Origin of the sequence: Leptospira inadai serovar Lyme str. 10 (assembly GCF_000243675.2) — a bacterium.
GTDB classification, from domain to species: domain Bacteria; phylum Spirochaetota; class Leptospiria; order Leptospirales; family Leptospiraceae; genus Leptospira_B; species Leptospira_B inadai.
The window spans coordinates 56477-171819 of sequence record NZ_AHMM02000016.1 but is presented as its reverse complement, the minus strand read 5'-3'; the positions used below and the strand labels follow the sequence as shown (position 1 = coordinate 171819).

102 protein-coding genes (2 of these 102 running past the window's edge) are annotated in these 115343 nt (G+C 44.7%); 49 read left to right on the top strand and 53 right to left on the bottom strand.

Features of this window, described 5'->3' with window-relative positions; genetic code table 11:
- Together LEP1GSC047_RS09235 and LEP1GSC047_RS09230 are read right to left on the bottom strand one after the other, a co-directional pair.
- On the bottom strand, positions 1-1433 hold the 5' portion of the coding sequence (locus LEP1GSC047_RS09235; protein WP_020988545.1) for a trifunctional serine/threonine-protein kinase/ATP-binding protein/SpoIIE family protein phosphatase. 4501 nt of this gene lie to the left of the window's left edge; 1433 of the gene's 5934 nt are visible here — the first part of the coding sequence; it begins with the start codon at positions 1431-1433; its stop codon lies off the left edge, out of view.
- Between the two features lie 579 nt (positions 1434-2012).
- Positions 2013-2546 (bottom strand): helix-turn-helix transcriptional regulator, encoded by a 534-nt coding sequence (locus LEP1GSC047_RS09230; RefSeq protein WP_010419596.1) that lies wholly within the window; start codon positions 2544-2546, stop codon positions 2013-2015.
- Between the two features lie 267 nt (positions 2547-2813).
- On the opposite strand from LEP1GSC047_RS09230, the gene LEP1GSC047_RS09220 reads away from it, so the two are divergent.
- Both LEP1GSC047_RS09220 and LEP1GSC047_RS09215 read left to right on the top strand, forming a co-directional pair.
- Positions 2814-3764, top strand: a complete 951-nt coding sequence (locus LEP1GSC047_RS09220) for a spermine/spermidine synthase domain-containing protein (RefSeq protein WP_020988556.1) — start codon at positions 2814-2816, stop codon at positions 3762-3764.
- Positions 3765-3879: 115 nt separating this feature from the next.
- Positions 3880-4593 carry a hypothetical protein gene (locus LEP1GSC047_RS09215; RefSeq protein ID WP_010419599.1) on the top strand — a complete coding sequence of 238 codons (714 nt, stop codon included), beginning with the start codon at positions 3880-3882 and terminating at the stop codon, positions 4591-4593.
- A gap of 38 nt (positions 4594-4631) precedes the next feature.
- On the opposite strand, the gene LEP1GSC047_RS09210 is transcribed toward LEP1GSC047_RS09215, so the two are convergent.
- Positions 4632-5528 carry an LIC10906 family membrane protein gene (locus LEP1GSC047_RS09210; RefSeq protein ID WP_010419600.1) on the bottom strand — a complete coding sequence of 299 codons (897 nt, stop codon included), beginning with the start codon at positions 5526-5528 and terminating at the stop codon, positions 4632-4634.
- 761 nt (positions 5529-6289) lie between these two features.
- Here LEP1GSC047_RS09210 and LEP1GSC047_RS09205 point away from each other — a divergent pair.
- Complete coding sequence (locus LEP1GSC047_RS09205) at positions 6290-6964, top strand: hypothetical protein (RefSeq protein ID WP_010419602.1); 675 nt, start codon at positions 6290-6292, stop codon at positions 6962-6964.
- 12 nt (positions 6965-6976) lie between these two features.
- Entirely contained in the window at positions 6977-8161 is a 1185-nt protein-coding gene (locus LEP1GSC047_RS09200; protein WP_010419606.1) for a hypothetical protein, read from the top strand.
- 506 nt (positions 8162-8667) lie between these two features.
- Here LEP1GSC047_RS09200 and LEP1GSC047_RS09195 read toward each other — a convergent pair.
- From LEP1GSC047_RS09195 to mgtE, 4 genes are all read right to left on the bottom strand, one after another.
- The gene (locus LEP1GSC047_RS09195; protein WP_010419611.1) at positions 8668-8985 is read right to left on the bottom strand and encodes a phasin-related domain-containing protein; all 318 of its coding nucleotides are present in this window, start codon (positions 8983-8985) and stop codon (positions 8668-8670) included.
- A gap of 723 nt (positions 8986-9708) precedes the next feature.
- Positions 9709-10326 carry a hypothetical protein gene (locus LEP1GSC047_RS09185; RefSeq protein ID WP_010419617.1) on the bottom strand — a complete coding sequence of 206 codons (618 nt, stop codon included), beginning with the start codon at positions 10324-10326 and terminating at the stop codon, positions 9709-9711.
- 349 nt (positions 10327-10675) lie between these two features.
- Positions 10676-11314 (bottom strand): LA_2219 family laminin/E-cadherin/plasminogen-binding protein, encoded by a 639-nt coding sequence (locus LEP1GSC047_RS09180; RefSeq protein ID WP_010419622.1) that lies wholly within the window; start codon positions 11312-11314, stop codon positions 10676-10678.
- A 51-nt stretch (positions 11315-11365) separates the two neighbouring features.
- A complete protein-coding gene (gene mgtE / locus LEP1GSC047_RS09175) occupies positions 11366-12757 on the bottom strand; it encodes a magnesium transporter (RefSeq protein WP_039934558.1) in 1392 nt (463 codons plus the stop codon).
- 137 nt (positions 12758-12894) lie between these two features.
- Between mgtE and LEP1GSC047_RS09170 the strand changes: the two genes are divergently transcribed.
- On the top strand, positions 12895-13917 hold the full coding sequence (locus LEP1GSC047_RS09170) for an OmpA family protein (RefSeq protein ID WP_010419627.1): 1023 nt from the start codon (positions 12895-12897) through the stop codon (positions 13915-13917).
- A 9-nt stretch (positions 13918-13926) separates the two neighbouring features.
- Positions 13927-14967 carry a cation diffusion facilitator family transporter gene (locus LEP1GSC047_RS09165; RefSeq protein ID WP_020988543.1) on the top strand — a complete coding sequence of 347 codons (1041 nt, stop codon included), beginning with the start codon at positions 13927-13929 and terminating at the stop codon, positions 14965-14967.
- Here the strand turns inward: LEP1GSC047_RS09165 and LEP1GSC047_RS09160 are convergent.
- Complete coding sequence (locus LEP1GSC047_RS09160; protein ID WP_010419632.1) at positions 14964-16016, bottom strand: acyl-CoA dehydrogenase family protein; 1053 nt, start codon at positions 16014-16016, stop codon at positions 14964-14966. The two genes, LEP1GSC047_RS09165 and LEP1GSC047_RS09160, sit on opposite strands and share 4 nt — an antisense overlap.
- 52 nt (positions 16017-16068) lie before the next feature.
- Complete coding sequence (gene uvrA / locus LEP1GSC047_RS09155; RefSeq protein WP_010419635.1) at positions 16069-18903, bottom strand: excinuclease ABC subunit UvrA; 2835 nt, start codon at positions 18901-18903, stop codon at positions 16069-16071.
- A gap of 125 nt (positions 18904-19028) precedes the next feature.
- Here uvrA and LEP1GSC047_RS09150 point away from each other — a divergent pair, with 125 nt between their 5' ends.
- A complete protein-coding gene (locus tag LEP1GSC047_RS09150) occupies positions 19029-20753 on the top strand; it encodes a S49 family peptidase (RefSeq protein WP_010419637.1) in 1725 nt (574 codons plus the stop codon).
- On the opposite strand, the gene LEP1GSC047_RS09145 is transcribed toward LEP1GSC047_RS09150, so the two are convergent.
- Positions 20750-21697 carry an L-threonylcarbamoyladenylate synthase gene (locus LEP1GSC047_RS09145; protein WP_010419640.1) on the bottom strand — a complete coding sequence of 316 codons (948 nt, stop codon included), beginning with the start codon at positions 21695-21697 and terminating at the stop codon, positions 20750-20752. The genes LEP1GSC047_RS09150 and LEP1GSC047_RS09145 overlap by 4 nt on opposite strands.
- Positions 21684-23294 (bottom strand): glycosyl hydrolase family 18 protein, encoded by a 1611-nt coding sequence (locus tag LEP1GSC047_RS09140; RefSeq protein WP_039934557.1) that lies wholly within the window; start codon positions 23292-23294, stop codon positions 21684-21686. The genes LEP1GSC047_RS09145 and LEP1GSC047_RS09140 overlap by 14 nt, the downstream gene beginning before the upstream one ends.
- Positions 23295-23446: 152 nt before the next feature.
- Between LEP1GSC047_RS09140 and LEP1GSC047_RS09135 the strand changes: the two genes are divergently transcribed.
- The gene (locus tag LEP1GSC047_RS09135; RefSeq protein ID WP_010419644.1) at positions 23447-24148 is read left to right on the top strand and encodes a queuosine precursor transporter; all 702 of its coding nucleotides are present in this window, start codon (positions 23447-23449) and stop codon (positions 24146-24148) included.
- A gap of 318 nt (positions 24149-24466) precedes the next feature.
- Here LEP1GSC047_RS09135 and LEP1GSC047_RS09130 read toward each other — a convergent pair whose 3' ends face one another.
- Positions 24467-24808 (bottom strand): hypothetical protein, encoded by a 342-nt coding sequence (locus LEP1GSC047_RS09130; RefSeq protein WP_010419647.1) that lies wholly within the window; start codon positions 24806-24808, stop codon positions 24467-24469.
- Positions 24809-24914: 106 nt separating this feature from the next.
- On the opposite strand from LEP1GSC047_RS09130, the gene LEP1GSC047_RS09125 reads away from it, so the two are divergent.
- The 8 genes from LEP1GSC047_RS09125 (at position 24915) to LEP1GSC047_RS09085 (ending at position 34391) form a co-directional block, all read left to right on the top strand.
- The gene (locus LEP1GSC047_RS09125; protein ID WP_010419650.1) at positions 24915-26432 is read left to right on the top strand and encodes a 2-isopropylmalate synthase; all 1518 of its coding nucleotides are present in this window, start codon (positions 24915-24917) and stop codon (positions 26430-26432) included.
- A 147-nt stretch (positions 26433-26579) separates the two neighbouring features.
- A complete protein-coding gene (locus tag LEP1GSC047_RS09120) occupies positions 26580-28604 on the top strand; it encodes an oxidoreductase (protein ID WP_010419652.1) in 2025 nt (674 codons plus the stop codon).
- Between the two features lie 460 nt (positions 28605-29064).
- Entirely contained in the window at positions 29065-29478 is a 414-nt protein-coding gene (locus LEP1GSC047_RS09110; protein WP_010419659.1) for an LIC14007 family protein, read from the top strand.
- A 123-nt stretch (positions 29479-29601) separates the two neighbouring features.
- On the top strand, positions 29602-30072 hold the full coding sequence (locus tag LEP1GSC047_RS09105; RefSeq protein ID WP_010419665.1) for an FKBP-type peptidyl-prolyl cis-trans isomerase: 471 nt from the start codon (positions 29602-29604) through the stop codon (positions 30070-30072).
- 7 nt (positions 30073-30079) lie between these two features.
- Complete coding sequence (locus tag LEP1GSC047_RS09100) at positions 30080-32077, top strand: ATP-dependent helicase (protein WP_010419667.1); 1998 nt, start codon at positions 30080-30082, stop codon at positions 32075-32077.
- A 1-nt stretch (position 32078) separates the two neighbouring features.
- The gene (locus LEP1GSC047_RS09095; RefSeq protein WP_010419670.1) at positions 32079-32849 is read left to right on the top strand and encodes a SprT-like domain-containing protein; all 771 of its coding nucleotides are present in this window, start codon (positions 32079-32081) and stop codon (positions 32847-32849) included.
- Between the two features lie 235 nt (positions 32850-33084).
- Positions 33085-33825: a hypothetical protein gene (locus LEP1GSC047_RS09090; protein WP_010419672.1), complete on the top strand. Its 741-nt coding sequence runs from the start codon at positions 33085-33087 to the stop codon at positions 33823-33825.
- 11 nt (positions 33826-33836) lie between these two features.
- Complete coding sequence (locus LEP1GSC047_RS09085; protein WP_010419673.1) at positions 33837-34391, top strand: YceI family protein; 555 nt, start codon at positions 33837-33839, stop codon at positions 34389-34391.
- A 16-nt stretch (positions 34392-34407) separates the two neighbouring features.
- Here the strand turns inward: LEP1GSC047_RS09085 and LEP1GSC047_RS09080 are convergent, their stop codons facing one another.
- The 8 genes from LEP1GSC047_RS09080 to LEP1GSC047_RS09045 form a co-directional block, all read right to left on the bottom strand.
- Positions 34408-35598: a hypothetical protein gene (locus LEP1GSC047_RS09080; protein WP_010419675.1), complete on the bottom strand. Its 1191-nt coding sequence runs from the start codon at positions 35596-35598 to the stop codon at positions 34408-34410.
- A gap of 10 nt (positions 35599-35608) precedes the next feature.
- Positions 35609-36412: an AAA family ATPase gene (locus tag LEP1GSC047_RS09075; RefSeq protein ID WP_010419677.1), complete on the bottom strand. Its 804-nt coding sequence runs from the start codon at positions 36410-36412 to the stop codon at positions 35609-35611.
- Positions 36413-36486: 74 nt separating this feature from the next.
- A complete protein-coding gene (gene pbpC / locus LEP1GSC047_RS09070; protein WP_010419679.1) occupies positions 36487-38607 on the bottom strand; it encodes a penicillin-binding protein 1C in 2121 nt (706 codons plus the stop codon).
- 11 nt (positions 38608-38618) lie between these two features.
- Complete coding sequence (locus LEP1GSC047_RS09065) at positions 38619-44318, bottom strand: Ig-like domain-containing alpha-2-macroglobulin family protein (protein ID WP_010419681.1); 5700 nt, start codon at positions 44316-44318, stop codon at positions 38619-38621.
- 162 nt (positions 44319-44480) lie between these two features.
- The gene (locus LEP1GSC047_RS09060; RefSeq protein WP_010419683.1) at positions 44481-45815 is read right to left on the bottom strand and encodes a TldD/PmbA family protein; all 1335 of its coding nucleotides are present in this window, start codon (positions 45813-45815) and stop codon (positions 44481-44483) included.
- Positions 45815-47197 (bottom strand): TldD/PmbA family protein, encoded by a 1383-nt coding sequence (locus tag LEP1GSC047_RS09055; protein WP_010419684.1) that lies wholly within the window; start codon positions 47195-47197, stop codon positions 45815-45817. The genes LEP1GSC047_RS09060 and LEP1GSC047_RS09055 overlap by 1 nt, the downstream gene beginning before the upstream one ends.
- A gap of 59 nt (positions 47198-47256) precedes the next feature.
- On the bottom strand, positions 47257-47649 hold the full coding sequence (locus tag LEP1GSC047_RS09050; RefSeq protein ID WP_039934550.1) for an HIT family protein: 393 nt from the start codon (positions 47647-47649) through the stop codon (positions 47257-47259).
- Positions 47650-47675: 26 nt separating this feature from the next.
- Positions 47676-48146, bottom strand: a complete 471-nt coding sequence (locus LEP1GSC047_RS09045) for a hypothetical protein (RefSeq protein WP_010419689.1) — start codon at positions 48144-48146, stop codon at positions 47676-47678.
- 66 nt (positions 48147-48212) lie between these two features.
- Between LEP1GSC047_RS09045 and LEP1GSC047_RS09040 the strand changes: the two genes are divergently transcribed.
- From LEP1GSC047_RS09040 to LEP1GSC047_RS09020, 5 genes are all read left to right on the top strand, one after another.
- Positions 48213-49070 carry a hypothetical protein gene (locus LEP1GSC047_RS09040; protein ID WP_020988565.1) on the top strand — a complete coding sequence of 286 codons (858 nt, stop codon included), beginning with the start codon at positions 48213-48215 and terminating at the stop codon, positions 49068-49070.
- Positions 49071-49326: 256 nt separating this feature from the next.
- A complete protein-coding gene (recA, locus tag LEP1GSC047_RS09035) occupies positions 49327-50418 on the top strand; it encodes a recombinase RecA (RefSeq protein WP_039934548.1) in 1092 nt (363 codons plus the stop codon).
- A gap of 138 nt (positions 50419-50556) precedes the next feature.
- Positions 50557-51573: an N-acetyl-gamma-glutamyl-phosphate reductase gene (argC, locus tag LEP1GSC047_RS09030; RefSeq protein ID WP_010419695.1), complete on the top strand. Its 1017-nt coding sequence runs from the start codon at positions 50557-50559 to the stop codon at positions 51571-51573.
- Between the two features lie 5 nt (positions 51574-51578).
- On the top strand, positions 51579-53507 hold the full coding sequence (locus LEP1GSC047_RS09025) for an AMP-dependent synthetase/ligase (RefSeq protein ID WP_020988566.1): 1929 nt from the start codon (positions 51579-51581) through the stop codon (positions 53505-53507).
- A gap of 15 nt (positions 53508-53522) precedes the next feature.
- The gene (locus LEP1GSC047_RS09020) at positions 53523-54146 is read left to right on the top strand and encodes a nucleoside phosphorylase-I family protein (protein ID WP_010419702.1); all 624 of its coding nucleotides are present in this window, start codon (positions 53523-53525) and stop codon (positions 54144-54146) included.
- 5 nt (positions 54147-54151) lie between these two features.
- Here LEP1GSC047_RS09020 and LEP1GSC047_RS09015 read toward each other — a convergent pair whose 3' ends face one another.
- Positions 54152-55912 (bottom strand): patatin-like phospholipase family protein, encoded by a 1761-nt coding sequence (locus tag LEP1GSC047_RS09015; protein WP_010419705.1) that lies wholly within the window; start codon positions 55910-55912, stop codon positions 54152-54154.
- Between the two features lie 134 nt (positions 55913-56046).
- On the opposite strand from LEP1GSC047_RS09015, the gene LEP1GSC047_RS09010 reads away from it, so the two are divergent.
- Together LEP1GSC047_RS09010 and LEP1GSC047_RS09005 are read left to right on the top strand one after the other, a co-directional pair.
- Positions 56047-56649 carry a DUF4254 domain-containing protein gene (locus tag LEP1GSC047_RS09010; protein WP_010419708.1) on the top strand — a complete coding sequence of 201 codons (603 nt, stop codon included), beginning with the start codon at positions 56047-56049 and terminating at the stop codon, positions 56647-56649.
- Positions 56646-57704 carry a glycosyltransferase family 9 protein gene (locus LEP1GSC047_RS09005; protein ID WP_010419710.1) on the top strand — a complete coding sequence of 353 codons (1059 nt, stop codon included), beginning with the start codon at positions 56646-56648 and terminating at the stop codon, positions 57702-57704. The genes LEP1GSC047_RS09010 and LEP1GSC047_RS09005 overlap by 4 nt, the downstream gene beginning before the upstream one ends.
- A gap of 8 nt (positions 57705-57712) precedes the next feature.
- Here LEP1GSC047_RS09005 and LEP1GSC047_RS09000 read toward each other — a convergent pair whose 3' ends face one another.
- A complete protein-coding gene (locus LEP1GSC047_RS09000) occupies positions 57713-59008 on the bottom strand; it encodes a glycosyltransferase (protein ID WP_020988537.1) in 1296 nt (431 codons plus the stop codon).
- 130 nt (positions 59009-59138) lie between these two features.
- On the opposite strand from LEP1GSC047_RS09000, the gene LEP1GSC047_RS08995 reads away from it, so the two are divergent.
- Positions 59139-60503: an O-antigen ligase family protein gene (locus tag LEP1GSC047_RS08995; RefSeq protein ID WP_039934542.1), complete on the top strand. Its 1365-nt coding sequence runs from the start codon at positions 59139-59141 to the stop codon at positions 60501-60503.
- Here LEP1GSC047_RS08995 and LEP1GSC047_RS08990 read toward each other — a convergent pair.
- The 9 genes from LEP1GSC047_RS08990 to LEP1GSC047_RS08945 all read right to left on the bottom strand — a co-directional run bounded on the left by LEP1GSC047_RS08990 (position 60447) and on the right by LEP1GSC047_RS08945 (position 70683).
- Complete coding sequence (locus LEP1GSC047_RS08990) at positions 60447-62231, bottom strand: phospholipase D-like domain-containing protein (RefSeq protein ID WP_020988550.1); 1785 nt, start codon at positions 62229-62231, stop codon at positions 60447-60449. The two genes, LEP1GSC047_RS08995 and LEP1GSC047_RS08990, sit on opposite strands and share 57 nt — an antisense overlap.
- Positions 62228-63637: an LA_2168 family protein gene (locus tag LEP1GSC047_RS08985; protein ID WP_010419718.1), complete on the bottom strand. Its 1410-nt coding sequence runs from the start codon at positions 63635-63637 to the stop codon at positions 62228-62230. Before LEP1GSC047_RS08985 ends, LEP1GSC047_RS08990 begins: the two co-directional genes overlap by 4 nt.
- On the bottom strand, positions 63634-65814 hold the full coding sequence (locus tag LEP1GSC047_RS08980; protein WP_010419721.1) for an LIC11755 family lipoprotein: 2181 nt from the start codon (positions 65812-65814) through the stop codon (positions 63634-63636). Before LEP1GSC047_RS08980 ends, LEP1GSC047_RS08985 begins: the two co-directional genes overlap by 4 nt.
- Positions 65815-65864: 50 nt before the next feature.
- Complete coding sequence (gene uvrC / locus LEP1GSC047_RS08975; RefSeq protein WP_020988560.1) at positions 65865-67721, bottom strand: excinuclease ABC subunit UvrC; 1857 nt, start codon at positions 67719-67721, stop codon at positions 65865-65867.
- Position 67722: 1 nt separating this feature from the next.
- Positions 67723-68178: a peptide chain release factor family protein gene (locus LEP1GSC047_RS08970; RefSeq protein ID WP_010419724.1), complete on the bottom strand. Its 456-nt coding sequence runs from the start codon at positions 68176-68178 to the stop codon at positions 67723-67725.
- Positions 68179-68180: 2 nt separating this feature from the next.
- A complete protein-coding gene (locus tag LEP1GSC047_RS08965; RefSeq protein WP_039934537.1) occupies positions 68181-68606 on the bottom strand; it encodes an acyl-CoA thioesterase in 426 nt (141 codons plus the stop codon).
- A 7-nt stretch (positions 68607-68613) separates the two neighbouring features.
- The gene (locus LEP1GSC047_RS08960) at positions 68614-69351 is read right to left on the bottom strand and encodes an endonuclease III domain-containing protein (protein ID WP_052580675.1); all 738 of its coding nucleotides are present in this window, start codon (positions 69349-69351) and stop codon (positions 68614-68616) included.
- Positions 69281-69562, bottom strand: a complete 282-nt coding sequence (gene rpmB / locus LEP1GSC047_RS08955) for a 50S ribosomal protein L28 (RefSeq protein ID WP_010419731.1) — start codon at positions 69560-69562, stop codon at positions 69281-69283. Before rpmB ends, LEP1GSC047_RS08960 begins: the two co-directional genes overlap by 71 nt.
- Before the next feature lie 344 nt (positions 69563-69906).
- Positions 69907-70683 (bottom strand): LOG family protein, encoded by a 777-nt coding sequence (locus tag LEP1GSC047_RS08945; protein WP_010419738.1) that lies wholly within the window; start codon positions 70681-70683, stop codon positions 69907-69909.
- A 105-nt stretch (positions 70684-70788) separates the two neighbouring features.
- On the opposite strand from LEP1GSC047_RS08945, the gene LEP1GSC047_RS08940 reads away from it, so the two are divergent.
- On the top strand, positions 70789-71892 hold the full coding sequence (locus LEP1GSC047_RS08940; RefSeq protein ID WP_146036893.1) for a hypothetical protein: 1104 nt from the start codon (positions 70789-70791) through the stop codon (positions 71890-71892).
- Here LEP1GSC047_RS08940 and LEP1GSC047_RS08935 read toward each other — a convergent pair.
- Entirely contained in the window at positions 71790-72932 is a 1143-nt protein-coding gene (locus LEP1GSC047_RS08935) for a pyridoxal phosphate-dependent aminotransferase (protein ID WP_010419744.1), read from the bottom strand. The genes LEP1GSC047_RS08940 and LEP1GSC047_RS08935 overlap by 103 nt on opposite strands.
- A 21-nt stretch (positions 72933-72953) precedes the next feature.
- A complete protein-coding gene (locus LEP1GSC047_RS08930; RefSeq protein WP_010419747.1) occupies positions 72954-73319 on the bottom strand; it encodes a hypothetical protein in 366 nt (121 codons plus the stop codon).
- Positions 73320-73400: 81 nt separating this feature from the next.
- Between LEP1GSC047_RS08930 and LEP1GSC047_RS08925 the strand changes: the two genes are divergently transcribed.
- Genes LEP1GSC047_RS08925 through LEP1GSC047_RS08910 form a run of 4 tightly spaced genes read left to right on the top strand, consistent with a single transcriptional unit; the run spans position 73401 to position 77922 of the window.
- The gene (locus LEP1GSC047_RS08925) at positions 73401-75167 is read left to right on the top strand and encodes a phospho-sugar mutase (protein WP_010419749.1); all 1767 of its coding nucleotides are present in this window, start codon (positions 73401-73403) and stop codon (positions 75165-75167) included.
- Positions 75164-76390 (top strand): acetylornithine transaminase, encoded by a 1227-nt coding sequence (locus LEP1GSC047_RS08920; RefSeq protein WP_010419752.1) that lies wholly within the window; start codon positions 75164-75166, stop codon positions 76388-76390. Before LEP1GSC047_RS08925 ends, LEP1GSC047_RS08920 begins: the two co-directional genes overlap by 4 nt.
- 17 nt (positions 76391-76407) lie before the next feature.
- Complete coding sequence (gene leuB / locus LEP1GSC047_RS08915) at positions 76408-77493, top strand: 3-isopropylmalate dehydrogenase (RefSeq protein WP_010419755.1); 1086 nt, start codon at positions 76408-76410, stop codon at positions 77491-77493.
- A 21-nt stretch (positions 77494-77514) separates the two neighbouring features.
- Complete coding sequence (locus LEP1GSC047_RS08910) at positions 77515-77922, top strand: response regulator (RefSeq protein ID WP_010419758.1); 408 nt, start codon at positions 77515-77517, stop codon at positions 77920-77922.
- Positions 77923-77945: 23 nt separating this feature from the next.
- Here LEP1GSC047_RS08910 and LEP1GSC047_RS08905 read toward each other — a convergent pair whose 3' ends face one another.
- On the bottom strand, positions 77946-78644 hold the full coding sequence (locus tag LEP1GSC047_RS08905; protein ID WP_010419760.1) for a purine nucleoside phosphorylase YfiH/LACC1 family protein: 699 nt from the start codon (positions 78642-78644) through the stop codon (positions 77946-77948).
- 95 nt (positions 78645-78739) lie between these two features.
- On the opposite strand from LEP1GSC047_RS08905, the gene LEP1GSC047_RS08900 reads away from it, so the two are divergent.
- Together LEP1GSC047_RS08900 and mutS are read left to right on the top strand one after the other, a co-directional pair.
- Complete coding sequence (locus tag LEP1GSC047_RS08900; protein WP_010419763.1) at positions 78740-79399, top strand: phosphoribosylanthranilate isomerase; 660 nt, start codon at positions 78740-78742, stop codon at positions 79397-79399.
- Positions 79371-81935 carry a DNA mismatch repair protein MutS gene (gene mutS, locus LEP1GSC047_RS08895; RefSeq protein WP_010419766.1) on the top strand — a complete coding sequence of 855 codons (2565 nt, stop codon included), beginning with the start codon at positions 79371-79373 and terminating at the stop codon, positions 81933-81935. The genes LEP1GSC047_RS08900 and mutS overlap by 29 nt, the downstream gene beginning before the upstream one ends.
- A 24-nt stretch (positions 81936-81959) precedes the next feature.
- On the opposite strand, the gene serB is transcribed toward mutS, so the two are convergent.
- The 9 genes from serB to LEP1GSC047_RS08855 all read right to left on the bottom strand — a co-directional run bounded on the left by serB (position 81960) and on the right by LEP1GSC047_RS08855 (position 90296).
- A complete protein-coding gene (serB, locus tag LEP1GSC047_RS08890; RefSeq protein WP_010419770.1) occupies positions 81960-82826 on the bottom strand; it encodes a phosphoserine phosphatase SerB in 867 nt (288 codons plus the stop codon).
- Between the two features lie 6 nt (positions 82827-82832).
- Positions 82833-83579, bottom strand: coding sequence for a GDSL-type esterase/lipase family protein (locus LEP1GSC047_RS08885; protein ID WP_010419772.1), 747 nt, complete (start codon positions 83577-83579; stop codon positions 82833-82835).
- A 29-nt stretch (positions 83580-83608) separates the two neighbouring features.
- Positions 83609-83782: a hypothetical protein gene (locus LEP1GSC047_RS21875; protein WP_010419775.1), complete on the bottom strand. Its 174-nt coding sequence runs from the start codon at positions 83780-83782 to the stop codon at positions 83609-83611.
- Between the two features lie 159 nt (positions 83783-83941).
- Positions 83942-85033: a biotin synthase BioB gene (gene bioB / locus LEP1GSC047_RS08880; protein WP_010419778.1), complete on the bottom strand. Its 1092-nt coding sequence runs from the start codon at positions 85031-85033 to the stop codon at positions 83942-83944.
- 63 nt (positions 85034-85096) lie between these two features.
- Positions 85097-86401 carry an adenosylmethionine--8-amino-7-oxononanoate transaminase gene (bioA, locus tag LEP1GSC047_RS08875; RefSeq protein ID WP_010419781.1) on the bottom strand — a complete coding sequence of 435 codons (1305 nt, stop codon included), beginning with the start codon at positions 86399-86401 and terminating at the stop codon, positions 85097-85099.
- Positions 86398-87063, bottom strand: a complete 666-nt coding sequence (gene bioD, locus LEP1GSC047_RS08870) for a dethiobiotin synthase (protein WP_010419784.1) — start codon at positions 87061-87063, stop codon at positions 86398-86400. Before bioD ends, bioA begins: the two co-directional genes overlap by 4 nt.
- Before the next feature lie 2 nt (positions 87064-87065).
- A complete protein-coding gene (locus LEP1GSC047_RS08865; protein ID WP_010419787.1) occupies positions 87066-88208 on the bottom strand; it encodes an aminotransferase class I/II-fold pyridoxal phosphate-dependent enzyme in 1143 nt (380 codons plus the stop codon).
- Positions 88209-88226: 18 nt separating this feature from the next.
- Positions 88227-89207 carry a malate dehydrogenase gene (locus tag LEP1GSC047_RS08860; protein WP_010419789.1) on the bottom strand — a complete coding sequence of 327 codons (981 nt, stop codon included), beginning with the start codon at positions 89205-89207 and terminating at the stop codon, positions 88227-88229.
- A gap of 27 nt (positions 89208-89234) precedes the next feature.
- Positions 89235-90296: a DsbA family protein gene (locus LEP1GSC047_RS08855; protein WP_010419792.1), complete on the bottom strand. Its 1062-nt coding sequence runs from the start codon at positions 90294-90296 to the stop codon at positions 89235-89237.
- Between the two features lie 341 nt (positions 90297-90637).
- Here LEP1GSC047_RS08855 and LEP1GSC047_RS08845 point away from each other — a divergent pair, with 341 nt between their 5' ends.
- Both LEP1GSC047_RS08845 and LEP1GSC047_RS08840 read left to right on the top strand, forming a co-directional pair.
- Positions 90638-90955 carry a hypothetical protein gene (locus tag LEP1GSC047_RS08845; protein WP_010419798.1) on the top strand — a complete coding sequence of 106 codons (318 nt, stop codon included), beginning with the start codon at positions 90638-90640 and terminating at the stop codon, positions 90953-90955.
- 3 nt (positions 90956-90958) lie between these two features.
- Positions 90959-91600 (top strand): hypothetical protein, encoded by a 642-nt coding sequence (locus tag LEP1GSC047_RS08840; protein ID WP_020988542.1) that lies wholly within the window; start codon positions 90959-90961, stop codon positions 91598-91600.
- Between the two features lie 17 nt (positions 91601-91617).
- Here LEP1GSC047_RS08840 and thrB read toward each other — a convergent pair whose 3' ends face one another.
- On the bottom strand, positions 91618-92574 hold the full coding sequence (gene thrB / locus LEP1GSC047_RS08835) for a homoserine kinase (RefSeq protein ID WP_010419803.1): 957 nt from the start codon (positions 92572-92574) through the stop codon (positions 91618-91620).
- A gap of 94 nt (positions 92575-92668) precedes the next feature.
- Here thrB and LEP1GSC047_RS08830 point away from each other — a divergent pair, with 94 nt between their 5' ends.
- Positions 92669-94126, top strand: coding sequence for a sodium:solute symporter family transporter (locus tag LEP1GSC047_RS08830; protein ID WP_010419805.1), 1458 nt, complete (start codon positions 92669-92671; stop codon positions 94124-94126).
- On the opposite strand, the gene LEP1GSC047_RS08825 is transcribed toward LEP1GSC047_RS08830, so the two are convergent.
- The 5 genes from LEP1GSC047_RS08825 to LEP1GSC047_RS08805 all read right to left on the bottom strand — a co-directional run bounded on the left by LEP1GSC047_RS08825 (position 94095) and on the right by LEP1GSC047_RS08805 (position 99859).
- A complete protein-coding gene (locus tag LEP1GSC047_RS08825; RefSeq protein ID WP_010419807.1) occupies positions 94095-94910 on the bottom strand; it encodes an alpha/beta fold hydrolase in 816 nt (271 codons plus the stop codon). The two genes, LEP1GSC047_RS08830 and LEP1GSC047_RS08825, sit on opposite strands and share 32 nt — an antisense overlap.
- Positions 94907-95896, bottom strand: a complete 990-nt coding sequence (locus tag LEP1GSC047_RS08820) for a hypothetical protein (RefSeq protein ID WP_010419809.1) — start codon at positions 95894-95896, stop codon at positions 94907-94909. The genes LEP1GSC047_RS08825 and LEP1GSC047_RS08820 overlap by 4 nt, the downstream gene beginning before the upstream one ends.
- A 5-nt stretch (positions 95897-95901) precedes the next feature.
- Positions 95902-97119 (bottom strand): pyridoxal phosphate-dependent aminotransferase, encoded by a 1218-nt coding sequence (locus LEP1GSC047_RS08815; protein WP_039934531.1) that lies wholly within the window; start codon positions 97117-97119, stop codon positions 95902-95904.
- Positions 97120-97180: 61 nt separating this feature from the next.
- A complete protein-coding gene (locus LEP1GSC047_RS08810; protein WP_039934496.1) occupies positions 97181-98878 on the bottom strand; it encodes a DNA repair helicase XPB in 1698 nt (565 codons plus the stop codon).
- Between the two features lie 78 nt (positions 98879-98956).
- Positions 98957-99859, bottom strand: coding sequence for an aldose 1-epimerase (locus LEP1GSC047_RS08805; RefSeq protein ID WP_039934494.1), 903 nt, complete (start codon positions 99857-99859; stop codon positions 98957-98959).
- 138 nt (positions 99860-99997) lie between these two features.
- Here LEP1GSC047_RS08805 and sppA point away from each other — a divergent pair, with 138 nt between their 5' ends.
- From sppA to LEP1GSC047_RS08775, 6 genes are all read left to right on the top strand, one after another.
- Positions 99998-100975, top strand: a complete 978-nt coding sequence (gene sppA / locus LEP1GSC047_RS08800; protein WP_010419814.1) for a signal peptide peptidase SppA — start codon at positions 99998-100000, stop codon at positions 100973-100975.
- A 24-nt stretch (positions 100976-100999) separates the two neighbouring features.
- On the top strand, positions 101000-102418 hold the full coding sequence (locus LEP1GSC047_RS08795) for an MBOAT family O-acyltransferase (protein WP_010419816.1): 1419 nt from the start codon (positions 101000-101002) through the stop codon (positions 102416-102418).
- 115 nt (positions 102419-102533) lie between these two features.
- Positions 102534-103148, top strand: coding sequence for a hypothetical protein (locus LEP1GSC047_RS08790; RefSeq protein ID WP_010419818.1), 615 nt, complete (start codon positions 102534-102536; stop codon positions 103146-103148).
- On the top strand, positions 103145-104125 hold the full coding sequence (locus tag LEP1GSC047_RS08785) for a PP2C family protein-serine/threonine phosphatase (RefSeq protein ID WP_010419821.1): 981 nt from the start codon (positions 103145-103147) through the stop codon (positions 104123-104125). The genes LEP1GSC047_RS08790 and LEP1GSC047_RS08785 overlap by 4 nt, the downstream gene beginning before the upstream one ends.
- Before the next feature lie 61 nt (positions 104126-104186).
- Entirely contained in the window at positions 104187-104477 is a 291-nt protein-coding gene (locus tag LEP1GSC047_RS08780; protein ID WP_039934492.1) for a hypothetical protein, read from the top strand.
- Positions 104478-104569: 92 nt separating this feature from the next.
- A complete protein-coding gene (locus tag LEP1GSC047_RS08775) occupies positions 104570-105862 on the top strand; it encodes a hypothetical protein (RefSeq protein ID WP_010419827.1) in 1293 nt (430 codons plus the stop codon).
- 47 nt (positions 105863-105909) lie between these two features.
- Here LEP1GSC047_RS08775 and glpK read toward each other — a convergent pair whose 3' ends face one another.
- Together glpK and LEP1GSC047_RS08765 are read right to left on the bottom strand one after the other, a co-directional pair.
- Positions 105910-107400, bottom strand: coding sequence for a glycerol kinase GlpK (glpK, locus tag LEP1GSC047_RS08770; protein ID WP_010419830.1), 1491 nt, complete (start codon positions 107398-107400; stop codon positions 105910-105912).
- Between the two features lie 38 nt (positions 107401-107438).
- A complete protein-coding gene (locus LEP1GSC047_RS08765; RefSeq protein ID WP_010419832.1) occupies positions 107439-108395 on the bottom strand; it encodes an MBL fold metallo-hydrolase in 957 nt (318 codons plus the stop codon).
- A gap of 285 nt (positions 108396-108680) precedes the next feature.
- Between LEP1GSC047_RS08765 and LEP1GSC047_RS08760 the strand changes: the two genes are divergently transcribed.
- The 9 genes from LEP1GSC047_RS08760 (at position 108681) to LEP1GSC047_RS08720 (ending at position 114274) form a co-directional block, all read left to right on the top strand.
- Positions 108681-108995, top strand: coding sequence for an STAS domain-containing protein (locus tag LEP1GSC047_RS08760; RefSeq protein WP_010419834.1), 315 nt, complete (start codon positions 108681-108683; stop codon positions 108993-108995).
- Between the two features lie 5 nt (positions 108996-109000).
- A complete protein-coding gene (locus tag LEP1GSC047_RS08755; RefSeq protein WP_010419837.1) occupies positions 109001-109816 on the top strand; it encodes a hydroxyacylglutathione hydrolase family protein in 816 nt (271 codons plus the stop codon).
- A 108-nt stretch (positions 109817-109924) separates the two neighbouring features.
- Positions 109925-111304, top strand: a complete 1380-nt coding sequence (locus LEP1GSC047_RS08750) for a dihydrolipoyl dehydrogenase (RefSeq protein ID WP_039934526.1) — start codon at positions 109925-109927, stop codon at positions 111302-111304.
- A gap of 72 nt (positions 111305-111376) precedes the next feature.
- On the top strand, positions 111377-112294 hold the full coding sequence (locus LEP1GSC047_RS08745) for an ABC transporter ATP-binding protein (protein WP_010419842.1): 918 nt from the start codon (positions 111377-111379) through the stop codon (positions 112292-112294).
- Entirely contained in the window at positions 112291-113064 is a 774-nt protein-coding gene (locus LEP1GSC047_RS08740; protein WP_010419845.1) for an ABC transporter permease, read from the top strand. The genes LEP1GSC047_RS08745 and LEP1GSC047_RS08740 overlap by 4 nt, the downstream gene beginning before the upstream one ends.
- A gap of 6 nt (positions 113065-113070) precedes the next feature.
- Positions 113071-113343, top strand: a complete 273-nt coding sequence (locus LEP1GSC047_RS08735) for a BolA family protein (protein WP_010419848.1) — start codon at positions 113071-113073, stop codon at positions 113341-113343.
- A 92-nt stretch (positions 113344-113435) separates the two neighbouring features.
- A complete protein-coding gene (locus LEP1GSC047_RS08730; protein ID WP_010419851.1) occupies positions 113436-113660 on the top strand; it encodes a BolA/IbaG family iron-sulfur metabolism protein in 225 nt (74 codons plus the stop codon).
- Between the two features lie 33 nt (positions 113661-113693).
- Positions 113694-114011 carry a Grx4 family monothiol glutaredoxin gene (grxD, locus tag LEP1GSC047_RS08725; RefSeq protein ID WP_010419854.1) on the top strand — a complete coding sequence of 106 codons (318 nt, stop codon included), beginning with the start codon at positions 113694-113696 and terminating at the stop codon, positions 114009-114011.
- A 2-nt stretch (positions 114012-114013) separates the two neighbouring features.
- Complete coding sequence (locus tag LEP1GSC047_RS08720; RefSeq protein WP_039934488.1) at positions 114014-114274, top strand: glutathione S-transferase N-terminal domain-containing protein; 261 nt, start codon at positions 114014-114016, stop codon at positions 114272-114274.
- On the opposite strand, the gene gshAB is transcribed toward LEP1GSC047_RS08720, so the two are convergent.
- Positions 114254-115288, bottom strand: coding sequence for a bifunctional glutamate--cysteine ligase GshA/glutathione synthetase GshB (gene gshAB, locus LEP1GSC047_RS08715; RefSeq protein ID WP_039934487.1), 1035 nt, complete (start codon positions 115286-115288; stop codon positions 114254-114256). The two genes, LEP1GSC047_RS08720 and gshAB, sit on opposite strands and share 21 nt — an antisense overlap.
- On the bottom strand, positions 115276-115343 hold the final stretch of the coding sequence (gene gshA, locus LEP1GSC047_RS08710; RefSeq protein WP_010419864.1) for a glutamate--cysteine ligase. 1474 nt of this gene lie beyond the right edge of the window; 68 of the gene's 1542 nt are visible here — the last part of the coding sequence; the start codon falls outside the window, past its right edge; it ends in the stop codon at positions 115276-115278. Before gshA ends, gshAB begins: the two co-directional genes overlap by 13 nt.

The following is a 115343-nucleotide window of genomic DNA, read 5'->3' as shown; positions in this document are numbered from 1 at the left end:
TCTTCAGCTCCGGCGAGTAAAATTTTGATAAGATTAAGCGAACCGGAATCGGCCCACTGAAGATCGTCGACAAAAATTACCAACGGATGTTCCCGGTTCGAGATAGCTCGGACGAAATTTTGGAAAACCTGGTGTAACCTACTGATCGATTCCTGCGTACTGAGTTCGGGCGCGGCAGGTTGCTTGCCTATAATCAATTCGAGTTCGGGAACTATCTCGATCAAGACGCTCGCATTAGCTCCCAAGGCGTTCAAAATCGTCGATTTCCAGTTCGCTAAGACTTCTTCGCTTTCGGTAACCAAGTACTCGCATAAATCCTTCAGTGCAAAGCGAATCGCATAATAGGGAATATCCCTTTGGAATTGGTCGAATTTTCCGGAAATAAAAAGCCCTTTCTTTTCGGTAATCGGTTTATGAACTTCATGAACCAAAGCGGATTTTCCGACACCGGAATAACCGTGAACCAGCAAAAGTTCACTAGCACCTTGACTCACTCTTTCGAAGGCGGAAAGTAAAGTTTTGACCTCCTCGGCGCGCCCATAGAGTTTTTGAGGAATCTGAAGACGACCGGACGAATCTTCAAGACCTAACTGAAATTCGGAAATTTTTCCTACCTCTTCCAGATTACGCCCGCAACGTTCCAAATCGGCGGCGAGACCCAGGGCGGATTGATACCTATCTTCTGCGGCTTTCGAAATCAGCTTCATTACGATATTAGAAAGTTGATATTCGATCTTGGAATCTAACTCATGCGGGCTGGCCGGGACTTTCGCAATATGGCTATGGATGAGATCGATCGCGTCTTCCGACTTAAAGGGAGGAGATCCCGTCAGCATCTCGTAAAAAGTGATGCCCAAGGAATAAAGGTCGGATCTACTATCAGTATTTCGGTTCATCCGTCCGGTCTGTTCGGGAGCTATATAGGTTAGTGTTCCCTCCAAAGCCGCAGTCGCCGAATAAAGAGCTTTTTCCCGACTTAATCGGGTGGATAATCCGAAGTCCGTAATATAAACTTCGTGACCGTCCTTTACGATGATATTGGCGGGCTTGACGTCCTTGTGAATCACGCCCTGCACATGTATTTCGCCCAATGTTTTGCTCAATGGAATTGCTAATTTAAGAAATTCCAATGAACTGAATTTTCTTTTCCTAATAATACTTTGAAGAGAAACCCCATTGATATCTGCCAAAATGAGGGCGTATCCGTTTCCATGTCGACGCAATTCTAACGGCTTAACGATTCCTTCTATATCGAGCTCTTTACTTAATTCGTATTCGTGACGAATTCGTGCTAAATCCCGGGTGTCCGGATATTCCGTAGCCAATACTTTAACAATAAACGAAAGGGATCTATCAGCTTTGGAGACCGCTCGATATACGTTCGTACTGGAGTTTTCCTGAATTGTCTCGATGATATCAAAATCTTCTAACACGTCCAGTATCCTCTTAATTATCCACAAGTAAAAACATACGATTTTCGAATCGTTGATGTTTGAATCGGATTAGTATTTTTTCGTTTAAAGTCAAGGTGCGATGCCATCAAAACGGCAGCGAATGACTCTCTTAGGTAGCGTTTAAATAGACGCAAGACCTTAGTAAAAGTCCTAAAAATAATTGATTATTTTTGAATATTTTTGGGTTCGTTAGCGAGCGATATGCTTTCCAACCCTTAATACCGGAAGATGATGCACCTAAAATGATTAAAACATAAAGCATTACGATAAAAATTATTGACTAACATAGTATCGATAACAATCGAACTTCCGCATTGAAGTTTCGATTGTAAAAACCAGTTAGGGTATCTACTCGATCCGGATATCCTTTCAGAGGACAGAGGTCAGAAGACAGATGCGTTCGCTTTGCTCACGCTAGACAGAAGCTGCTCGATGTCGAAAACGTATCAGAGGTAGAGGAAAAATCCGTGTTACCATAAGAATCTTTCTGTAGATCTTGGAATCTTTGCTCATCAATGTTCTGTCTTCAGTCCTCTGACCTCTGTCTTCTGCTCACTTTCAATCATCCTCTTCTTCAGGTAATAACGGCTCTATAAAGTAAGCGATGAATTCCAGCTTACCCGTCATACCGGTCTTGCGATAAATGGAAAGAGTCTGATTCTCTATAGTTCTTAGACTTTTTTTCCGAATGGCGGCAATCTGCGGATTCGAAAAGCCTCTCAACAAATATTTGGCGAGTTCTTGTTCCGAGGGAGTTAACTCCCATCGACTGAACTGGCGTTTTACCGAACTCCAAAATTCCTCTCCAAGCTGGGTTCCTCTCGGAAAATTCAATTTCTTAGTCTGTCTGTTCAAACTTATCTCAGCTTCCTTGATTAACTTCCTTGCATTCGATAATTCTAAATATAAATTTACAAAAATAACTATACTGGATATTCCCAAAAGCACCTCGATGAAATTAGCTGGGATAAAAAATTCGGTTTTAAAGAGCGGGATGCGCTCGATCGAAAGGAGTTCCATTCCTATCCATATAACGACGAACGCGATATACAGAAGGTATAAACCCGATATTAGCCTGAAGTTATTCTTCATAAGACGGACTCTGTCATTACTAATCCTTAAAAAATCCCCTATTGGTAAACGAATAAGTAAATCCCGCAAATGTGGAAGATACCTATTTACTATCGCTCCAAAAATGCTAATCTTCGACTAACAAGGTGGGCCCCGACGGAGGCCGAATTTATCGTTAAGCGACAAAGAAAGAAGGTTATATCGATCTTATTTTTTTTTCAAACAAAAATAATTCAAAGAAATTGCTTCAAAAAAAATTACGAGGCAATTTCTTGAGGAAGCGCGCATTTGGAAATCAACACAAAATCCTGGATAATGGATTATTACGACGAAAACGAAATTCACTTCTACCGCAAAAAAAAGACCTATTTTTCAGGAAAGACCAAGTTTCAAAGAGTAGAATTTGTTGAACTGCCGTCGATCGGCGAAACTCTAATTATCGACGGTGAATTACAATCCGCAGGGCAAGACGAATACATTTATCATGAATCCTTGGTTCATCCCGCTTGTCTATTGAATCGGAAAACAGAACATATTTTGATAATCGGAGGTGGAGAGGGCGCTACGTTAAGAGAAGTACTGAAATATAATACGATTAAATCGGTTACGATGGTCGACATCGATCAGGAGTTGGTTCAATTATTTTCCCGAAGAATGCAAAATTGGCATAAGGGAGCTTTTCAGGACCCTAGAGTAAATTTAGTCTTCGAAGACGGCCGTAAGTATTTGGAAGACACGAACGAACGCTTTGATGTAATAATACTGGACTTAACATCGAGCTTTGGAGAACGAGTCGAGGAGAAATTCGATCCGATCCTAAATCTCTATTCAAAGCAATTCTATTCCATCTGCTCTTCTAAGTTAAAGAAGGATGGAATTATCGCGATTCAGGCTCTGGAACTTACGCCAGCCGATTGGTCGGAGCACGCAGTGATACGAAGGTCTTTGGCTACCGCATTCAAGCATGTCCTAAGTTATTCGGTCTTTATTCCCTCTTTCTATACTACCTGGGGTTTTCTCTTAGCGTCTCAAAGGCATAACTTTGAGACCTTGACTTCGAAAAAAATCAACGATATGATCGTCCGAAAAAGGATATCCTCAAAATTATCTTTTTTTGACGGGAACACTTTTATAGGGACGAGTAATCTATCTAAGGATTTGCGTAAAAACATTTTGCAAAAAGGGAGTATCATCGAAGACAACAAGCCTCTCGTCGTCTATCCGAAAGAACCCAATTGAGACAACGAACCGGGACTCGTTGCTTTGATTTTTCGATGCGATTCTGACTTGAAGCTAATTTAAAGAAAGCGAATTTATTTGAAAAGTATCGGGTCCGTTGAAATTCTGGAAACGCATGAAATTATTTTTAGCCCTATGTCTTCCGCTTATATTCTATCCTAATTGTTCAATCAACACGATCCACGGAGAGCAGGAAAATAAGACAGTTCCGATCATAGTCGTTCTAAAAGATCCTTACATTTCGATAAAAATCGACAGCTTGCACACGTTAACGGAGGCTCCAAAAGGTGAGAAACAGAATATCGAAAGAATCGAGAAAGAAAAGCTGAAGTTTGGAAAATGGATTAAGTTAAATTTAAATAATAAACTCTTTGAATCGAACATACGTTCGGAGCCGATCGATAATCCTAACTACACTGTCGGAATAGAAATAAAGGATATGGGTGAAATCCGAGGCTCCGTTATCGCATGGAGCATCTTTACCGGGATAACTACCGGATTACTTGTCGCCATCGTAACGGGTCATTCCGAATTAGGAGCCGGGGTCTTCCTTTACGAGGTGGTCGAAGAGAGCCTTTTCCCCATTATAGCGCTAACTTTGTTATACGAATACACATGCATAGTTACCGCGCAATATATTGTCGAAGATTCGCAAGGAAACATAGTCTTTAACGAGACTTATAATGCATTCAGAAATAAGGAATTCTATAAAAAGATAGAAAAGAAAGATCATCACTTACGAGAGATGGTAGTGAAGGCCAGCCTGGACGAAGTGAATTCGGATTTTACGAAGGAATTTGTGGAATTTCTAAATAAGCCTTCTCGATAAAGCCTAGCTATAGGGAGTTGGCAACTTTTTCCGAACTTCTATTTGAGGTAGCGACTAAACTGTGCCGCAATGACCCGCGATTTTTCGTCCCCTTCTAAGGATGTGCGCACCACTAATTCATAATTGAATTCTATTAGTGAATTCGCAATTTTGGCTTTAACTTCTAATAATTTTCTATCGTAATCGGTCGGATCAACGATATGGTATAAAAACAATACGAACGGTGAACTAAGCCGTATAAGAAGTGGCACTTTCGTCCCCGAAAGCAACTGAAGTTTTATTTCGAAGATGTCGTATTGTAAAATTGCAATTGACCAAAGTGTGATATAAATCCCCATTCCAAAAGAAGATAAATAAGCCATAAACACACCCATAAGAGGCAAAATATAAACGAAAATAATAGAAACAAAGAGGCCGACAAAAATTCCCATCAACATTAAGATTAACTGGGTCCGAATTTGTCCTCTAGACTTTATCGCTCCTCGCCCCATCAAGCATATTGAAAATCCTACGCTGCAAAAAATATAAAAAATTAACAAATGATACGATGGGTTTGGTGTATAAGAAAAAAAGTTCGGATCTTTAACCTTTACAATCCCTCCAATAAGCGCTTCAAATAAAAAAAATATGATAGCTGCCCAATCAAATACCCGTAAAGCCCGGTAATTTTTCTTTAAATCTAGTACAGATTTGACGACTAAAAATAAAAAATGAGGGATTAGAATAGCGGGAATCAGAGTCCAATTCAGAGCCATCCCTCTCCAATCGTTTGGAAGAAGCCCCCGGAAAGCCAGAAAAAAAAGCCAGACCGTAATTGAAATAGAGAGAAACCAAAATGAACTAGGGATTTTCTTAATTGAAGCTCTCGCCATCCAAACGTAATATGCCAGGAAAAAGCTACCAACAAAGAATGGCGTTAGATTAATGGCTGCCATGGACGTATTACCGAAACTAGACTACAGCCTTGGCATGATATTCCGTAAAGTCTTTTCTTAAGCTTGGTCGTACTGAAATCTACAAATTTTCCATTAGGCAAAATCCAGCAAGAAAACCTGACGTGCTTGGCAATAATTTGTCAGTACTATAAACTGCCATTCCCCGGTTGGAATGGTCTTCTCTCATTATATAAACAAAGATTCATTTCAAAAAATCTGACAGAACGTTCATTCATTCTGTATCTTAAAAATATATTTCCTCAATATCGGTTTAAGAATTGATTACTTACTTACTTACTTCGAGATTTCGCTAACCTCCTATTGCTTTTTATACCAAAGTCTTTCTTGAACGATAACGCGATTCGTTTTTATTCGAATCCATTGATAAGCATAATCTTCAATTCCAGATATCTTCTACGTTTCCAATCGAAATACAGTCCGGTTAGAATTTTGGGTAACTAGGTTAATAGAAAACGCGATGGTTTTTCAAAAAGCATTTCGATTCGAATTCAGAGTAGATCGACTTATCATCAACCGGTCGAGTATCTCACATCCTTAATTCCCCTATTTCTTATTACATCAAAATTTATACTCTTTAAACGAATATCGTTCAATTAAACACCAATAAGCGAATTCCAAAATCCGATCGATTTGAGCGAATCATTCGACCTGCGAATTTCGCAATTGAAAAATCCAAATCGGCGATAAATATTTTCTTGATAAGAATGGGTTCTTAAGATTATTTCATCGCGGAGCCTATTATGGAAAAAAGACACGAGGAATACGCGGCCTACTATAACGCCCGGATGAAACGATTCGAAGGAAATCCTCTCTACTCTCGTTCTTATGCGGCGGAAAAAAGAATGTCCGATGCAATTGCAGGCTGCGCGAAACTCGAAGATTTTCGCTCGGTAGTCGAAAAGGATCATCCCGAAGTTCAATGCGCCATTGCCCTTGTAAAAGATCAAGAGACGGCAAGGCTTTCTCATTTTAGAAGAATAGAAGAGCCCATTCGAGCGATTTCTTCGGAACGAATTCTAAAAGAGATCGATACTGTCAAATCGGCAATGGATGTAACCGCAATAATTTCGAAAATCGACCAGGAAGTTTCCATTCTCATAACGGTCGATAATTTTATCGGTGGATTTTACTTCGATTTTACGGCGATCGAGAATCTTATCGTGGCCGAAGCCATCAAAGACGAGGTTCCCAAGGAATGGTATCAGGAAGTTAAGGATAGCATCACCGAACAAATCAAAGACCATAAAGAATTGTTTCAAAAAACGACCCTTCCGAATAATCGAAATTATAAGTCCGATTGGAACTACGACTATAGCCTCATTTGGGAAACGCGTCACCGAAGAAATATTCCGTTTCCGGACGAAATTGTTAAAAGAAGAATCGAAGATCACAAGCGATTGATCGGACTTTCATAAGAGAATAATAATATGCCTATCGATAAAATGCTGTCCGATCCCATGCTAGGAACGTTCCGAAACATGATTCAAGAATGTAAGGATAAAAATCTATCCGGTCAGGCTTTCGACAACATGCTTGCAGAAATGAATAAAATGGAAAAGTACGCCGTCGATATGGATGACTTTGCAGCGTTTAGTGCCAAGCTAATGACGGAAGGTTGTTTCTCGAATTTTAGCGCAGCATATTCGCAACTGCTTTCGGATGCCGCAAAAAACTCGTCGCAATCCTCCGGTTCCGACATCGACGAGGATGAAGGTTTTTTAAGGCAAACGCTTACGTCCTATCAAAGTGCTCTAGACAGGTATGAAGATGACGTAAAAAAAGGGATCATGAAACCGAAGGCGGCTGCCTTGCTGCGAGCGGGAGTTCAAGCAGTAATCGATCTGGGAAAATCCGGAATAACCTATCCGGTTTTTCTCCGTCTTCTGATTGAAAAAGGTCTAGACAAAGCTATGGAAGGATCTGCTGTACTTCGGGACGGACTCGTTACGGATATCGACTGGGCGAAATTTTATAATCTGCCGTTGTACATCAAAAGAGGAGAAGAAATTTTAGGGATTTTCGACGAGCTAGCTGCGAAGGCTACCTTCAAGGTTCCCGATAGTTTCGAATTCGGATTGGCTCGACGAGAAATAGAATGGAAGTATGAGCCTGCCATCGTCAAGTGGAATGCTATTACCGAGCGTTGGGAAAAGGTGATCGATATAGTCAACGATTGGCTTGATTCGTTTACAAATTTTGCCCCGAAAGATGAACGATGGGTAGATCCCACAGACCCTTCTGCAACTCCTAAAAATATTCGCAGAACGAAGGAACTGAGCCCTTATAGACTTCGGGAACGGGAAAGAATACTCCAGGAATCCTTTGCTATCTCCTGGAACGATATCTTCACCCACGAAACGTATCTTCTAGCCTGGACGAACGTGGACGTTTCGATATCTGCGGCAAAAATCGAACTTCTTAAAAAAGCTTATCCGCTCTGTAAACCGGGTTCTGGCCCGACGGAGGAGCTGATCAAGGAAGCGGAAAAACTGCATGAAACTAAATCTGACTGGCGATTCGCCGAGAGAATCGCTGTCGGGGAAAGAATGAAGGCAAAATACGACGAGTTGTACGGTGCGGGGGCCTATGATACTGAATTCGGAAATAAATAACAGTATAGTAAATTAGAGATAACTTATAATCGTTTTCAAACAGCGGAAGATAATTAGGGACCGCCTGTCCTGTGCTATTATACCGCAAAACGCCTGCATTTCGCATCTTCGTCCGCCAGGAAATTCCGAGCAATGGGAAATATTTTGCCGAAATTTATATCAACTCTGGATACTGGATTCATCGCGTTTATCGTCTGATTTTTTTTGGCTGAATGCTTAACCGAAAATCAAAGCCGGAGAATCAGGGAAGAATTTAATGTTTTTCTAATAATCATAAGACTATCGCGATTGTGCAGGATCTTATATTCGGGCCTAAGGATGTCCTTTTTCCATCCCTTAATGTTCGAGATATTGAATCCGGGAAATTGATAGTGCTTTATCCAATTTCCCATTCTCGACTGAACCTTTTTTTTTCCCGGCTCTCCCTTCTTATTGAGATTTTTCGGGGATGCTGGTTTTCTTAAATAAGGAGGCGCAAAACCGACATCCCCAAATCCGATCTAGGTTTAGGCGGGTTTTGCCACCCCTTTTTTAATCGGCGCTTCCACTTGCTTTGTCGAGAAACCGTTTACAGTGTTCGACAATTTTGAACGTACCTCGTCCCAATTTTTCTGGATCGTCGTATTAGTTTCCTTAACACTATCTACGACTTTGATCGTTAAATCACGAAGACGGACCGACGACTCGCTTTTATCGGCAGCGCCTTTCGCAGCTAAATCCTCGAAACCCTTCTTAATTGTCATTTTGGTGTTTTCGATTCTTGCCTGTCCGGCCCTTATAATGCCGATACCGGCATTCACAATACTCATCATTTCCAGGTTCATTGAATTCCTCCGATGTAAAAACTCTGAGTTTATACATTTTGCAGAGGAAAGAGTCAACAAAAATCGAGCGTTCCATTCGGAATTAAAAGTATTTCGAATGTAATAAATCGGTTATATGAGTCGATCTTCCAACGGTAATTGATTTATGAATGAACGATCTATAAATCGTTGGGAATTTGGAGTACCGATAAACGAAAGTGTAGCGTTTTAAGCTACTCTTTCCAATCAAATGGCGGTATTAACCGTCAGTTGATTGATTCTTCCGCTTTTGAGACTGCGCAAAATTCGGTGAAATTGCTTAAATGAAAGACTCCGGTAAAGAACGCCTGCGCGTTTTTTTGGGCAGAAAAGATAATAGAACGATTGGTTTCGGCTCATCCCAGAATCCAAAGCTTAGCCGTTTTTCGCCTAACAATCCGATGATGAACGGATTTTGGCTCGGCTCTCAAACCTTCTCTCTTCAATGATTCGAAACGTTCAAAAATTGAGGCATCAGGCCTCAAAACCGAAAATTGTAAAGCATCACGAAGCCGAATCTTGAAACGACCTATACAATTTTTTGCAAATTTAGGAACCAAATCGAAACTTCTCAAGTTTCGAATTTTCGTCGCCAACTTGTCGGATAGTTTCAGTTTTTATAATGAATCTTTCATTGTTAGCGAAATTTTCTTAGGCGCGATCAACTATAGCCAGTTCGAATACCCTAAAAGTCCCGGTCATCCTTCATTGATAAACGACTTTTATCGGGAGCGCAATTGTATTTGGAATTCCGGCGACGGTCTTTGTTATCGTGGTCAAAGGAAATACCTTAAGCGATGTGCCGACCGTCAACCCCGCCGGGTAATTAGTAATAGAACCCGCGATGTAGTAGGAATAATACTGCGTTATACCCGGATTGCTCACTGCATTTCCATATACATCTGCTTGCTGTGCGGTATACAAACTGCCCCCTGCACGCTCGGCAAATTTTGCATAAGGAGCACCAGTGGCATCAATAAATGCCACTCCTCCTCCGTTAATCTGAGTGAATTTTATGTAAGAATCAGTAATGATTCCATCCCATCCTAAACTATAAAAATAACCGGTTGGCGAGACCATCTGGATACTATACGCATTTGGAAATCCGTACCCAAGAAATTGGTTATTGGCGTCATAAACCTTCGTATCATGCGTGGAAATAGTTGTCCCGCCGCTGCCTCCGTTAGTCGTCACTCCGCCAGATGAACTATTTCCTGGCGCGGAACTTGCCGAATTAGCGCCGACCAAGGCCAGTATCGGAGCAATCGAATCTTTTTTCTGTTCAGAACATGCCAATATACTTAGACATAAGATAGAAATCATAATTATTTTCGAAATGGTCATACTTTGACACAAATTTAATAAAATGATAAATAATAAATAAAATAAATAGCATTTTGAAAAAATTCATTTTCAAACTAAACGAATATAGTAAGATTCATTAATCCTTCGATTTCCATCGTTACGAACAAAAACGGGTCCGGGGGAGCGAGCAGACGATTCTCCGGAGATATGGAGTTAATTCGAATGCAGTTTGTTTGATTGAAAATTTGACTTCACTTCGTTCAGTCACCCTTCGGGAATCTCGCTCCCTAAGGGTCGCTCGATTGGTAGCGGAAGACGCGTGGCGCGGCTGCAACGCGGGGGAGACGTCCCGCAATCTATCCTCCGATTACTTACGGACTTCTTTACGAAGTTCTTCCTTAACCTTATCCCGCGTCGAGCCAGATCGATTTTCCAAGCGGATCATATAATGAATTTGGTATTTAGTAACGACCGGTTTTTCCTCGGAATGCTCCATCGTCCAGCGTGTTACATCGTTCTGAATCACTTTTGCCAAATCGTTAATTCTCGGAACGCGAGTGTTAAAGCGAATCGTTTCGACGGCACCGGTATTTCCATTTAGAATCACTAATATGATTCCATCGTCCGTAAAATTAATTTTGTTGTACTTTAAAAGTTCCTCGCTGATCAAGGCGTCCCCGCCCCGGTCGACTTTACGATGAATGAATTTAGTCCCTCGGATTTGACGAACTTTATACGCGTCTCCCGTGATATACACTCGAAAATACTCGCCTGAATCTTTGGACGGGGCTTGAAAAAAAGTCGGATCGACCGTCGTAACTCGAACTTCCTTTCCTTCCTCATCCAGTATGGATTCGTTCTCTCCTGCAGGATTCGGGACAACCTCGCCCTTCGGTTCTACAGCGATCTGTTTTTGGGAACCCGCGCAATTCAAAATCATCGATATGACCAGAAGCATAACCGTCGCGAGGATCGCGGATATGCCTCGTCTATAAAATTCTCTCATTGAATGTCCTACACTTTCTTTCTATAATAAAATAATGACTGCAATTCCCTGTCATAAGTAACCGAGGAACATCGTGGCCAGTCCGAGAAAGCAGAAAAACCCGAAGATATCGGTAGTTGTCGTGACGAAGATGGAGGAAGCTATTGCTGGATCGATTCCCAACACCCTGAGTAACATGGGGATAGAAGCGCCTAATACTGCGGCAACGATCAGATTCGCAAGCATGGCAAAGAAGATAACAAGGGCAAGAGCCGTTTTCCCCATATAAAAATAAACCGCAAGTCCCGAAATCGCACCGATGGTCAGGCCGTTGATGATTCCGATGATGCATTCCTTACGAAAACCGATTCCCCAGTTACTCGGACTTAAATCGCCCGTCGCAATATTGCGAACCACTACGGTGATCGCTTGGGTTCCCGCATTTCCACCCATTCCCGCAACGATCGGCATTAAAGCGGCAAGAAGAACGAATGATTGAATGGTTTCTTCAAAAAGAGAGACCGTGGACGCAGCCAAAACCGCATTCCCTAAATTGATAATTAGCCAAATTAATCGGCGTCGAATCGAGTCCCAAATGGACGTATTCAGGCGCTCTTCCTCCGAAACCCCGCCCATCCGCAAAATATCCTCGGAAGCTTCGTCCTGGACGATATCCAAAATATCGTCTACGGTGATTCTCCCGATAATTCGATCCAAATCGTCGACGACCGCAGCGGAGACTAAATCGTACTTACGGAAGATCTTAGCCACCTCTTCCTGGTCCGTGTCGTAATGAATGGAAAAAACCTCTTCCTTAACGAGGCGGCCGATTTTTTGGTTCAGAGGAGCGAGAAACAAATCTTTGAGTCTGATGAATCCCTTTAAATGGTTCTCCTCGTCGGTAACGTATAATAAATAGATGTCGTCGGTTTCTTTAGCGATTCGTCTCAATTTTATAATGGCTTTTCGGACAGTGTCCGTTTCGAAGGCCGAAGCAAATTCCGTCGTCATTAAACGACCGGCCGTATATTCCCTAAAATTGAGCTGCTTCCTGATTTGAGAAGAGTCTTCTCTATCGATCGAGTTTAGGATCTCCTCGGCCTTGTCCTTCGGAATTTCGGAGATCAAATTAGTGAACTCGTCCGTCTCTAGGTTTTCAACGATCGGTGAAATCTCATGGACGTGTAATCTTGAAATCAGATCCGCCTGAAGGTCTTCGTCGAATTCGACTAGAATCAGGGATTGCTTCTCGGAATCGCAGAGACGGAATACGTAAAACGCCTCTTCTTCGTCTAATTTTTCCAAAACTTCCGCGATATCTGCCGGGTGATTCGCTTCGATAAAAGCTCGAAGGTATTCCGTATCTTTTATTTCGATTCTTTTAGAGAAGGATTCGAGCCACTCGGCGGATTTAGCATTTGCCTTGATCGAGACGGCTTCCTTTGCAGTACGCTTAACTTCCATTTTAGCTGAACCTCCCCTTTTCCGACAGAATCCGACAAGTTTTTCTCCGTTCAATGACTTTCCGTTTTTCAAGCAAGAGTTTTTCATTTGACTGGCTGCTTGACCGCTTAGAATGGAACATAGGTCCAGTTATATCCATGAAATCATTCTACTCAAGACTAGCAATCGCCGGAATTTTAGGCTTAGCTAACCTTCCGCTCCAAGCCGACGTCGTCTATTTTCCTTGGGAATACAACAAACTCTATAATGAGAAAGTGACTTTAGAACTCGAATTGGATTCTCTAAAGACCCGCTACCGAAACGAATCCGAAAACTCTAAAAAAGAGAAAATCTCCCTGGAAGGACGCATACAAAGTCTTGAGAACCAATTGGCGAGCGAAAAGTCCTTCCGCGAAAAGGACCAGGATCAATACGCGGATCAGATCAAAAATCTCGAGAATCAGATCTCCCTTTTAAAAACAAAAAGCGGCAATAAAGAAAGAGAACTTCTGGATGAGAACGCGAAACAATCCAAAAAATACCAGGATTTGATCGGTGAATTGAAAGCCGCTCTCGAACAGGAAAAACTGGATTGTATTAAAAAAACCGAAGATTTAAAGAAAGATTATGAAACCAGAATCGCCACTCTCGAAGCGAGAATCGCGTCTCTCATGGATGAAATCGGTCGTCTCAAGGATTTTTCCGAAATTCAGAAGAAGGAAAACGAACGATTGTCAAAACAGGCCGACGAATTGGAGGAGAAACTGAAGGGGGAAATTTCCAAAGGCCAAATCCGGGTAAAACGCTTCCAAGGTCGATTAATCATCAACGTGGACGACCAGATCTCCTTCGACTCGGGATCAGCCGATTTAAAAAAACAGATTCTCCCGGCTTTGGATAAAGTTAAGGAGATTTTAGTTAATTATCCGGGAAATATTATAACGGTGGAAGGCCATACCGATAACGTCCCGATACGGACCAAGAAATTTCAGGATAATTGGCAACTCTCCACCGAGAGAGCTCTTTCCGTTCTACGCTTCCTGTTAGAGGCTAAGAATTTGGATCCTAGAAATTTTTCCGCTGCAGGCTATGGGGAACATGCTCCGTTAGTTTCCAACGACACACCCGAGAACAAGGCTATAAATCGTCGCGTCGATATCGTCGTCGTTCCCCGCAAATAAAGTTTGCCGATGGATAAATCCGTAAACTCGAAAGGAACTCGGGATCGTCCTCCTGCTCAGGTCGATCCTTTTTTAAACCAAACGATTCTTCGACCGAGAAGAAAAGGGACGGTAGGCTCATTATTAATGGCCCTACTACTTTCCCTCGGAATCTTTACCTGGGAGATTTGGGGAGCTGCGGAAAGTCATAGCCTTGCATTGCTCGCGGATGCAGGACATGTTATTTCCGATTCCTTTGCCTTGTTGCTGAGTCTCACTGCGGTCTTGATCGCCGACAGAAAACCGAATCAAAGAATGAACTTCGGGTACTTTCGCGTGGAAGTGCTGGCCGCATTTCTAAATTCACTTTTGATATTCGGAATTTCCGCGTACATACTAATCGAAGCTTGGGAAAGAATCAGATCCGGAAATAAGGTGGCGCCCGACTTAATGCTTGCATTCAGTTTAGGCACGATCGTTTTGAACTTAATTTCCGTCTGGGTCTTAAGACGAGTAGCCGACGATAATATCAATTTGAAATCGGCATACCTCCACGTTCTTAGCGATCTGTTGGCGACAGTCGCCGTAGTAATCGGTGCAATTCTGATTCGCTACACTAACTGGAATTGGATCGATCCGTTAATCAGTGTTCTATTGTCTTTCTTGATTCTTAAATCCGCAGGATCTATCCTCAAGGAAAGCCTTTCTATCCTATTGGAAGCATCTCCCAATCCGGAGGAATGGGATCATTTACAAAGGGATATTCTAGATCTCGAGGGAGTCGAAACGATTCTCTCTTCCCATAGCTGGAGTCTCACGAAAGGAATCCATGCCTGTGCTTTCCGCTTACTGATTAAAACAGGATCGGATACGAAAAAAATTTTGACGGAAGCATACTCTCTACTCCGGGAAGAATGGAAATTCGAACAGATATATCTGCAACTGGAAGACTTAAAAACGACGAAACGGTTAGACGGAATTTTGGCGAAAACTCTCCACGAAATGGAACCGGAAGACTGGGGGCATGCCCATCATAATCACGATCATCCTAATGACCACCGTTCCTACTAACGAACTCCGAACTTCCTCCACTCTCTTGTCTGTTTAATTCTATTCTTTAAATAGACCGGACTTCTTGCAGGATGAAAGGAGAAAAATAATTCGAAGTCCGGATATTCCTTCTTTCGATCGAAGAAAGGAAGTGAATCCAGAAGTTTTCCGGATATGTCCAAAACGGTTTCGTAGCCGTACGGGTGATCTTCTTCGATCTTATAGGCCGGATTCCTATCTTTTTTTTCGGACAGCTCCAGACATTTTGAAAACAGTAATCCGCTTAGATCCCAAAGTTGTCCGAGCGTAGAAGACCAGTCTCTACATTCGGGACGACATCCCAAATCGCTTACGATTTTGCGAATCGCTCCGCAAAACAAGACGGCGGCGGAAAGCATTTCGGAAAGATGCACATCCGGTCCGAATTTAGAATAATCGGGGAGAAATAAATGGTGCTTCGGAACGCGAAGATTCGTTGCCTTAATTTTACAATGAGTCGCCTCAGGCGCGAAATCCAAATGGAATTCCTCCAGTTCCAGACCTTCGCTATTTCTCGGAACGTAAAAGACTCCGTACGGAATCTCCTCGCCCTTAGCGACCACGAGAAAACCCTCCGCATCGGCGCCGTTCGTAACGAATCCTTTCGCGAAAGTTAGCTCGAAGGAGCCGTCGGGTAACCGCTTCGCTACCGATTTTAAATTGGAAATCTTTCCCATCCACCCGGGCTCGCTGACTCCTAAACCTAAAATTCCTAAACCCTGGGACAATCGGCTCAAGATCGTTTTTGCCAGCTCTCTCGTTTCTTCCTGAGCTTCCAAACCGGGTTCCACACCCGATAGCAAACGAAGAATTCGTCCGGCAACATTTGTCTGAGCCATAATTCCGACACCCACGCCGATTCCGTGAGGAAGCGAAGGAAGAAGAATTAATTTTTCATGAAATTCCTTAAACCCTCCGCTTGAAAGCGCGGAAAGTAAACCGGCTTTGGAAATTTCAGGTAATGATAGTTTGTATACGGAACGAAATTCGGTTTTCGGAAACGAATATAGCTTCGCGGAGAGTTCTTGCATAGAGGGTTCTGGAAGACTCTATGCCGTACAACCCGAGACGGGTCTACCATATTTATCCCGCTTTTTTACCGCTTGTCCCCATTACCTTCTTCAGATATTGGCCTGTAAAAGATTCCTTAATTTTTACGACGTCGGTAGGAGTTCCTTCGCCGATGACCCGCCCACCCCCGTCTCCTCCTTCCGGACCCATGTCGATAATCCAATCCGCCTGCTTAATCACATCTAGATTGTGTTCGATTACGATCATGGAATTCCCGCGATCGACTAGAGTATGCAATACCGTCATTAGATGACGAACGTCTTCAAAATGCAGGCCGGTAGTAGGTTCGTCCAAAATGTATAATGTTCTTCCGGTGGGGCGTTTGGAAAGTTCCGTTGCAAGTTTGATTCTTTGGGCTTCTCCTCCCGAGAAAGTGGTTGCAGGTTGTCCCAATCTGATATAACCGAGTCCGACTTCTTCCAGAGTCTCCAACTTTCGCTTTAGAGCCGGAATATTTTCGAAGAATTTCACCGAATCTTCCACCGTCATTTCCAGAATCTCGTAGATATTTTTCCCCTTGTATCTTACTTCCAAAGTTTCCTGATTGTACCGTTTTCCTTTGCAAACATCGCAGGTAACGTACACGTCAGGTAAAAAATGCATTTCGATCTTGAGAATTCCGTCACCTTCGCAGGTTTCGCAGCGGCCCCCACTCACGTTAAAACTGAATCTTCCGGGAGAATAACCTCTAACCTTCGAGTCTTCTAATCCGGCAAACATATCTCGCACGACGGTGAATAAACCGGTATAGGTGGCAGGGTTGGAGCGAGGAGTTCGACCGATCGGCGATTGATCGATATTGATAATCTTATCGATTTCTTCCAAGCCCGTAATTTTTTCGTGCTTGCCCGCAATGGTGCGCATTTTCATCACTTTATGAGCTGCCGCGTTATACAATATATCGTTGATAAGAGTGGATTTACCCGAGCCGGAAACTCCGGTTATCAGCACCAATTTTCCCAGCGGAATATCCACATTCACATTCTTTAAATTGTTTTCTTTAGCGCCTACAATTTTGATCTTTTTCCCGTTTCCCGAACGAAGAGAATCGGGAATCGGAATAAACGCTTTTCCGGAAAGATATTTTCCGGTTAGGGAATTTTTATTCTTAGCCACATCTTCCGGAGTTCCGGCACAGACTACGGTTCCGCCATGAACCCCGGCGCCCGGGCCCATATCGATGAGCCAATCCGCCTCTTCCATGGTTTCTTGATCGTGCTCGACGACGAGGACCGTATTTCCAAGGTCCCGCAGATCTTTCAACGTATTGACTAACTTCGTGTTATCTCTCTGATGAAGTCCGATCGAAGGCTCGTCCAGAATGTACAAGACCCCTTGCAGTCTAGATCCTATTTGAGTTGCCAATCGAATTCTCTGAGCTTCTCCCCCGGAAAGCGAACCGGCCGACCGTTCTAGGCTAAGATAGCCGACTCCGACATCATTTAAAAACGTCAATCGTTGCTGGATCTCCTTCAAGATGGGTTTAGCGATGATCTCCTCGCTGCCTTTAGGCTTCATCGATTTCACGAAAGCCAGCGCCTTTTCCACGCTGAACGCGGAGAACTTATCGATGGTTAAATCGTTCACTTCCACCGCTAAGGTGACCGGTTTCAAACGTTTTCCATTGCAGGAAGGACATGCATGATTTGTCATGTATCCTTCCAGAATTTGTCGTCTGGATTCGGACGCTTCTTTATAACGTCTTTTTAAATTCGGAATGACGCCCTCGAATTCTCTGCTGAATTCATAATGGGAATTCTCTTTTCTAAAATCGTAATCTATCTTTAAGTTTTTATCCCCGTACAATACGGTCTTTCTGACTTTCTCCGGCAAATTCTTCCAGGGAGTGTTATAATCGAATTTTAGCGTTTTGGCCATCGAATGTACTGTAGTCAAAAACCAATAGCTATTGCTTTTTGAACCAGCCCATGCCTCGATACAACCTTCCACAAGGGAAAGCTCCGGATCCGAAATTAAGAGGTCCTCGTCGAATTCCAATAAGCTCCCCAAGCCGTCGCAAGTTTCGCAGGCTCCGTACGGGGAATTGAACGAAAATAGTCTGGGAGAAAGTTCGGGAATCGATTCCTCGGGATGGTTCGGACAGGAAAGTTTCTGGGAAAAGACATGATCTTTCTTTCCGTCATCTACGATTAAAGTTCCTTCCGATTGTTTTAATGCCGTTTCCACCGAATCCGCAAGTCTCGATCGTATTCCTTCCTTCATTACGATTCGATCCACGACGATCTCGATGGTTGCTTTAAAACTTTTTTTGAACGTAATCTCTTCATCCAGAGTTCTAATTTCCCCGTTGATCCGAACCCGATTAAAACCGTCTTTTCTAATCTTATCGATGATATCTTTATGTTCGCCCTTTTTTCCCGAGACGACCGGAGACATCAATTGAAGTTTAGTTCCGTCCGGATACGCGAGTATGCGTTGGGTGATTTGATCGATGGACAGAGATTGGATCGGAGTTCCGCAAATCGGACAATGAGGTTTGCCGATCCTCGCGTACAATAAGCGGAGGTAGTCGTAAATTTCAGTTACCGTTCCGACCGTGGATCTTGGATTGCGATGAGTGGTCTTCTGCTCGATCGAGATGGCCGGCGACAAGCCTTCGATTAAGTCCAGATCCGGTTTTTCCATCTGGCCCAGAAATTGTCGCGCATATGCGGATAAGCTTTCTACGTATCGTCTTTGGCCCTCCGCGTAAATCGTATCGAAGGCAAGAGACGATTTACCTGATCCGGATAATCCGGTTACGACGACGAGCTTATCCCTTGGAATATCCAAATTGACGTTTTTTAGGTTATGCTCTCTCGCACCGCGTATCCGAATATGATCCAAATTCGTACCCTCTTACTTTTCAGAGAAAATAGTATTCCTTAGACTGAAAAGCGGTTTTCCTGCGTTAAAAATCCGTTTTCTCTTCTCCCCCGAAAAAATACATTGGTCGGCAAAAGGATTTAAGCATGCTTCGCCAGATCGTTTCGCTGATTTTTCTACCCTTCCGCATTTTATTACAATTCTGGAGAATGCTGATTTATCGCTTTCGCAAAGGAGATCATTTTTTTCTCGAAGTTCCTTCCAACTTTTCCTACGAGAGAAAATCGCTTTTCGTAAGAATGCTGGTGTCCAAGGACGAATCCCCGTTCTTCATCGATTTCCTTTTAGGATTGCGCGCCCTCTCGTTAGTTCCCGGATTAAAGAAAGTTTCGTTTCTTTTTGAAGCTCCCGAATACGGTTTCGGAGAAGCCTGGAATCTGTGTAAATCGATTCAAACTTTGAATGAGAAAGGAATCATGACCGCGGGATTTTCTTTGGGAGGCGGAACAAAATCGTTATTGCTCCTCTCTTTCTGCAAAGAACGATACGCTAGTTCTGCCTCGGAATTTTTTCCGACCCTTCCTTCCGCCGAACCTTACTTCTTCGGAGATACGGCAAAGAAAGCCGGCGTAGGCGTCGAAACGTACGCAAGCGGCGCCTTCAAATCTTTCGGAGAAACGTTTCAACGCTCCTCGTTTTCCCCTCCGGCTAGAAAGAATTTGGAAAACTTATTAAACGACCAGAATGAGTTTCTAAAAAAATCCTTTTTGGAAACTTCCGGACTTCCCTTATCCGTTCTCGAAGAACCCATTATTAGCGCCGAAACTTTACTCAAGGCCGAATTTCTAACCGATTTACTGGAAGAGGACGAATTCCAGGAAAATTATTTGTACGAAGGATATCTGCGGGAAGAGGAAGCGGATAAATCGGGAACTCAAAATTACAGAGGATTTACCGCCAAAGGACTTCGCCTCTATTCTAAGTTGCAGCAATTCAGACTAGTCTCCAAATCTCTTCCGATTTTAGCGATCCTACCGATCCAGGGAAACATATTACCCGATCTAGGCAGGGAGGAGGAATTCCGCTCCAGACAGGTATCGTATCGTTATTATCAAAGCTTATTAAAAGAATTAAAGGATGATCCTAAAGTAGCCGCGGTCGTTTTGGAAATGAACTCTCCCGGAGGCTCTGCACTGGTCTCCGAACTCCTTTATCGTGAAATTCGAAAGCTCGCCGAAAAAAAACCGGTATTTACATACGTGCTGAACGTGGCGGCTTCCGGAGGATACTATCTAGCCTGCGGAACCGAGGAGATTCACGCAACTCCTTATTCTATCGTCGGATCCATCGGAGCGGTTATGCTTCGATTCGACCTGAAGGGATTGTACAATAAACTCGGAATCAAAAAAGAGCGAATCTCATTCTATCCGTACCGAGATATACTTTCCGAGTACGGAAAGTTGGGAGCGAAATCTTCCGCATTCTTGAAAAAGGAAGTTTCCCGTTCCAGAGACTTATTCTATTCCAGAGTCATCGAAGCTCGGAAAACCACGAAGGCCGAATTGGAATCAAAATGGGGAGAAGGACGTATCTTTTTAGGTCGGACATTTTTAAAGGCGGGGTTCTTAGATTCGTGTTCATCCTTTTTAGAGTTGCTCGAGCGGATTAAAGAAAAATTAAATATCGCTAAAATGGATGTGAGATATTTACCGGGAACGTACACTTGGAAGGACTTGATTCAGGAAATGAAGCCGAGTCTTTCTTTTACGGCTCTAGATCATTTTGACTCTTCGTCCAAATCGAAGAATCTATTAAAAAAACAAGAAATTCTTTATTTTTCGGAAACCGCGTCCGAAATCTCTAGGAACTAATTTCGGGAACCTTCCGAAGCCTTTTTAATTCGATTCAATAGAGCCTCTCTCCCGGCTTCGTTTGCCGGGGGAAAACAATACGCCCTGCGAATTCCTCTCTTATCGCAGTCCCGGAAGAAGGAATATAATTCTCTCATATACCCGAAGTTATCGTTCAGCTGAACGGCAAACGCCCATCCGTCGGTATCGATTCCGATACCGATCGCAGCCGAATTCGGTTCTGGCATAGGATTCGATTGGACAAAATAAACTTCGCACTCGGGAGCGTAGTGTTTGTACTTTAATCCAGGACTAATCGGCCGTGCCGAAGTCGAGTCATCCTCCAATGTCAAATTCGGTATGATCAGACTCAGTTCTTCGATGCCGTACAGGCCTGGACGAAGCAGTCTGGGAGGATCAACCGAAAGATCGACGACGGTCGATTCCAAGCCGATCGTTGGTTCCTCACCTTGGAGGATTAAATCCACGAACCCGTCAAACTCAGCGACTGCATCCTCGTATCGGGTGATCGAAGGCCTTCCGGAAAGATTGGCTGAAGGCGCGGAAACCGGTCCACCAAAAGCGGTTAGCATAGCATGACACAATTTGTGGGACGGAACACGAACTGCGATGGTACTTAAACCGGTCGAATAAACGAAATTATCTTTTTTCCGTAGAATAATCGTAATCGGCCCCGGCATAAATTCCTCGATTATTCGAGATCCGTCTCCGGTGATCTCGGCAATCTCGGCAATCAGTTCCGGGTTAGCAAGATGAACGATGAGAGGATTGTCGGCGGGGCGATTTTTAATTTTATAAATTTCGAGGCAGGCGGAAAGATTCCTGGAATCTGCCCCCAGTCCGTAGACTGTTTCGGTGGGAAACAGAACGACCCCGCCCTGGCGTAAAACCTTGGCCGCCAAGGAAGGATCCTCCGTAAAAGTTGTGTATTTACTTTTTGACAAGTTCCTGGGTGTTTTTTGCTTCTTCCTGATCCTGTGCTTCCTCGGGCGGAGATTGTTTAACTTCCGGGTTCTTAGGTTTGGTTTGGACTTTAGGTACCGGAGGAAGTTTATTGGTTACTAATAATTCCAAATAAGTACTGATACCGGGATCGTTATCCGATAAAAGTTGCCAAAAAGAAAATCCTCCAATATCATAGGAACGTAATAGAGTCATTTTCTCTTCGAAGGCTTTACGATTCATGAAGAACGCCACCCTATCGCACCCTTCCGATTTATACCAAATACTCGGATCTTCATACGTTTTTCCTTCGTGAACCCAACTGAATTTCGAGAGATTCGTCCAAGTTCCCGAATTCTTATTAGCAGCCATAACCTGATCGATATTCGTAGGTTGATGAGTGACTCCTAGTTGCTGGCGCTTTAACGCGTCGGACCAGTAAACGGATTTAATTTTGGAGTTACAATTCAAAGCCCAATCATATCCGTATGTCGGAATCGCCATATAAAGTTTTTTAGATGGAACTCTTTCTTTCGCGTACTCGATGATATTTCGAATCCAAACGTTGGGCGCTTGAGGGCCCGGACCCGGATTTCTATATTTACGGGGATGAAGCTCGTAGGCCATGACTTTAATTCGATCTGCATGTTTCGCGAGGAATTCATAGTCGTGAGTCATAGGTCCCCGCCAATTCTCGGCGAAATCCATTTTAATTTTCTCTTTCAGACCCTTACACGCTTTCAGACCGCTTTTTTTAGCGGCAGTTTTCGGATGTACGGCAACGGAGAGAATTTTTCCACGCTTGTGAATTTCATTGGACAGCAAAACGATGAATTCTTCGAATTTTTCCTTCTTCTCACAGGACATTCCTTCATAATCGATATCGATCCCGTCAAAACCGTAGGTATCGACTTCGTACAATATATTCTGAATATGTTTATCACGAATATCGCTTCTACCGTTTAGGCCGATATTCTCGGAAATTTTCTCGTTCTTATTTTCCCAGCGAAAAATCGTAGGTATGATTTTCACTCTCGGATTCAGACTGCGGAGTTCGGCGACTCGAGTATGTTTTTGGGAGGCTCCCCAGAGTGAATATAAATCTCCGTTATTGGCTTCTCTCCCTTTAAACCCGTAAATAAAAGGATGAATTTCATTGTATAAATGAACGGTCTTTTTCATAGCCTCGTAGTCGGAAAACCATGTGGAAGCGCGGAACGAAACATCGTCATCGTTCGCAGGCAACGTCGGTTTCCCGTCCGAATTTTGACTTTCCGAGTTAGAGGTCTCCGTCGGGAAAAAATCCGTCGAATTCCACCATTTGCTCAAGGATTCCCAGGTCCCCGGCCCCACAGGGGACTTCAAACTCGGATTAGCGAGTTGTATTTGCGAACTTTCCGAAGCTAGGACGGATTTGGAGACTTCCGATCCGGACGGTTTGGTTTTTAGCGCCTGCAATCCTAAATAAAAAGAAACGCCCGAAAGACAGAGCCAGGCTACGCTTACAAACGCGGTTTGCCAAACGGGAGTTTTTTTCGGAGGGAAAGGAACAGGACGACTAAGTCCTTCCGGTGTGGGTTCTTCTTCGTAAGATTTCATTTGAGCTCTATGTATATATCGAATCGCGGAGGCAAAAAGTAAAGCACCGACTGCTTTCCAGTGATTCTTTGCAAGTCCAAATGTCAAATCTTTGTCCGACGGAACGCCTTTCTTTGATTGACAGCTAGAAAATTCGGAAAAAATTTCCTTCGATGCAATTCCATCGGCCTTTTAAACTTTATTTTGTACTGAGCGCCCTATTCCTCACCTTTCTTTTACTGGCGGAAGTAACCGGATCAAAGTGGATCCAAGCCCTAGGATATACGATGACTATCGGGGTGATTCCGTTTCCGGTCACATTTATCGTAACCGACCTCTTGAACGAATATTATGGACGGAGGGGGGTTCGTTATCTGACGCTTGTCGGGATGCTGATGATCGTCCTCGCCTATTTTCTTCTTCAAATCGATATGAATATACCGGCAGTCGGGAATTCTCCCGTAGACGACCATTCCTTTCATACCGTTTTTACGAATACCGGACAGGTAATCGCGGGATCTGTGATCGCCTATCTTATCGGACAGCTAATCGACATACAAATCTTTCATTTGATTCGCAAAAGAACTAAAAACCGGTTTATTTGGCTCCGAGCGACCGGCTCTACGATAGTCTCTCAATTATTGGATTCTTATGTCGTTATTTTCGTGGCGTATTGGGGACAATACGAGTTCGGCGTCCTAAACTCAATCTCTTCTACGAACTTCGTGTATAAAATGGCGATCGCAATCGGTATCACTCCGATTATTTATCTTTCTCACGCAATCATAGAGAAGTATCTCGGAGAGGAGGCGCATAAAATGGCGGAGCATGCGTTGAAAGAAGGTCGAGAAGACTCCCAGCCCTTCCCGGGGTGACAGAAGACAGAGGACTGAGGACAGAACATTGATGAGCGGAATTTCCATGTACCAGGGAAAGATTCTTGTATTATAGGTAGATCTTTCCTCTACCTCTATTACTTTTCCAACTTTCAGAGGACTGAAGACAGAACATTGGTGAGCATGGTTTTCACGTACTAGAGAAGGATTCTTGTGTTACAGGGGGTCTTTCGTCTACCTCTGCTGCCTTTCCAACATCTAGTAGCTACTGTCTAGCGTGAGCAAAGCGAGCGCGTCTGTCTTCTGACCTCTGTCCTCTGAAAGCGAACGCATTCGTCCCATGTCTTCTGTCCTCAGTCATCTGTCTTCAGCTACCAACCAGATTCGATTTCCCCAGGGATCCAAAAAAGAGACGTACGCGTGTAGGTCCGCTTCCAGTAAAAAACTCCGTTTACGCAAATTGGACGAAAATTCCGAATACTGAGCCCGAGAAATCTTCCAGATTAAGGTGCCGGTCGAAACCGGACATTCGTCCGTTTCGCGGCTAAATACGACCCTATGATTCTTTGAAAATAGTACTTCTGCGTGCCCTAGCTTTGCCTGAAGGATCTCTCCCTGAAAAAGCTCGGCATATAAGGAAGAGGCCTCCACGCAATCGGTGGCTCGAAGACTGGAAGCATAGAATTGCGGCGAATTCATAGGTACCATTGTCTAATTTACGGGGATTTAAGGCAATCCGCAGTCGAGTAAATAGGTTTACGGATGGCTTTGGAAGAGAATTTTGGAACCAGGAAACGAGAATGGCATGAACCCTAATCTGGATTACGTACGCATCTTTGATACAACTTTAAGAGACGGGGAGCAATGTCCCGGGGCTGCAATGAGCGAAAACGAGAAGATCGAAATCGCACTTCATTTAGCTCATATGAATATAGATGTGATCGAAGCCGGCTTTCCTGTCTCTTCTCCAGTCCAGTTCCAAGCAGTGGAAAGAATCTCCAGGGAAGTAGAAGGTCCGGTCATCGCGGCACTAGCCCGCGCCATGCGCGGAGACATTGAAGCTGCGGCAAAAGCGATTCGACCCGCTAAAAAACAACGGATCCATACATTCATAGCATCCTCTCCCATTCACATGAAATTCAAACTCGGAAAAGATCCTTCCGAAGTTTTAAAGATGGCCGTCGAAGCGGTAAGAATTTGCAAAGATTTTGTGGAGGATATCGAGTTTTCCCCCGAGGATGCCACCCGCTCCGAACATGAATTCTTACGGGAACTCTGTGAAGCGGTGATCGAGGCCGGTGCGACCACGATTAATATTCCCGATACGGTCGGCTATACGACTCCATATGAATACGGAGAACTATTCCAATTTCTGATTCAGAAAGTAAGGGGATCGGAAAAGGCAATTTTTTCCGCCCATTGTCATAACGATTTAGGATTGGCGACTGCAAATAGTCTTTCTGCAATTCGAAACGGGGCCCGGCAGGTAGAATGCACCGTAAACGGAATCGGGGAACGGGCCGGAAACACCGCTATGGAAGAAGTGATCATGTCCCTTCGCACCCGTAAGGATACATTCGGAGTCCAGACTCGGATTCATACCGAAGAAATTGCAAAAGCTTCCTACTTGGTAAAGACCATAACCGGTATGGTCGTACAACCGAATAAAGCGGTTGTCGGCGCGAATGCGTTTGCGCACGAATCCGGAATTCACCAAGACGGGGTTTTAAAAAATCGCGAGACCTACGAAATCATGACTCCCGAATCGGTAGGAATCCATTCAAACAGGATGGTTCTAGGTCGGCATAGCGGTCGGGCCGGCTTTAAAGATAGAATTATTCGTTTAGGTTTTGATCCCCAGGCCGACGAATTGGAAGCGGCTTATCTTCGGTTCTTGGAAATCGCCGATCGTAAGAAGGAAGTTTTCGACGAAGATATTCGCGCGCTCTTCGCGGATGAATCCAGAAAATCGTCCGAGGACAGATACGTATTAGAAAGTTTTCATGTAACGACCGGAACCAAAAGCACGCCTACTGCAAGTATACGTCTTTCCATTCGAGGGAATAGCAAGGAGGAATCTGCGACCGGCGACGGTCCTGTGGATTGTATATTTAAGGCCATTCAGAAAGCAACGGTATCCGACGCGCAGCTCTCCCGTTTAGTGATCTCTCCGGTAACCGAAGGACAGGACGCATTGGCGGAAGCATCGGTAACTTTAGAAAGGCATGGGGAGCGCGTAGTCGGTAAAGGAAGTTCGACGGATATCATCGAAGCCTGCTCTCAAGCCTATATTTCCGCTTTAAATCGATTTTCAATAAGCTAAGATTCCTTCAAATCGCAGCAATTCCTAACGAATGACGTTCGGTGAGTTTTTTCGAGAAAGAAAAACCGTTGCGGAATTTCTGCACAATTAAATATTCCATAAGTAGAACACTCGTTCTGTTTTTGAATGAGTAAGGAGAACTCCCCTATGTCTTCTTTAGACACCTCCTCCATTTTTCGTCCGATATCATTGGGATCGGAAACGATTCCGAATCGAATCATAATGGGCTCAATGCACTTAGGATTGGAAGGCCTACCTCAAACCGCGGACCGAATGACCGCTTTTTACGGCAAACGTTTCGAAGGCGGGGTCGGATTAATCACTACGGGTGGAATCGCGGTAAATGCGGAAGCAAAAGGTTCGAATATCTTTTTCGATTTTCAAAAAGAGGAAGATTGCAAAGAACTAGAACGGGTCGCCTTGGCGCTTAAACCGCAGGGAATTTTTTGCGCCCAACTCTTTCATGCCGGTAGATATTCCTATCATAGAGAGCTTGTAGCGCCTTCTCCCTTAAGAGCACCGATTAATCGATTTATCCCCAAGGAATTGTCGACCGAAGATGCTTGGAGAACGATTCGAGATTTTGGCTCTTCCGCTCTTCGGGCAAAACAAGTGGGATTCCGAGCAGTGGAAATCATGGCGTCGGAGGGATATCTAGTAAACCAGTTCTTTTCGGAGGTAACGAACAAGAGAACCGACGAGTTCGGCGGGTCTCCCGAAAACAGAAGAAGATTTGCCATAGAAGTAATGAAGGAAGTTCGAAAGCAGGTCGGAACCGGGTATCCGGTCATCGTTCGTATGTCCGGCATCGATCTCATTCCAGGAAATCCTACGTTTGAAGAAGTCGTCGCCTTAGGAAACGAACTCAAAGCGGCAGGTGCGGACGCTTTGAATATCGGAATCGGTTGGCACGAATCCAGAATTCCTACGATTTCTCAATTAGTTCCGAGAGGAGCTTGGGCTAAGATTGCGGGAAAAGTAAAAGCATCCGTTCCGGGAATTCCGATCATCGCCTCCAATAGAATCAATATGCCTGAGACCATCGTCCAGGTTCTCTCGGCAAACGAAGCCGATATCGTGAGCATGGCACGTCCCTTTCTTGCGGATGCGGATATCGTAAATAAAATCAAGGCGAATGAAACCGAGAGAGTAAATACCTGTGTCGCGTGTAACCAAGCTTGCTTAGACCACACATTTAAGGAAGAAATGGTGTCTTGTTTAGTAAATCCATCCGCCAACCGAGAGATGGAATGGAAAAAATTACCGCAGGCTAAAAAACAGAAAGTCGTCGTTATCGGTTCCGGTCCGGGAGGAATGGAATCGGCTAGAGTGGCCGCACTAAGGGGTCACGAAGTCATTTTACTGGAAGCCTCTGATAAGCTGGGAGGACAACTAAACCTCGCGGCTTCGATTCCGGGAAAATTCGAATTCTTTGAAACTGTTCGCTATTTTAAAAACGAACTACCGAAGCTCGGAGTGGATATTCGACTGAATACTCGAGCCGACCTATCTCTCCTAGAGTCTCTTAAACCGGATGCGGTTATCTTTGCGACGGGTGTTTTGCCTCGGGATCTGAAACTCCCCGGTTTAGAAAAGAAACCGCATGCCAGTTATGTGGAATTCCTAAACGGAACCTTTAAACCGGGAAAATCCGTGGCGATCATCGGAGGAGGAGGAATCGGTGTCGACGTCGCTCATAGATTGACCGAGGAAAAAGATCCGGATATCCTTTCTTATTTTCATCGCTATAATGTAGGATCATATACGCAAGCCCATATTCTGCCGGAAAAATCCGACCGCAAAGTATCCATCCTAAGACGAAACGGAAAAGTCGGAGCCGGGCTCGGACAAACTACTTCTTGGGCCTTATTACAGGAGCTTCAATCCAAAGGAGTGGAATTTCTTTCATCCCTCACCTATAAAGAGGTGAATGAAAAAGGCTTGGTGATCGAAAGCAAGAAGGAAGGCGAGAAGACGTTGGAATGCGATACGATCATTCTCTGTGCGGGTCAGGTCAGTGATGCCTCCCTTTACGAATCGTTCCGCAAAGACAGGCCGTCCATTCCTAGTTACCTAATCGGCGGAGCAAAAGACGCCTCCGGAATCGACGCAAAACGCGCAATGCTCGAAGGCTATCTGGCAGCGACTCGGATCGGCGTAGAGCAAAACTAAACGATGGATCGAAACCATTTCTAACGAGCGATGCAATGCGGATCGTGTTGCATTTATTTGGAAATGGTTTCGTGTTTCCTAAATCGAATCGAATGGTCTTTTTTTTCCGTACCCATCCATTCGATTTTACTTAAATTGAGAGCGGTGCAGCTCGCTATTTTCCTGAATAAAAACCGAATTCCTTTACGCCGCGATCTCTGTATAAGAAGAACAGGTTATAAAATTCCTTCCTTCAATAAGCTCCCTGTATTTTCAAATCGCAACCCAAAAAGATTCGCTAGTGTCTATTGAATTTGTTTTGAAAATCCGGAAGGTCGAATCTTAGACGACAAAAGAAGAAAGGAACTAACAATGAATTTCCAAGTCGTCTCCCTCTAGATTCACTTTCTTTTAACATTTTATGGCCTCTGGATGGCAATCTTCAGTCTTTACCGTTGACTTTTTCTGCGGTTATTGCTAAATGGAAACCGGTTTTTGTTCCATACAAATACTCGATTTTAGGCTTCCGTCTAGAATAGAAATTAATGGGTCCGGTAAAATGAAGGTTTATTCAGCCGAAAGAGTTCCTAACTCGATAGATTATAACCTCTATGTAACGGAGGGTAATTCCAAGGTTCGACTAATATTGCAAGAACCGAATATTTCGGGGTTACAGGAACTTCCGGCTCAAGACAGAGTTCTGCGCTATCTTTCCTACACGATTCTATTGAACTACACGGGAGACCCGGTTTTCTCCGCTCGTTGTACAAATCGTTTCCTGAGTTTTCTAAACGACATCATTCACCGCGATTCCTGGTTCTTTTTGGCCAATCGAGTCGAACAATTCATCAAGGATTTTGAAAACTTTGGAGTGGAAATTTCGTACGACTTTTGATAACGGACGAAAAATCTGATTGTCCATCAACCGTCTAGGAATAAACTACCCCATTAGACGGTACCGGAACCTTTCCTTCCTATCCCGATCCTGGGGAATAACCCGAAAATGGAGCCTGATCTCATGAATCCTAGAGTCGTTACTTTTCACTATACTTTAAAGGATAATCAGGGAAACCTAATTGATTCTTCGGAAGGAAGTCACCCACTCTCTTATCTAGAAGGTGTCGGGCAAATTATAGCGGGCTTAGAGGAAGAGATCAAACAACTAAAAACAGGCGATAAGAAGGTCATATCGGTCGACGCGGATCGAGGTTACGGCAAAAAGAACCCGGAATTAGTTTTCGATGTTCCGAAAAGTCAATTTCCCCAGGACGAAGAACTCACGGTCGGAATGATGTTTCAAACCGACGAGCCCGATACGGTGTATACCATTACGGAAATTAAAGGCGAAAGTATCATAGTCGATGGAAACCATCCTTTAGCGGGAGTCGATCTAGTTTTCGATGTTCAGATCGTAAATACCCGGGAAGCGACTGACGAGGAGATCACTCACGGGCACGTTCATGGCGAGGGGGGACACCACCACCATTGATTCGTCGATGACCGTTCTCGAGAATCTAAACGAAAAGCAAAAGGAAGCGGTAGAGACCACGGAAGGCCCCGTGCTTCTGATAGCCGGGGCAGGTACCGGAAAAACCAATACCCTGGTTCATCGCTTAGCCAAATTAGTGTCCAACGGCGTTTCCGCCGAAAATATTCTACTTCTTACTTTTACCAAAAAAGCTGCCCGTGAAATGTTGACTCGGGCCGTTTCCGTTTTAGACAAGCGTTGCTCCAAAGTTAATGGCGGAACATTTCATTCATTCGCGGGCCATATTCTCAGAAAATACGCTCCCGCTTTAGGTATCTCTTCCCAATTTTCCGTACTCGACGAGTCCGATTCCATAGATGTCTTTCAACTGATTCGGACGGAAGGAAATTATGCAGCCCAAAAGCTTCGATTCCCTTCCAACGAAACGTTATTATCCCTTTACTCGACTTCCGTCAATACCGGGAAAGATCTTTCCGAGCTTCTAAAGACGGAAAGTCCCAAATTCCTGGATCAGGAAACTTCTATTCGTAAAATTTTTTCCGATTACAAATCTTACAAACGAGAGCGCTCGTTATTGGACTATGACGATTTACTGTTATTTTCCCGCGAATTGCTGACGGACCACGATGGAATCAGGAAGAAGCTGTCCGAACAATACAAATATGTAATGGTGGACGAATTTCAGGACACGAATAAGTTGCAGGCCCATATCGCCTGTCTACTGGCTTCGGAGCACGAAAATATTTTTGTGGTCGGTGATGACGCTCAGAGCATTTACTCCTTTAGAGGAGCGAATGTTAAAGGAATCTTCGATTTTCCCAAGATTTTTCCGAACGCAAAAACGATTTTTCTGGAAAGAAATTACCGGAGCACACCTTCGATTCTAAATCTAGCGAACGGAGTACTATTGAATTTCTCCGAAAAATACGAGAAATATCTGTACACCAAAAACGAGGATTTTCATAAACCTAGGTTGCTCGGATTTCCGGACGAGTTGGACGAGGCCGAAGGAGTTGCGGACAGGATTTTGGAAAGAAGAGAGGAAGGAATCGCACTCGGCAATATGGCGGTATTATTTCGATCCGGCTGGAATTCCAATCAGCTGGAGTTGGTTTTAAACGCCAGAAATATACCCTATCAGAAATTCGGCGGAAAGAAATTTGTAGAGAGCGCGCATGCGAAGGACTTTCTTTCTCTTCTCAGAATTCGGGAAAATCGATTGGATTCCGTTTCCTGGCTTCGGATATTATTGCTTCTTCCCGGAATCGGCGCGGCAAAAGCGAAACTTATTCTCAACGAACTGACTAGATCCGGTGGTGACTTGCAAGCGGTCCGTCTATTGCAAAAAGGTACGGCCGCTGCCGATTTACAACTATTAAGCGATCTACTCGACCGTTCCGATTCCAGTCTTACATTGACGTTGGAGAATTTTTTAGAATTTTATAAACCGCTTCTGGAAAGAAAATATGACGATCCCAAGCGTAGAATGGAAGATCTAAATTCCTTTCTCACTCTTTCCAAAAGATATGAAACTCTCCATGAGTTTTTGGTGGAAATGAGTTTGGAAGGGCCGAATCGGAGTCTAGATAAACTCGTTCCCGAGGAAGAGGAGGAAGACGTCCTTGTTTTATCGACCATCCATTCCTCCAAAGGTTTGGAATTCGATACGGTTATTCTTTTGAATGTGACCGAAGGATCCTTCCCGTCGGGCAGAGGGGAAAAGAATATCGAGGAAGAGCGCAGACTATTTTACGTAGGGATAACTCGGGCGAGGAGATCTTTGACGCTTACCTACCCCCAAACTTCCTCTTCTCGTGGCGGTCATAACTTCAATCGTCTATCTCGTTTTATCGAAGAATTGAAAGAATCCGATAAAATTTTAGAAAGAAATTTCTTTCCTAAAGCTCATACTGCGGCAACGAAGTCCCTCTCAGAAATTCCTTCCGAAGATCTTAAAACGGAAACGGAAGCCCGAAAAAGAATTCGAGATTTTTTCGGATCTTAGAATGATTCTTCCCGAAGATTGGGAATCGCTGCTTTTCGAGACCTGGACTATCATCTCACAAAGCTCCAGGCGACCGAATCCGCCCTTAAAACGGATAGAACTTAAATTTTACCCTTACAGAAACGGTACTAGCTCACTTCAATTTAAGAACGGAATTTTGACATGTAAGTTACACGACTCGTTTAAAAACGTCGATTTAGTCACGGCGGAAAGTTTGGCAAAGTTATTAATTTCCCGCTTGTTAAGACAGACTGTGGAAGCCGGCTGGAAAACCGTCGTTCAAGAACACTTAAACAAAATTCCCAGACTGGCCGCTCCCGTAAAAACATATCCTGCAAAAGGAAACCATTACGATCTAAACCGAGTTTTTGCGTATATTACGAAGAAATTTTTTCCCGCCCAAAATCTAAGCGATGTTCGGATCGAATGGTCTCCTCGAAAAGGAGAACGACGGATCGGAACATACGACAAGGAAACTCTTACAATAAGGATCAGTCCGACTCTCGATCATCCCGATATCCCCGAATTCGTTTTGGAACACGTAGTTCATCACGAAATTCTACATCACCTATTTCCGGTCCAGCGAAATAAAAACCGAAATATTATTCATGGATGGGAATTTAAGAGAAAAGAGCGGGAATATGATCGTTACGAAGAGGCTGCGCATTGGCTTAAGACGAGTTATCATTCCTTTCTTGCTAAGAACGGAAGAGGTTCGAGTCCTAAGAAAGGAAAACCGCAGCGAAAAAGATTCTTATTTTCGTTTCGGTAGGCAATGAATTTTGGCGGGAATCCGATTTGCATTAGTATAGATTTTTCTCAGAAACTATAACGGAATTTGTTAAGAGAAATTGAGTCCGATTCTCTTTCAGTCTACCGGTTCTATAGTTTCGAAGCAGTTGTATCAATTCAGTCGAGACATTCCCGTATTTTATGCGTTCGTTCTTAACCTTTCTTTTTTACTTTCCTTGACGTTATAGATCGTTACGACGAACACTTAGGTTAGAATGAAAGCGAAGTATCTAACTCTGCTAACTCTATTGTTCTTCGGTTTTCCGATCGCAGGCCAATCCTTCTCTTCCACCGGAACGGATGCCGGCTTTTTCGATTCCTACCGACTAACAGGAGGAAACCCGTTGGTTCCGAATTACCAATACTATTCTCCTGATATTCGAAGCGAAGTTCCATTAACCCAGGGTGAAACGGAAACCACGATCGCCGATCGAAAAAAGGAAAGAGATCGTTTAGAACTTCGTAGAAGTTTTTTAAACTGGCACCAAGGATTAGGACTGCTTACTTGGGGATTTTGGCTCGCTACAAACCTTGCTGGCGAAAAAGCCTTGTCGCACCTGCATAGGGAATACCAGCCCTTGGCGGATTTCGTTCTTCTATCGAATCCCCAACAAAATCTAGCGGCTTACAATCTGATTCTAAATGCTTCTCCCTGGACGGGAGATCCGGGAGGCAATACGCATAAATCGTTGGCCGGAACCACTTTTACCTTATATGCACTGACTGCCGGACTGGCTTTTTTAGCGCCTAGCAATACGCTGGCAAGAGAGCCCGGCTTAACCACCATCTTCACGCATAAGGCGATGATTTGGATCCACCTTCCGGCGATGCTGGCTTTGCCTTTCCTTGGCCAAGAAATACCGAAAGGAGGTCCGGGGGCAGCGCATACAATGGAAGTGGTCGGTTGGACCGGGTTCGCCGCATTTACCGTATCCATTGCAACTTTTTATTTTTAAGGATTAGACTCATGAAACGTATTTTCGGCATCGCATCGATTTTCCTTGTATTCGGTCTTATCTTCCCGATAAGCTTAAGATCAGAAGATTTAAAAATCTCTCAAAAGACTTTGAAGTTCACCGTCATCCATCCGTTTAAGACCGTCAATGGGGTTTGCGGTGAAGTGAATATCACTCCGACGACTTATTCAACCGGCGCGAACGGCATACAACTTCCTAAAGCCGTAAAGATAGAGGCTCCTCTGAAGGAATTCAGATCCGGCGACGAAAACCGCGACTCCCATATTCTCGAGAGCCTCGGGTTTCCCGAAATTCAGAGCGTTTCATTTTCCTCCACTTCCATCGATGTAACTGAGGGAGGCTGGTTTGTAAGCGGAAATTTAACCGTAAATGGCGTAACAAAACCCGTAAAAACCAGGGCCAATATTTCTTCCAGCAATGGTCAGATCGAAGTTTCCGGGAAATTTCAGATCAAAATGGGAGAGTATCGGATTAGTCCACCTAGTCTGCTGTTCGCAAAAGCGAAAGAGGAAGTCGAAATCGAATTTTCCTTTCTATTAAGATAAAATATTAATGCATTTATCACAGTTGGTTCAGTAATTTGCGAATCCCTGTTTCCAACCCATCCACGCTCAGAAAAAACATAGGAAAAACTTTCTTGAGTTCGTATATCGTGGGAGCATCCCAATAACGTTCCGGTTCCGGGTTCATCCAAATGCTGTCGTGAAAATGATCTTTGATTTTCTTAAAGCTATCCAACCCTGATTTCGGCTCATCGGGAAGACGATGATCGGATCTAAATCTCGAATGATAGAAACCGTACGCCGGATCCGTCAATTCGTAAGGAGCCATATATGCGTCCCCTACGAGGATTACTTTCGTATCTTCCTTATGCTTCTTGAAGACCGACTTTAACGGAATCGGATGCCTCAAATCTCCTTTTGGATAGACGCAATCGTATACCGAATTGTGAAAATAATAGTATCCGAATTCCTTAAAATGATTCACCTGATGGCTTGCCGAAAAGAGTTTACTTACCCTATCCGCATACGGAGTCATGCTGCCGCCCGTGTCCATCAATAATAATACCTTGATTCCGTTTTTTCTAGTCCGTTCAAAAACCAATTCGGTGTCGCCCGCATTTCGGCATGTTGCGTCGACAGTCTTCACGAGATCAAATTCCGGAATGCCTTCCTTTCTCAGATTTCTGAGTCTTTTTAAGGCTACTTTGATTTGGCGCACATCCAACTGCTCGTCAGTACGATAATCCTTGTAGCGTCTTTCCATCGCCTGAAAGATCGCCGACTTACCGCCACCTTCCCCGCCGATTCGGATTCCACCGGGATTGACGCCGCCATGACCGAACGGGGAAGAACCGCCGGTACCGATCCATTTATTGCCGCCATGGTGCTCGCCTTTTTGATTTTTCAAGCGATCCAAGAACTCTTCCCAAAGTTTTTCGGGAGGAATTAAACTAGGCGGAAGTTTATTCGGATTATTGAATATTTGCGAAAGCCAGTCCAGAATCTCCTGTCGCAGAGATTCTCTTAATACTCCTCGTTCTCCGAACATTTCCGAAAATATCCGATCGAAAGAATCATAGTGTTTGACGTCTTTGATTAAGCAAAGTCTCGAGACCCGATAAAATTCTTCCAAAGTCAAATAAGGTTTGCTAGCGGTCAATCCCTCCGTCGCATTTAGAAAATCGAGTAATTCGATCGTGGAGAGCGGAAGACCTGCGGCTTTGAGTCTGTAAAAAAATGGAAAAAACAAAACGATACCTTTATCGGAATAAACGCAAATCTTCCTCGTTCTTCACCAGCGCGCCGAGAAACGGAATATTTCCTTCCTCGGGAAGTTTAGCTCCCATATGGACCAGTATTTGGATCCAATCCAAAAGTTCGCTCGTTCCGGGCTTTTTCTTCATATCATCCATCCTTCGGATGACATAGAATGCCTCCAAGGCCCTCCTAATAAGTTCGGTATTTATTTTAGGAAAATGGGATTTAACGATCTCACTCATAAAGGCTGGATCCGGAAAATCGATATAATGAAAAATGCATCTCCTTAAAAAGGCTGCCGGTAGTTCCTTTTCGTTATTGGAAGTGATAATTGTTAAAGGGCGAACTTCGGCTTTGACTAGACGGCCGGTCTCTTGAACGACGAATTCCATCCGATCCAATTCGAGAAGAAGATCGTTCGGAAATTCGATATCCGCCTTATCGATTTCGTCTATAAGAACTACGGCAGGTTCCGCGGATTCAAAAGCTTCGCCCAACGCCCCTAGCCGAATATAATTTTCTATATTCCGTACTTTATCCTTGTCCTCGGTAAACCTGGAGTCGTTCAAACGCGAAACAGCATCGTAGAAATATAGACCTTCTTTAGCTTGCGATGTGGATTTGACGTGCCAGGTATAAAGTCTACGTTTCAATTTGCTGGACAGATACTCGGCAAGCAGAGACTTTCCGGTTCCGGGTTCACCCTTTAATAGAAGGGGACGAGAGGTAATTTCCGAGACTCGAACGGCTTCCTCCAATTCAGGGGACAACAAGTAGGTTTCGGAACGGTTTCTTTCCATCGTCATGCAATATTCCTATACCTAAATTGGACTTCAATCTCCGTTCTAAAAGGATTTTTTCCGCTCTCTTGAATACCTCTTTACCTGACTTGAAATGCCACCGTATCCGAGATCCGAGATCCGTTGATTCGGACGGAAAGAATAAAACTTCCCCGCTTCGGTTTCCAATCATAGATATTCGAAGAGGAGGATTCTAATACCGATCCGTTTAAAATCCATTCCACTCGCTTCGAATTAGTTCTCGCTTCAAACCGAATCCTTTCATTCTCTTCGGGGATTTCCGGATCCAGTGCAAAGAGGCTTCCGGTTTCCGGGTAAAGAATTTTCGGCATTTCCGCATTCCCTAATCCCACCGAAAGTTTCCGATTCGGGTTACTGGATCGAACCGTATGAACCTCTTGGTTAGAAGAAGGCCGCCTCTCTTCCAGCGATTGTATGACCTCCTTCCAAAGAGGCGCCGCTCCCGTAACGCCGCTAACCTCGTGCATCGGCTCCCCGTCCATATTCCCGACCCAAACACCCACCGTATAATTGCCGCTCGAACCGACGCACCAATTATCCCGCATATCTTGAGAGGTCCCCGTCTTAGCAAAGGAGAAAAATTTGGTGGATAAATGGTTTTCCCAACCGAAACTTAGAGATCTGTTGTCGCGGGATGAGAGTATATCCCGGATCGTTTGTGCTACCTCTTTCGAATAAACTTTTCTAAATCGAGTATTACGCTCGCTATCCCAAGCCTCGGCGTTGCTGAAAGCTTCCTGCGGGTCGAAAGTCGGCTCGCTCCAGTAGCCTTCGTTCGATAAAGTTCTGTATGCATTCACTAATTCCCATAACGTGATATCCGCGGTGCCGAGAGCCAAAGACAACCCGTAGAAATCAGGATTGCGAAGTTTATCAAAACCTAATTCTCCTAAACGAGAAACGAATTCCGGAACCCCCGTCCAATCCAATACTTGCACTGCCGGAATATTTAACGAAGAAGCCAAGGCAATTTTAGCCGGAACCGATCCGAAATATCTATCCTCATAATTGGTAGGACGATACGACCCGCCGATCAATTCCCATTCTCGAGGCAAGTCCGTCAAAATCGATTCCGGCGTGAGTAAATTTTTTTCAAAAGCGAGAGCGTATAAAAAAGGCTTTAAAGTCGAACCTGCCTGTCGTCTGGCTTGAATCGCGTCCACAAAATAATTATCTTTCGAAAGTTTGGAATTGCCCAAATAGACCAGGATCGCTCCGGTCCGATTCTCGATCGCCAATATACTCGCCTCCTTCACATTGCGTTCTTGAATCGCGGAAAGAACCCGATTCATCGACTCTTCCGCCGCCGCCTGGCTTCGTGCATCCAATGTGGATCGAACGGTTCCCGATTTATAGCCGTTTATTTCTCGATGAACTAATATGCGTCTCGCCGCGTGATATGCCAAGGAAGATTCGGTATTCCAAAATACTTTACGTTTTTTTAAATTAGCAACCGTTTCTTTTAACGGTTCGCATAAGTTCTTGGAACCTATGGCTTCCGAAAGCCTACACCCGCGCCGACCCCATTCGAAAGATCGAATATTCGGATTTGGAAGAAGCGCGACGAGTAACACCGCCTCTTCCGAAGAAAGGGAGGACGGGTCGACCCCGAAAACCCCGCGCGAAGCGGCTCGAATTCCTACAAATTCACCTTTAAACGGAACCATGTTAAAATAGGATTCTGCGATCTCGGCTTTTGACCATCGCTCCTCTATCTTCCAGGCTAAAATCATTTGATTCCATTTTTCCGTGTACGATCTTTGGCCGGGCTTCGAGCCCAAAAGAAATCCCGCCAATTGCATCGTAATCGTACTCGCGCCCCTCTTCTTTCCTCCAAACATTCGATCCCGAACGGCTCCCAGGATCGCCTTATAATCGACTCCTCGATGGAACGGAAAGCGTTTATCTTCTTGAGCCAGGATCGATAAAATAAAAGATTCGGGAACTTCGGAGGTGGCCGTCCAAGCCAAACGACGAACGGTATGGTCCAATCTTAATCGATGCAAATGCTCTCCGTTCCGATCCAAGAGAGTGCCTTCGGACGGTTCGTATACGCTTTGCAGTTCTCGAAAACTAGGAACCTTCCCGGCTTGGACTTCGCTTATAAATTCTTTCGGCAATCCCTGTCCCAGGCAGGGAACTCCGAGGAATATCAGAAAAAAGTAACGGAAGCGAATCATCCGCAAATACCCTAAGGATTATCGACCGGCATCGTAATGTTAGGATTGGCGGCGAATATCTCCGGTTGATACATAGCTTCCGCTCGGGTCGGTGGCAAAGTAAAGACCCCGGGAGAATTGATTCGATAAACATATTCGTAAGTCGCTTCGCCAGGATAAAACAACTCGTAATAAGCCGTAATGCCTTCGAACTTTCGTTCTACAAAGGAGGGACCGTCCCACCAATTCGTAGCCGTGTTTGAAGTCAGCATTGCCGAATCTCTAGACAAACCGGAACCTAGAATGGTTGCGCCGGCCGGAATCGGGTCCCGCAAGGCCAGCCAAGAGATGGAGAATTCCGAACGAAGTTTCAAACGAACGCGAACGATATCCCCTTCTTTAAAGCTGGATTTCGGCTTACCGGACTCGTCCAGGATCTCCTTCTGAATTCTCAATCCGCTGCTTAACGGAGAGGAAAGAGGGATTGCAGAGGAGGTTTTTACGTACGCATACGGAGAACCGCTTCCTTCGTGGCTGAGTTTTAAATTCGATTTTCCTTTCGGAAGAGAAAATTCCACCCGACCGTCCTGGCTCTTCCAATCGAAAGCGGCCTCTCCGGAGGCAAAGGAGGCCTTTGCAGTCCCTTTGACTTGGGATGATTCGAAGGAACTACGATATTTTTTTAAGGCAAGTATTGCGAAAGCGTTAGCGGTAGTGATATCAAAATGTCCTAATTTAATTTGATTTAATGTTCCTCGCAAAAGTTTCGGAACATCTTCCTTCCAAGTATCATCCTTTAAAATCGAATTTAATAGACGAATTTGGGCCGCATCACGGGAAGATAACAACCACCAGAGTTGCGATTCGTCCGACGCTAATTCGTAGGAACTTCCCTGGATACGAAGTCGAGAGCGTAAGACCTCGTCGATCTTATTTCGTTTCGCCGAATCCCAATTCGCGTTTCGATATAAATTTCGGAGCGATACGAGAGTCTCCGTCGGAAGCCTGTTCGGATCCGTTTCTATGGAACGAATTCGCGAAGCCTCCACTGCACCGAATCGGGAAACCGCTTCCATAGCACCGATCTTTCGTAACAACGTATCGCTCGTCGCTAACGGTGAGGATCGAAACAAAGTTCCGTCTATAAAACGATTGAGCGCTCCGATCATAGCCTGCCTGGACGATTCCGGAATCTCCCATCCGGATTCCGAAGACAGTAATAACGTATATACGGTTAACGGGACGCTGCCTCTTCCGTAGGAATTCGGGAAAAATTGAAGCAAACCCTCGGGGTCCAAATACTTAGGTAGACTCCGAACGATTTCCTTCCAATTTGTTTCATCGCCCAAAGAGACAGCTTTGGATAGCTTTTGCTCCAAACAGGAGTATGGATACTTTTCCATATAGGATTCTATACCGGCTATAGGCCCGGCAACAAGGCTGGAATTGAAAGTTACTTCCAAGGTTCCACGATTTGGCTCTGCGTTTGTCGGCTCTTCCACCGGAACTTGAATGGAAGGAGTTAATTGATAAAAATTAGCTTGAAGAACCTGCAAAGGAATCGCAGTACCAACTGTTTGCTTAAATCGTAATGTGTCGGTAAAAGAAATCGAAGATGCTTCGGTTGAAAAATCGTATACGATTTCCTTTACTCCTTTCGGGACTTCGGTTTCCCAAAATACGGTTTCCGACGCGCTCGGAGCCAGAACTACCGACTTAGATGCGAGATTCAAATCCGGATTCGACTTCACGCGCAATTGAACTTGGATGGATTTTGCCGTGGTGTTTTTCAAAGAAATCCCGGGGCGAATTCTATCGCCTTCCCGAACGAACGGGGACGCGCTCGCATACGATAATATTTCTTGCCTGGTCCGAATATTCGCGGAAGCCGTGCCGAATCGATTCGTTCCTGAGTTGGCTACGGCCACGATTCTAAAAGAGGTTAAGGAATCATTCAGAGGAATCTCGACTTCTATTTCTCCTCTGGAGTTCGGAATCGCATCCGCTTTCCAATAAAGAAGAGTATCGAAAAGTTCCCGGGTCGTGGATTTACCGCCGCCTCCGCCGGCAGGAAGGCTCTTCAAACCGAAATGTCTTCTTCCGATGATGAATGTCTGAGCTGTGGACGTAGTTACGTCGATTCCTCGAGGCGACATCATCGTATTTAAAAGATTCCAAGACAGATTCGGCTTTAGCTCCAACAAACTCTCGTCGACGGCAGCCAACGTTATTTTCGAGTTTTTCCAATACTCTCGATTTGCCTCCGATAGAAGAATTTTAACCTTCGCTTTTTCCCTCGGATGATACTCCTCTTTTTCGGGTAAAACTTTCAGATCCAGTTCATACGGTCGCCAGCCGACTTGAATTTCCGTCATACCGAGTCGATATGCAGGCTTGGCAAGATCGATAAGAGCTGTCGGTTTCGGGGCTTCGACTCTACCCCGGACGGCTAGAACGGAAACAAAAACATTCGGGCCGTAGTTGGATTCGATCGGAATTTCGACGCTCGGATCAGTGCCGCTCAAGGTTTGGACGAAAGAACGCAACACTCCCTCTCTCTCGACCGTGATTAATGCGGTTGCGGTTTTAAAAGGCATCCGAACCTGAAAGCGTGCAATCTCTCCTGGTTCGTATTTTTTCCTTTCCGGAAAAAGATCCATTCTGTCGTTATCGGAAGAACCGAACCAAAGCTCTTTCTCTCCTAAAACCCAGATGGAAGTATGAGCATAGGATTCTTCCCCATCGATCTTCGCTTCTAGATACAATTCTCCGGTTTGATTGATCGCTCCCTGACAGTCTAAAATTCCCTTCTCATTCGTCGTTCCCGAGCATACTTGGCCGATATCCTTTCTCTCCAGGCGATGATTATAGGAATAAAAGCCCCCGACTAAGCGCCTTCTATGAGAAATATATTTTGCGGAAATTCCCTTAACGGTGATATTTTTTCCCGGGACCGGATTCCCCTGCGGATCCAAAACGAAAACTTTGGAACGAATCTTATTTCGGACCGCTACCCAATCCTCATTTCGAATCGCAACTAGATTTTTGGAAGGCAATAATCGGAAGTTTCTCGCTACCGTTTGGATCTCGCCGTTCGGATCCTTCCATTCCATCTCTAGATCCAGAGAGTGTACTCTGTCCAACTTCCGAGGGATCGTAATTTTTTCCGAAAGAAACCCGTTAGCATCCGTTTTAGAGGAAACTAATTGATATTCCTGTTTTTTCTTCGATCCGGAATCGGAATCCTCTTCGTAGGCTTCGTATTGAAATTGGGAAGACTCGGATTTTCCGTTTCCGAATTCCACATTCGGATATAAAGGGAATTGGATTCCCCCCGAAGGCTTTATGGAAGAACGGAGGGAGACGGGTAACAAACCGGCTTTTCCTCCGGAAAGATAAGAGATCTGCCCGGTAACGGAGACATCCTTCGGGGCGATAAGCTGAGAAGAGTCCGCTTGCAATTCTCCTTTTAAAAGAGGAAGTCGAAATTGCGCCGAAGTAAACGAACCGGAAAAAACTTTTCGCCCTCCGGGGAGCAAAAAATAAATGGAATATTCGCCTAAAACGGATTCCTTTGGGATGGTAAACTGAGTCTCCGCCGAAAAAGACTCGGACCAATTCACAGGTAAAGGATAGTCTTGCCCCGTTGCATTATGCGTTATTTGAACCGCATTAGGAATTTCGGATCGATTCGGGTATCTAAAACCCTCGCTCGTTGTTAAACGAAGAATATGGTTCATGCGGACCGTTTCGCCTTCCCGAAACAGGGAACGATCTAGTACGGTCGCATATCTATAATTACCGTCGTAATAGTTTTGCCTTAACTGAAATCTCCAAGGCTCGATTCCGTCGTCCCAGGTCGTATGAAGGAACGTGAAATCCTCGCCCCTCTTGGCGACTAGGAAATATCCATCGCTATATCTATTTACGTCCCGACAATTGCGGCTTTCGCGGGAAATATCTTTGGTTAGAATCGAGCCATCCTTTCCTGTGACTCCCTTCCAAATCAGATTGGCCCCGCAATCGTATACGAATACATCCGCTCCGTCGATAGGCGCTCCCTTGTCGAGAGACGTTAGCCAAACGAGAGAATTTTCTCTCCCCCATTTAAAATGCAAAGAGAGATTCGTGACTAACGCGGCCGTCCTCACGAACATCGGTTTTTGATCGGGATCCAAAGCCCGTCCTAAGACCGCGCTTTCGATTTCTACGATATGCAATCCGTTTCTCTTCAACGGAATTCCGACGACTTCGAAACGTTTTTCGCCTCCCGCAGAAGGGATTCCGAATCCTTTTGAGGAAGAGCCGCCTTTAGCATTTTTAAAAATAGATTCGTCTTTCCGAAAATACGGAATCCTTCGAAGCCAATACAAAATTTCCTGTACCTGATCCGATCCGACAACGATCGATTTGGCTGGAAGAGTTTTTCCGTCTCCTTTCTTTTCTTCCGAATTCTTTCCACCGAACGCATTCCCCAAAAATTCCTTTCCTTGGTTCTTAAGCGTGGCCCATTGCTCCAGAATGAGTTCCCCGCCGCCGTTCGGCTCCAAAGGATTCAAATGCTTTGCCTGAACGGGAGCTTCGATATTCCGGATCGTAACCGGCAGGAGTGCTTCCGGAAATCTTTCGATAATTCCGAATTCACCCGCAAATTTTGCGAGAGGAGGATACTCATCTGTGCGAAACGTTAACGGAAATGAAGATGCGTTTTCTAACGATCGCCCTGCATCGTCGGTAATTCCCTTCGGCAATACGAGCTGAAATTCAGTGTTTGCAGGCAGAGGATAGGAAAAAGCGACCGAGTAAATTTCGGAACCGTTATCGGAATCGTCTTTTTTTACGGGAATTGACTTACCGTCCGAAGTTTTCAGGTATATCTGGTTCTTCCATGCGGAACGAATCGGGGATGAAAAAGTCGCATAGACGGGCGATATCGGAACACATCCGGCCTTTGCATTCACTCTTTCACAGGTGAAGCCCGCCGTAAAAGACGGTCTTACTCGATAACTTGTTTCCCAATTAGAGGAAGTTGCAACCCCGCTAGTCGAACGGAGCCCGCGTTCGACGACGATTCTTACCGATTTCCCGGAAGGAAAAACCTGCTTAGCACCGATTACAAGAGTGGAATTCGTTGCTCCGTACGTTCCGCTAGCGTTTAGAATCGCCTCCCGATCTTTTCCTTGTATGATTCGAATCGGGATCCTGTTCCCGAGACCTTCCACTGCAAAGTAAATTCTCTCCGTTACATCGCTCGGTTTAGGTTCCGCATCCAACTGTAAAACAAAGGCTTGGTCTTCCGCAATCGTCGAGCCCTGATAAGGGCGAAGATCCGAAACCCCGGGACCTCCCGTGCTAAATGTAAACGATTTACCCTCGTCCAAAACATTGCCTGCGATGGATTTCAAGGAACTGGTGGTAAATTTACAAACCAATCCACCAGGCAGAGGCTGATCGAATTCGTAAACCCAATCCGTTTCCGTAACCCACCGTTCTTCACCCTTTATCGGGCAATCGATTTTAAAGGGGGAAACGGCTCGTTTTGGATCCCCCAGAGGGACCATCGGTTCTCGAAAAAGAGCCTGGACCTGCCCGACTTTTTTGATTTCTCCTTGAGGGGAAAAGGAAAATTGGACCTTGGCGGATTGGGCGATTCCGAATCCGCTGGAAATAAAAAATAGAAAAAACGGAAACCGTAAAAATATGACTCTTATAGAGAACGGAGAGAATTTCACTAGATCGTCCCTCGATGGATGTGACGTCTTTCATCCACAATCGTTCGAACTTAGGCAACTAGTTTATTTTCTACTTGCTGGCCCGACGGGAAGGAGGAAGAAATCCTTCCCGGGGAAATCGGTCCTCGCGAAGGTCTGTTAAACGGAAGTTTTTATCCTAGTTTACCCGGCGATATTGATTTCGCTTACCAAAATGTCCGGGACTTTGATAGAAGAGTAGCTATCAGAATATTCATTCGAAATCCCTTCGATTTTACGGAGCAAATCGAAAAAATTCGTATTCATAGTGATTCGATCCACCGGAAATTGCGGCAACCCGTTCTTATAATAGAATCCTTGTACTCCTATCGAGATTTCTCCGGAAACCGCGCTACATCCGGCGCCGCCTTCCAGCTTGGTAACCAAAATACAATGCGGTACCGAAGAAAGTAATTCCTGACGAGTACTTGTACCGAATGGAATCATAAAATTGGAGAAGGAAGTCCCTGCCCTTCCCGAATAAGAACGAACTCCATGCCCGGTCGGTTTCACTCCTTCCTTCTTCGCGGACTCCAAATTATATAAATAGGAGGAAAGGATTCCGTTTTCGACCACTGATCTAGGAGCGGTAAGAATTCCTTCGGCGTCGATTACTCTAGAACCGGGAAAATCGGGGAGATGCGGCTCACAACGAATCGTAAGAATGGGAGAAGCAATTTCCTGCCCTAATTTATCTATCAATCTAGATTGGCCTTTTTGAACCGCGTCCGCGAAAAAAGGAGAAGAGAACATGCCGAAGATTTGAGAACTGATTCGATTGCTCAAAACGATAGGATACATTCCGCTTTTGAGAGGTTCCGCACCTAATAATTCGGTAGCACGAACTGCAGCCTCTTTTGCGATATCGTTTGCCGAGAATTTCGAAAGGTCCCGACCCGATCGATAGAAACTACCCATTTTCTTACTCTCTTTCTCGGCGGCTACGACCCCGGTTCCGGCGTAGATTACGTTGGATTCCTTTTTTACGAAAACACCTTTAGAGTTTGCTACCAAACTTTCCGTTCTACTTTTTCCGACTCCGACATGAGGTACGTTTTCTATTCTCGCATCGCAGGCCCAGGAAGCTTCATCCAAAGTCTGACCGAATTTCCTCATCCAGGAAAAGTCCAACTCTTCCAGGCTTGTCTCGAAATGCCTTAGATTAATATCCGGTATCGATTGCGGATCGGGTAAATCCAAATCCAGGCGATCGGTAATTTCAGTCTGGTCCAAGGCATCCCGAACCATTCTAGCCAAGGCTTCCTCACTGAATCGTTCGCTGTACGAATATCCCGGTCGGGAATTTTGGAGAATTCGAATCCCAACACCTCTCGAGCGAGACGTCTCGGTATTGGCGATTCTTCCTTTAAATACTTCGATACCGGTATCTTCCGAATCGGTAGCGATAAGATCGAATTGATCTAAGCGAAGACGTTTTCCTTCCTCCAGAACGAACTGGGCAGCCTCTTCTAAATTCATTAACGTCCACCTACAAGAATTTCATCCACTTTCAAAGACGGTTGCCCGACCGTTACCGGAATCGATCCGGAAGATGCACCGCAGGTACCGGCAGCCAATTCCAGATCGTTTCCCACCATCGAAATCTTCGGTAAAATCTCATGTCCTTTACCGATCAAAGTGGCTCCTCTAACCGGCTCGGCCACCTTTCCGTTGCGAATTACGTAACCTTCTTCCACTGCAAAGTTAAACTCTCCTGTGGCGGGATTGACCGAACCTCCGCCCATCCTTTTGGCATAAAGTCCGTATTCGACCGAGGAAAGCATTTCGTCAAAGGAATCCTTTCCGGGAGCGATAAAGGTATTTCTCATCCTTGAAACGGGAGCATATTGGTAGGATTCTCGCCTTCCGCTTCCGGTCCGAGGAGATCCGGTTTCCATGGACCCGATTCGATCCGAAAGATAAGCCTTTAGGATACCGTTTTCGATCAAAAGAGTCTTTTGCGTCGGCATTCCTTCGTCGTCCACTTTCAGGGAACCATAATAATTTTCTAATGTTCCGTCGTCGTAAGCCGTCAAGCAGGACTGCCCGATCGCTTCTCCCAACTTTCCTACGAACGGCGAAGAATTCTTGCGAATCGATTCCGTCTCAAGAGGGTGCCCGCAGGCTTCGTGGAATATGACGCCGCCAAAACCGTTCCCCATGAGAACGGGCAGTTTCTTTCCTTCTATATACCCTGCATCCAGCATAAACAAAGCTCTTTCTGCCGCATTTTGCGCCAGATCCTTGACGGGTAACCCGTCGAAAAATTCGAATCCTCGAATTGCGCCGGGCGATTCGGTTGCGACAAAACGTTCTCCTTCTTTTTCCGCCGTTACCGATAAGGAAAAACGGCTTCGCACTCTAAGATCTTCCACCCATAATCCTTCCGAATTCGCTATTAAAACGTTTGTCACGATATCCGATGCGCTGGCCCCTACTTGCACAACCTTGGAGGAGACCTGCCTAGCGGCCGAATCGGCGGATTGCAATAATTCCAATTTTCGAGAAGGAGAAACCTGCCTCGGATCCAAAAAGGCCGCAGGAAATTGCGGTTTTACCGGAGAGGGAGAGAATATAAACCTACCTCCGAGAAGACTCGCTTCGCCGCGGGAATCCGCGAGTAAATTAATTAAAGAAATAAGATGCGATATCTCGTCATTACTCGTATAAGCGTAAAGAACGTCCGTTCCATAGATTAAACGTATTCCAATTCCGTAATCCGTTGCGGCTAGAGACTGTTCGATTTTTTTATCCCGAAGAGCCACCGACGAGTTTCGGGATTCCTCCTCGTAAATTTCCACAAAATCGGCCTTTCTATTCTTTCCGGCTTCGATAAGTGCTTCTGCTTTTTTAAGATCCATGTTTATTAATTAGACCGAGCGTTTCGGTTTCCTTTCTCTCTTTTCCCTAAAGAACAAAACTATATTTCCGGGAACGAAATAGTTTCCGGTAGATCCAATAGACCTTCCAATGCCAAGCGAATATATTCCGGACCTTTGATTTCTCCGAACCGAGGTATAAGGTGGAAGTGCATATGTGCCACCTTCTCCGCAACCAACACCGTATAAATTTTCTGGGGTGAAAAACGATCGTAAATCCAGGTTGTCGCTCGTTGGAAAGCGGTTCCTAACTCTGCAAACTCCTCGGAAGTCCATTCCGAATAGGCCTCGCGGTGCGAAACGGGCTCCACATACAAATAACCGGGAAGTTTCTTCGAAAATTCGCTATGCCTTACGAGAAACGGGCCCGATCGAAATAAAAAACCCGAAATTTTTTCGCTACGATGAGCGGAACAAATCGGGCAACCTGAAATCGTAGTTTCCGAAATAGGGGCCAGATTTATACTCCTGAAACCTGGGTAATATAATTCTTGTACCGATCGTAAACGCGCTCGATATATTCCAGGCTCGAGCAAAATCGAATGATACACCGATAAAAATGATACCGCTCCATATCTACGATTTGGTTCTCTCCATCCATTTGTTCCCGCAATAATCCTTTAATCATCCCCAAAAATAAGGATCTTTCCAACGTATTATAACCCTCGGGAGCGTAGCGCGCACCTTCCAGAATATTCACAAAATTTGCCGCCGAGCGAAGAAACTCCGTTTCGTTAGAGAGATATTCATATTGTTCCTGTTCGGAAAAAGTGGATAAATAGTCGTGGAACAAGGTTAATTGGATGGATTCCACAAGAGAGCCGGTTTTTTCCTTAGCTTCTTTATAAAACGAAGTCTGAATACTATACTCGACAAAGTCTCTCCAGGAGGATTTTGTAGTTTCTATCTTGTGAAGTTCTTTCAGACTCATGGTATTTCCGCTTTTAAGGCCTTTATTTTCGATTCTTCTTTGAGGTATACAGGGAAAAACGTCTCTATGTCAAAGGTTTTCCGCTCTTTACTCTTTCTTTTCTGTCTAGCGATGCCATCGGCCGTTTTTTCAACGGAATCCGGTGATGAAGAATTATGGGAAACCGCGATGGAATGGGCCGGGCACCCGGTACTTAGGGAAAAACGTATCGTTCGCAATTTAGTATCCAGTTTTTATAAGAATGAAATCCAAGAAACAGAAACGGCAATTCGCGAATCCATCGACCGACATTTTTCGAAAAAAAATCTTCGAAAATCCCTAATTCCGGAACTCATCCGTAAAGACTTGGATTCTATTCCGGATATAGGTGGAATGGCCTATGAAGTTCCCGAACTAGGTTCAGGCACGATCTTGAAAGAAGAGACGGATTTTCCCGAAACCTTTCGAAGCTTTTCCTATAAAAATGGGAAGATAAAATATTTCTTTCGCAGCCGACAAAAACCGTATCTACAAGATTGGGAAAACTTAAAGCTCTTAGGTAGCTTTTACGCGTTTACGGAAGCCGGTGCTTTATTGCTATGCAAGGAAAAAGAAGACGCACCCTTACAATTTAGGGATATTCGGGAATTAAGATCCTATTTCCAGGAAAGAAAGAAAAGGAACTCTTCCCTGGAGCTCTTTCACGAAAACGGAATTTACCTTTTCTATTTCCCGAATCAAAATCTATTCCCTTATTATATTCTATTAATATCAAAAGGGTTATTATTCGTATTTACGATAGTACTAATCTTCGTATATTCAAAACGGTTTTGGACATTTTTGAAGGACCAAAACAAGCGGAGCTTTAAGGCTCAAACGATTTTCTTACGGGATAGGCAAAAAATAAATGCTCCCCACGACTCGGATGAAAACCCGATTTCCTAACCTGCCCATTTACTGCAAGTACATTTGCTATACAAATATATAGATTTTTTTCGAATTTGGACTCATTTTTTGGGTGACATAAGGTTCATAAAAACCGATCCTTTTCTCAAGGGAATTTCCAAGATTTTACGGATCTAAATGGAATTTGTCCGGGATAGGAAGTATGATGCTCCTATCCCAGTCGAATCCCTTAAAAAGTACACGCAATCATAAAGGAAGGGGAATCGTTTTGGCAAGAGAAGGAGCTAAAGAATCCATGAAGAAGCAAAAAGAAGAAGCCCAAGGCTTAGACGACTCTAAGAAAATGGCGATCGATCAGGCCATGACCCAAATAGAAAAGCAATTCGGGAAAGGATCGATTATGCGGCTCGGTGCGGCTTCTGCTACGAATGTGATGCCCGTGATCCCGACAGGTTCTCTGGATCTTGACATTGCTTTGGGTATCGGAGGATATCCGTTAGGTAGAATTGTTGAAATCTACGGGCCGGAGTCCTCCGGAAAGACGACTCTGACTTTGGCTGCGATTGCAGAAGCCCAAAAAAGAGGTGGAGTCGCGGCGTTCATCGATGCCGAACATGCCTTGGATCCATCTTACGCAAAAAAATTGGGCGTAAATTTAGAGGAACTTCTCGTCTCTCAGCCGGATAACGGGGAGGAAGCCCTGGAGATTTGCGAATCCCTGGTTCGTAGCAACGCGATCGATATCATTGTGGTAGACTCCGTGGCTGCCCTCGTGCCGAAAGCGGAGATAGAAGGGGATATGGGAGATGCGCATATGGGATTGCAGGCCCGCCTTATGTCCCAAGCTCTTCGCAAGCTGACCGGGACCATATCCAAATCAAGAACGGTCGTCGTTTTCATAAACCAAATCCGTATGAAGATCGGAGTTATGTTCGGATCGCCCGAAACTACAACCGGGGGAAACGCGCTTAAGTTCTACAGTTCGATTCGATTAGACATTCGAAAAATCGAAACCTTAAAGGAAAAAGAAGAGGCCACCGGCAATCGAGTCCGAGTCAAAGTGGTTAAGAACAAGACTGCTCCACCGTTCCGGCAAGCGGAATTTGACATAATCTACAACACCGGAATTAGTAGGGAAAGTTCTCTCGTTGACTTAGGTGTAAAACACGACATCATTAGTAAATCGGGTGCCTGGTATTCCTATAATACCGAAAAGATCGGACAAGGAAAGGAGGCCGCCAAAGAGTATTTAAAGGCCAATCCTGAAATTGCATTTCAAATCGAGAATATGGTGCGAGACCTCAACGGTCTACCTGCTCTTGCCAAAGAAGCAAAAGTGCCGACTGTTCCAAGCGGGGCCGAAGACGCCCAAAGGGCCGCTGGATAAACATTTACTACCGGCTTTCTTTTTAGAAACCATTGACGCCGGGTGGGAAATCCATCCGGCTTTTTTTTTATTCCAAGAACTTTTCCTTTTTTGATACTTGCCTTACGCAACCAAGAATTCAACCAAATCAGGAAGAGCATGTCAGAAATCAGTATTATCGGGGCCGGCGGATTCACCGGAAAAGAGCTTCTCGGACTTTTAGCTCGCCATCCAAAATACAAAACGGTTCATCTTACGAGCGATAAGCTTGCCGGAAAAAAAATATCCGAGGTGTTTCCCGATCTCCCGTTTCCGGAGGATTTAGTTTTTAAGAAACACGAGGATCGAGTTCCGGAAGGCTCCTTGGTGGTTTTAGCGGTTCCGAACGAAGCTTCCTTACTATTGACTCCTAGGTTCCTAGATGCCGGACATAAAGTAATCGACCTGTCGGGAGTATATCGTCTTCATAATCGCGAAGCATTCGAGAAAACTTATAAACTCACCCATACTAGCTTCGAGCTAGTAGATCGGGCCGTTTTCGGAATTCCGGAATTGTTTCGGGAAAAATTAAAAGGCGCGAATTTCGTTTCGAATCCCGGATGCTATTCCACTTCCGTAATATTGGCTTTGTACCTCCTCGGCGACGTTAGAAAGAAGGTTCGGAGTCGAATTATTGCCGACTGCAAATCCGGAGTGAGCGGCGCGGGAGGAAGAGTGGAAGACGGAGGTTTTTCCTTTACCGGAGTCCACGAAAACTTTCGCGCCTATAAGATTTTAACCCACCAACACGAACCTGAAATTCAAGAATATTCTTATGCGGGTTCGGGACTGCCTCAGCCGGAAATTCTCTTTGTTCCGCATTTACTCCCTCTTAACCGGGGAATCTTGTCCACCATCTACCTAGAAACGGAGGGAACGGAAGATATAGACGCTCTCGCGACTCTAAAAAAGAACGCCTCCGGAGAGCCCTTCATTCGAATTCGGGAGACTCCGGAGGAGATCGATCTATCTAAAGTCGTTCATACGAATTTTCTAGATATAGGAGTTCGCCAGCGAGGTAAGACGATTACGATCGTCTCCGCTTTGGATAATCTCATGAAGGGAGCTGCCGGGCAGGCTCTACAGAATATAAATCTAATGTTAGGAGAGAAGGAAACTCTTGGGCTCCTTCCTTGACTCCCATGGAAAAACCTAGCATATATCATTTGGTCTCGGATTCTTGCCGCCAATATCGTGATCGTCCTTTCCACTGGATCTGGGATGAAAAACAACATACTTTCACCGGAATTTCCTATGGAGAATGGTTTTCCAGCCTGGAAAGACTTTCGGGATATTTACTTTCCAAAGGGTTAAGACGAGGAGATAAGGTCGGACTCATTTGTGATAATCGCACCGAATGGTCCCTCTGCTCTTTTTCGATCGTCTGTGCCGGCGGTGTAGATGTTCCTAGGGGATGCGACGCAAGCGCCGAAGATATCACTTATATTTTAACCCACACGGACGCAAAAATCGTCTTCCTAGAAAAGAATTCGGTTCTAAAAAAACTAAGCAAACATCCTGATTGTTTATCCGCAATCGAGGTTCTCATAGTAATCGAAGACGAATCCACATTCGAAGGCTTAAGCCAGATCAGGAGCCAATTCCCAAAATTGGAAGTGCTCGGACTGGATAAAGCCTTATCTTCCGGAGAACAGTACCTTTCCAAGAAAGGGCCGGAAGTCCTGAGGCAAGCCGGAGAATCGCTCACGGGCAAGGACATTGCGACCATCATTTACACTTCGGGAACCACAGGCGTTCCCAAAGGAGTCGTTCTTAAACACAGATCATTTACTTGGAGCGTACAAGAACTCCAGCAATTCGTCCCGGTCACGTATTCGGATAGAACTGTGGTATTCCTTCCTCCTTGGCATATTGCGGAACGGATTTTAGAGACAGCCTTGCTTTCCTGGGGTGCCTCGATGGCTTCCTCCAATGTTACTAATCTACAACGAGACTTTGGCCTAATCCAACCCACCGTTTTGGTTTCCGTTCCCCGTGTATGGGAGGCGCTATACCGTAAAATCTGGGATACAGCCAAAAAGGGACCGTCTTGGAAATTTAAGGTCTTCTCGTTGGCCGTAAAAATCGCGGAGTTCCATAGCTCCCTTTATGATACGATTACGGGAAATTACGCAACTACCGAGGATGAACCTTCCGATCAAAAGGCATTGGATAAATTCGTAGCCCTAGCGTTCTTCGGGCCGGTTTCACTAGCGAATTTACTTTCACAAAAAATATTACAGCCTGTTCGTGCTTCTTTAGGTGGGCGTCTACGTTTTGCGTTTTGCGGTGCGGGAGCGATGCCTTCTAAAATTCAGTTTTTTTTCCGGTCGCTCGGTATTCCCATTATCGAAACCTATGGAATGACTGAGACCACGGGAATGGGAGCTATGGGTCGGTTTCCGATTCCAAAAACCGGCGCAATCGGACCAGTTTTTCCCGGCGCGCATATAAAACTTTTGGATGAAACCGGGACTGTCATTACCGAATCCGGAATCAAAGGTACAGCTTGGCATAAAGGGCCGCATGTCACTTCCGGCTACTACAAAGACGAAGAAAAAAATACGGCTTCACTGATAGACAATTGGTTCGATTCAGGAGATTTATTCGTTTGGACGAAGACAGGAGAACTCAAGTTTGCAGGTCGTGCCAAAGATACGATCGTATTATCTTCCGGCGAAAATGTGGAGCCGGAACCGATCGAAGCTAAAATTTCCGAATCCGAATTTATCCAGTTTATCGTAGTCGTCGGGCAGGATCGGAAATTCCTGAACGCCCTGATCGTTCCTAATTTCGAAAAGCTCAGGGAAAAATTCGCGAAATCGGGACAAACATTACCGGAAGCAAATACGGAAATCGTTACGAACCCGACCGTACTCAAATTTTATAAGGAATTGCTGAAAGAAAAAATTTCGGAAGGAAACGGATTTAAGAATTTTGAAAGGATCTCCAATTTTCTGCTGATCGAGAAGCCGTTCGAAAAAGGGCAAGAACTGACAGAGACCATGAAAATTAAGCGTAAAGTCGTCCTGGAAAATTATTCTCGTCAAATCAATGAGCTGTATTCTTAAATCGATATGCCTAAAATGAAAAATCGGGAAATTCTTTTTTGCGGGGCCTTTACCGGAGAAATTGACAAACTGCAATCCGATCACCGATTTTGGGTCTTAGAAACCGGAGTCGGGAACTTAAACGCCGCGCTACGCCTGCAATCTTTCTTCTTGGAAAACGAAGAGGATTTACCGAAATCCATTATCTTCCTAGGTTCTGCAGGAGTGTATCCTTGGGTTCCTCGCAAAGAATGGGAAGGAAAACTAGGACTCTCGAGAGCATTTACAAATTACGAAATCGCTTACCTGGATAAGAAAATACGGGTACCGGAGTTTCTAAAATTAAAACTGGAATTTACCGCCTTTGAAATTCCGGCTTTAGGCAACGGTTTTTTCGAATCTACTACCAACGGAACCGGTTCGGTAACTTTAGAAGACCTAAGTCCGCGAGCCACGGAACGTTTAAAAACGGAAGAAATCGGTTTGGAAAATATGGAAGTTTTCGGTCTGGCAAAAGTAGCGGAAAATTTCGCTATTCCTTTAACCGCTATATTTTCACTGACGAATCGCGTGGGCCCGAAAGGAAGCGACGAGTGGAAATCTTCCTGGAGAAAATTATCCGATAAATTGCAAGATGCGGTAATCGCTTCGTTTCCATAAAAAACTCACTTTTTCCGTTCGGAAGGAAAGAACAATTCACGGATTTCCTTGGTAGCCGATTCGGCTTCCAATTCGCCTTTTTTTATCACTTCCTTGTACCTTCCGAAATCGGTAAACGCGAATTCTTCGATATGCATATTCACGAAAAGATCCATTTTCTCCTTTCGAAGCTTGGTAATCTCGCGTCCTTCCAGAGTAATCGCTCTCGCCATAATCTTTAAGATCGGAGGGTACGTGATATCTTCCCATAGGTTCTTAAAGAACGATTTCCCGGTAACTTTACGATCTTCCAAAAGTCGAACGATCGCATCGTCGCGTAACGGGGAAACGTTAACCGAAAGAATGACGTCCGCTCCTCTCTTTCGAATCAGGTTATCAGGCACGTTGTTGATCACTCCCCCGTCGATTAAAAGGTGATCCCCTTTAAAAACGGGAGGGAACATACCCGGCAAACTCATTGCGGATGCAAGTGCTTCCCAGATAGGCCCCTGATCCATTACGTATTCCTGCCCACTATGCAAGTCCACGGCCGACGTTACGAATGGAATTTTTAGATCCTCGATCAATTGCGAACCGAATGCGTCCTTAAGCATTCGCAGCATTTTTTTTCCCTTAAAGAAAGAAATTAACGGAATCGTCGGATCAAACGGCTTATCGATTCCACCGAAGAATTTACTAACCATCTTGTAAACGGAATCGGCGCTTTCTCCCCTCGCGTACAATGCCGCGATCACCGCGCCGAAGGAAGAACCTGACACATAATCGAATCGGATCCCTTCCCTTTCTAAAACTTTTAGTAGCCCGACGTGGGCCAAGGCTCTGGCTCCGCCTCCGCCGAGGGCCAATCCTCTAGTTTTGGAAACAAGATATCTGGCAAACGTCTCGCCCTTGTAGAAAATTCGCTGATTGGCGCTTTTGTCTTCGTGATGGATCGCTTTATCGGAAACTACGATCCTGGACGTACGCCCGTCATAATTACGTATTCGAGGTCTCCAATAATCGATGATTTCGGTTTTCTGTTTAACGTTTCTTTCGGGATTATCCTCCCAAAAAACGATCTGATCGCATTGTTGCACAACCTTATCGAATTCGGGGAGTATGCTTGGAACGCGGAAATAAATATGAAGGACGGGAGATTTTTTTCTGAGCTGGGAAATCATCCGAATCATTTCGGATAGCGATTTATCCTTGAATATATCGATCTTGAATAGAGAGACATTTCCTTCGTGGGATCGTCTCCCCGTTTCGACGATCGAATCTAGGTGGTGCTTGAAGTCCTCGACCTCTTCGGTCGGAATATGACAAATCAATCGTCGCGGCACCGAAGGATTCTTGACGACTCCTTCGATCGCTTCGCGCATCCTGATTCCCATGAGGCGCATTAAATTTTGGGATAAGATCTTTTCCTTTGCGGCAAGACGGAGAAAATATTCTCCGTTCAATACGTACAGTAAAGTATCCAAAACGGCCGTCGCCGAACCCGAATGCACCGACCTAGTCAGAACGCTGTTTTCCGCAAAAAGATCACCTTCACCTAAATATCGAACGGTTTGTCCGGCTTCCCCTAAAGTGACCATCACCTCGCCGTGGCGTATTAGATACAGTTCCTTTGAAATCTCTCCCTTATAATAAATCACATCATGGTTATAAACATTCCGTTCTTCGATATGCTTATAAATTTGAACGAGTAGCTTTCTCGGAAGATTTTTAAATAAGGGAATCGAGGCAAGAAATTGCAATGCTTCGGGAGGGACGAAACGTATCATTCCGGCAAAGCCTATGGCCCCTCTTCCGTTTTGTAAAGTCTATCTCGTATCGAGAATGAAATACGAACGTAAAGGTCCTTGTTTCCGGATGGAAATCTCTTGATTTCTGAGTTTAAAGGGAAATTCTAGCTCCGATGCACTTAGATTCAGCCTCCGTTGTTTCGATTTTTCAAAAATCCATCCAAGATTGGCATGCAAGCGAATCCTTATCAAAAAACCCCTATCCTCAAACCAGTTTAGAGTATCTTTTCTATAAAAAGAACCAGATTGATACCGTCCAGTGGCATGTCGAAGACGAAATCCGAAGACCGGATTTGCCGGACTCGAATCTAGTCCAGTTTAAGCGTCAAATAGACGCCTTAAACCAGGAAAGAACGGATACCGTAGAACTAATCGACGATTTTATTTCATCCAGGTTTAAGGATATTCCCCGTAAGCCGGATGCCCGCATGAATTCCGAGACGCCGGCCTGGCTAATCGATCGGATGAGCATTTTGGAGCTCAAAATCTATCATATGGAAGAGCAGACGCGTAGGACTGACGCGACCATTGCGCATATCGAAGCCTGTAAAACGAAGCTAAGCATTCTGCTAGAGCAAAGGAAAGATTTGTCGATTTGCCTAGATGAGATATTGGACGATCTTTCCAAGGGCGTGAAATATTATAAAGTATATCGTCAAATGAAAATGTACAACGATAAGAATCTCAATCCTTCTTTGTATACCAATAAAGCATGAACCTTCTTGTTCTTCGTTTTTCGGCAATGGGAGACGTTGCCCTAATGGCGCCGGCGCTAATAGCGGTCGTTGCGAAATATACGAATATCCAACTTACGGTCGTGACGCGAGGAAATTATGCGCCTTTTTTCTATAATATCCCGAACGTTCATGTAATCGGAATCAATCTAAAAAAATATAGAGGAATCATGGGCTTGTACCGATTATTTCGGGAGCTGAATAAGCTCGGCCCTTACGAGAAAATAGTCGATTTACACTCAAGCGTCAGATCTAGGTTTATCAGTTTATTTTTCCGCTTGAGGGGCGTTCCAATTTTTCAAATCGTGAAAGGCAGACGCGAAAAATTACGCCAGATTCGTAGGAATAGAAAAGTACTTCGAAAGCTCCCACATACCGTTGATAGATACTTGAAGGTATTCGATAAGGCGGGATATCCGGCTTCCGTTCGCAAAGGACCCTGGATAAACGTTGATCCCGAATCCAAGATTTTTGCAAAGGACTTCTTACTTTCCAGAAAGATCGACAAAAAGGAAGGGCTTTGGGTCGGATACGCACCGTTTGCCGGTCACAAATTAAAAGAATGGCCGCACGAAAAAAGCATCGCATTGCTTAAACTACTCAAGGAAGAATTTCCAAATATTAGGATTTTCTTATTCGGTTCGTCTCAGGAAGCATCCATTATGGAGGAATGGAGAAACGGCGATCAATCGATGACGATCGTCTCCGGAGGAAAACTCGGAATACGAGGAGAACTCGGAATCATGGAAAGAATGGACGTAATTATAGGAATGGATTCGTCCAACATTCACATCGCTGCCCTTTTAAAGCGCCCTGTCGTTGCTCTCTTCGGAACGACTCATCCCTATTCCGGTTTTGCACCTTTCGGTCAAGAAGATACCGGCGTTCTACAAATAGAGGATCTCACTTGTAGACCTTGCAGCATCTACGGAAATACGACGTGCTTTAGAAAGGACTTTGCGTGTATGGAGTGGATCACACCCGAGGATGTTATCAAGCGCATTAATGTGATCATAAACATCAATACGCTTTTCTAAATTCGACTTTAACCGAATAAACCGAACGGGTCGAGTGAAAAAATCATATTAAAAAGCGAAGGACTCTTTTTCTTACCTTTCAATTCGGCAACGGCTTTATAGACATCTTCCATTCTATCCACGCAGGCTTTAATTTCATGACTTTGCGCGATTCGAATCGATTCGATCGAAAATGCGGCAAATAGCTCGGGATCTTTCAGTATCTTAACCGACTTCTCCGCGATATCTTTCACGTCGAACGGTTTAGCTATGTATCCGTTTTTAGCGTTGTGGATCAATTCGGGAATGGCAAAAGAATCCACGCCGACCGCCGGCAAACCGCAAGCTATCGATTCTAAAATCACCAATCCTTGAGTCTCCATAGTTGATGCCGTTAAAAACAGATCATAGTTCGGATATTCCTTCGGTAAATCCTTCCGATCGATAAACCCTTTAAAGAAGACCGATTTTTCAATTCCGAGTTTTTCCGACTGCAATTTTAAGGAGGCAAGAGCAGGACCGTCGCCGACGATCGTCAAACTCGCATCAGGAAGCGAATCCTTAATCAATTTAAAGGAATTGATGATTACATCGCAGTTTTTTTCGTAAGAAATTCTCCCTACGTGCAGAAGCTTCGGGCTTCCTTCCAATTTTTTAGGCTGCCCTTTAAATTCGGATAGGTCCAATCCGTTAGAAATCACTGCGACCGGCTTTTTAATACCGAACTCTTCCAACTGCTTTTTTATGAGATGGGAGGGAGAGATAATTAGATCGCATCTATCATACAAATTGTTCGTAATCTTCAATATGATCTTTTTCCGAATATTGAATCTGTCAAACTTCTCAAATTTTATCAAATCCTTAATTCGCAGTCTTTTATTAAGCTTGCCGACTTTCATAAACAGTTTGTCCAGCTTCAAAAGTCTGTATAAAGACAAATACATATCCTGCTCGGACATCAAAGTATGATAGGTTCCTATACTAGGAATTCCGTAACGTTCCGTAGCATTAATTCCATATAAGCCTAGTAAGCCTGGAGTGTGAATATGAACTAAGTCCGGCTGAAATTCTTTGATAATTCTTTTGATTTTTGCAGGAGAAGGCAAAACGACCTTTATATCCGGATAGCTGGGCAAATATCCGCTACGAAATCGTTCGATGCGAATCCGGTCCCCCATCCGATCGAAGTCTCCGTCTCCGTATTTGGGACAACATATCAAAAATTCATGTCCTCTCTCGGCAAGCAACTCGGCGAAATTCCGCATGGAGATTGCGACCCCGTCGACTTTAGGAAGGAATGTGTCCGAAAAATAAAGGATTTTCATCGTAGCCCTGATGGGGAACCAATCTCATGCAAAGGAGGGATTTTTCCACTCCAATCTACTTTATGTCGGGAAAAATAATCGAATTTACAAGGAAGCGGGAATTTACATTCTGTTACAGGCATTTCTTCCGATGACCGAATTCTTACGTAAGGCACATGTATTTTGTCTAATTGCTACGTTCAGCACGATAGGAGTTTCCGTCAGCATAAGCCAAGCGTTTCTGGTACTGTCCTTCTGTTTCGGGTTCGGGCATACGCTTCGTTCTCGGCCGGCTTCTAACTGGTTCCCCAAACATCTTCTTTTTTATCTTTCTGTCGCCCTCTTTGTCTGGTATTTTCTAGATTTCCTAGTTCATCTCCTCTCGGGTGAAGATGCATTTTATTTTGAACGAGCGTTTAATAGCGAGCTAAAGGACTTTTTTCTATTTTTCGGATTCCTGTCAGTTTGGTTCTTAAAGGAAGAAGATATTCCCAAAGCATTTACTGGACTAGTGATTCTTTTTTTAGTATTAATTTTCACCGGAATCATAGGTGGATTTTCTCCCGTTCGATTGTCCAGATTAGTTAGCGATTTATACAAGGAGTCCAGCGCCTATAAATTTACGCATCCTCTCGGAACTTTTGCAAAGATTCCTTTGTATATATCCATCGGCCTAATGAATACACATTTGACGTTCGGCGGATTGCTCCAGTTCTTTTCCGGCTTTGCCGTATTTCGTTTTTTAAAGGATCTTGGATCGGAAAACAAAAAGAAAATTTTACAAAGCGGTCTCTTTTTGTTTCTCTTTGCTTTTGTTTGTCTACTAAATCAGGCCCGATCCAGCCTGATCGGCGCGTTCTGCTCGATCTCACTTGCTACATTACATTTATTCTGGATTCGTAAGGAATTGCCCACCTCGTATTTAATACGAGGTGGATTCGCTTTTCTGACGATTTCCATTTTACTGGGACTAGGCCTGGCCTTCAGTCCGGCGGGAAAAAAAGTGTTAGGACCAATCTTCGGAAAGGAAAAACATACGGACTCGGGCCGGACATTCATTTGGGATTCCACGTTTCCCCTAATCGCAGCCCATCCGATCATCGGAGTCGGACCGGGTAACTATAATCGATCCATCGAAACGGTTCGGATGGAACATTCCGAGACCTACCCGGAGTTGGCTTACTTTTATGAGGTTACCCAGAAAGGACATGCGCATAATGACTACTTTCATTTTACGTCCGTCTTCGGAGTTCCAAGCTTACTTATTTATTTATCGATTGCCGCCCTTTTTTCTTTTTTTCTTCTGCAATCCCGACAACCCTTGAATCGACTCATCTTTTACTACGGCATATTCGGATTCTTCGTTTCCGGACTGTTTCAATGTTATTTTCAAGACGATGAAGTCGTTATCCTATTTTGGCTTATCATCGGTCTATTCGTTCGCGGGGAATGGAAACCTTCAGATTCCGACGGAGCAAAGGCGCTCTCTCCTTCGATGCGGCAATCCGGGAAGTGAGAAAAAAGATCGATCGGCGTCGTCTAAGATACGTCGATTGCTTTCCGAAAACGAGGAAGGTCTAGTTATCTCGTACGCGGCATCCATTAATTCCTCCGTCCAGGAAAGTTTGGATGTCTCCGACTTAAAGCAAAACAATACGGTAAATTCATCGTAATCGATTAATACGGCGCCGCTTGTGGATAACGAATCGTTCGTTCGAAGCAGGTTTCCGTTTGAAATAAGGTTACTTTTATGCGGCAGTTTCCCTCTTCCGATAACCCATGCGGAATTTGCCGAGCGGCCTACGGAAAGAGTTTCAAGAATCCTAGTATCCGTATTTTTCCAGGTCCATGCCGATTCGTTTAGCAAAAATACTTCCGGACGAAGAAAGAGCAGAGGTTTGTTCAAAAGTGATAAGAATTCTTTGCCGTTATCCGATCCAGACCCGGATAGCAAAACGTTTCCGAACCTGTCGGATAGAAAGAACGGGAAAAAGGAAGCTGCTTCCGCCGGAAATTCGAATTTCCCTCCGAATAACCTCATACTGGCAGTTTCAAAATTACCGATATTTTTGCAGATTTCATTGATTCCAAATTTATAATATAATTTCCAGTGCATCCAGGATCCCCCTATATCCAGCAGAAATTCCCGCTCATTCGAATCTACGCGACAAAATCCGGAACGATCGGCGTTTACGTAAATTTTGGAATTCTCCCGGTCTCTGCGAAATGTCGGCAGCGAGTTTGCCGCTTTCTGAACGCGCAAATGTTCCAATTCGAACTCTCTAACTATATTCCTATGACCAGTCCGCATCAAAATTTCCCGATTTGCGTCCCGGGCGCTTACCGAATAATTATAGGATCCGGTAAGTAAGGTTGCGGAATCCAATACCATAGTTTTATGATGCAATAGCCCCCCCTTGCCGAAAGAAGGATCGTCGAGGTGATCTTCATTACCGTCTTCTAAAATTCTCACCCCATCGAGTGCGGATAATTGAATTCCTTCCGGATCCACCGGGCGATCATAGATGCCTTCGATCTCTCCTCCTCTCCTGTTAAAAAGAGAAAACTCAAGGCTTAAAACCGGATCGTAATGATCGAAAATCATGAATTTTGCCCGCTGCTCGGCTTTTCGAACAGATTCGGTTAGAATGTGCTGAATGATTCTGCCGTTATTGGGCGAATTCCAGAGTTCCAAATCCCGAAGGATCAATTTCGGAAAAGGGTATTCTTCCCGCAAAAAAGAATGAAATTTTTCCTGTTCCGATTCTCTTAGATTGAATAATAAGTATCCATTATTATCTCGTTCCAGGCCGTAATATGTGAAATTGCCTGTCCCAATAAATACCAGTTTTCCATCCGAAACTAAGACTTTAGTATGTTGTAATCCGGTTCCCTTCCAGTACCGTAGGTATTTGTAAAAGGAGCTCGGATAGGTTTTTCCGAATTCTCCCATGATTTCCAAACGTACACCTCGCTTTACTGCCGAGAGTATCGCCTCTTCGATTTCCGGATCATCAAATGAGTAAATATGAAAGTAAAGAGAGGATTGGGTTTGCTCGATTAAACGTATAATCACATCCCTGACTTCCCTTTTTTTCCCTGGGGGAGTGAAACGACCAGGGTAGGAGAAATATGCGGCCGGATAACCGCTCTGGTCCATCCAATGAGCTAGGAAATCGGCCTTCGCATCCTGAGCACAATGGATTAAAAAACCCAGTATCGGAATTATTTTTGTCCGCATCATAGGACCCATCCTAATTTTAATAGTAGATACCATTCTCTTAGCCCTAAAGAAGGATCGGATTCAAAACCGCCCACTTCTAATTCTAAGATGGATGTTTGATATTCGGGTGGAATCCAGCCGAAGGAAAGTCCTCCCTCTCGCAGAAAGGAGTTCGAAAAAATTTCCTTCGAACTAGACAATGCCCCTCTTGATTCCTTCTCCGTCGGTAGAAAGGCAATATAACTAGTTCGAATTCCTAATTTAACATGCGAAATTCGGAACGAGCTTTGCATTCCTAAAACGCCCGCAGGACGTTTAGTCGGAAAAAGTGACCGATCCCTTTCCAAACCGGCACCGGTTATCCAAGCCGACGGAGTCCACCCCCAGATTTGATTGAGCAGAGGATTAGGCAACGGCGAGGTTCCCATACCGACGAAACCTAATTCCAAAATCTCCCCATTTTTGCTTCTTTTGTCGGGATTCGGAAGGAAGCCAAAGGCAGAAAAATGCCATCCGAACCCCTGAAGACCTATATCGAATCGGACCGCTTCTCCGCTAATCGGCAAACTTTTCTCCGGTCGAAGAGGATGATACGCTGTTTTGTCCAAACCGCGAACGAGGAACGCTTCTAAAAGGCTAAAGAAAGGACCGGATAAAAATCCTATCCCGGTCTTTACCTGTGTAAGATAGTCTTTATCCCCGCCCAAGCGTTCCGATCTGGCCTCCTGAACATCTTTCCCGAATCTTCCCCAATTTCCTAAAGAGATATATCGTATTCCAATATTATAAAATACTCCCGATTCTTCCCGGGCCCAAAAACCGATACCGGCCCTATATCTAAACTCGGTCTGCGTAAGATCCTTTACGGGTATCGAATTTAAGCCGAGCTCGCTGCGCGCAGATTTTGGCAAAAAAGAATCCCGTCCTTGGGCAAGCAGCCAATTATTCTCGGCCAATGGAAATCCGCGGTAGAAATCCAGAACGTCGAATCGAACTTTAAAACGTCCGTTATCGTTCGTTTCAACGAAGGCCCCCTCGACCCCGTCCTTCCAATAAAACCATCCAGGTAAAGAATTAGGGTCGGACCTTCTACCGAAACCCCAACGAAACCCTTTTGCGAGTAACGCAAAATATGCGTCGTTTCCCGGGAGAATCTTCAATCGATTATCGGAGACCGAGAAAACATCCGCTTGTAGATTCGCCTCCCAGGAATCACGTCTAAGTTCTCCCTTTACATTCATCCAGAAGGGAAGCGCGATGCCGCTTACTCTTTCCACCTCTTTCGAAGTTTTATCGCCGGAACTAAGTCTTCCCTGCGCTTTAAAACCGAATGAGTAAATTCTAAGATTGAATTTTTCGGAAACGGATTCTGCAGCTAAAATACAAGGAATGAACGAAGCGAAAAGGATCGTTATCCGTATTCTCATTCCTGTCTCACCGTCGACAAATTCGAGTTCCCTGGACTTGCGTGAGTATTCGAGCATTCGGGAAGTCTGTCTATAGAGTCCGGAATATCCGAATCACCCCATGATCGATTTCCGTTTAAATCAAGGAACTGATAGCCGGAACGTCTAATTTTGTTTTTTGTATCATTCTTTCCCGGTCCTGCAGAGGAGTATCGCAGTTCATCCCAGAGCTCTCCCGTGACCGGATGACGCAGCTTAATGAGCGTCGAATTAGTTTGTGGGAGTGAGAAAGCCGAATCCTTCCAAACCTGACTTTTTGGAAAACAAGTGAGTTTTCCCGAGGCCAAAACACTGAATCCTGAATCTATCGGAAAAAGAACGGAGCTGGTAGATCCTCCCTGCGTCTCCACTTCCAAAAGTCCCGATTCCGCTCCCTCAATCTCCGAATGAACTTCCAAAAATCGATCGCTCGAAATCGGTTCGATACCTTTATAGGAACCGGCCCAGGAGATTTCCGAAAGAGCGGAACGGCCGATAAACTCGAACTTCCCCTTCTTCCCGGGAGAAATCCTGTGCAAATGATTTACTCCGGCCGGGACCTCGTCTCGGAGAGGTAAATAGATTCGAAAGTTCCGAAGTAATAAGGACGAAGTCGCAACTCCGGGAATTTCGAGTGCAAATCTAGTCGAAGAGTCGATAAGACCTCCGTTCCAAATCGAATGCGCTAAGCCTGTCGTTCGATCTCTGAGTCGGAACGAATCTGATAACTTTAACGAAGAAAGATTTCGGTACGAAAATGTGGTCGCTCCGAACAGGAACGGAAGAGCGCCGATCGTTAAAATGGATCTCTCCGTTACTGTTCCGAGAATCGAAATCGGAATAGTCGATTGCGCCCATTGAAATTCCAAATTCCTCGGTTTGCATTCCCTTGAACCGATATATTCTAAATCGATAAACTTAAAATCCGTCCTGAGCTTTCCCTCCCAATAGATCCCGATCGGATTCAATTCTTCTAAAATGAAATTTTTAGGATCGCAATCGGGAAGTTCTTCCCCTGATGAAAGATTCGTTCCGGTCGGAAAACCGGGATCCATACAATAGGATTCCGGAAGATTTGGCGGTTGTCGATTTCGTCCACATTCCGAAAAACCTGACGGTTTCCAGGAAAGGGTTTCGTCTCCATATCGGTAACCTCCTCCGGGGAGAATTCGTTCCGTTACCGATTGCTGCATGGAAAGTTGTAGACTCCCGTTACGTTTTAAATCTCCCCATCGAAGACCCGATAAAATAATTCGTTCGAGTGAAGACGATTCTTCCGCATAAACACGGGTTTCTCCCGGTAAAAGATAACCCGTGGTTTTTGGAACTGCGATCCGGTTGCCGAAAAGAACGAAGTTCATCCCGTCTTCGCAGATCGGATACGATTTGGAATTGAATAATTCGATCCAGCGGCCGGTTAACGACTCGGTCTCGCCGAATACTTCCGAAATCTCCGGAAGCTCATATTTACAGTTCGATAAAATTCGTTCATTCCTAGCCGGAATGGATCCGATCGTATTTTTTAATTCCTCACCTATATCGGTGACCGACTCGATTTTGATCGAGAGATACGAGTCGCCGTCTCCGGCAGGAGGATGTATCCAGAGCGTTTCCGTATCCGATAGTAGAAAGAGAGAAAAACTAGGGGCGTGGAATTTTCGCGAAAAACTATTTCGATCGAAGAAGAAAATTCCGTCGATAAGACCTTTACGAATCTCTCGACTTCCCAAAATCCCCGAACGAGCGGGTAAAATCTGCTTCCGTAATTCGTTTATCTTATAAATGCCGATCGTAATAGCAATTCGATTCCGGGAATCTTCAAAGGATAAAGGTGCAAGTAGTTCGGCTTGGCTCCATCCTACAAGAAATCGATTCAAACTCTCCCGAATCGTTGAGCGTGAGTCTTCCAGGCAAAGACTCGCGAAATAGTTGGGATGCTCTCCTGCCTCGAGGCAAGTTTTCCCATCTCTGACCTTTATCGATAGATTTACGAATTCGCTATTGCTTACATCTTCCGGTCCATATTGAAACGTAAATGCCGAAAAAACCGGAGATAATTCCAGCCAATCCGCCTTAGTCGAATGCTGGCAATATAACGCCGAAACGCCCATCAAAAGGAAAATCTTATATCTGTTCGCTCTTTTGAAATAGGATCGCATACTCCCTCCGTTAACACACAGGTAGGGAGTACGGCTTGGTGCTAAAAAAATTAGGGAGCGGTTAGAGAATTTTCTTCGTTTTCCTTAGAGTGAAAATGTCGGAAAATTTTTTCTGCGAGAGTATCTCCGATGCCGGGAACTTTCTTAAGCTCGTCGATCGTCGCATCTTCGATCCTTTTTTGTCCGGTAAAAGAACGCAACAATAGCTTACTTCTTTTCAATCCGATATCGGGAACGTCTTCGATTAAACTACGAAGAGCCTCCCGATTTCGTCGGGAGCGATGGTGCTCCACACCGAATCTGTGAGCCTCGTCGCGGATATGGCGCAATAACTTCATTCCGGGAGAATTCATATCGAAATTATAAGGCTCGTTTTGACCGGGAAAATAGATCTCTTCTCTTTTCTTTGCAAGTCCGACCATAGGAAGATTCGGAACGCCTGCTTCGACGGCGGCTTCGCAGGCTTTGCTTAATTGTGTTGGACCTCCGTCGATGACGACAAGGTTTGGTAGAGCGCCGTCCTCGTTTAGAATTCTTTGCAATCTTCTGGAAATTACCTCGTGCATCATTCCCGGATCGTTAATTCCCTCGTAACCTCGAATATTGTATTTTCTATACCCCTGCTTGAACGGCTTACCTTCCACGAAAATAACTCCGCTAGCCACCGGAAAAGAACCCTGAAAATGGGAGATGTCATAACATTCGATGATATGTGGCGGTTCACCGAGATGGAACATTTCCTGAATTTCCTTTAGAGCCGCAGTTTGATCCCGGTATTGAGTAGCGAGTAATCTCTCGGTTAAACCCAGTTCGGCATTTTTTTCCGCGATTTTTAAAAGCGATTTTTTTTCGCCGGCTTTAGGAAAACGTAATTTTGGTCTGAAGCCGGTTTTTTCCTGTAAAAAATCCAAAACGGTTTCCGCTTCTTCCTTTAAAGCTAACGGCACTACTATATTCGATGGAACTAAGCTTGCTCCCATGTAATAATCTCTAAAAAAAGAAGCTAGAATTTCGTCCTCGGATGAATTCGCAACCCCTTGAATCGGAAACGATTTCTTATTCTCAAGCCTTCCACCTCTCACTTCCATGAGAACGACCTGCCCTTCGTCTTCCCTTCTGGCAAAAGCGACGATGTCCTCATCTCCTCCGTCCAAACTTACGACAGTTTGTTTTTGACGGAAAGATTGGAGTTTCAAAAGCATATCCCTGTAACGAGCCGCATTCTCGAATTCCATCCGTTCGGAATAATCGTCCATCCTACGGGTTAGCTCATTGACGAGTCCGTCCTTCTTCCCTTCTAAAAATTGGATGACCTGATCTACGATGATTCTATATTCTTCGACCGGGACGTTACCTTGGCAGGGACCGAGACAACGCTTCATTTGAAAATTCAAGCAAGGTCTACGCGGCTTAGGTAAGGGTAAAACTTGTTTGGTCTTACGGATCGGGAATATCCTCAAGATGACGTCGAGGGTTTCCCGAGTCGTCTTCACGTCCGTATAAGGACCGAAATAACGATCGCCGTTATCCTTTAATTTTCGCGTAACAAAAACCATCGGATACGGCTCGGATAAAGAAACGCTAATATGCGGATATTTTTTGTCGTCCTTGAGTCGAACATTGTAACGAGGATTATGTTTTTTGATTAAAGTAGCTTCAAGAATGAGAGCTTCCCTTTCGGTAGAAGTGGCAATCCAATCCAGATCGAAAATTTCCCGCCGGAGAAAACGGGTCTTCAAATCGATATGATTTTCCTTCAGATAACTACGAATTCGCTTATCAAGATTCTTCGCCTTTCCGACGTAAATAATCTCGCCTTCCAAGTTCTTCCAAAGATAGCAGCCGGGAGAGCCGGTCAGATTCTTGAGTTTTTCGACGATCAGATTGTGATTTAGAACATCCGCCATTCTAGTCTTCTCTTATTGGACTATCCCAATCTTCGCCGTATTCTTCTTTCCAATCTACTTCGGGGTTAAATTCTCTTTTGGCTGCGCCCGAGGATTTAGCCGCCGCTTTACGCTTTGCTCTTCTTGCGCGATCCGCTTTGGCTTTCCTTAATTTGGCGTGGGCCGGATCTTCGATTTTATCGGCCAACCGGGCTTCCTTTTCCAACCGTTCGCATAATAAAATTCGCGCCTTATAGCGGTTCATTCCCTGCGTTCGATAGATCGAACATTTAATTTCTTCCCCTGTTGGTCGGTGAAGCAATCGAACGGCAGTAGAAACCTTATTTACGTTTTGACCGCCCTTTCCTCCGCTTCGCGTAAAACTTTCTTCCAAGTCGGATTCGAACACTTTGAGCGATTCCATTCGTGCCAAAAGAGCGGATTCCTTTTCGGAAGAAACGGGAAATCGAGAGGACATGACTAACGAGCGAAAAGTTCTTGCGAATCGAATTGCGTAAAATAGGGAAACGGTCTTCCCTTATCGTCTAAACAGACGTAAGTGATCGTACAATCGATTATCTCGCGGACTTCCTTCCGCTTTTGGCTTTTAGAAATAGAAGCATTGCGAATGGTTATGGAACTCTTTCCGATTTTTTCTATTTTGGAGAAAATCTGTATAATATCGCCCGACAATCCGGGACTTTTGAAAACGACATCATCCATACTAACGGTTACGATATTCGAATATCGTATTTTTTCCATGACGAACATTGCACATCCTTCGTCGATCCATGCGAGCATTTGACCGCCGAAGAGAAATCCGTGCTGATTCAGGTCTCGGGACATCACTATATGCTGGGTACTCAGTTCCATCCCTTCCAGTTTCTTATCTAAGAAGACTTCCAAATTCAATTCATTCCTCCTCGATTTTTGCGGCCGACTTCCCCCGAGTCGATGACGGGCAAATCTTTCCCAACACGCATTCTTCACAAAATGTACGATGCGCCTTACAATAGCGTCGACCCAAAAAGATAAAATACAACGAAAGATCCATCCAATAATGAGGCCGAACGATCTCCATTAAATCCTTCTCGACCTTGACCGGATCGGTTTGCTTTGTCAGTCCTAACTTTTTGGAGACGCGCTTTACATGCGTATCCACGACAAAGCCCTCCGAGATTCCGTGTATTTCGTTCAAAACCACATTCGCAGTCTTTCGACCAATTCCCGGCAGTCGAATCAGCTCGGATATAGTATTCGGTAATTTGCCTTTATAGTTTCTCAAAAGCGTTTCGGCAAAACCCACTACCGACCTGGCTTTATTCTTATAGAAGCCTGTGGAATAGATGATTTCTTCGATTTTTTTGAGAGGAGCGTTTGCGATTGATTCTAGGCTAGGATAAGCTGCAAACAAGCGTGGAGCAACTTCGTTCACTCTCGCATCCGTACATTGCGCGGAAAGAATGACCGAAATCGCGAACTCGTAGTCTTTTTGGTAGTTTAAAGGGGAACTTACTTCCCCGAACTCTCCCCGTAACAGGGAATGAATTCGGGAAACGTACTTGGGCGTTGGAACAAACTCAGGCCTTGGCTGCCTGTTTTTCGATTCCGACGTATTTTTTGGGGGCAAGAGCTTGTAAAGAACCGCCATTATCTTTAATCGCGGCCTTGATTCCTTTTTTACGAAGGGTACGTAGGGCACGAGTCGAAATTCGAACGGTTACCCAGCGGTTTTCATCTTCTAAAAAGATCCGCTTTTTGATTAGGTTGATTTTCCAGGTTCTACGGGTCTTAAGGTGAGAGTGAGAAACATTATTCCCAGCAATGGTACCTTTCCCGGTAACGACACATTTTCTGGCCATATTGCGACCATAATTTTCTTCCTCGGGAGGCTGTCAAGAAAACGATTCTGCTAGGGCATTTTTTGATTTAAAAGTGGCAGTTTCGGGTTAGCAATTTCCGCCGGAATCATAATTCGCAATTAGGACCGGAATTCTCATTCATGCAAGACGGAAAACTGCGCGGGAGGATCGCGGTTTGTAGGAACTTCTACACCCTGGACGATCCAATTCCCGCCGGAATCATGATTCGCAATTCGATCCGGAATTCTCGTTCATGCAAGACCGAAAACTGTGCGTGGAGGATCGCGATTTGTAGGAACTTCTACACCCGGGACGATCCAATTCCCATTCATTCAAACCTATAACTAGTCCTCGAACGGGACTTTTTTCTTCAAAACTTCCAACACCTCGTTCGGCTCATCGCAATACGTTATTAAATTAATATCGTCCGGATCGATCAGTCCGTATTCTTTCATCGGACCAATATGAAATACCTGATCCCAGTATTTCTTCCCATACATAATCACCGGAATTTTCAGATTATTTCTGCCGGTTTGAATTAAAGTAAGAGTTTCGAAAAGTTCATCCACCGTGCCAAATCCACCCGGGAAGACGACGATCCCCTTGGACAGGCGTAAAAACCAGAGCTTACGCATGAAAAAGTAATGAAACTCGATGCTAATCTTAGGATCCGCGAAGGTGTTAATCGTTTGTTCAAACGGAAGTCTGATATTCAACCCTAGACTCGGACCTCCCCCTTCCACCGCTCCACGATTGGCAGCTTCCATAATCCCGGGACCACCTCCCGTACAGACTGCCATCCTTCGAACATCTTTAGAGATTTCCTTTCCCCAAAGTGTGATCAATCTTGCGGTCTCTCTAGCCTCCTCGTAATAGCGAACCAGTTCACCTTGCTTCTCATGTATACGTAATTCCTTGGGGGTCAGTTTTTCACGCAACTTATCTCTAGCTGCGTATTCCTCCGTGCTCAAAATTCTAGCCGATCCAAAAATACAAATCGTATCCCTAATTTTTGCGTCTCGAAATAATGCTTGAGGATAATTAATTTCGGCCAAAACCCGAAGGTGAAACGCATCTACGGAATGTAAAAATTCCTCGTTCTCAAAGGCTGCCCTTCCCATATTCCATCCTTGTTCCTAGTACTTTCTCTTAATATCGTCCGACTCCGATATACGGCCCGGAACTAAAGCTTGCCTGAAAAAGGGTTCTTCGATATCCTTTTCCCAATGACTCCCTTTTCCGACCTCGGAAAAAGACTTCGATCCAAGTTTGTTAGGTACGTCTATCTACTCGATACGAAATTCCTTGCGGGTAAGATCAGACTCGAAAAAAAAATAGAACCTTACATCTCGGAAAAAAGGATTTCAGAGAAGATTCAAGCAATCGGATCCGTACAAACTGAAGCGGAACCGGACTGGACCCAAAATCTACCTCCTTTTACGTATTGGGAATCTCAAGAGGAAACTGTCTTTCCGAATGCAAAACGGAAAGTGAGAACGAAAACCTTTCAAAGAACCCGCCCCTGGCTCTTCTGGGCCTTTCTGCCCTGGAAAAAGAAAGCAGTGGAATTGAATCCTCTTTCTCTAGGATTTTCTCCGGAAGCCCAAGATTCCTCCGCACCGGTGAATTCTCGAAAAATGAAGAAACCGTATTTCCGAAGTAAACCGCATTTCTGGGAGGCTTGGTTTCCTCAAACTTCCACCTTGACATTATCTCCTCTCGTAATCTGGGAGGCGGAAGTAAAAGATTCGACGTTCAAAGATTGCCTTCCGGAGACCCTATTGCCTTTCGGACCTCCGGGGAAATGGAAGGTTAGAATCTGCTCGATGAGAGTACTAAGTCATCAATTGGGTGCACTATACGAAGACTTTTATCCGAGCCCGCATACGGTACATAGATCGGAAGTTTGGGTTTATGGATATCCGCAAGGCTCGGAGATTCACACCGAAACCTTAAAATTATATCCGTTAGGAGTCTGGTTGCAACCTAGCTTTTTGAAAGATGAGGCGCCGAGATTAAGAGTCGGATTACCATTACGATCGGGGGAAACGTCCTGGCAGATTCGTGGGAAGATAGTATCGATTCGTATCCGCGAATTGCAATGGAATTGGAAACAGGACGAAAATCCCTTACAGTCGCAGCCGAATTTCTCTTCACCGCATATCGTATTAGGAAAACATAATATTCGATTGGTTCCGGAATCGTATCGTCCGGACGTATCCGAGGCCTACTTATTTAAGAGGGCCATTGTCTCCGACCCTAAACTTCTCCACCGCCCCATACCTTCCGAAAATCGTTCGGGCGTTTCCCCGAAACCGACGCGAATATAACCTTCCGTCTCGAAGTCCAATCCGGGTAAAACGAAAATTCCAGCCTGTTTCAGGAGCATATCGGCGTACGCCTTCGAAGCCAATCCCCTTTCCAATTTTGGAAAACCGACAATCCCGCCCTCCGGAGAACGAAACGTATCTAATCCGGGTAATCCCGGTACGCATTCCGAAAAGAAAGTAATATTGCGATTCAAATTGCTACGAATGAACGTTTGTAATTCTTTTCGTTTGCGAAGAATTTGCAAGGTCAGAAATTCCGAAATCGGCGAGACGGTATGAGTCAAATAATCTTTCATGGAGCGAGCTTTTTCGATAAATTCCTTGGGTCCGACTAACCAGCCGATCCTAAGCCCCATGACCCCGAAGCATTTAGTGATCGATCCTGTCGCGATACTTCGATCCGAAATTCCGATACCGGTCCAACCTAGTTCCGAATTTCCATCCTGAAATCTATAATGCTCGTCGAAAAGAATCCAAGGCTCGTCTTTGGGTCTTAAATTCGAGTCTCGTAACGTTTTACGGTCGGATTCAGTGGTGGAAATCCCGGTGGGATTATGGGGATGATTGAATATTACGAGTTTAGGATGTTCTTCGAATAAGCTTCGAATATTTTTCTCTCCGAAACCAAGTTCAGACTCCTCCAGTCGATCCAAAAGGCTGACAGTATTTAAGCGAGCGTTTCGAAATAAAGGTATTTCATAGAGCGCTTGAAAAGCCGGCCAAAATAAGGAAACGGTATCTCCTTTTTCAATCAACAAACAAAAGGTTAGAAAAAGTGCCTCACCGGTACCCGTAGTAATCAATACTTGATCGGCGGAAGTATTCGGATATAGCGCGGCAATCTCTTCTCTTAGATCGGCTCTTCCCCTGTTCGGAGAATCCGCCAAGGAAAGAAAGCCCAGTTCTCTTAGATCCAGGCTAAGCGAAGTGGCAAGTTCCGAGAGATAAAAATTTCGAATTCCGCTTTCGCCCAAATTGCAAGGGGCATCGATTCTAAAGCGCTCTAATCTATCTTCGATAAAAAAATCGCGCAGGCCCATATGGAGCGAGACTCGGGCAGCTTACGAAAGAAGCAAGGCGAAAGCACCGAAAAAGGAGAATAGAAACAAAGCCACCAGCATCCAGCCTAGCCAAAGTAAAAAATATCTCAGGTCCTTTAACGCGAATAAAAGCTGCTCGGGGTCCCTACCTTCCAGAGCGAGCGTTCGCTTAAAAGAAACGGAGGCACTATAGCAAAGAATTCCTAGGATAAATGTCAATAACGCGGAGCTCGCCGAAACGACGGTTTTTCCCGGGGTTTCCGTAAAAAATGATCCGAATGCCAAAGCCCCGGAAAGTAGGAATAGGACGATCGCAATATTCCGAAGTAAACCTCGGAGAGAGTCCAATTCCCTATGTTGATCTCTCGAAAATTCGGTTGATTCCATACTTTTAGAATCGGCGAAAAAACGGGTTGAACCAGGGGGAAACCGGATTTTTATGAAAATAGACAATAGTTAGGCATGATAATGAATCAAGAGAGCGCAAATATCGAAGCCTGGACACGGAAACCGTTTTCCTCTAGCGTACAAAAGGAAGCCTCGGATGTTTTAAACAGATTCAAAAAGGGTGCTAACGGACTCGAAATCGAAGCTTTTACTGTCCCTCTGGAGTTCGGTACCGGCGGAATCCGGGGCCGTATCGGAAATGGGATCGGTCGAATGAACGAATATACCGTCGGCCGAGCCGCTCTGGGCTTTTCCAGGTATCTGGTAAAGAAGTCCAAAAAGCCGGTACTTGTAATCGCCTATGATTCAAGACGTAGATCCCGCGAATTTGCGGAAGTGACGGCGGGAATTGCCGCCTCTCACGGAATCAAAGTCTATTTATTCCCCGAAGTCGCGCCCACTCCGCTGCTATCCTATGCGGTTCGATATTATAAGGCCACCGGAGGGGTCGTCTTAACCGCCTCCCATAATCCGCCGGAATATAACGGTTTCAAAGCTTATCTTTCAAAGGGAGAGCAGTTAGTACCTCCCGACGATAAAAAAATCATAGGCCTGATCGAATCCATCCAGGATTGGAATGAAATTGAGATCCTAACCACCAAGGATCCTCGATACAAGAAATTCGTGAAAAAGGTGGAACCCGCCTGCTTTGCATCCTACTTAAAGGATTTAAAGAAAGCGGGAATCCAATCCGAGCAAGTGACCGCAAAACAAAGAGCCTCCTTAAAATTGGTATATTCTCCGTTGCACGGAACCGGCGGAAAGTATATGAAATTTTTATTAAATACATTCGGATACAAACAAGTCATTCTAGTCCCGGAACAGAAGGATCCGAACGGAGAATTCCCGACCGTAAAATATCCGAACCCCGAAGAAGCGGAAGCGTTAGAACTGAGTCTGAAACTATCCCAAAAAATCGAGGCGAAGGCATTTATTGCCACCGACCCGGATGCGGATCGTTTAGGCATCGGAGTCCGCAATCTCGACGGGTCCTACACTTTATTGAACGGAAATCAAATCGGTTCGATTCTTGCCGCTTATCTTTCCGAAAAAGTCGCCTCTAAAAAGAGAAAAGGAAAAAAACCGGTTCTCGTTAAAACCATAGTCACTACGGATCTCCAATCCGAAATTGCTAAAAAGAACAAGATCGCTTTAAAGAATGTTTTAACCGGATTTAAATACATCGCGGAAGTAATGGGTAAACTGGACGAAAGTAAAACCCAATATTTTCTTTTCGGTGGAGAGGAATCGTACGGTTATCTGCCGGTAAATTTCGTTCGAGATAAGGATAGCCTCTCTTCCGCTCTACTTTTGCTAGAAGTTTTAGCGGAAAAGGAAAATCTGACGAATTATATGAACGAGATTTATCTGAAATACGGGCTCTATCAGGAAAGTCTTAAATCTTTAAATTTAGAGGGATTAGCCGGAAAAAAGAAAATCCAGGATTCATTGGATTCGCTCAGAAACAGGGATTTAATCGGTCAAATATTAGGGAAACGTAAGGTAATCGGCTTTCTGGATTACAAAAATAAGATCGCCAAAGGAGTTTCTTCCAAATCCGCTTTTTCGGGACTTCCAAGTTCCGATGTGATTCAATTGGAATTGGAAGGTTCCGGAAAACTGACCATCCGACCTTCCGGAACGGAACCTAAGATTAAAATCTATTCTTCGTTCAAAAGTTTACGGCATCCGAATTCGAAAGAGGAGATTCCGGCTTTGACTCGGACTCTTTCTGAAGAATTGAAGCAGACCGAAACCGTATTTTTAAAGATAGCAGGGTTATCATGAAAGAAACAGCAACCGAATTTCAAAAAACGAAAGAACTAAGTAATAAGTACTTACTGGATCTTGTCCACCGCTACCCCGTCGCATTTCGATACGGAGTAAACGAGCTTCTATTCGACCAAGAAAATAAGCAGTACATCGATTTTCTCTGCGGCGTAGCCGTCACAAACCTGGGTCATAGCGATCCGGACATTATCGAAGTCATTCGCACTCAATCCGATAAATTAATGCATACTTCTAATTGGTTTTATTCGGAAGAAGCGTCTAAATTGGCCGAGCTTCTCGTTTTAAACACGTTTCCCGGAAAAGTATTCCTTTGTAATTCCGGAACCGAAACTACCGAGGCGGCATTCAAACTTACCAGGGCCTATGCCGAGCAAAGACAAATCGCGAATCCCGTCATTATTTCTCTGCAAAAAAGTTTCCATGGAAGATCGGTTTCCGGAATCAGCCTAACCGGCCAAAAGAAAATGCATACCGGATTCGGGAAACTACTGGAAGGAATCGAATTCGTTACGCCAAACAACGAAAAAGAACTGGTAGGCGCTTTTGAGCAATATTCAGGACATGTAGTCGCGTTCTTTGCCGAACCGATTTTAGGTGAAAGCGGCATTATTCCGTTAACTCATAATTATCTTACCTTGGCGAGGGAATTGACTCAAGAGAACGAGGCCTTGATGATTCTAGACGAGGTTCAAACCGGTTTTGGAAGAACGGGAACCCTTTTTGCGTTCGAAACTTTCGGATTCTCTCCCGATATTATGACCCTAGCAAAAGGCCTCGGCTCGGGTTTTCCGATCGGCGCAATGATCGTTTCGGAGAAATACCAGGATGTACTGGGAAAAGGGTCCCACGGTTCCACCTTTGGAGGAAATCATTTAGGTGCCGCCATCGCTTATGAAACGATTCGGATCATTCAATCCAGGGACATTCTCGCGAATGTCAACGCTTGTTCGGATATCGCTTTCAGTCGATTGAATCAATTGAAAGAAAAATTAAAGATCGTCAAAGAAGTTAGAGGAAAAGGCCTCCATATCGGAGTAGATCTTACGATTCCCTCCAGACAGGTCGCGGAACGAAGCTTGGAAAAAGGATTAATCGTAAACGCTACGGGAGATACCGTGATTAGAGTCATGCCTCCTCTGACGATATCGACTAAGTATTTAAACGAAGGTTTGGATATTCTCGAAGAAGTCCTCACCGAGTTCCAAAACGAACAGAAGTAAAAAGGAAAGCAAATAGAATGAAGAAAGTCGCCGTACTTGCCGGAGACGGAATCGGCCCCGAAGTGATGAAGGTAGCTCTTTCGGTCTTAAAAAAAGCCTTAGGAAAAAAAGAATCGGAGTTTATATTTGAGGCGGCATATGTCGGCGGAATCGCGATCGATAAGACCGGCGGTCCACTTCCGCAAGAAACTCTCAAACTCTGCGAAGGCTCTGATGCGATTTTATTCGGAAGCGTCGGTGGGCCGAAATGGGAATCCTTACCTCCCGAAAAGCAACCGGAACGCGGTGCCCTTTTACCCCTTAGAAAACACTTCGATTTATTTGCCAATTTGCGGCCCGCGATTATTTACCCGGAGCTAAAAAACGCATCTCCGATCAAAGCGGAGATTATCGGAAACGGTTTGGATATTTTGATCCTAAGGGAGTTGACGTCCGGAATTTATTTCGGCCAACCGAAGGGGCGGGAGGGCTCCGGCGCGGAAGAATTCGCATACGATACGATGAGATATTCGCGGAGAGAAATAGAACGAGCCGCTCGAGTCGCATTCGAAGCGGCCCGTAAAAGAAATAACAAAGTAACCAGCATCGATAAGGCCAACGTACTTACGACTTCCGTTTTTTGGAAGGAAGTCGTAATCGATTTGCATAAAAGAGAGTTTTCCGACGTCCAACTAGCTCATCTATATGTGGATAATGCGGCGATGCAATTGATCGTGAATCCGAAACAATTCGATGTTATTCTTTGCGAAAATATGTTCGGCGATATACTCTCGGATGAAGCTTCGATCATTACCGGTTCGATAGGCATGCTTCCTTCCGCTTCGCTTTCCGAATCCGGTTACGGATTGTATGAACCGTCCGGCGGATCGGCGCCTGATATTGCGGGAAAAGGAATCGCAAACCCGATCGCACAGATACTCAGTGCCGCTCTAATGCTACGCTATTCCTTCTCTCTCGAAGAAGAGGCGCAAAAAATCGAGACGGCCGTTCGTAGAGTTATATCGCAAGGTAAGCGGACAAGGGACATCGCAGAAGCGGGCGCGAAAATTCTCGGAACCGAAGAAATCGGAAAAGAAATCGAAAACGCATTGGGAATTTCTTGAACAACTTAGGATGGTGGTAAGATGAAAGGTGGAATTGCTCCCTCAGGAAGACCGTATCAGGTCATTATCGCTGAGAACTCCAAGTTCCAAGCCAAACAACTCGCTCAAATCTTGGAATCGGAAGGATACGAAGTCGTAGCATTTGCGGAAACAGGAAAAGAGTTAATCAATCTTTATAAAGAAAATAAAAAAGTGGATCTTATCACCCTCGATCTTCATTTACCGATCATGGACGGGTTCGCAGCGTTTTACGAAATTAAAGACTTAGGCGTTTTACCGCGCATTTTAGTAATTAGCGAAGAGAATACGCCCGCCGTGATCAAGACTCTGTCGGATAGCGGAGTGATGGATTATATCGTAAAACCGATTAAGCGGGAAAAAGTCCTAGAAAAAGCGAACGCTACGGTTCGAAAAGCTATCAAAGTATAACTGCCCTAGTTCGAAGACGGGACTCACTCCAACCAAATGCAGTTTAAGTTTCGTCCGGTATCTCCTCTTCTATGACTAAAATACCTGGAGTTAGCGGCCATCGTGCATGCTCCGCTCGTTTCTACGAACGGCTCCGTTCCTAGTTTACGGATCCGATTCATCAGAAAGGTTTTTTGTTCCAACAAAAACTTCCCTTCTTCGGGTAATGCTTTAAGCGCACCCGGAAATTCCTTTCTAAATTCTCCGGCCACATCTTCTCCGACTTCATATTGTTTTCCCGTAGCATAAGGTCCGATGAAGAATTGCAGAAGTTGTAAATCGACCGAGTATTTCTTCGAAACTTCCAGCAAAGCCGATTCCGTTACTCCGGCCAACGTGCCTTTCCAGCCCGAATGAACGATTCCAACCAAAGCCGGTCTTCCCGTCCAGAAAAAGATCGGCATGCAGTCAGCGGCTTTAACGACCAGCACCTTTCTAGGTTCAGTGGAATACAGCGAATCTCCCTGAGGGATTTCTTCGGGCGTCAAGGAATCCGCATTTACGACGGTTTTTCCGTGAACCTGGTCTAATAAATAAATCTGATCTTCCGGAATCTGGCTAAAATGAGCGACCTTTCCTCGAATGTATTCTGGGGTCGGGGTATAGTCGTTTAACTCCTGGTTTCCCAGAATTAGAATCCGCAGACTCCTTTTATCTTCGAGAAAGAATCGATGATCGATCATACTTGACGGGAAGAGCTTCTAGTCTTGTATAGAAAAGACGGAAAATAATTCGAGTCGGAAACGATTGCCGACGATCTTTTTCCGCAAAGCGCAGAATGTCAAAAATTGTAAAAGTAAAAATCTGCGGGATAAAAGACCCGGACATCCTGAAATTATGCGTCGAGGAAGGTGCAGATTTCGTAGGCCTGAATTTTTCTCCCGTAAGTTCGCGAAATATAACCCGCTTCCGGGCGGAACATTTGCTAGCGTATCTCAAGAATTCCGTCCCTGAATCCGCTCGTCCGAAAGTGGTATTCCTATTTTACAAGAATTCTATACCTTTTGTGGAATCGGTCCTAAAAACTCTTCCGTATGATTATTTGCAATTCGTGAACGATGACCCGATGCTACCCGGTCGCTCCTCGCCTTTACTAGGCCAAAGAAACCGAAGAATTTTATCCTACCGAGTAAAAAGCGCGATCAAGGATGATTCCCTAGCTTCCTTAGATTCGGAATTGTTGATCTTGGATAGCTATGTTTCCGGCTCGGGAGGAGGAACGGGAGAAGAGTTCCCGTGGAAATACGTCCGAGACGTTCGACGCCCTTATTTTCTTGCAGGGGGATTGCGAGCGGATACAGTCGTTAAAGCGATCCGAGAACTCCAACCGTACGGAGTCGACGTTGCGAGCGGAGTGGAATCTTCTCCGGGAGTTAAGGACCCTAAGCTGGTCCGAGAATTTATTAAGAATGCCAAAAGAGCTAGCAGCAGAAACTAACGAGCCGAATTTATCGGAAGCTCTAGATACGCCTATGATGCGCCAGTACTTGGACATCAAGGCGCGATTTACGGATTCGATTCTCTTCTTTCGGATGGGCGACTTTTACGAAATGTTCCTGGAAGACGCGAAAATCGCCTCCAATATTTTAGATATAGCCTTAACAAAGCGCCAGAACTCCGTTCCAATGTGCGGGATCCCTTATCATAGTAAGGATGCTTATATCGCACGATTACTCGCGGCGGGGAAAAAGATCGCGATCTGCGAGCAATCCAAGCCTGATGACTCGAACCCTAAATTAATGACGAGGGACGTAGTTCGTATAATTACTCCTGGCACTGTCATAGAAGAAAATCTACTCTCCGGTTACCAAAATAATTATCTTTGCGTCTTACTGCCGAAAGCGACCCTGGTATTCGCCGGTATGGCCGATGTTTCCACTGGAGAAGTTTTGCAATTCACCGTTCCCGTATCGAACCCGAACGCATTAATTGCCGAACTTGAAAAATTCCACCCTAGTGAGACGTGTATTTTAGAAAAAGATCTGGAACGAATTCGGTCCTGGGAAGGATTTTCGGACTCCAATTTCTCCTTGCTCCCTCAATCCGCGGAAGGCGGTGCGGAAGCGAAGGACCCTTTTTCTTCCGTTCGCAATTGCTTGGAATATTATATTCGAGAAAATTATAGGGACGGATCTCTAACGCTTCGGGAGGCCAAAGTTTTACGAACCGGTTCGTTTTTGGAAATGGATCGGGAAACGGTGATAAATTTAGAGTTAATCGAAAATGAAAAGGAAAAGAATCATACCTTATTTTCCGTATTAAATTTTTGTCATACTCCCAAGGGAAAACGCCTACTAAAGCAAAGAATTTTATTTCCGGAAACGGATCTCGCCGTAATAAGCCTGCGTTGGGAAAAACAGGATTTGCTGCGAAAGAGCCAAACTCATCTTTTGGTTCAAGCACTAAAAGATCTAGGAGATCTCGAAAGAATTTTAATACGATTCCGAAATAATAAAGCCTATCCTCGGGATTTCAGGACAGTCCTAACGGCGATAAAAACCGGCGAATTTATTACCGAGCAACTGAAATCCGTAGCCTACCCGATCAATTATCCTCAAGGAAAACTGGCCGATTTAGAAATCCATATTCAAGAGAGATTAAACCCGGAAGACCTGCCGGTGATTTTAGGAAACGGGAAATTCTTAAAAGACGGATATCTCCCGGAGTTGGATAAAGCGAGAGAGGCAGGCACCAAAGGAATGGATTGGATCCTAGAATTAGAGGCCGCCGAAAAGAAACGAACAGGCTTATCCACTCTCAAAATCAAGTACAACAAAATCGTAGGCTATTTCATCGAGATTTCTAGAAACCAAGCGGAACAAGCCCCCAAAGAATATCTAAAGAAACAAACCTTGGTCACGACCGAACGATTCACGATTTCCCGCTTGGAAGAGATCGAAAGAGCGATTTTGGAAGCGGACGATACGATTCGCTCGGTGGAAAAAACCGAGTTCGATTTAATGACCGCAAAAGTCTTGGAGTACGCCGCCGAACTATTGGAGTTATCCGAGGAATTCGGTGACCTGGATTTTCAACTCTCTCTCTTAAAAGCCGAGGAAAAATACGGTTGGGTAAGAGCCTCCTTCAATTCCAATTCGGGAATTTCAATGAAGGACTCCAGGCATCCGGTGGTGGAAGCAAGTCTGCCTGTCGGAGCTAAATTCATTCCCAACGATGTTTTGTTGGACGTAGGAGACAACGCGATCGCAATCCTGACAGGACCCAATATGGCGGGAAAATCCACATTTATGCGCCAAATCGCTTTGAACCAAATTCTATTTCAGATCGGCTCCAGCGTTTCGGCTACGAAGGCCCAATTGCCGATTGTGGATCGCTTATTCACTCGGATAGGAGCGGGAGATAATCTTACCGCGGGGGAATCCACTTTTTTCGTGGAAATGAAAGAAACCGCTAATATTCTAAGAAACTGTAGTCCACAATCCCTATTATTATTCGACGAGGTAGGTAGAGGGACTTCCACCTACGACGGAATGAGCATCGCCTGGGCGATACTGGAATATCTCTCCGAAATGTCGGTCAGACCGAAGACGGTATTCGCCACTCATTATCACGAATTGACCGAACTCTCTCGCTTGCCGGGAGTTTGGAATATTCACATGGAAACGTTGGAAAAGGAAGATAAGGTTTTGTTCCTTCGCAAAGTCAGACCCGGCAAGGCAAAGAAATCCTTCGGCATCTATGTGGCTCAACTTGCAGGAGTTCCCGATCCGGTCGTAAGGAGAGCGGGAGAAATTCTTTCCGATCTGGAATCAAGGAAGAAGGAAATCCGAATTCAAACCAGAGAACCTTCCCTCTTTCAGGATTTTACCCCTTCCTCCTCCGATCAACAATTTTGGCAAGACTGGAAAAAAGAAATCGCAGAACTACCGATCGAATCGATGACGCCGATGGAAGCATTACGTTTATTGGATGATTGGAAGCGACGAGTGATATCGAAAGAAAATAAAGGATGAAAATGCGGAAGTTAGACGGCGATTTTATCCCTCGAATAAATAAAGCAGTACGTCCATCGGAGCGAAATCCACCCAATTTTCAATTCCGGATTTTAAGCCCTCCTTTGCATGAAATCCGATTCCGATTCCCGCCTCGGCAAGCATCAGCTGATCGTTAGCTCCGTCACCCACTGCGATCACTTCTCTCTTTGAAATACCGAATTTTTCCCGCAACTCGAGTAATGATCCGCGCTTTACGTCCTTATCCACGATTCTACCCAAAACACCACCGGTAAGTTTTCCGTCAATTCGCTCAAGCACGTTAGCGCGGACCTCGTCTATTTCATAGTCCTTCTGAAACGCTTCTAAAATATCGGTAAATCCGCCGCTGAAAACCGCCAGCTTAGCGCCACGTCTTTTCAACTCGGAAAGAAGATCCCTTACCCCGTAATTTAAGGTAAGTCGGGGATAAAGTTTTAAAAGGGAATCGGCCGAAAGACCGCGTAAATAAGCACAACGTTTTCTTAATGATTCCTGGAAGTTTAGATTTCCTTCCATGGCCTCTCGAGTGACAGCGGCAACTTCGTCGTAAACGCCGGCAAAACGAGCCAATTCATCTACGACTTCCTGTCGGATCAACGTGGAATCCATATCGAAACAAAATAACGATTCGTTCTTAATCCTATGTTCGATCTGCAAAACATCGACTTTCGCCGAGAATAAGCACCTTCTCAAGGAAGTTAACTCTTCTCTTGCGATTGATCGTTCCACGAAAGCAAGAAAGCAATGCCATCCGCTTGGAATCACGGATTTCACTTTTTCCAAGCGTATTTCGTTTTCGAAGCGACGCCCGACCTCTTCTCGCAGGAAGGGAAGCGTTTCCGATGGACGTTCTACAAAAAATAAAAGCATCGGTTACTATTTGATAAAAGGCTTAATTTGCTTGGCCCAGATTTTGTAGGCAGTTTCATTCACATGGATTTTATCTAATTTTCCGCCGAATTCCAATGCAAGGTCTTCCCGAAGAAACGGCAGTTGTTTTTTTCGAAAGTAAGGCCATATATCCAGAAAACTTACGTTCGGATTTTCGGAAGCAATTCTCGACAACCAGGCATTAACGACCGGTGATACCGAATTTACGTCCTTGCTTAAAACCGGCGGAATTCCCAAAAGAACGATTTTAGCATCGGGTAGGATGCTATGAATTTTTGCAATGATCTCTCTATGCCTAGCTTCTATGTAATCCAAGCATTTTCCTTCGCGGATATCGTTCCCGCCGATTTCCATCACGATATAGGAAGGTTTTAGAGCAAAGACGGTGCTTTCCAACCTTCCTAAAAGCATCTCCGTCATATCTCCGGGGATTCCCCGGTTTACGGATCCGGGAAACTGAACCGACAATAAATCTGCCGGAAATCCGGCAATCAAACTATTCCCTACGAATACGATCCTGGCCACTTTGATACGTTCGTTTTCTTTCTTATAGAATTCGATCGCCTCGTTGTATTTTGCCTGGTATTGGGTCCAGAATTCGGCGCTCCTAGATCCGAGACTACTCGAACAGGCAAAATCAGGATTATAATAATCTACAATCGTATCGTTGCGAAAACTGGCGCAGGAAGTAAGCAAGGCAAAAACAAAACTGATACGTGTAAGAGATTTCATGCAAAGGGACATGCCCCGGATAAGGATTCTTAGTTATCAGAATCCTTCATATGAAAGCGTTTATGCCAGTCCGCAATCTGCGCCTGAAGGTATTCCTCAGTGTCGCAGATCCGAAATTCGATGGGGTTGTTGGAAACGGTGTCGATCAATTTGGCTTCTATATAGCCGTTTTTAAGTTTATTGATCTCTATTTTATATTTCATCCGACAGCTCTCCGTTATATCCAGGATTTTTTTTCTACCGAGACTTTCAATCCATTACGAATTCTTCCTTCGAAAACGAAAGGCTTAAATTCGAATCTCATTCGGTGTTAGGTTCCGGAAAACGTACTGGTTTTAAATACTATAAACTTCGATTTTTTTCTACGGTTTTTTCTTAAATTTATAAAGTTCCGGAAAATTATCCGCCGAATATAGATGATCCTTTCCTAAAATGGTTTCCCAATCTATTTCATCACCCTTACCCGAAGAAAATTCCGGAAGAAATCCCGCGTCTAGAATCATCTTAACTGTATCCAATGCATCCGATCCTTTTACGTTCAGATAACCGCTGGCAAAAAGAGAATTCGCCGTAAAGAGAGCCATACCTTGTAAACTTCGTAAGTGACCTTCTCTTCCTGCCGCGATCCGCACTTCCGAATCCGGGTTTACGAGCCGAAAAACGATCAGAGTCCGCAAACAAAATTCCGGCGTAAGAGCCTGAGGATTCTTTATCGCATGTCCGGCTACTGGAATGAAAAAATTCACAGGAATCGATATCACTCTTAGAGCCTTAATTTCGAATACTACATTTACGAGATCGTTAAGAGACTCACCCATTCCAACGATCACGCCTGAGCACATTCCGATTCCTGCGTCCGATAGATGAGAAAGAGTTTCCACTCTTTGCTCATAGGTATGAGTATCGCAAATTTCAGGATAATGCTCTTTAGAAGTATTTAAATTATGATTATAGCGGTCGAGCCCTGCCTGCTTGAATCGAAGCGCTTTTTCCCGATCTAATAATCCGGCTGAAAGACAGACCTTCAGGCCGAGTTCTCGGTTGATTCTTTCGATCGTTTGTGCCAATCGCTCCGTTGAATGAGAATTCGGCCCCGTACCGGCCGTGACCATGCAAAAACGATAGGCCCCGTTCTCTTTTGCTTGGATCGCGTCTTGAAATATCTCTTCTTCGGTTTTTAAGGAATATTCTTGGATACCCGAATTTGCATTCTTGCGTTGCGCGCAGTAACCGCAGTCTTCGGGGCAATGGCCGTTTTTAATATTATCGAGTATGTGAATTCGGACCGACCGACCAAAATAATGTTCCCTTGCCTTAAAGGCCTTATCTAGACATTCGGTTAACGGAATTTTACCTTGGAGAATGGTGAAGGCTTCTTCCCTAGAAAGCAAGCTTGGGACCTCGGACAGGACCTTCTCCTCCACAGGAAGAGACGTTTCGATCACGGTTTTCATTCTACCGATAGTTTCTTAGGGGCTCGGCAATTGGCAATCGATATTCCGCTAAAAACTAGCGTCTCAGGCGGGTACCCGATACGCTAGCAAAGCCGTCCGAATCGCGGCAAAAATTCTATCTATAGATACCTGAGAAATAATATAAGGAGGGGTTACATAGATGACATTTCCTAGCGGTCTTAAAATCACACCCTGCTCGAGACAAATTCGCTTAAATTCCCGAGAGTATGCGTTATTATATCCAGGGGATTCTTTACCCGTCTCGAGTTCGCCGACTCCTACTGCTCCTAACACTCTCACATTCCTGATTTTTTCCGGAAATTCCGCTCGTACTTTGATCCAGCCTTCTTTCAGCTTATGCTCTAGTCGCTTAACATCTTCGAGACGCTTCTCCTCAAGCAATAATCGAAGGGAGGCAAGCGCCACCGCGCAACCGGTGGGATACCCCGTCATCGTATGACCGTGATAGAAGACTTTCAGGGGCTCATCGGATACGAATTCCCGATAAATCTCTTCCCGAACTAGCGTGACCGCAAGAGGCAAAACGCCGCCTGATAAACCTTTCGCTAGCGCAATCATATCCGGTTCTATTCCTGCCGCCTCGTACGCAAACGTATGGCCCGTTCTACCGAAACCCGTGAATACCTCATCCAGTAAAAGTAAAACCCCGTACCGAGAAGTGATTTCTCTTAATCGCTGGAGAACTTTCGGCTTATGAAACAACATTCCCCCGGCTCCGGCAATTAACGGCTCCAGAACGACTCCGACGACTTCATTGGAATGAGAGGATAAATACGCCTCTAACTCATCCAAACAATCTTCGGCACAGGAATGCGGTAATTTTCCTAAAGGACAATCATGGCAGGCTGGAGACGGAAAATCCTTTGTCGGAAATAATAGGGTTTGAAAAACCCGATTAAAAATAGAGTCCCCTCCCACACTCATGGCTCCGATCGTATCTCCATGGTAAGAGGCCGAAAATTTGATGAAGGTTTTCTTCTTCTCCTCGCCTCGATTCCGAAAGTACTGCAATGCGATCTTTAGCATGATCTCGAGGGCGGTCGAACCGTTATCGGAATAAACGACTTTATGAAACTTCCAATTCGCAAATTGCAAAAGTTCATGTGCGAGTTCCAAGGCCGGCGGATGAGTGAAGCCCGCCAGCAATACGTGGTCCAATTTATCCAGTTGTTCCTTAACCGATTGAATCAGTTTAGGATGGTTATGGCCGTGAATGCTCACCCACCAGGAGGATATTCCGTCCACATAATCTTTACCCGTTTCGTCATATAGGAACTCTCCTTTCCCGGAGACGATTTTGAGGGGAGGATCGGAACCGATCAGGGGAGTATAAGGATGCCAAATCAAGGGAATAAAATCTCCGGAAGAATACCTTTTGGATCGAACTCCTCGGCAACTTTTCCTAGGAACTCCTGGCGAGCCAATCGCCTTTCCGGAAGCAGAAAAGTTCCCAAAAGTCCGATTTCACCAGCTTCTATGATGGTCCGAATATTATCCGACCGCAAGGGATTTTCCGGTCCTATGAAAAAAACTCCGTGGCATTTAATCCCCGACTTCTTAATAGCTTCAACCGAAAGAAGGGTGTGGTTAATGGTTCCTAGGTCCGTCGAAGCAACGAGGACTACGGGCAATTGAGATTGAACGATTAAATCTATATTATAGTAATATCTCTTCAACGGAACGTACAAACCGCCTGCTCCTTCGATTAATATGCGTTCCGATCGAATACTGTACAAATGCCTGGAGAGTTCGTCCGTATCCACCTCGACATTGGCAAGTTCCGAGGAAAGATGCGGAGATGCGGGAATTTCAAAGGTATAATAATTTTTTAGAAAATATCGTTCGTTCAAACCGGTCAAATTCATGATTTTGACCCGCTCCGAATCCTCTCCTGTTTGAATAGGTTTAAAATATTTGACACCGTATTTAGCGGCGTATTTGGCGAGAAAGAGCGAACAGAATAAGGTTTTACCGACATCGGTTCCAGTCGCCGTCACGAAAACAGCCAAATTTATCGCTCCCTCAAAATGCTTAGGAATAATATTAGATCTTCTTTATGAAGCTTAGCATTGATCGAAACCCGGATTCTGGATATGTCGACGGTCGGGGGCCGGATCGCCTTTGCCTGAAAGCCTGCCGCTTCGAATAATGTCGCGAGTTCCAAGGCCTCTTTTTCGTTCTCCAATAAAATAGGAACGATCTGGGAAGAGGATCTCCCGAAGGAATATCCTTTCGCTTCGATACCTTTCCGCAAATGAAGGGAAAATTCTTCGACCCTTTTCCTTTCCGCATCCATCGATTTAGCTAAGCGAACGGCAGTCCTTCCTGCGTGCGCAATCGCAGGCAAGGATCCCGTGGAAAATACGAAGGTTCTAGCGGAATGAAGTAAGAATTTTCTGACCTCGGCTGTGCAGGATACCATCGCACCTTCCAATCCGAGCGCCTTTCCCAAAGTCGCCATCCGAAAATCGATACCTTCCAGCTCGGACGAGGAAAGTTGAGAATTTGCAAATCCCGCCCCTTTCGGCCCGAATAATCCTATCGCATGGGCTTCATCCAAATAAAGTAAGGCTCCGTATCTGTCCTTCAATTCGAGTAAATCCCTGATTTGGGCGACATCCCCGTCCATGCTAAACACGGTTTCGGTTACGATAATTTTATGCTTACTCGAAGAATGCTTCCTTAGGAGTTGTTCGAGATGGTTTAAATCCAAATGACGATAATAGACTTTTTTGGCGCCCGAAAGACGAATCCCGTCCATTAAAGAAGCGTGATTCTTTCTATCCGCAAAAACCACGTAGGAAGGATCGCAAACGCAAGAAAGCGTGCCGAGATTGGCCGCGTATCCGTTTGCAAAAAATAAGGAAGCCTCCGAATCCACCCAGGAGGAGAAATCATCCTCTAGCCTGGAAAAAACGTCCCGATGTCCGCGAACCAACCTGCTGGCTGTAGACCCGGCTCCGAATAGATCGATTCCTTCTTTGAGAGACTCTATAATTTCAGGATGTTGCGATAAGCCGAGGTAGTCGTTAGAGCAAAGATCTATGCCGATCGGAGGGTCTAAAGACCTGATTCGATTCGTAGATTCGAGTCGGGAAAAAAAGGCGGGTAACTCGCCGTAAAAGGGGACGCTGAATGTCCTGAGTTCCCGCACTTCTTTTTCGAAAAGGAATTAAAGCATTCCCTTTACTTCATCCCGCTCGGATTTAAGTTCGTCATGGGTAATCTTAAACTTCTCTTTTGCGAAGTCGTTTAAGGTCAGCCCCTTAACGATCTCCACTTTTTTCCCGTCCGATTTTACCGGAAACCCGAAAATTAAGCCTTTGTCTGCCTCGTAAGATCCGTCCGACGCGACTGCTACGCTAAACCAATCGGCTGCAGGAGTCGGATTGATGATTTGACGGACGGTGTCTACGACTCCGTTCGCCGCAGAAGCCGCAGAAGATGCGCCTCTGGCTTTGATAATTTCGGCACCCCGTTGCTGAACGTTTTTAATGAAATCGCCTTTTAACCATTCCTGGTCCTTGATCACATCGGTCGCCGCTTTTCCGGCAATTTTAGCGTTATAGAAATCCGGATATTGCGTCGCGGAGTGATTTCCCCAGATCCCGACATTGGTTACATCTTTTACCGGAACACCCGCTTTATTCGCTAACTGCGATTTCGCACGATTTTCATCCAACTTAGTCATCGCAAACCAGCGATCCGTAGGAATTCCTTTTGCATTATTCATTGCAATCAAGCAATTCGTGTTACACGGGTTTCCGACTACGAGCACTCTTAAATCGGAAGCCGCATTCTTTTCCAAAGCCTTACCTTGGTTCACGAAAATTCCGCCGTTAATTTTAAGAAGGTCCCCTCTTTCCATCCCGGCTTTACGAGGAACCGAGCCTACCAAAAGAGCCCAGTTAATGTCTTTAAACGCGGTATCTAAATCGGAGGAAACGGTTACTTTTTGAAGAAGCGGGAAAGCACAGTCTTCCAACTCCATAATTACGCCCTTTGCCGCGGGTAAAGCAGCTTCCAGTTCCAACATTTGGATTTCAACCGGAGTGTCCGATCCAAACATTTGGCCGGAGGCGATCCGGAATAGAAGAGAATAACCGATTTGCCCTGCGGCTCCGGTAACTGCTACTTTAACTGTGTTTCCCATAAAATGCTGTCCTACCTATTTTTCAGGTTAATTTTTTAACTCTTGGTCTATGATTTTAGTAAATGATTCGATCGGTTGTGCGCCTTCTACCATAATTCCGTTGATGAAAAAGGCGGGTGTCCCGTTGACCCCGTATTTTTGGCCTTCGGCGATATCGGCGTCGATTTCGATTTTTTGCTTCGCTTCGTCGGATATGCATTTTTGAAATTCGGGCATATTTAATCCGCTCTTTTGAGCAAGCGAAATGACATTACTTCTTTCTAAATTGCCGCTGTTCTCAAAAAGATTGGAAAAGTAATCCCAATACTTTCCTTGAGGAATCGCGCAATTCGCGGCAATGTGGGCAAACATCGCATTTTGGTGAAACGGAAGCGGAAAATCGCGGAATACCCAACGGATTTTTCCCTGATATTTTTCGCGCAACTGTTTTGTAACATCCTGGCTTCTCTTGCAATAAGGACATTCAAAATCGGAAAATTCGATTATGGTAATCTTCGCATCCTTGGGTCCGATGGACGGATTATCGCCGGTCGAGACTTCTATCTTAGTCGGCGCCAGCTCTTGTACACGAATATCTATATCGTATTTAGAGCGAAGCTGCTGGTAAAATGCCTGGCGTTCCTCGTCTTCCTTGACTCTCTTTAGGAAGCTGCCGATATCGCCCTGCACCTGCGGATACGATTTTCCTTTCAGAGCGGGAATATTATTTTTATATTGATTATAAGTGGCAATTTTTTCTTCTTCGGTGGGTTCGTAATTAGCCGCAAACTTGGTCAGTTCCTGAACGGCGACACCCCTGTCCTTCGCTTCCAATTCCAGCACCTTATCGTTGGCAAATTGGGAAAAAAGTCTATAGATTTTGTCGTTATTCTCCGCGGCGTATTTACGATAAAGTGCCGCATTCGAATCCTTAACATCGCTTAACGTATAGTACCGATGTCCGATTTTTACATACTGTTCGGGAGCAAAAAATTTGTAAATCGGGTAGGCGGTAAGTAAGACGTAGAATCCGAAGGATCCTGCGAGTAAGATGGTTTTATTTACTTTAGAAAAAAGGTCGCTAAACCGGGGAGAACTCTCTTCCGACATAATCTCCTGTCCCGGGAAAAAAATTCCCTACTACCAATTTAGAAACTCGGTCACCTCTGGCAAACGTTAAATTCCGGCGGTATTTGGAGGCGAATCGGCAATTTCTAAAAAAAATGAAATACGTTCGAAATTTAAAATTAGATGAATTTGCCGCTCTTTCGCGCGAATTAAAGTTCAAAAAATTATTAAGCATCCGAATCCCTGACCGATAGAATTATATAGGGAGAACCAAAACGGTAAAGATTCTTCTAACAACGGGAACCATTAAGGGATCCTGCAAGTGAGAACGGAATCTGCAGTTTAGATTCTCGATCGAAACCTGAAAACGGAGGTTTAGGTTTATGAATGTTAACGGAATACAGACCGGCGGAGCTTATTCCCCGCAATGGTCGCCGCCAATAAAGGAACTAGGAAAAGAAGAACCTATTCCCACGGACTTGCTTCGACTGGGATTTCAGAAAAACGAAGGTATCGGCTTAAAAGAGCCGAAGCCGGAAGAACTAGTCATGAAACCCTCGCCGGTCAGTGCGGAAGAAAGAATGAGTCAAGTCATAAGCCCGGAACAAATGAAAGATTTATTATCTATGATCGTTCATTCGCGGTTTAGCGCAAATCCGAGCGGGACCAAACTCGGCCAAAGGTTTGATCAAAAAGGATAATTTTTGCTCTTCTTGCCCGCTTTATTCTATTCACCTAAGTTAGATACTTTCTTAATTATACTCGCAATCGTTTCAATTGCGGGGATGGGCTTCTTTTTCTATTGGGAAGTTCTCCGCCCCTACTCCGCCAAGATGCGTCCGGGAGAACTGGATCCGCCTGAGGAAGGGGATGTCCATGAAGTGGTCGTTCCGGAAAGTACGAGGTATTTCCGATTTTCGGTCGGTCAGGTTAACGGAAATTTACTTACCTTATGTCGTTCCATTCAGGACGAGCATCTGGTCTTTATTCTGAAAAAAGGAAAAGAAACCGAGGATTACGATATCCAAATCCAAAGATATGGCCCGGCTCTCGTGAAACCGCCTAGAATGCAGTTTTTCACAAAAATGGAATCACTAGAAAAATTAGAGAGTCATGAAATTATCGGACAAACGGCCGTGTTCCGTATATCCGACAAAATCACTCGGGAGAGGATGACCCAGTATTTTGAGATCGCATTGACCGCAGCTTTTTTTATCAATAAATTGGGAAAAGAGCGTATGAAGTTTTTGTTTACCGTTCAAAAAATCCATCCCGGACTTTCTCTTCGCTCCAGGGATAAGAAAGGACTTTATTCTTTCGGTAAGGAAAAGGCTGAAGAAGAGTAAATGCGTTCCGGATCGGGTTAAAGTTTCCGGGCTCGATACTGGATTCCGTTTGAGTCGACACCTATCTGGAGCAGCCGACAGGAAATTCCCGTTTCTTCGGAAAATTGTCTGGTTAATGATTCCAATTTTCCGGAGATTCTCTTGGAATGTTTGCGCTGACAGTAGAGCAGAATTGACGGGCCGCTCCCGGATAAAGAAACTCCCAAAACTTCCTTTTCGACTTTTTCCACCAACGGTAAGATAGGAAATTCAGGATTCATTCTATATGGAGTATGGATTCGATCTTCCAGAGCCTTCTGCAAAAGTCCCGGCTTACCCGATTCCAAAAATTCCCACCAGGTACCGAAGCGGCTCATATTAAAGATAACGTCTTCCACCGGATATTTTTCGGGAAGGCATTTTCGTGAATGGTTCGTCGCAATCTCGAATTCGGGTATTAAGAAAAAACAATGGATGCCCTTCGGAAATTTTTTCTTAAAATAATAAAGTCTCTCTTCGGCAAAGTAAGAAAAAACGAATCCTCCCAGATATGCCGGTGTGGTATTGTCCGGATGACCTTCTAACAATGCAAGATTGTATAAAAAATCGGACTCGCTAGGCGCCTTCGTTCCCTTAAAATACGTTTCTTGGGCAAAACGGGCCGCCGTATAACCCGCGACTACCGCACTGGCGCTGGATCCAAGACCGCCCTTCATCGGAAGATCCAATTCCATCTTTACCGAATAAGGCGGCGGGGAAATTTCCGGAATGAAAAGAGAAAAATAATTTTTATATGCGGCTAATACCAAGTCTTCGTCCTCGGAAAAAGGCGGGACCTCATATCCTTTGACACTGCTTCGGAAAGATTCGGATACTCCGAATTCAAACGAAAAGCGATTATAGATTTTAAAGGCGAGACCGAAAAGGTCGAAACCGGAACCAAGATTTGCGGATGTTCCCGGAACCTGAACTTGGAACTTATATTTCAGACTCATATCGACCTGGTAATCGCCATTGTTTGTTCTCCTGTGCGATCGTCATTTGCTTTTCTTCTTTTCATTCCCGGATGAAAAGAAACGATGCGTTCGTATGCATTTTGATTGGTTAGATGCCGTTGTCGTACTTTTATACTTCGCTCTCGTCCTTTACTCCGGTTGGACTACCGGAAAAAAGAATCCGGATGCTCATGAATTTTTTTTAGCGGGCAGAACTCTTGCTTGGGTTCCGCTTTCACTTTCCATTGTAGCGACGGAAACCTCTGCTCTCACATTTTTAGCGGTTCCAGGGATCGCATTTGCCGGTAATTTCACGTTTCTGCAAGTCGTATTAGGTTATATTTTAGGCCGGACGATCGTCGCGTCCTTCCTACTTCCCCTTACCTATCACGGCGGTTTTATGTCCGTCTATGAATGGGTCGGAAAGAGATTCGGAAGAAACTCTCAGAGAACGATGTCGGCCCTTTTTTCCGCCACAAGGATTCTAGGCGACGGAGTTCGATTGTACGCCTCGACGCTACCGATTGCACTTTTATTGGAGCTAGTATTGGCAAGACGGTTTCCGAACCTAATTTCATCCTATTGGATCGGAACAATCTCGTTGGTGATCATTACCCTAGTGACCTTGGCCTATACGATGCAGGGAGGATTTCGATCCGTAGTTTGGGTGGATACCCTACAATATTTCGTTTATATTTTCGGAGGCGTATTCGCTTTCGGACTCCTTTTCTCTGAAGTTTCCGATAGTAAGGCTTCTTTTTTACAGGCTTGGGAGGCGGGAAAATTTAGAATCATCGAGTGGCAAAAACCGACCGCAACCTACTTTCTACCCTGGGCCGTTATAGGCGGAGCCTTGCTAAGTTTAGGAACCCATGGAGCCGATCAGATGTTCATACAACGCGCGTTAGCTGCAAAAAATTTAAACGCCGCAAAAAAAGCAATGATTGTTTCGGGAATCGCAGTCTTCATCCAGATGCTTTTATTTCTCGGAATCGGAACTCTACTCTATTTTCATTATTCCGGCAAGCCGATTCATCAAGATAAGGTATTTTCGGAATTCTTAATAGAGGAAGTCCCCTCTCCGTTGCTCGGATTGCTCCTGTCCGGAATTTTAGCCTCGACGATGTCCACATTATCAAGTTCGATCAATTCCCTTTCCTTAACCGCAAAAGTTGATTTCGGATGGAATTTTCTAGGTCCGAAAAGCGGTAGCTTATTATTCGGAGTTCTTTTATTTCTCAGTTCTTTCTTTTTCTTTTCCTTACCGGAAGAGAAGACCAAGGGGTTGCTGGAATTGGGTTTAAAAATTTCCTCGTTTACGGTCGGCTCGATGGTTGCCGTGTTTTTGGTGGAAGTGATTCCTTTCTTTAGAAGGAGAATACTTGCGAGTGATTTGGGACTAAGCCTCTCACTATTAGGTGCGATTCTTACCACGGGAACTCTCGGAACCGTCTACAACCTAGGATTCACGGTATTAGTGCCTATCGGAATGATACTATTTTGGATCCTGGCAGGAACGGCTAGTTTGATTTTACCGAGAAAAACTCGTTAGAATGAAAAATCCCGGTGATGATCTCTTTAAATTCCTTCGCTTTCGTAAAATGGATATAATGATCGCCGCCCGGAATGCTATAGAATTTAGCGTTAGGAAAGTATCCTATAGTAGGCTCTCGATCTTCTTCGCGAAAGTAACCGGAAGCCGCCCCTAAAATAAAGAAAGCGGGCTTAGAAAATCGAGATTTCCTCGCTTCAAACTGCGATTCGAACATCCTCCGGGATTTTGCGAGGGCCTCTACGTTTAACTTCCAGCGATAACCGCCCTCTTCTTTCCTTTCTAAATTCATGAGTAGAAAATTTCGAATGAAAGAATCCGGAACGTAAACCGCCATTTTCGAATCTATCTCTTGTCTGGATTTGGAATCGGAAACGTCGATCATTAAAGCGGAAAGTTCGGCCTCGTACGCGAATTCGTAGTCTCTCGGGGCGACGTCCTCGACCAATAATCGGGAAACTTTATCCGGAAACCTCAGGGAAACGGTCATTGCAGTCAGTCCGCCCATCGAGTGACCTAGCAAGATCGCCGATAAAATGTTTCGATCCGTGAGAAATTCGTCCACGTCGGCCGCCATCGCTTCCAGCGTATGTTCGGTAGAATGAGGCGAATCTCCGTGATTTCTCAAATCCAGGCAATAGACGTCCGAAAACTCCGTCAGATACTCGGCTACAGTAACCCAATTCTTGGAGGAACCGAATAAGCCATGAAGAATCAGGATGGGATCGATGGATGCGAACGAGGAGTCCTTTTTTCGGGGATAGAACTTAGACGCCAGTTTCACTTGGAACCGCATTCCTCATAAATGATTTTCAGCTTCGAATGAAATTTCTTACCGTAACGGTACGGAAGTTCTTGGATTTTGGTCTTGAACGAGCCGAGAATTTCCGCCTTCGGCAATTTGGTATCGCATAATAGCGTTTCCCGATCTTTCACAAACTGCTGTAGTCGCTTATCAATTTGGTTGGAAAAAATCCGCGCGTAGTTTCCGTTCGGATTCAAGGAAAGATATTTTAATCGACGGGAAGCTTCGTCGTTTAAGGCGCAAATCGGATCCTTACCGCACTTAACTTCGGGCGTATACTTGACCCCAAGATATGCGGCAAAATCTCCCGGTTTCGTATTCGGGTACGACTCGGCGATTCGCCAGAAAGCCTGGGGACGAACACGAACTTTGGATCCGTCTTTCGTATTCGTCAAAGCATCTCCCCATACTCCGTCCTTAGATTGAACCCCGACGTCCGAAGGGAAAAGCCGTAGTAATTCCTCCAGTTTCGAGGTGGCCTTCCCGCGTATCTCCGGCGATTGAAGTTGCTCCAGATATCTCTGTAGCACGACCAATCTTTTGATTTTTAAGAAAAGGTATTCGTCGCCTTTAAAAATCGGTCCCTCTTCAACGCGAGTCAGATAGGAAAATACGGATTCAAGCTCCGAAAACGTGGACTCTTGGTATAAAAGCCGATCGATAGCCTTCGTAACCACCGAATAGCTTCCATGATCGCCTATCTTGAAAATCGCCTTAGATTCTACCCAACCTTTCAAACCGTCCTTGTCGGTTAATAATTGAAACTTGGATTTTAACTCGCGTAGATTTTCGGAAGTTAGGACCTCTCCGAAGGATAATTTCCGTAGCATTTCTGATTTTCGATCCGGAAATAGGTACAGAGAAGTTCCGACTTCTAATACGATGAATTCTCCCCTCGCCTCTCCTAAAACCGGAAAGGAAAGAAGCCCGATCAGGACTGAAACAATTCCGAAGAATCGTCGCATGTTACTTATTGGGATAAGTCCCTCACCATTTCGGCGATGCGGGAGATTCCTTTTTTAATATCCTCTTCTCCCATTGCGTAAGAAAGTCTTACTGCATTATCGTCTCCGAACGCTATCCCCGGCACTGCGGCGACCTTGTATTTTTCCAGTAACAACGCGCAAAAAACCTTACTCTTGCTCTCTTCTTCGGAGGAGGATAGCAGCTTTTTGAATCCTTGAGTTTCGTAAACCTTGGTTAGATACGGAAATACGTAAAACGCTCCTTGCGGAACATTCACTTCCACTCCGGGAATCGCTCGAAGGAGGCCGATAATTAAGTCCCTACGTTTTTGAAAAGCCTTTGCCATTTCGTCTACGCAGCTTTGGTCGCTTATCAATGCAGCTTCCGCCGCCGCTTGAGAAATGGAAGAAGGATTTGAAGTGGATTGGCTCTGGATCGTATCCATATTCCGAACGATTTCAACCGGGCCGGCTCCGTATCCGATTCTCCATCCTGTCATAGAATAGGCTTTCGAGACTCCGTTTGCCACAAAGGTTAACTCTTTCAATTCGGGAGATAACATCGCGATATTCGTAAACTCGAACCCGTCAAACACGATTCTTTCATAAATATCGTCGCTCAGCACGAGAAGTTTGTGTTTAAGAATCACTTCCCCGAGGGCTTCCAACTCCTTTCGGGAATACGCGGATCCGGTCGGATTGGAAGGAGAATTCAAAATAACGACCTTGGTCTTAGGAGTAATCGCTTGTTCTAACTGCGTAGGACTGATTCTAAATTCTTGCTCCTTACTAGTAGGAATAATAATCGGATTTCCTTCGGCGAGACGCACGATATCTGCATAACTTACCCAGTAAGGAGCGGGAATGATAACCTCGTCGCCGACATTTAACGTGGCCAGAAAGAAATTATAGATAACCTGCTTTCCACCTGTTCCGACGATAATCTGGTTTTTAGTATAATCTAAACCGTTGTCTCGCTTGAATTTCGTAATAATAGCGTCTTTGAGTTCGACCGTGCCGGAAACCGCGGTATATCGGGTCATTCCCTTATCGATGGCTTTCTTAGCGGCTTCGCGTATATGAGCCGGGGTCTCGAAATCGGGTTCCCCAGCTCCGAAACTTACGATATCTTCCCCTTTTTTTTTCAATTCCGCCGCTTTAGCGGAAATAGCCAAGGTCGGAGAGGGCTCGATTACATCTAGCCTTCGCGCATTCCAATCCATTTCTTCCTCTCTTTTCATTCCAAGCAGCATGTCTCTATCCGGAACCTAATATCGCCTAGTTTTAAGCTCCGACCTTTTCTTCCTGCTGAGCTTCGCGGAATTGGTCGAGCGTATAAATTTCGTATTCGTATCCTTGTTCTGTAAGAAAGAGCTGTCGATTCTGACCGAATCTTTCTTCGTTCGTATCTCTCGAAATGAGAGAATAGAACACCGCAGTGTTGTCCTCGCCTTTCGGTCTTAAGATACGACCTAAACGTTGCGCCTCTTCTTGACGAGATCCGAACGTTCCCGAAACTTGAATCGCAATATTCGCATCCGGCAAGTCGATGGAAAAGTTCGCGACCTTACTTACGACTAGAGACTTGATTCTCCCCGACCGGAATGCGTCATACAATTCTTGGCGTTCTCCTAGCGGAGTTTTACCCGTAATCAGCGGAATCTTAAACGCCTTCGAGATCTCTTCTAGTTGATTGATGTACTGCCCGATCACCAACAAATGCGATTCGGAATGTTTTTTCATTATCAAATCGATCGCTTTCATTTTTTCCGGATTCTCGGAGGCTAATCGGAATTTTTCACGGTCGTCGGCGATGGAATAGCGCATTCTCAAATCGTCATCCATGGAAACGCGTATTTCGCGACATTTCGCTTCTGCGATCCAGGATTTGCTTTCCAGTTCCTTCCAAGGAACGTCGTACTTTTTCGGACCGATGAGGCTGAACACATCCTCTTCCAGTCCGTCTTCCCGGACTAAAGTAGCCGTCAATCCAAGCCTGCGTTTGGCCTGCAATTCGGAAGTCATACGGAAAACGGGCGCGGGAAGCAAATGCACCTCGTCATAAACGATCAAACCCCAATTATTCGCGCTGAATAAATGAAAGTGAGTAAAATCGCCGCCCTTCTTCTTTCTATGAGTGAGGATATTATAAGTCGCGATCGTGATCGGTTTAATTTCCTTTACTTCACCCGAATACTCGCCTATATCGGATTCGGGAATATCGGTTTTATCCAAAATCTCGTTCTTCCATTGGCGAATAGAGAGAGTGTTCGTAACTAGAATCAGCGTTTCCGCCCCGACGATTTGCATGACTCCGATTCCTACGATCGTCTTACCGGCGCCGCAGGGCAACACGACAACTCCCGAACCGCCCTCGTTACCGCCACCCGCATGAAAAACCTCTACGGAGGCTCGCTGATAGTCGCGCATTCCGAATTTTCTTCCGGATTTTGTGGTCGGTTTTAGGTTGAAACCGTACTTGTTTCCCTCGTCGTAACCGGCTAAATCCTCCACTGGGAAACCGATTTTAATCAAAGCCTGTTTAATATGGCCTCTAAACTCTTTTTTAATATAGATTTTGTCGGCGATCGTACTCTCTATATAGGGTTGAACGGCTCTATGATTGGAGATTTCCTGTAGAAACCCTTTCTCATTGGAGATGATGCAAAGATCCCCGTTTTCTTCTTTAACCAGTTTAACCTTGCCATAACGGCCGATCTGTTCCCGAATTTCATTGATTACGTTTTTTGGAACCGAATATCTAGAGTATTGCTCTAGACACTGGACGATCTCATCCGCCGTCATTTTGATCGAAGCGGCGTTCCAGAGTGAAAGCGGTGAAATCCGATAGGTGTGCAGATACTCCGGGCTTTTTTCGAGTTCCGCAAATTTGGAAACGACCGTTTGACAGACTTCGAATTCGGGATTATCGACCTCGAGCAGCATTGTCTTGTCGCTTTGTACTATTAATGGTTTACTCATTTGGATGCGGAATCTCCCTCTAACTTAGACTGAAAATGACCCCTCCTATGTCAAGAAGAAAGCCTATATATGCAAGAATCACGTTGCTTTGACGATAATCCTAAACTCTCCCGACAGTTCCGAATAGCCTTTTAGCTCGATTAATCCTTGACCGGAGAGCAACGCATTTCCAGGGCCGCTACAAGGTTCGATTGCAATGGATTTTCGATCGTCCGGAGTGTAAATTTGGTAATAATTTAGCGGAATGTCTCCTTCCTCCCCCGGTGGGCTCAGAACCGTAATCGAGTATTTTTCCTTGCGATTTTCTAATATGATTCTGGGATCCTTCCCGTAAAAAAGATGATCTAACGCAAGGATTCTGCCGTCCGTAATGGACTCGACGGGGTTGGAAACGATCGGACTGTACGGAAGCAGATGTTCATCCAATTCCAAATTCTTATCTAGATGAAGATCGATTTTCCAGTCCTCCTCTTCCCCTTCCAAACGGAAGTACGGATGATATCCGTACACGAAGCGAAAGGAATTTCCTTTAAGATTGTGAAATTTAGTCCGGACGGTCAGCAGGGTTCCGACATTGACTTCTTGCAAAATGTATTCTTCTCGAATCGCAATCGAGGCGGCCGGACTTTCTTCCCAGTTTTCCGGTATAAGAATGCGAAATTCGGCACCTTTTCCGTCCGATCGAACCTTCAAAGCTTTCCTCGGCAACGAATGAACGAAACCGTGAATTAAATATCCATTTTGATCCTTTACAATTCCGGAAAGTTCCGTTCTCTTTCCGCCTAGCATTAATTCCGAAGAGGCATGGCGATTTACCCATGGAAACATCAAAAAGCTTCCCCCGCCGAAGGGGGCCAACTCCGTTTTCCAAGGAGCAAGAATTTCAATCTGTTTAGAAGTCTTTGGATGGACCCAATTCCAGGACAACCAATGTGTGCCGTCCGTGACAAACTTAGAACTCTCTGTTCGAAATTCGAGCATCGCGGAAGGAGGTTGGGAAAAACTCGCAATAGGGAAACAAAAAAACGGGTTTACTACTATTTTTTGCGAAGTTCCTAGATTTGGAAAGGAATTGATGATACTGTCTTGTCTTTCAGAATGGGTATCTTGAGGTTCGCAATGACCACAGTTAGAGTCCTTTTAAAAATTTCTTTGATTCTTAGCACGATCTTTTCCTTTACATGCATCTCTCTTCCGAATCCGCGACAATTGATCCCGGTCGAAAAAACTGTCTCCGGTCGAGATAAGGATAAGATTCTCGTTATACCGATCGAAGGAATCATTTCCGACAATTCGAGAGAAGGCTCTTTCCTGTCCGGTGAAAAGGATTCGGTCCTGGCCGCAGTCAAACTCCAACTCCATTATGCAATGGAGGACGGTAACGTAAAGGCCGTGATCCTAAAAATCAATTCCCCAGGAGGAACGGTTACTGCCAGCGATATTATCTACCGGGAAGTTCTAGAATTTAAGAAAAAGAAACGAATTCCGGTGCTGGCGTTATTTATGGATACTGCTGCGTCCGGAGCCTATTATATTTCCATGTCTAGCGATTATCTAATGGCCCATCCAACCACGGTGACAGGCTCGATCGGAGTCATAATGCAGGGAATCAACGTCAAGGAAGGTCTGGATAAAATAGGAATAAAAGATCAGTCGATCCGCTCCGGCGAAAATAAAGCCGTCGGCTCGCCTCTGGAAGAATTGACCCCAGAGCAAAGGAAACTTTTACAAAGCGTCGTGGATAATCTTTTCGACCGTTTCTTTGACGTGGTTAAAATCGGTAGGCCAAAGGTGAAGGAATCCGATCTAAAGAAATTAGCCGACGGAAGAATCTTCACGGCACCTCAGGCGATCCGCCACGGCTTGATAGATAGTATCGGCTACTTTGAAGATGCCGTGGCCGCGGCAACTCGCCTTCCCGGTTACGTAATGAGTCCCGGAAATACCAATCCCCGGGTCGTATTTTATTCCTACGCTAAGGAAAAGCCCGAGACGGTGTATCATATCCAAGGAGTTTCTCCGGAGAATCCGACCCTGTTAGAAAGAGTCGGATTTGGAGTCAGTAAGGTCCGTTTTTTATATCTGTTTGCCCCTTGAGGGAATTGCGGTAAAGCCTAAAGCATGCTATTTAATTCACTCCCTTATCTTGCTCTCTTTTCGATAACTTTTTTACTATATTGGTCCTTTCCACAAAAATGGAAAAAATACCTTCTTTTAGTATCCTCCTTACTTTTCTATTTCTATTCCGGTCTAGCGTTTTCGATTCATTTTCTAACCGTCATCGGCGTGAATTTTTTCTTTTCCCTAAAGCTCTGGGAAAAGAAATCCGCAGGCTTACCGACGACGCAGCTTTTGACTTGGATTATCGTATTAAACTTTTTGAATCTTGCTTTCTTTAAGTATTTTTACTTTGTATTGGACACGCTGGATTTAGTCGGAGGAGGCCATTCTTTTTCCGATTTCGGAAAAGGAATCAATATCCCTCTTCCATTAGCGATCAGCTTTTACACTTTCCAACTGATCGCATTGCAGGTGGATATTCATAGAGATCATGTGCCCGAGCGTATTAGCTCTCTCGACTATTTTCTATTTATTCTATTCTTTCCCCAATTAATCGCCGGTCCGATCATGAGGACCACTGATTTTCTTCCTAAACTGGACAAGCCCTGGATCGATTTCGATCGAATTAAGTGGGGCGTTTTCTTAATCCTATCCGGGTTATTCAAGAAAGTGGTGATAGCGGATAATATTTCAGGTATCGTTAATCCGATTTATGCTCATCCTGCGGAATATAATGCGAGCTCGCTTTATCTGGTTCTATTCGCGTTCGCGAGCCAGGTTTATTGCGATTTCAGCGGATATACCGATATCGCCCGAGGCTCTGCCTTCTTACTCGGCTATGATATTCCCGAAAACTTCCGGGGTCCCTTTCTCTCCCCTTCCTTTCGCGAGTTTTGGGGAAGATGGCATGTTACATTATCAACATGGTTAAAAGATTATTTATATATTCCGTTAGGCGGAAGCCGCGGCGGAGTTTGGCGAACCCAATTGAACTCCCTCTTGACCATGACCTTAGGAGGGCTTTGGCACGGTGCTAATTTCGGATATTTATTTTGGGGAGCTTATTTAGGACTTCTCTTAGGAATCGAAAGACTTGTTTCCCCGGAGAACCCCAAGACAGCCGTGGAACCGAAAGGATTCCATCGTTTCTGGAGGGTTGTCCTCACGATGCACCTTTTCTCCCTTTCCGGAATATTCTTTCGATCGGCGGCCATGGGAAAGGATTCCCTGAGATTGACCGGAGAGTACTTCGTCGGTTTCGGGAATTTGTTATCAGGAAAACGAATTGCCCGCTGGGAAGAATTACTATTTTTCATTTTACTTGCGTTTTTATGGAATGCGGTACAGTACTATCCGGCAATTCGGGATAAAATTCGATCCCAGTTCACCTGGCTTTTACCCGTTTTCTCCTTCGTAATTCTTCTTTTAATGGGAATCTTCGGGGACGGGGGCGGAGACTTTATCTACTTCCAATTCTAATGATATTCGGTTTGCGCTCATAGAGCGCCTTTTCGAGTATGTATACGATCGCAACGGTAGTTTAGAAAATTACCGAGTAATCTTAATGTATTCGTGACAAAGAAGAGTAAGTACGATGAAAATCTTCCGATTTCTATCCGGTATACCCGTTCTTATTCTACTTGCAGCTTGCTTTCCACCGGCCTGGATCCGGGAACTACCTTCCGACAAACAAACCGCAAGCGACGTTATACTTTCAGGAACATATTCAAAGAGGCTCCCAGGTCTTTCCCCTTTGACGTCCTTGACCTACATAGAGAAACATTCGGAATCTATCGAATTTTCAGAAAAGGATAAAACATTTCGAAAAACCTACATACGAGAGATTGAGGATGGAAATAAATTTCGTCGTATTCGGATAGATGGAAAAGGAACGTTCGAAACCAGGGGAAATTGGGTGCTTCTGACGACTTCCAGCATCGAAACCGAGGAAAATACCGGAGAAAGAGGAAAACCTTTGCAGTCCTCTGGAGTGTCTAACGTATCGTCCGAGTATAGAATGCTCTATCATTACGACAGGGAAAGTGAGACGATAATTCCGATGCTTTACGAAACAGGCTACAAAGAAAAGCCTTTTGGAGTCGCAGAAGGAATCCGGACTCCTTACGCGGAAGACGAGGCTTTCCGAATTTCTCGAAGAAACTATTCCAAAAAGGAATACCAAAATCACGCGTATTTTAAAAATAAATGAGAACAGCGTATACGATCAAGCAATATTTTAAGGGAGCCTGGAGGATCATTCTAGTTCTAAATTTTTCCCTGTTAGCTTGCTTTATCGTAGGATTCTCATATTATAATTTTCTTGTTCAACCGCCCGTATTGATTCTCGCGGCTGCGGCATTCACTTTATTTCTAAATTACGTCGCCTTCGCGTTATACTTAACGGAAAGAATCCTACCCGAAGAACAGGAATACGGAAAAATCATTAAGCGGTTCCGACGCGGCGATAGCCGTATGCAAAATTATGTTTTTCCTTTGGACTTCAAGGATGAACATTATGAAGTTCTCGGGCGTTGCCTCACCTATAATCCTATCGGAGGAGATTTCTATAATTTCTTGAAGGATAAATCCGGAAACTATTGGTTCGGAATCGGTGACACCTCCGGACACGGCTATGTAGCGGGCCTATTTAGTATGATGGTGATGAATCAAATGTCGCACCTAGTGCATACATGTACCAAACCGGAAGAAGTGATTCATGAAATTAATCTACACCTGGAAGAAAGAACGAAGACCTTTCCGACGATTCACCGGAGTATTTACGCCACGTTTCTTCTAATGAGGGCCGATTGCGACGGTAATTTTTTACAATCGGGAATACATCCTAGTTCCGTGCTCTTTCGGAAAGAGGATCATTCTACCGAAATCCTGGACACCGATGGATTCTTCCTCTCCACCGTCATGAATCCCCCGCTCAACAGGGAAAAGCCGTCCAAAAGTTTTCGGATGGCGTCGGGAGACGTCCTATTCAGTTTCACCGACGGTCTCTTTGAGCAGAAAAGCCGAATGAAAAACAGCTTTTACGGAGAGAATTTGTACAAGTTTTTAGAAACTGCACCGAAAGAAAATCTTAGAAAATTAATCGATACTCTGTTCGAAGAAATCGCCCTATACGGAGGTGGTCGTATTCAGGACGATATGAGTATTTTAGCGATTCGCAAGCTTTAGAACTTTCCGAAAGAATATATTTCTCGGTTGAAATACTGGAGAATTCCCGCAGAATATCCTTGTGAGTCATATCGAATGGACAGCTAGGTTGGTTACGATCCTGGCCTGGAATGAACGGGATGTTCGTAAAATCCTGAGAACGGTCACCGACACTTCCCTCGTTACCGGGCTAACGGAACAAGAAATCGTCGATTTCATTCAGTATGGTTTCGACGATGAAATTTCCGAACTTAAGGAAACGTACGATTGGACTAGATTTAAGGGCCAGCTCGTGGGTAAACTTTCTAAAAGAAATCTCGAACCTCCCGGCTTATCGGTCTTACATCCGGACTTATTGGAAGAGGAATATTGACCTAACAGGGATGTTATCTATGGGAAATCGGATAGTACATCGCTGACCGCCTTCGCACTACCCGAACCGTTCTTGCCTTACGTTGCGGCCAAATGATTCACGTCGAAGGAATAAATTATCACTTTTTTCTTTGTGACTCCGATTCGGTTGCCAGAGTTAAAACGAAAATTTCTCCTTTTTACGATTTTCCGGTAATTGAGATCGAAGAATTACCGTATCTCTATTCTCAACCCGCTATAATTCCTTCCTTTTTATACGAAATCGACTATGCAAGAAGAACGTACCAAAGTCGACCCATGCGCAGCCCATCCTACCTTTCTTACCAAAACGGAAGGCTTTGGAAAGAGGACGGAAAGTTCCCTAAGGGAGCGAGAGAGCTCAGCGATGGGAATCTATTTTTGATAGACTCGAATCCGTACAAAACCAAAGGAAATCCACCGATTACCATTCTAAGAGCGCCAGGACAAGCGACTCAGATAGGCGTCAAACGGACTGCGGATACGTTTCACCTCTTTAGACAAAACAGAACAAGAATGAACTCCACTCGTTACTTATCGCTCCGAGATATAGTGAATCCTGAACTGGATGAAAATGAGGTTTCAAGAAAAATCGAAACCCTATATTTCGACCCCGAGAGTAAAAGCTATCTATTTCGATTGGTAAAAATTCTATATGCAGGCTCGCCCGCCGAGGAGCAAACGATCGTTTCCAACTTATTCGCACACGAGCCCGAATTCGCGGCCTTTTTACGGGATAGAATTTTCTCGATAGAAATTCTTCCGTTGATCCACGGTCCTTTTTTAAACTCGATTCTTAATTCGCTCGATGAACGAATTCTAAAATTTTCGATTCCCGGTCTTTCTCTTCCGGTGCGAAATATGGTCGAAAGAAACGTTTCTAAAAATAGATGGAAACAAATCTTGGACGGTCCATCCAAACAACCTAATTTAGGGGAATCTTTCGAAGAAGTGGTGGAAAAAGAAATTTTCAGAAGGTTTTCGAGAAAAATATATTATGAAGAAGGAATATTTCATATTTATTGGGAGCAAGTGGAAGAGAGTCAAATAGAACTCGGCAATCGCCAGGAAATTCGATTTTCGAGTATCCCTTCCGATAAATACAATTTCAATCGAGAAGGGGAAGGTCTGAAACTATATTCCGTTACCGGCGATAAGGTATTATTCCAAACCGATAAAAACCTGGAAATTCTCCGTTTCGATATACTCATCTCGAAGCGCGAAAAAGATTCTTATGAAATGTTCAGAATCCCCCAAGGGGGAATCGTGGATATTCCGAGGTATGATCAAACAAAACTCGTAGTCGGAGCTGGAATTGCAAACGACCGAAAGCCTTTCGAGTTTTCTCTATTGTCCTATAACTACTAGTAATAAAAGAAGAACCGGAAAAGGAAGTTCTCCGGCTTTTTGCGCGCTTAATTACCGGTTAAAATTCGCTTCACGGATTCTTTCCAGATACGAATTTCCTTCTCTCTCTGTGCATTTCCCATTTTTGGGGTAAATTCCTTACTGGTTTTCTGTTTTTTCTTTAGGTCTGCAACGCCAGTGTAGAATCCTCTTTCTAATCCGGCAAGATATGCCGCGCCTAAAACTGTCGTATCCAAATTCGAAGGGCGAACGATTCTTTTTCCTAGAATATCGGACTGGTATTGCATGAGCCAATTATTGGCAGTAGCTCCCCCGTCAACTTTAAGAATCTTCAGCTTGGAGCCCGTATCGTTTTCCATAGCTTCCACAAGTTCATAAGACTGTAAAGCGATGGATTTCAGCGCCGCTCGCGTTATCTGTTCCTGGGTCGTATCACGGGTAAGACCCAAAATGGCTCCCCTAGCATTCATATCCCAATACGGAGCTCCCAGACCCGAAAACGCCGGAACGAAAACAACCTCGTCCTCTTTCGTAACCGAAGCGGCCAACTTCTCCGAAACCTTGGATTCCTTAAAGAATCTGAGATTGTCTCTTAGATATTGAATGACAGCTCCTCCGATAAAAATAGAGCCTTCTAAACAATACACCGTTTTGCCTTCCGGGCCGCAGGCTAGGGTCGTAATCAGGTTGTTCTTTGAAATCTGTAATTTATTTCCCGTATTGAAAAGGAGAAAGCATCCCGTACCGTACGTGTTCTTGGCCTCTCCGGGTTCCGTACATAATTGTCCGAAAAGTGCTCCTTGCTGGTCTCCTACGAGCGAAGAAATAGGAATCCCGTCCGGTAGGCCCTTGACTCCTTCGGTTCTACCGAACAAATTACTGGAATTATGCGTTTCAGGAAGAATGGCCTCCGGGATATCTAAGATTTTCAGGAGTTCCTTATCCCATTCCTTCTTTTCGATATTGAAAATTAACGTTCGACTCGCATTCGTATGATCCGTTTTATGCGACTTTCCGTTAGTCAATCGATACAACAGATATGTATCGATGGTTCCGAAAAGTATCTTGCCCTTCTCCGCCTTGGCCCGTACGCCTTTCCCATTGTCCAAGATCCAGCGTATTTTCGTTCCGCTAAAATACGCGTCCACAACGAGTCCGGTTTTTCTTCGGAAAGTAGGTTCCAGGCCTTCCTTTTTTAAATTAGTACAAAAATCCGCGGTCCGGCGGCATTGCCAAACGATGGCATTGTATACGGGAGCGCCGGAATCCTTTTCGAACAAAACCGTGGTTTCCCGTTGATTTGTAATTCCGATCGCGATCGCATCTTCCGGGCGAAGCTTTCCGTTGCGAATCGCCTTTACGACCAACTTTTCCGTCTTTGCCCAAATCTCTTCGGGGTCATGTTCGACCCAACCAGGTTTCGGAAAATATTGTTTAAATTCCGAATAAGCGCTGGAAATAACGGCTCCGGATCGATTGAAGCAAAACGTACGAATTCCGGTGGTACCCGCATCGATACCTATGATATACTCACTCATGAGCTCCTCCGCTATATGCAAAAAACAAGATAAAGATCCTAGACTTGAATCTCTAAGCCTTCCCTTGCCATAATGATTTCCAACTGATTGTCGGGATCGAACATTTCTTTATATTTAATCGCGCGCAAATAGACCGCGTCCAGTTTTTCGTCGTCATAAGAGGGGTCGTGATGGAACATGACCAACTTTTTAACGTTGGCGCGAAGAGCGATATCCGTCGCCATCGAGGCGGTGCTATGACCCCAATCGATTTTCTGTAAGGATTCTTCGAACGTATATTGAGTATCGAAAACGAGAACATCAGCGCCGCGGAAGTAATTTAGGTAATCGTCGATGTTCTCCATCTCATCCAAATTAAACTCGGCATCCGAAGCGAAAATAAGAGACTTGCCGTCTTCTTCGAACCGATACGAATAGCTTCCGCCCGGATGACGAACCGCTTTCGAAATGGCAGTGACGGAATCGGTGGCTCGAAAAGCTCTTCCTTCGGGAACATGGCGATAGGTTTTTCCCGCCTGAAATCCGTCGAATGGAACCGGAAAGTGAGTGAACGCGTGCTGGTATCTCAGTCTTTCTTCTAAATTTTCTACGGAACTTACGAACTCGAACTTATTGCCGGGCGTATAGAGAGGTACGAAAAACGGAATTCCTTGGATATGATCCCAATGGGTATGAGTGAAAATCCAGACTGCGGAACCTTTTCCTTGCAAATATCCCTCTTGCAGGATAGAATTTCCCAATTCGCGGAGGCCAGTACCGCCGTCGATAATGATAAGACGATCCTCCTTATCGCGAATTTCGATACAGGTAGTGTTACCGCCGTACGTACTCCAATTCGATAAAGCCAAGGAATCTAAAAAATCCTCGATCGCCTCCGGACTTTGAAGATCCGACGGTGAAGCCAGGCTCAGAATTTTCAGAATCTTCGCCCGGATTAAATCGCCTTTTACGGGGGAAGAGATGGAGCCCCGAACTCCCCAAAATTTAATTCGCATCTCAATTCAATTTATCGGTCAAAATACTAGACTTGGTCATTCGGAAAACGCCCACTCAATTTTTCCTCACTGGATGAATTTTCCAGCTATTTCTTGTTTTTATCCGCTAAGAATTGGCCAATTTTCAGGGGAAAAAAGAGTTTACCTCCCCTTTGCCACAATTTATGCTCAATGATCGGATTCCCTCCCCGTGCAACCTTTCGAAATTTCTGATTTTCGAGACGGTTCGGATGCATTAGCAACTCGAGGACGGTCATATAAATAGAAAAATCGGAGCCGTTTCCATTGGAAGGTTTTCAAACAGATGTGTCCATAGAGGACGGAATATGCATCGTAAAGATCCAGGGTAACGTTAGTTTGAAGAACGCTTTCGCGTTAAAAGAACTGATCATCAAACAATTTGATGAAGGCAGCAAGGAAATCATCATAGACTTTGAAGGCGATGTTTATCTGGACTCATCCGGCATCGGTGCTATTTTTAATACGCAGAAATATGTGACGGAACGCCAAGGCAGTCTTAAATTGAGAAATTTAAGCAGAGACGTGATGACGATTCTTAGAATCGCCAATCTGGACAAACATCTAGATATTATTCCTTAGCGATCATGCTGGAAATCGTCCGAATTTACACTCATAGCTCGCTTCGAAATTTCACCTACTTAATTCGGCAACCTGACACGGAAGAGACTCTCTGTCTAGACCCGTTTGATTCTTCGCAAGTCAGCGCCGTGTTAAAGGAAAAGAATTGGTCTCTCGAATACATCGTCAATACTCATGAACATTGGGACCATACGGCCGGAAACGAAGGGCTGGTTCAAGAATTCAAATCGATCGTCTTGACTCATCCCCAGGGGATGGAAACTGTTCCCTCGGCAAGTCGCTCTCTTCATTCCGGAGAACGGATTCTTTCCGATCGAGAAGGAAATTCCTATTTGGAAGTTTTGGATACTCCGGGACATACCTTCGCCCATATTTGCCTAGTTCAGATTGAAAATAAGGTTCCAGTCGGCGTATTTACCGGGGATACTATCTTTAATTGCGGCGTGGGAAATTGTAAGAATGGAGGAGATCCGTCTACGCTCTACCAAACGGTCTCCCGGATATTTTATCAGTTTCCCGACGGAGTGAAACTCTACCCGGGTCACGATTACTTTCAGAATAATCTAAAATTCAGTCTAGCCGTCGATCCCGCGAACTCGGCCGCGCATGCTGCTTTGAAAAAAGTGAATTCCCTGAAATCCGATGCGGAATTCTGGACTACGAACTTCGCGGAAGAACGAACCTTCAATCCTTTTTTCCTCTGTTCCAAACCGTCTGCATCGCTTTTATCCGGTATTCGAAACAAATCGGCTCAACCGAATTTACCCGAGGATGAACGTACTCTTTTTCTGACTTTGAGATCCCTTCGAGATAAGTGGTAGAGTCTAAAATACGATTCCCTTTTTTGCTCGCCAATCTTCTCACTCTAAATGCAGAACGTATTCGGAGGAAAACGGATTGGATGGAAGTCTTCCGTTTCCCGTCTCAGCATGAAAAAATATGATATTCTCGTAATCGGTTCGGGCGGTGGAACAAAGTTAATCACTCCACCCTCAAAATTAGGATATAAAGTCGCAATTTTAGAAAAGGATCGATTAGGCGGAACCTGTTTGAACCGGGGTTGCATTCCTTCCAAAATGCTTATCCATCCTGCCGAGATTCTCGCTCAAGCCTCGGACGCAAACCGCTTTCAATTGGAAATTCCCGGCCCCTTTAGCGTGGATTTCAAAACCTTAGTGGAACGGATTTCCGGAACCGTCGATGCGGATTCGGATAGTATTCTCCCCGCCTATGAAAAAAATCCGAACATCGACTTCTACTCTTACGAAGGTCGCTTCCTAGAGGACAGGGTCGTGAAAGTAAACGACCAACTCTTGACTGCCGACCGAATTTTCATCGCTGCGGGATGCAGACCGGTTATTCCGGATATTCCCGGCCTTGCAGGAACGCCGTATATGACCAGTCGGGAAGCCCTGCGAAGAACGGATCTTCCCAAGCGTCTCCTAGTGTTAGGAGGCGGATATATCGGCCTTGAATTAGGATTTGCTTATGCGTCCTTCGGATCCAAAACCACGTTCCTTGTCAGAAATAGGATGCTTTCCCAGGAGGATCAAAGCATAATCGAAGGCTTTGAAAAAGCGTTCTCAAAAAAACACGATGTTCGCTTAAAGACAATTGTTAAGACTGTAGAGTATCGAGCGGGAATTTTTCGCCTATCTTGCGAGCGGGAAGGTCGAAGTTTCGAGATGGAAGGAGACGCTCTATTAGTCGCGACCGGTATCCGACCGAATTCCGATTGGCTCGATCTGCATAACACGAATATTCAAACCGACGAGCGCGGATATATCAAAACGAACGAGTTTCTTGAAACTACCGCGGACGGAGTCTATGCGCTTGGCGATATCATCGGGAAATATTTTTTCCGTCATTCGGTGAATTTCGAAGGAGAGGCCTTATTTCAATCTTTGTACGTGGATAAAAAGCGTATTCCGATCGAATATCCTCCTGTTCCCCATGCGGTATTTACCCATCCTCAAGTGGCGGCCGTCGGCAAGACCGAACAAAAACTCATCTCGGAAGGAGCCGATTATATTTCCGCAATCAATCCGTACTCTGCCAGCGCGATGGGCATGGCGCGATTATCGGAAGATTCGTTCGTGAAAATTTTAGTAGACCGGAAGACAAGAAAACTTTTAGGAGCTCATGTTTTAGGAGACGAGGCTTCCAACCTAGCGCATTTATTCGTACTCTTAATGACGATGAACGGGACTCTAGATGACTTGCTGAAAATGATTTATATTCATCCTGCTCTTCCGGAAATTGCGAGAAATGCGGCAAGGAAGGCCAGAGAAATTCTAAGCGTTCCGTAATTTGAGTTACCAAAGGATTGCGTTAAACCAGCGTCTTTCAGGATGCTTACAAAGGAGTCGATTTCCTTCAGAATGAAGAAAGCATTAGAGATTGAAAATTTAGTCAAAACGTATTCCGGAGGCGTGCAGGCCTTAAAGGGAATTCATTTAACGGTCGAAGAGGGAGAATTCTTTGCGCTATTAGGACCGAACGGTGCAGGCAAGTCCACCACCATCGGAATATTAAGTTCGTTGGTGAATAAAACTTCGGGAAAAGTAAAAATCTACGAGGCCGATATCGATACCGATCTTACCCTTGCAAAATCGTTTATAGGCGTAGTTCCCCAGGAATTTAATTTTAATATCTTCGAGAAAGTCGAACAGATCGTGATCAACCAAGGCGGATATTACGGTTTGGAAAAATCGGTCGCGACCGAAAGAGCATACGAATATTTAAAACAGTTAGGACTTTATGATAAGCGAAAAGAAACCGCCGGACGTCTATCGGGTGGAATGAAACGTCGACTAATGATCGCGAGGGCTCTGGTGCATAACCCCAAGATCCTAATTCTGGACGAACCCACAGCGGGAGTGGATATAGAATTTAGAAGATCTCTTTGGGAATTTCTCATCAAATTGAACGAATCCGGAATTACGATCATTCTTACCACGCACTATTTGGAAGAGGCGGAAACTCTCTGCCGTAAAATTGCAATCATCGACAAAGGGCTTATCGTCGAGAACACCACAATGAAGGAACTGATCGTACAATTGGACACGGAAACTTTCATCTTGGATTTAAAGGAAGCGGTTCCGATTCCGTCGGCCCTTAACGGTTTTGCCTTACGTAAAGTGGATAATTTAACTCTCGAGGTCGATATCAGCAAGAGCCATTCTCTCAACGATTTATTCCGCTTATTGGACAGAGAAGGAATTCAAATCACTAGCATGAGAAATAAATCCAATAGACTAGAAGAATTATTCCTAAAACTAGTGGAGAAGAAACTTTGAACTTCAGGGAAAAATTTAACGCATTTTCGACGATAGTCCGGAAGGAAACCGTTAGAATTCTAAGGATCTGGGTTCAAACGCTAATTCCGCCCGGAATCACGATCTCCTTATATTTTTTGATCTTTGGCAAACTCATAGGATCTCAAATCGGCGATGTAGGCGGACATACTTATATCCAATTCATCGTTCCCGGATTAGTGATGATGTCCGTAATTTTGAACGCATACAATAACGTAGTGTCCTCGTTCTTTGGCGCTAAATTCGGAAAAAATATCGAAGAGCTCCTTGTTTCTCCGACGCCGGCGTATCTCATCGTATTAGGGTATTCCATCGGAGGAGTGATTCGCGGAATTTTAGTCGGCGTCATCGTGACCGCCGTCTCGCTCTTTTTTACGGAGTTACGACTTTACAGCCCCTGGATCGTAATCATAACGGTAGCGCTTTCCGCGTTGATGTTCTCTATGGGCGGATTTTTAAACGCATTGTATGCCAAAAAGTTCGATGACGTGACCATCATCCCGACTTTCATTCTAACACCCTTGACTTATCTAGGCGGCGTTTTCTATTCGATTCGGATGCTCCCGGAAGCTTGGCAGATCGTATCTAAATTAAACCCGATTCTCTATATGGTAAACGCTTTCCGATACGGATTCCTTGGCGTCAGTGATATAGATCCCGGATTGGCGATCGGACTTTTAGCGATAGGAACTATATTACTTTACTCCCTTTCGGTTTTTCTACTCAGCCGAGGAATCGGAACGAGGACCTAGGCGGTTATGGTAGATTCGGTCGAAGAAATTGAATTCATACTCCGCAGCACCTTTTCACCATCGGTCCTCGAAGTGGAAGATTTCTCGGCGGAACACGCGGGTCACGGCGGAAATCCGGAAGGGCTTGCGAGAGGAACCCATATTCGCATCAAAATCGTTTCGGAATCGTTTCGAGAAAAGAGTCTCCTGGCTCAACACCGAGAAATATATTCCGTTTTAAATCCCATTCTTCAATCGAAAGGAATCCATGCATTGGAGCTAAAGACTGCGGCCCCTTAGGAAAAAAGGTTGTCCGCGTTCGCTTTTGTCGGACGCTATCCTTAACAAAAGATTTTCAACCGCCGATCGGTAAAAGTCTAACAGTAAGAACAATGACAATCGAAGAAATTCGCGATAAAATCCAGACCGGTCTCCCGGGATCATCCGTAGAAATCCTGGACCCGTACCGAGACGGAGTGCATATCAAGGCAATTGTGAAATATCCCGGGTTCGAAGGTAAATCTATGATAGAACAGCATCGAATGGTATATGCGACTCTACAGGAAGAACTCAAAGAAGAAGTGCATGCACTTGCGATAGAAACGAAAATTTCATAGATTTCTTTTCACAATAAACTAAGAGGAATTAAAATGGACCAAATACTCAAAGAAAAAATCCAAGGACTAATCGATTCTAAGCGGATCTTCCTGTTTATGAAAGGAACTCCCGAGGCTCCGATGTGCGGCTTTTCCGCAGGAGTGACGAATGTTCTGCGCAGCTTAGGAGTCGATTTCGGATCTTTCAATGTTCTTTCCGACCAAAGCGTTAGGGAAGGTATTAAGGAATTTGCAAATTGGCCGACGATCCCGCAATTATATATCGAGGGAGAATTCATCGGTGGTCACGATATCGTCGTGGAACTTTCGCGTAACGGAGAATTGCAAAAGAAAATAGGAATTCCCGCCTAATGATGAAGCTCTACCAGTTCCTAACCTGCCCTTATTGCGCGTACGTGAGAGACGAATTCTCTAAACTCGGTTTGGAAGTTGGAAAGGATTTTGAACTGGTAGAGGCCAGTCGAGGAACCGCCGGACGAGAGGAAGTCGTGCAATTGGGAGGTTTAAGTCAGGTTCCTTTTTTAGTCGATGGGGATATCAAAATGTACGAATCCAGAGATATCGTCGATTACGTCCGTAGTAAGCCGAAAATCTCAAAAGCCCAACAGATTTAGGATCTTATTTCCTACGTCTCGGTTCTTGCCCCGGTACGGAAAATTATGAATATATAATACCGGGTTAAAGTTCAATTCTAGAACTCTGTAGTCGCCTTCCCGTTCCAAATTCTGAACGATAATATCGACCCCGCAAATTTTAGCTTTCACAGCTGCGGCCGCATCCACTGCGATTTTCTTATAGGCCGGATGAGTAGAATCCGTAACGTCGATGGAATCTCCTCCGGTACTGATATTGGAATTCCGTCGTAAATAAACCGTTTCCCCCGGCTGCGGAATCGTAGTTGGGGCTTTCCCCTGTTCCGCCAATACGTTTAGTTCAATTTCTTCCAGGCGAATCTTTTCCAGAGGGGTAACATGACCGATCCCTCGTCGGGGGTCTTGATTTTTTTCGATCAATAACTCTTGGACACTCCGAATTCCGTCACCGACGACATTCGCAGGAACTCGATTGCATACGGCGACACACTCTGCCCCGACGACTAAAAATCGATATTCCTGACCTTCGGCGAATTCCTCGATGATCGCAGTTTCGGCGAAAGACAGGGCAGTTTCCAGGGCTTTTTCTACGATTGATTCGGGCGATTGCGGAGGTAAAATCGTGATTCCGATTCCGAAATTCGTAGTCACCGGTTTCACTACCATTCGTTTTCCGGAATTCAATTTATAATAATCGATACCATCTTCTTTCTTTAGAACGCTTGTTCCGATCGGTACACGAATTCCCTTTTCGGCCAGCACCAGCTTTGTTACCGTCTTATTTTCCATGACCAGAAAGGTCATATACGAATCCAAATCGGTTTTCGAGGCTTCCTTAACTAGACGCGTCACGCCCTTCCCGGAAATTCGAAGAAAATGACTGGCCCGATCTAGGACTTCAACAGTCAAACCGCGATTCAGTGCATCTCTTATAATGATCTGCGTGGAAATTTCCAGATCTGCAAAGTCTTTTAGAATAAATTCTTCGGGATCTAATTTCCGGCCCGGTTCTAGTTGGATCTTCAATGGTTGCATATTTTCGGCGTGGGATGCTTCCGGACTTTTTCAGTTTCCTCAATTTTATCCCTCT

Bases quoted from the DNA above. Each gene is read 5' to 3' on its own strand.
- LEP1GSC047_RS09230 (WP_010419596.1), bottom strand. From the start codon at position 2,546: ATGAAGAATAACTTCAGGCTAATATCGGGTTTATACCTTCTGTATATC.
- LEP1GSC047_RS09215 (WP_010419599.1), top strand. From the start codon at position 3,880: ATGAAATTATTTTTAGCCCTATGTCTTCCGCTTATATTCTATCCTAAT.
- LEP1GSC047_RS09210 (WP_010419600.1), bottom strand. From the start codon at position 5,528: ATGGCAGCCATTAATCTAACGCCATTCTTTGTTGGTAGCTTTTTCCTG.
- LEP1GSC047_RS09205 (WP_010419602.1), top strand. From the start codon at position 6,290: ATGGAAAAAAGACACGAGGAATACGCGGCCTACTATAACGCCCGGATG.
- LEP1GSC047_RS09200 (WP_010419606.1), top strand. From the start codon at position 6,977: ATGCCTATCGATAAAATGCTGTCCGATCCCATGCTAGGAACGTTCCGA.
- LEP1GSC047_RS09195 (WP_010419611.1), bottom strand. From the start codon at position 8,985: ATGAACCTGGAAATGATGAGTATTGTGAATGCCGGTATCGGCATTATA.
- LEP1GSC047_RS09185 (WP_010419617.1), bottom strand. From the start codon at position 10,326: ATGATTTCTATCTTATGTCTAAGTATATTGGCATGTTCTGAACAGAAA.
- LEP1GSC047_RS09180 (WP_010419622.1), bottom strand. From the start codon at position 11,314: ATGAGAGAATTTTATAGACGAGGCATATCCGCGATCCTCGCGACGGTT.
- mgtE (WP_039934558.1), bottom strand. From the start codon at position 12,757: ATGGAAGTTAAGCGTACTGCAAAGGAAGCCGTCTCGATCAAGGCAAAT.
- LEP1GSC047_RS09170 (WP_010419627.1), top strand. From the start codon at position 12,895: ATGAAATCATTCTACTCAAGACTAGCAATCGCCGGAATTTTAGGCTTA.
- LEP1GSC047_RS09165 (WP_020988543.1), top strand. From the start codon at position 13,927: ATGGATAAATCCGTAAACTCGAAAGGAACTCGGGATCGTCCTCCTGCT.
- LEP1GSC047_RS09160 (WP_010419632.1), bottom strand. From the start codon at position 16,016: ATGCAAGAACTCTCCGCGAAGCTATATTCGTTTCCGAAAACCGAATTT.
- LEP1GSC047_RS09150 (WP_010419637.1), top strand. From the start codon at position 19,029: ATGCTTCGCCAGATCGTTTCGCTGATTTTTCTACCCTTCCGCATTTTA.
- LEP1GSC047_RS09140 (WP_039934557.1), bottom strand. From the start codon at position 23,294: ATGAAATCTTACGAAGAAGAACCCACACCGGAAGGACTTAGTCGTCCT.
- LEP1GSC047_RS09135 (WP_010419644.1), top strand. From the start codon at position 23,447: ATGCAATTCCATCGGCCTTTTAAACTTTATTTTGTACTGAGCGCCCTA.
- LEP1GSC047_RS09130 (WP_010419647.1), bottom strand. From the start codon at position 24,808: ATGAATTCGCCGCAATTCTATGCTTCCAGTCTTCGAGCCACCGATTGC.
- LEP1GSC047_RS09125 (WP_010419650.1), top strand. From the start codon at position 24,915: ATGAACCCTAATCTGGATTACGTACGCATCTTTGATACAACTTTAAGA.
- LEP1GSC047_RS09120 (WP_010419652.1), top strand. From the start codon at position 26,580: ATGTCTTCTTTAGACACCTCCTCCATTTTTCGTCCGATATCATTGGGA.
- LEP1GSC047_RS09110 (WP_010419659.1), top strand. From the start codon at position 29,065: ATGGAAACCGGTTTTTGTTCCATACAAATACTCGATTTTAGGCTTCCG.
- LEP1GSC047_RS09105 (WP_010419665.1), top strand. From the start codon at position 29,602: ATGAATCCTAGAGTCGTTACTTTTCACTATACTTTAAAGGATAATCAG.
- LEP1GSC047_RS09100 (WP_010419667.1), top strand. From the start codon at position 30,080: ATGACCGTTCTCGAGAATCTAAACGAAAAGCAAAAGGAAGCGGTAGAG.
- LEP1GSC047_RS09095 (WP_010419670.1), top strand. From the start codon at position 32,079: ATGATTCTTCCCGAAGATTGGGAATCGCTGCTTTTCGAGACCTGGACT.
- LEP1GSC047_RS09090 (WP_010419672.1), top strand. From the start codon at position 33,085: ATGAAAGCGAAGTATCTAACTCTGCTAACTCTATTGTTCTTCGGTTTT.
- LEP1GSC047_RS09085 (WP_010419673.1), top strand. From the start codon at position 33,837: ATGAAACGTATTTTCGGCATCGCATCGATTTTCCTTGTATTCGGTCTT.
- LEP1GSC047_RS09075 (WP_010419677.1), bottom strand. From the start codon at position 36,412: ATGACGATGGAAAGAAACCGTTCCGAAACCTACTTGTTGTCCCCTGAA.
- pbpC (WP_010419679.1), bottom strand. From the start codon at position 38,607: ATGATTCGCTTCCGTTACTTTTTTCTGATATTCCTCGGAGTTCCCTGC.
- LEP1GSC047_RS09060 (WP_010419683.1), bottom strand. From the start codon at position 45,815: ATGAATTTAGAAGAGGCTGCCCAGTTCGTTCTGGAGGAAGGAAAACGT.
- LEP1GSC047_RS09055 (WP_010419684.1), bottom strand. From the start codon at position 47,197: ATGGATCTTAAAAAAGCAGAAGCACTTATCGAAGCCGGAAAGAATAGA.
- LEP1GSC047_RS09045 (WP_010419689.1), bottom strand. From the start codon at position 48,146: ATGAGTCTGAAAGAACTTCACAAGATAGAAACTACAAAATCCTCCTGG.
- LEP1GSC047_RS09040 (WP_020988565.1), top strand. From the start codon at position 48,213: ATGTCAAAGGTTTTCCGCTCTTTACTCTTTCTTTTCTGTCTAGCGATG.
- recA (WP_039934548.1), top strand. From the start codon at position 49,327: ATGAAGAAGCAAAAAGAAGAAGCCCAAGGCTTAGACGACTCTAAGAAA.
- argC (WP_010419695.1), top strand. From the start codon at position 50,557: ATGTCAGAAATCAGTATTATCGGGGCCGGCGGATTCACCGGAAAAGAG.
- LEP1GSC047_RS09025 (WP_020988566.1), top strand. From the start codon at position 51,579: ATGGAAAAACCTAGCATATATCATTTGGTCTCGGATTCTTGCCGCCAA.
- LEP1GSC047_RS09020 (WP_010419702.1), top strand. From the start codon at position 53,523: ATGAAAAATCGGGAAATTCTTTTTTGCGGGGCCTTTACCGGAGAAATT.
- LEP1GSC047_RS09015 (WP_010419705.1), bottom strand. From the start codon at position 55,912: ATGATACGTTTCGTCCCTCCCGAAGCATTGCAATTTCTTGCCTCGATT.
- LEP1GSC047_RS09010 (WP_010419708.1), top strand. From the start codon at position 56,047: ATGCACTTAGATTCAGCCTCCGTTGTTTCGATTTTTCAAAAATCCATC.
- LEP1GSC047_RS09005 (WP_010419710.1), top strand. From the start codon at position 56,646: ATGAACCTTCTTGTTCTTCGTTTTTCGGCAATGGGAGACGTTGCCCTA.
- LEP1GSC047_RS09000 (WP_020988537.1), bottom strand. From the start codon at position 59,008: ATGAAAATCCTTTATTTTTCGGACACATTCCTTCCTAAAGTCGACGGG.
- LEP1GSC047_RS08995 (WP_039934542.1), top strand. From the start codon at position 59,139: ATGACCGAATTCTTACGTAAGGCACATGTATTTTGTCTAATTGCTACG.
- LEP1GSC047_RS08990 (WP_020988550.1), bottom strand. From the start codon at position 62,231: ATGATGCGGACAAAAATAATTCCGATACTGGGTTTTTTAATCCATTGT.
- LEP1GSC047_RS08985 (WP_010419718.1), bottom strand. From the start codon at position 63,637: ATGAGAATACGGATAACGATCCTTTTCGCTTCGTTCATTCCTTGTATT.
- LEP1GSC047_RS08980 (WP_010419721.1), bottom strand. From the start codon at position 65,814: ATGCGATCCTATTTCAAAAGAGCGAACAGATATAAGATTTTCCTTTTG.
- uvrC (WP_020988560.1), bottom strand. From the start codon at position 67,721: ATGGCGGATGTTCTAAATCACAATCTGATCGTCGAAAAACTCAAGAAT.
- LEP1GSC047_RS08970 (WP_010419724.1), bottom strand. From the start codon at position 68,178: ATGTCCTCTCGATTTCCCGTTTCTTCCGAAAAGGAATCCGCTCTTTTG.
- LEP1GSC047_RS08960 (WP_052580675.1), bottom strand. From the start codon at position 69,351: ATGGCGGTTCTTTACAAGCTCTTGCCCCCAAAAAATACGTCGGAATCG.
- rpmB (WP_010419731.1), bottom strand. From the start codon at position 69,562: ATGGCCAGAAAATGTGTCGTTACCGGGAAAGGTACCATTGCTGGGAAT.
- LEP1GSC047_RS08945 (WP_010419738.1), bottom strand. From the start codon at position 70,683: ATGGGAAGGGCAGCCTTTGAGAACGAGGAATTTTTACATTCCGTAGAT.
- LEP1GSC047_RS08940 (WP_146036893.1), top strand. From the start codon at position 70,789: ATGACTCCCTTTTCCGACCTCGGAAAAAGACTTCGATCCAAGTTTGTT.
- LEP1GSC047_RS08935 (WP_010419744.1), bottom strand. From the start codon at position 72,932: ATGGGCCTGCGCGATTTTTTTATCGAAGATAGATTAGAGCGCTTTAGA.
- LEP1GSC047_RS08930 (WP_010419747.1), bottom strand. From the start codon at position 73,319: ATGGAATCAACCGAATTTTCGAGAGATCAACATAGGGAATTGGACTCT.
- LEP1GSC047_RS08925 (WP_010419749.1), top strand. From the start codon at position 73,401: ATGAATCAAGAGAGCGCAAATATCGAAGCCTGGACACGGAAACCGTTT.
- LEP1GSC047_RS08920 (WP_010419752.1), top strand. From the start codon at position 75,164: ATGAAAGAAACAGCAACCGAATTTCAAAAAACGAAAGAACTAAGTAAT.
- leuB (WP_010419755.1), top strand. From the start codon at position 76,408: ATGAAGAAAGTCGCCGTACTTGCCGGAGACGGAATCGGCCCCGAAGTG.
- LEP1GSC047_RS08910 (WP_010419758.1), top strand. From the start codon at position 77,515: ATGAAAGGTGGAATTGCTCCCTCAGGAAGACCGTATCAGGTCATTATC.
- LEP1GSC047_RS08905 (WP_010419760.1), bottom strand. From the start codon at position 78,644: ATGATCGATCATCGATTCTTTCTCGAAGATAAAAGGAGTCTGCGGATT.
- LEP1GSC047_RS08900 (WP_010419763.1), top strand. From the start codon at position 78,740: ATGTCAAAAATTGTAAAAGTAAAAATCTGCGGGATAAAAGACCCGGAC.
- mutS (WP_010419766.1), top strand. From the start codon at position 79,371: ATGCCAAAAGAGCTAGCAGCAGAAACTAACGAGCCGAATTTATCGGAA.
- serB (WP_010419770.1), bottom strand. From the start codon at position 82,826: ATGCTTTTATTTTTTGTAGAACGTCCATCGGAAACGCTTCCCTTCCTG.
- LEP1GSC047_RS08885 (WP_010419772.1), bottom strand. From the start codon at position 83,579: ATGAAATCTCTTACACGTATCAGTTTTGTTTTTGCCTTGCTTACTTCC.
- LEP1GSC047_RS21875 (WP_010419775.1), bottom strand. From the start codon at position 83,782: ATGAAATATAAAATAGAGATCAATAAACTTAAAAACGGCTATATAGAA.
- bioB (WP_010419778.1), bottom strand. From the start codon at position 85,033: ATGAAAACCGTGATCGAAACGTCTCTTCCTGTGGAGGAGAAGGTCCTG.
- LEP1GSC047_RS08860 (WP_010419789.1), bottom strand. From the start codon at position 89,207: ATGGGAAACACAGTTAAAGTAGCAGTTACCGGAGCCGCAGGGCAAATC.
- LEP1GSC047_RS08855 (WP_010419792.1), bottom strand. From the start codon at position 90,296: ATGTCGGAAGAGAGTTCTCCCCGGTTTAGCGACCTTTTTTCTAAAGTA.
- LEP1GSC047_RS08845 (WP_010419798.1), top strand. From the start codon at position 90,638: ATGAATGTTAACGGAATACAGACCGGCGGAGCTTATTCCCCGCAATGG.
- thrB (WP_010419803.1), bottom strand. From the start codon at position 92,574: ATGAGTCTGAAATATAAGTTCCAAGTTCAGGTTCCGGGAACATCCGCA.
- LEP1GSC047_RS08830 (WP_010419805.1), top strand. From the start codon at position 92,669: ATGCATTTTGATTGGTTAGATGCCGTTGTCGTACTTTTATACTTCGCT.
- LEP1GSC047_RS08820 (WP_010419809.1), bottom strand. From the start codon at position 95,896: ATGCGACGATTCTTCGGAATTGTTTCAGTCCTGATCGGGCTTCTTTCC.
- LEP1GSC047_RS08815 (WP_039934531.1), bottom strand. From the start codon at position 97,119: ATGGATTGGAATGCGCGAAGGCTAGATGTAATCGAGCCCTCTCCGACC.
- LEP1GSC047_RS08810 (WP_039934496.1), bottom strand. From the start codon at position 98,878: ATGAGTAAACCATTAATAGTACAAAGCGACAAGACAATGCTGCTCGAG.
- LEP1GSC047_RS08805 (WP_039934494.1), bottom strand. From the start codon at position 99,859: ATGCTCGAATTTCGAACAGAGAGTTCTAAGTTTGTCACGGACGGCACA.
- sppA (WP_010419814.1), top strand. From the start codon at position 99,998: ATGACCACAGTTAGAGTCCTTTTAAAAATTTCTTTGATTCTTAGCACG.
- LEP1GSC047_RS08795 (WP_010419816.1), top strand. From the start codon at position 101,000: ATGCTATTTAATTCACTCCCTTATCTTGCTCTCTTTTCGATAACTTTT.
- LEP1GSC047_RS08790 (WP_010419818.1), top strand. From the start codon at position 102,534: ATGAAAATCTTCCGATTTCTATCCGGTATACCCGTTCTTATTCTACTT.
- LEP1GSC047_RS08785 (WP_010419821.1), top strand. From the start codon at position 103,145: ATGAGAACAGCGTATACGATCAAGCAATATTTTAAGGGAGCCTGGAGG.
- LEP1GSC047_RS08775 (WP_010419827.1), top strand. From the start codon at position 104,570: ATGATTCACGTCGAAGGAATAAATTATCACTTTTTTCTTTGTGACTCC.
- glpK (WP_010419830.1), bottom strand. From the start codon at position 107,400: ATGAGTGAGTATATCATAGGTATCGATGCGGGTACCACCGGAATTCGT.
- LEP1GSC047_RS08765 (WP_010419832.1), bottom strand. From the start codon at position 108,395: ATGCGAATTAAATTTTGGGGAGTTCGGGGCTCCATCTCTTCCCCCGTA.
- LEP1GSC047_RS08755 (WP_010419837.1), top strand. From the start codon at position 109,001: ATGCTGGAAATCGTCCGAATTTACACTCATAGCTCGCTTCGAAATTTC.
- LEP1GSC047_RS08750 (WP_039934526.1), top strand. From the start codon at position 109,925: ATGAAAAAATATGATATTCTCGTAATCGGTTCGGGCGGTGGAACAAAG.
- LEP1GSC047_RS08745 (WP_010419842.1), top strand. From the start codon at position 111,377: ATGAAGAAAGCATTAGAGATTGAAAATTTAGTCAAAACGTATTCCGGA.
- LEP1GSC047_RS08735 (WP_010419848.1), top strand. From the start codon at position 113,071: ATGGTAGATTCGGTCGAAGAAATTGAATTCATACTCCGCAGCACCTTT.
- LEP1GSC047_RS08730 (WP_010419851.1), top strand. From the start codon at position 113,436: ATGACAATCGAAGAAATTCGCGATAAAATCCAGACCGGTCTCCCGGGA.
- grxD (WP_010419854.1), top strand. From the start codon at position 113,694: ATGGACCAAATACTCAAAGAAAAAATCCAAGGACTAATCGATTCTAAG.
- LEP1GSC047_RS08720 (WP_039934488.1), top strand. From the start codon at position 114,014: ATGAAGCTCTACCAGTTCCTAACCTGCCCTTATTGCGCGTACGTGAGA.
- gshAB (WP_039934487.1), bottom strand. From the start codon at position 115,288: ATGCAACCATTGAAGATCCAACTAGAACCGGGCCGGAAATTAGATCCC.